General features: G+C 34.5%; 102 protein-coding genes, 5 tRNA genes and 1 pseudogene (2 of these 108 only partly in view). 49 read left to right on the top strand and 59 right to left on the bottom strand.

Features of this window, described 5'->3' with window-relative positions:
• Both HUE88_RS11540 and HUE88_RS11535 read right to left on the bottom strand, forming a co-directional pair.
• On the bottom strand, positions 1–2 hold a 2-nt sliver of the coding sequence (locus tag HUE88_RS11540) for a DUF3144 domain-containing protein (protein WP_194369183.1). It extends 310 nt beyond the left edge of the window; only 2 of the gene's 312 nt are visible here; the start codon is cut by the window's left edge — 2 of its three bases fall inside, at positions 1–2; its stop codon lies beyond the left edge, outside the window.
• A gap of 65 nt (positions 3–67) precedes the next feature.
• The gene (locus HUE88_RS11535; protein ID WP_194369181.1) at positions 68–1624 is read right to left on the bottom strand and encodes a SagB/ThcOx family dehydrogenase; all 1557 of its coding nucleotides are present in this window, start codon (positions 1622–1624) and stop codon (positions 68–70) included.
• Positions 1625–1724: 100 nt separating this feature from the next.
• Here HUE88_RS11535 and HUE88_RS11530 point away from each other — a divergent pair, with 100 nt between their 5' ends.
• Positions 1725–3161: a protein adenylyltransferase SelO gene (locus tag HUE88_RS11530; protein ID WP_194369179.1), complete on the top strand. Its 1437-nt coding sequence runs from the start codon at positions 1725–1727 to the stop codon at positions 3159–3161.
• Positions 3162–3235: 74 nt separating this feature from the next.
• Positions 3236–4846, top strand: coding sequence for a GGDEF domain-containing response regulator (locus HUE88_RS11525; protein ID WP_194369177.1), 1611 nt, complete (start codon positions 3236–3238; stop codon positions 4844–4846).
• Positions 4847–4852: 6 nt separating this feature from the next.
• Here HUE88_RS11525 and HUE88_RS11520 read toward each other — a convergent pair whose 3' ends face one another.
• Positions 4853–5761 (bottom strand): AEC family transporter, encoded by a 909-nt coding sequence (locus tag HUE88_RS11520; RefSeq protein WP_194369175.1) that lies wholly within the window; start codon positions 5759–5761, stop codon positions 4853–4855.
• A gap of 25 nt (positions 5762–5786) precedes the next feature.
• On the opposite strand from HUE88_RS11520, the gene HUE88_RS11515 reads away from it, so the two are divergent.
• Both HUE88_RS11515 and HUE88_RS11510 read left to right on the top strand, forming a co-directional pair.
• On the top strand, positions 5787–6107 hold the full coding sequence (locus HUE88_RS11515; protein WP_194369173.1) for a thioredoxin family protein: 321 nt from the start codon (positions 5787–5789) through the stop codon (positions 6105–6107).
• A 17-nt stretch (positions 6108–6124) separates the two neighbouring features.
• Positions 6125–7945, top strand: coding sequence for a PKD domain-containing protein (locus HUE88_RS11510; protein ID WP_194369171.1), 1821 nt, complete (start codon positions 6125–6127; stop codon positions 7943–7945).
• A gap of 34 nt (positions 7946–7979) precedes the next feature.
• Here the strand turns inward: HUE88_RS11510 and HUE88_RS11505 are convergent, their stop codons facing one another.
• From HUE88_RS11505 to HUE88_RS11465, 9 genes are all read right to left on the bottom strand, one after another.
• Entirely contained in the window at positions 7980–8729 is a 750-nt protein-coding gene (locus tag HUE88_RS11505; RefSeq protein WP_194369168.1) for a TrmH family RNA methyltransferase, read from the bottom strand.
• A 124-nt stretch (positions 8730–8853) separates the two neighbouring features.
• The gene (locus HUE88_RS11500; RefSeq protein ID WP_194369166.1) at positions 8854–9342 is read right to left on the bottom strand and encodes a SixA phosphatase family protein; all 489 of its coding nucleotides are present in this window, start codon (positions 9340–9342) and stop codon (positions 8854–8856) included.
• A 73-nt stretch (positions 9343–9415) separates the two neighbouring features.
• Positions 9416–9784: a peroxide stress protein YaaA gene (yaaA, locus tag HUE88_RS11495; protein WP_268245936.1), complete on the bottom strand. Its 369-nt coding sequence runs from the start codon at positions 9782–9784 to the stop codon at positions 9416–9418.
• Positions 9785–10117: 333 nt separating this feature from the next.
• Positions 10118–13219 carry an anti-phage protein gene (locus HUE88_RS11490; RefSeq protein WP_194369164.1) on the bottom strand — a complete coding sequence of 1034 codons (3102 nt, stop codon included), beginning with the start codon at positions 13217–13219 and terminating at the stop codon, positions 10118–10120.
• Between the two features lie 189 nt (positions 13220–13408).
• The gene (locus HUE88_RS11485) at positions 13409–16486 is read right to left on the bottom strand and encodes a type I restriction endonuclease subunit R (RefSeq protein ID WP_194369162.1); all 3078 of its coding nucleotides are present in this window, start codon (positions 16484–16486) and stop codon (positions 13409–13411) included.
• A complete protein-coding gene (locus HUE88_RS11480) occupies positions 16483–17484 on the bottom strand; it encodes an Abi family protein (RefSeq protein ID WP_194369160.1) in 1002 nt (333 codons plus the stop codon). The genes HUE88_RS11485 and HUE88_RS11480 overlap by 4 nt, the downstream gene beginning before the upstream one ends.
• A 113-nt stretch (positions 17485–17597) precedes the next feature.
• Complete coding sequence (locus HUE88_RS11475; protein ID WP_194369158.1) at positions 17598–19079, bottom strand: hypothetical protein; 1482 nt, start codon at positions 19077–19079, stop codon at positions 17598–17600.
• A gap of 33 nt (positions 19080–19112) precedes the next feature.
• The gene (locus tag HUE88_RS11470) at positions 19113–20387 is read right to left on the bottom strand and encodes a restriction endonuclease subunit S (RefSeq protein ID WP_194369156.1); all 1275 of its coding nucleotides are present in this window, start codon (positions 20385–20387) and stop codon (positions 19113–19115) included.
• A complete protein-coding gene (locus HUE88_RS11465; protein WP_194369154.1) occupies positions 20377–21972 on the bottom strand; it encodes a type I restriction-modification system subunit M in 1596 nt (531 codons plus the stop codon). Before HUE88_RS11465 ends, HUE88_RS11470 begins: the two co-directional genes overlap by 11 nt.
• A gap of 194 nt (positions 21973–22166) precedes the next feature.
• On the opposite strand from HUE88_RS11465, the gene HUE88_RS11460 reads away from it, so the two are divergent.
• Positions 22167–22733, top strand: coding sequence for a recombinase family protein (locus tag HUE88_RS11460; RefSeq protein WP_194369152.1), 567 nt, complete (start codon positions 22167–22169; stop codon positions 22731–22733).
• Between the two features lie 34 nt (positions 22734–22767).
• Here HUE88_RS11460 and HUE88_RS11455 read toward each other — a convergent pair whose 3' ends face one another.
• From HUE88_RS11455 to HUE88_RS11430, 6 genes are all read right to left on the bottom strand, one after another.
• Positions 22768–23541, bottom strand: a complete 774-nt coding sequence (locus HUE88_RS11455) for a hypothetical protein (protein ID WP_194369150.1) — start codon at positions 23539–23541, stop codon at positions 22768–22770.
• Between the two features lie 110 nt (positions 23542–23651).
• Positions 23652–24641, bottom strand: coding sequence for an LPP20 family lipoprotein (locus HUE88_RS11450; protein ID WP_194369148.1), 990 nt, complete (start codon positions 24639–24641; stop codon positions 23652–23654).
• Positions 24638–25720, bottom strand: coding sequence for a caspase family protein (locus HUE88_RS11445; protein WP_194369146.1), 1083 nt, complete (start codon positions 25718–25720; stop codon positions 24638–24640). The genes HUE88_RS11450 and HUE88_RS11445 overlap by 4 nt, the downstream gene beginning before the upstream one ends.
• A 19-nt stretch (positions 25721–25739) precedes the next feature.
• Positions 25740–26975 carry a caspase family protein gene (locus HUE88_RS11440; RefSeq protein WP_194369144.1) on the bottom strand — a complete coding sequence of 412 codons (1236 nt, stop codon included), beginning with the start codon at positions 26973–26975 and terminating at the stop codon, positions 25740–25742.
• Between the two features lie 291 nt (positions 26976–27266).
• A complete protein-coding gene (locus HUE88_RS11435) occupies positions 27267–27506 on the bottom strand; it encodes a hypothetical protein (RefSeq protein ID WP_229860078.1) in 240 nt (79 codons plus the stop codon).
• On the bottom strand, positions 27503–28639 hold the full coding sequence (locus tag HUE88_RS11430) for a hypothetical protein (RefSeq protein WP_194369140.1): 1137 nt from the start codon (positions 28637–28639) through the stop codon (positions 27503–27505). Before HUE88_RS11430 ends, HUE88_RS11435 begins: the two co-directional genes overlap by 4 nt.
• Before the next feature lie 86 nt (positions 28640–28725).
• Between HUE88_RS11430 and HUE88_RS11425 the strand changes: the two genes are divergently transcribed.
• Positions 28726–28980 (top strand): helix-turn-helix domain-containing protein, encoded by a 255-nt coding sequence (locus HUE88_RS11425; RefSeq protein WP_194369138.1) that lies wholly within the window; start codon positions 28726–28728, stop codon positions 28978–28980.
• A 137-nt stretch (positions 28981–29117) separates the two neighbouring features.
• Here HUE88_RS11425 and HUE88_RS11420 read toward each other — a convergent pair.
• The 7 genes and pseudogenes from HUE88_RS11420 to yaaA (HUE88_RS11390) all read right to left on the bottom strand — a co-directional run bounded on the left by HUE88_RS11420 (position 29118) and on the right by yaaA (HUE88_RS11390) (position 38898).
• Positions 29118–30219: pseudogene (locus HUE88_RS11420) on the bottom strand (IS3 family transposase).
• A gap of 778 nt (positions 30220–30997) precedes the next feature.
• Positions 30998–31621, bottom strand: a complete 624-nt coding sequence (locus HUE88_RS11415) for a hypothetical protein (protein WP_194369136.1) — start codon at positions 31619–31621, stop codon at positions 30998–31000.
• A 342-nt stretch (positions 31622–31963) separates the two neighbouring features.
• Positions 31964–32707 (bottom strand): YaaA family protein, encoded by a 744-nt coding sequence (locus HUE88_RS11410; protein ID WP_194369134.1) that lies wholly within the window; start codon positions 32705–32707, stop codon positions 31964–31966.
• Positions 32704–36453 (bottom strand): site-specific integrase, encoded by a 3750-nt coding sequence (locus HUE88_RS11405; RefSeq protein ID WP_194369132.1) that lies wholly within the window; start codon positions 36451–36453, stop codon positions 32704–32706. The genes HUE88_RS11410 and HUE88_RS11405 overlap by 4 nt, the downstream gene beginning before the upstream one ends.
• Positions 36453–37043: a hypothetical protein gene (locus tag HUE88_RS11400; RefSeq protein ID WP_194369130.1), complete on the bottom strand. Its 591-nt coding sequence runs from the start codon at positions 37041–37043 to the stop codon at positions 36453–36455. The genes HUE88_RS11405 and HUE88_RS11400 overlap by 1 nt, the downstream gene beginning before the upstream one ends.
• Complete coding sequence (locus HUE88_RS11395) at positions 37037–38398, bottom strand: site-specific integrase (RefSeq protein ID WP_194369128.1); 1362 nt, start codon at positions 38396–38398, stop codon at positions 37037–37039. Before HUE88_RS11395 ends, HUE88_RS11400 begins: the two co-directional genes overlap by 7 nt.
• Before the next feature lie 128 nt (positions 38399–38526).
• Positions 38527–38898: a peroxide stress protein YaaA gene (gene yaaA / locus HUE88_RS11390; RefSeq protein ID WP_194369126.1), complete on the bottom strand. Its 372-nt coding sequence runs from the start codon at positions 38896–38898 to the stop codon at positions 38527–38529.
• Positions 38899–39158: 260 nt separating this feature from the next.
• Here yaaA (HUE88_RS11390) and HUE88_RS11385 point away from each other — a divergent pair.
• From HUE88_RS11385 to fusA, 18 genes are all read left to right on the top strand, one after another.
• Positions 39159–39235 (top strand) — tRNA-Thr (locus HUE88_RS11385).
• Between the two features lie 60 nt (positions 39236–39295).
• Positions 39296–39380 (top strand) — tRNA-Tyr (locus tag HUE88_RS11380).
• A gap of 15 nt (positions 39381–39395) precedes the next feature.
• Positions 39396–39472: transfer RNA gene (locus HUE88_RS11375), tRNA-Gly, on the top strand.
• A 169-nt stretch (positions 39473–39641) separates the two neighbouring features.
• Positions 39642–39716: transfer RNA gene (locus tag HUE88_RS11370), tRNA-Thr, on the top strand.
• Positions 39717–39806: 90 nt separating this feature from the next.
• On the top strand, positions 39807–41006 hold the full coding sequence (gene tuf, locus HUE88_RS11365; RefSeq protein WP_194369124.1) for an elongation factor Tu: 1200 nt from the start codon (positions 39807–39809) through the stop codon (positions 41004–41006).
• A gap of 44 nt (positions 41007–41050) precedes the next feature.
• On the top strand, positions 41051–41203 hold the full coding sequence (gene rpmG / locus HUE88_RS11360; protein WP_194366986.1) for a 50S ribosomal protein L33: 153 nt from the start codon (positions 41051–41053) through the stop codon (positions 41201–41203).
• Between the two features lie 54 nt (positions 41204–41257).
• Positions 41258–41333, top strand: a tRNA-Trp gene (locus HUE88_RS11355).
• Between the two features lie 61 nt (positions 41334–41394).
• Complete coding sequence (gene secE / locus HUE88_RS11350) at positions 41395–41574, top strand: preprotein translocase subunit SecE (protein WP_194369122.1); 180 nt, start codon at positions 41395–41397, stop codon at positions 41572–41574.
• Between the two features lie 9 nt (positions 41575–41583).
• Complete coding sequence (nusG, locus tag HUE88_RS11345) at positions 41584–42126, top strand: transcription termination/antitermination protein NusG (RefSeq protein WP_194369120.1); 543 nt, start codon at positions 41584–41586, stop codon at positions 42124–42126.
• Between the two features lie 20 nt (positions 42127–42146).
• The gene (rplK, locus tag HUE88_RS11340; RefSeq protein ID WP_194369118.1) at positions 42147–42572 is read left to right on the top strand and encodes a 50S ribosomal protein L11; all 426 of its coding nucleotides are present in this window, start codon (positions 42147–42149) and stop codon (positions 42570–42572) included.
• Positions 42573–42641: 69 nt separating this feature from the next.
• Entirely contained in the window at positions 42642–43334 is a 693-nt protein-coding gene (gene rplA, locus HUE88_RS11335) for a 50S ribosomal protein L1 (RefSeq protein WP_194369116.1), read from the top strand.
• 153 nt (positions 43335–43487) lie between these two features.
• Positions 43488–43967 (top strand): 50S ribosomal protein L10, encoded by a 480-nt coding sequence (gene rplJ, locus HUE88_RS11330; RefSeq protein ID WP_194369114.1) that lies wholly within the window; start codon positions 43488–43490, stop codon positions 43965–43967.
• A 60-nt stretch (positions 43968–44027) separates the two neighbouring features.
• Complete coding sequence (rplL, locus tag HUE88_RS11325; protein WP_194369112.1) at positions 44028–44396, top strand: 50S ribosomal protein L7/L12; 369 nt, start codon at positions 44028–44030, stop codon at positions 44394–44396.
• 210 nt (positions 44397–44606) lie between these two features.
• Entirely contained in the window at positions 44607–48752 is a 4146-nt protein-coding gene (gene rpoB / locus HUE88_RS11320; RefSeq protein WP_194369110.1) for a DNA-directed RNA polymerase subunit beta, read from the top strand.
• Positions 48745–53262: a DNA-directed RNA polymerase subunit beta' gene (gene rpoC / locus HUE88_RS11315; RefSeq protein ID WP_194369108.1), complete on the top strand. Its 4518-nt coding sequence runs from the start codon at positions 48745–48747 to the stop codon at positions 53260–53262. The genes rpoB and rpoC overlap by 8 nt, the downstream gene beginning before the upstream one ends.
• 190 nt (positions 53263–53452) lie before the next feature.
• Positions 53453–53827 (top strand): 30S ribosomal protein S12, encoded by a 375-nt coding sequence (gene rpsL / locus HUE88_RS11310; RefSeq protein ID WP_194369106.1) that lies wholly within the window; start codon positions 53453–53455, stop codon positions 53825–53827.
• 109 nt (positions 53828–53936) lie between these two features.
• Positions 53937–54404: a 30S ribosomal protein S7 gene (gene rpsG / locus HUE88_RS11305; RefSeq protein WP_194369104.1), complete on the top strand. Its 468-nt coding sequence runs from the start codon at positions 53937–53939 to the stop codon at positions 54402–54404.
• Positions 54405–54536: 132 nt separating this feature from the next.
• Entirely contained in the window at positions 54537–56624 is a 2088-nt protein-coding gene (fusA, locus tag HUE88_RS11300; RefSeq protein WP_194369102.1) for an elongation factor G, read from the top strand.
• A 78-nt stretch (positions 56625–56702) separates the two neighbouring features.
• Here fusA and HUE88_RS11295 read toward each other — a convergent pair whose 3' ends face one another.
• A complete protein-coding gene (locus HUE88_RS11295) occupies positions 56703–56936 on the bottom strand; it encodes a hypothetical protein (RefSeq protein WP_194369100.1) in 234 nt (77 codons plus the stop codon).
• A 53-nt stretch (positions 56937–56989) separates the two neighbouring features.
• On the opposite strand from HUE88_RS11295, the gene HUE88_RS11290 reads away from it, so the two are divergent.
• Positions 56990–57667, top strand: a complete 678-nt coding sequence (locus HUE88_RS11290; protein WP_194369098.1) for a hypothetical protein — start codon at positions 56990–56992, stop codon at positions 57665–57667.
• A 7-nt stretch (positions 57668–57674) separates the two neighbouring features.
• Here HUE88_RS11290 and HUE88_RS11285 read toward each other — a convergent pair whose 3' ends face one another.
• Positions 57675–58388, bottom strand: a complete 714-nt coding sequence (locus tag HUE88_RS11285; protein WP_194369096.1) for an arginyltransferase — start codon at positions 58386–58388, stop codon at positions 57675–57677.
• 41 nt (positions 58389–58429) lie between these two features.
• Between HUE88_RS11285 and HUE88_RS11280 the strand changes: the two genes are divergently transcribed.
• Complete coding sequence (locus HUE88_RS11280) at positions 58430–58768, top strand: hypothetical protein (RefSeq protein ID WP_194369094.1); 339 nt, start codon at positions 58430–58432, stop codon at positions 58766–58768.
• Here the strand turns inward: HUE88_RS11280 and prfB are convergent.
• Entirely contained in the window at positions 58740–59843 is a 1104-nt protein-coding gene (gene prfB / locus HUE88_RS11275; protein WP_194369092.1) for a peptide chain release factor 2, read from the bottom strand. The genes HUE88_RS11280 and prfB overlap by 29 nt on opposite strands.
• 112 nt (positions 59844–59955) lie before the next feature.
• Between prfB and panC the strand changes: the two genes are divergently transcribed.
• On the top strand, positions 59956–60801 hold the full coding sequence (gene panC, locus HUE88_RS11270) for a pantoate--beta-alanine ligase (protein ID WP_194369090.1): 846 nt from the start codon (positions 59956–59958) through the stop codon (positions 60799–60801).
• On the opposite strand, the gene HUE88_RS11265 is transcribed toward panC, so the two are convergent.
• The 4 genes from HUE88_RS11265 to flgB all read right to left on the bottom strand — a co-directional run bounded on the left by HUE88_RS11265 (position 60778) and on the right by flgB (position 64067).
• A complete protein-coding gene (locus HUE88_RS11265) occupies positions 60778–62547 on the bottom strand; it encodes a peptidoglycan D,D-transpeptidase FtsI family protein (RefSeq protein ID WP_194369088.1) in 1770 nt (589 codons plus the stop codon). The genes panC and HUE88_RS11265 overlap by 24 nt on opposite strands.
• Before the next feature lie 181 nt (positions 62548–62728).
• Positions 62729–63031, bottom strand: coding sequence for a flagellar hook-basal body complex protein FliE (gene fliE / locus HUE88_RS11260; protein WP_194369086.1), 303 nt, complete (start codon positions 63029–63031; stop codon positions 62729–62731).
• Between the two features lie 27 nt (positions 63032–63058).
• Positions 63059–63553, bottom strand: coding sequence for a flagellar basal body rod protein FlgC (gene flgC / locus HUE88_RS11255; RefSeq protein WP_194369083.1), 495 nt, complete (start codon positions 63551–63553; stop codon positions 63059–63061).
• Between the two features lie 82 nt (positions 63554–63635).
• Positions 63636–64067, bottom strand: coding sequence for a flagellar basal body rod protein FlgB (flgB, locus tag HUE88_RS11250; RefSeq protein ID WP_194369081.1), 432 nt, complete (start codon positions 64065–64067; stop codon positions 63636–63638).
• A 152-nt stretch (positions 64068–64219) separates the two neighbouring features.
• Here flgB and HUE88_RS13900 point away from each other — a divergent pair, with 152 nt between their 5' ends.
• From HUE88_RS13900 to HUE88_RS11230, 3 genes are all read left to right on the top strand, one after another.
• The gene (locus HUE88_RS13900) at positions 64220–64636 is read left to right on the top strand and encodes a type II secretion system protein (RefSeq protein ID WP_229860077.1); all 417 of its coding nucleotides are present in this window, start codon (positions 64220–64222) and stop codon (positions 64634–64636) included.
• A 238-nt stretch (positions 64637–64874) separates the two neighbouring features.
• A complete protein-coding gene (locus tag HUE88_RS14040) occupies positions 64875–65315 on the top strand; it encodes a prepilin-type N-terminal cleavage/methylation domain-containing protein (protein WP_194369079.1) in 441 nt (146 codons plus the stop codon).
• 156 nt (positions 65316–65471) lie between these two features.
• Positions 65472–67463, top strand: a complete 1992-nt coding sequence (locus tag HUE88_RS11230; protein WP_229860076.1) for a primosomal protein N' — start codon at positions 65472–65474, stop codon at positions 67461–67463.
• 23 nt (positions 67464–67486) lie between these two features.
• Here HUE88_RS11230 and HUE88_RS11225 read toward each other — a convergent pair whose 3' ends face one another.
• Together HUE88_RS11225 and HUE88_RS11220 are read right to left on the bottom strand one after the other, a co-directional pair.
• Positions 67487–68065: an NUDIX domain-containing protein gene (locus tag HUE88_RS11225; protein WP_194369077.1), complete on the bottom strand. Its 579-nt coding sequence runs from the start codon at positions 68063–68065 to the stop codon at positions 67487–67489.
• Entirely contained in the window at positions 68043–69242 is a 1200-nt protein-coding gene (locus HUE88_RS11220) for a peptidoglycan DD-metalloendopeptidase family protein (protein ID WP_194369075.1), read from the bottom strand. The genes HUE88_RS11225 and HUE88_RS11220 overlap by 23 nt, the downstream gene beginning before the upstream one ends.
• A gap of 211 nt (positions 69243–69453) precedes the next feature.
• Between HUE88_RS11220 and HUE88_RS11215 the strand changes: the two genes are divergently transcribed.
• Genes HUE88_RS11215 through HUE88_RS11205 form a run of 3 tightly spaced genes read left to right on the top strand, consistent with a single transcriptional unit; the run spans position 69454 to position 72453 of the window.
• Positions 69454–70221 (top strand): plasminogen-binding N-terminal domain-containing protein, encoded by a 768-nt coding sequence (locus HUE88_RS11215; RefSeq protein WP_194369073.1) that lies wholly within the window; start codon positions 69454–69456, stop codon positions 70219–70221.
• Entirely contained in the window at positions 70221–71606 is a 1386-nt protein-coding gene (locus HUE88_RS11210; protein WP_194369071.1) for an FAD-linked oxidase C-terminal domain-containing protein, read from the top strand. Before HUE88_RS11215 ends, HUE88_RS11210 begins: the two co-directional genes overlap by 1 nt.
• Before the next feature lie 16 nt (positions 71607–71622).
• Positions 71623–72453, top strand: coding sequence for a YihY family inner membrane protein (locus HUE88_RS11205; RefSeq protein WP_194369069.1), 831 nt, complete (start codon positions 71623–71625; stop codon positions 72451–72453).
• Here HUE88_RS11205 and HUE88_RS11200 read toward each other — a convergent pair.
• The 8 genes from HUE88_RS11200 to HUE88_RS11165 form a co-directional block, all read right to left on the bottom strand.
• Entirely contained in the window at positions 72397–73680 is a 1284-nt protein-coding gene (locus tag HUE88_RS11200; protein WP_194369067.1) for a ComEC/Rec2 family competence protein, read from the bottom strand. The two genes, HUE88_RS11205 and HUE88_RS11200, sit on opposite strands and share 57 nt — an antisense overlap.
• A gap of 30 nt (positions 73681–73710) precedes the next feature.
• On the bottom strand, positions 73711–75162 hold the full coding sequence (locus HUE88_RS11195; RefSeq protein ID WP_194369065.1) for a replicative DNA helicase: 1452 nt from the start codon (positions 75160–75162) through the stop codon (positions 73711–73713).
• A gap of 76 nt (positions 75163–75238) precedes the next feature.
• Entirely contained in the window at positions 75239–76303 is a 1065-nt protein-coding gene (gene ispG / locus HUE88_RS11190) for a flavodoxin-dependent (E)-4-hydroxy-3-methylbut-2-enyl-diphosphate synthase (RefSeq protein ID WP_194369063.1), read from the bottom strand.
• A gap of 187 nt (positions 76304–76490) precedes the next feature.
• A complete protein-coding gene (locus HUE88_RS11185; RefSeq protein ID WP_194369061.1) occupies positions 76491–77996 on the bottom strand; it encodes an HD domain-containing phosphohydrolase in 1506 nt (501 codons plus the stop codon).
• Positions 77993–78385, bottom strand: coding sequence for a response regulator transcription factor (locus HUE88_RS11180; protein ID WP_194369059.1), 393 nt, complete (start codon positions 78383–78385; stop codon positions 77993–77995). The genes HUE88_RS11185 and HUE88_RS11180 overlap by 4 nt, the downstream gene beginning before the upstream one ends.
• Complete coding sequence (locus HUE88_RS11175) at positions 78378–80753, bottom strand: PAS domain S-box protein (RefSeq protein WP_194369057.1); 2376 nt, start codon at positions 80751–80753, stop codon at positions 78378–78380. Before HUE88_RS11175 ends, HUE88_RS11180 begins: the two co-directional genes overlap by 8 nt.
• Positions 80754–80766: 13 nt before the next feature.
• Positions 80767–83622: a PAS domain S-box protein gene (locus HUE88_RS11170; protein ID WP_194369055.1), complete on the bottom strand. Its 2856-nt coding sequence runs from the start codon at positions 83620–83622 to the stop codon at positions 80767–80769.
• A 72-nt stretch (positions 83623–83694) separates the two neighbouring features.
• The gene (locus HUE88_RS11165) at positions 83695–84690 is read right to left on the bottom strand and encodes an agmatine deiminase family protein (protein ID WP_194369053.1); all 996 of its coding nucleotides are present in this window, start codon (positions 84688–84690) and stop codon (positions 83695–83697) included.
• Positions 84691–84783: 93 nt separating this feature from the next.
• On the opposite strand from HUE88_RS11165, the gene HUE88_RS11160 reads away from it, so the two are divergent.
• A complete protein-coding gene (locus tag HUE88_RS11160; protein WP_194369051.1) occupies positions 84784–85803 on the top strand; it encodes an alanine racemase in 1020 nt (339 codons plus the stop codon).
• Positions 85804–85807: 4 nt separating this feature from the next.
• Here HUE88_RS11160 and HUE88_RS11155 read toward each other — a convergent pair whose 3' ends face one another.
• From HUE88_RS11155 to ribA, 4 genes are read right to left on the bottom strand one after another with little or no spacing between them, the layout of a single operon-like run.
• Positions 85808–86200, bottom strand: coding sequence for a hypothetical protein (locus tag HUE88_RS11155; RefSeq protein ID WP_194369049.1), 393 nt, complete (start codon positions 86198–86200; stop codon positions 85808–85810).
• The gene (locus HUE88_RS11150) at positions 86200–86427 is read right to left on the bottom strand and encodes a PP0621 family protein (RefSeq protein WP_194369047.1); all 228 of its coding nucleotides are present in this window, start codon (positions 86425–86427) and stop codon (positions 86200–86202) included. The genes HUE88_RS11155 and HUE88_RS11150 overlap by 1 nt, the downstream gene beginning before the upstream one ends.
• Complete coding sequence (gene rsmG / locus HUE88_RS11145; protein WP_194369045.1) at positions 86424–87005, bottom strand: 16S rRNA (guanine(527)-N(7))-methyltransferase RsmG; 582 nt, start codon at positions 87003–87005, stop codon at positions 86424–86426. The genes HUE88_RS11150 and rsmG overlap by 4 nt, the downstream gene beginning before the upstream one ends.
• 9 nt (positions 87006–87014) lie before the next feature.
• Positions 87015–87578 (bottom strand): GTP cyclohydrolase II, encoded by a 564-nt coding sequence (gene ribA, locus HUE88_RS11140; protein ID WP_194369043.1) that lies wholly within the window; start codon positions 87576–87578, stop codon positions 87015–87017.
• A gap of 82 nt (positions 87579–87660) precedes the next feature.
• Here ribA and hemB point away from each other — a divergent pair, with 82 nt between their 5' ends.
• The 3 genes from hemB to HUE88_RS11125 are packed head-to-tail and all read left to right on the top strand — an operon-like array spanning position 87661 to position 90811.
• Positions 87661–88635, top strand: a complete 975-nt coding sequence (gene hemB, locus HUE88_RS11135; protein ID WP_194369041.1) for a porphobilinogen synthase — start codon at positions 87661–87663, stop codon at positions 88633–88635.
• Positions 88636–88693: 58 nt separating this feature from the next.
• A complete protein-coding gene (gene argF, locus HUE88_RS11130; protein ID WP_194369039.1) occupies positions 88694–89617 on the top strand; it encodes an ornithine carbamoyltransferase in 924 nt (307 codons plus the stop codon).
• A gap of 3 nt (positions 89618–89620) precedes the next feature.
• The gene (locus HUE88_RS11125) at positions 89621–90811 is read left to right on the top strand and encodes a multiheme c-type cytochrome (RefSeq protein WP_194369037.1); all 1191 of its coding nucleotides are present in this window, start codon (positions 89621–89623) and stop codon (positions 90809–90811) included.
• A 21-nt stretch (positions 90812–90832) separates the two neighbouring features.
• Here HUE88_RS11125 and trpS read toward each other — a convergent pair whose 3' ends face one another.
• A complete protein-coding gene (trpS, locus tag HUE88_RS11120) occupies positions 90833–91798 on the bottom strand; it encodes a tryptophan--tRNA ligase (protein ID WP_194369035.1) in 966 nt (321 codons plus the stop codon).
• Positions 91799–91913: 115 nt separating this feature from the next.
• Here trpS and hpf (HUE88_RS11115) point away from each other — a divergent pair, with 115 nt between their 5' ends.
• A complete protein-coding gene (gene hpf / locus HUE88_RS11115; protein ID WP_194369033.1) occupies positions 91914–92243 on the top strand; it encodes a ribosome hibernation-promoting factor, HPF/YfiA family in 330 nt (109 codons plus the stop codon).
• A complete protein-coding gene (locus HUE88_RS11110; RefSeq protein ID WP_194369031.1) occupies positions 92243–92665 on the top strand; it encodes a CopD family protein in 423 nt (140 codons plus the stop codon). The genes hpf (HUE88_RS11115) and HUE88_RS11110 overlap by 1 nt, the downstream gene beginning before the upstream one ends.
• 90 nt (positions 92666–92755) lie before the next feature.
• Here HUE88_RS11110 and der read toward each other — a convergent pair whose 3' ends face one another.
• From der to HUE88_RS11095, 3 genes are all read right to left on the bottom strand, one after another.
• A complete protein-coding gene (gene der, locus HUE88_RS11105) occupies positions 92756–94249 on the bottom strand; it encodes a ribosome biogenesis GTPase Der (protein ID WP_194369029.1) in 1494 nt (497 codons plus the stop codon).
• A gap of 127 nt (positions 94250–94376) precedes the next feature.
• On the bottom strand, positions 94377–94958 hold the full coding sequence (locus tag HUE88_RS11100; RefSeq protein WP_194369027.1) for an LPP20 family lipoprotein: 582 nt from the start codon (positions 94956–94958) through the stop codon (positions 94377–94379).
• Positions 94959–95030: 72 nt separating this feature from the next.
• Positions 95031–96020 carry an LPP20 family lipoprotein gene (locus HUE88_RS11095; RefSeq protein WP_194369025.1) on the bottom strand — a complete coding sequence of 330 codons (990 nt, stop codon included), beginning with the start codon at positions 96018–96020 and terminating at the stop codon, positions 95031–95033.
• A gap of 60 nt (positions 96021–96080) precedes the next feature.
• On the opposite strand from HUE88_RS11095, the gene HUE88_RS11090 reads away from it, so the two are divergent.
• A complete protein-coding gene (locus tag HUE88_RS11090; RefSeq protein ID WP_194369023.1) occupies positions 96081–96524 on the top strand; it encodes a phosphoribosyltransferase in 444 nt (147 codons plus the stop codon).
• Between the two features lie 107 nt (positions 96525–96631).
• A complete protein-coding gene (locus HUE88_RS11085; RefSeq protein WP_229860075.1) occupies positions 96632–97801 on the top strand; it encodes an HD-GYP domain-containing protein in 1170 nt (389 codons plus the stop codon).
• Between the two features lie 7 nt (positions 97802–97808).
• Here the strand turns inward: HUE88_RS11085 and HUE88_RS11080 are convergent, their stop codons facing one another.
• The 4 genes from HUE88_RS11080 to HUE88_RS11065 all read right to left on the bottom strand — a co-directional run bounded on the left by HUE88_RS11080 (position 97809) and on the right by HUE88_RS11065 (position 100979).
• A complete protein-coding gene (locus HUE88_RS11080) occupies positions 97809–98180 on the bottom strand; it encodes a cytochrome C (RefSeq protein WP_229860074.1) in 372 nt (123 codons plus the stop codon).
• The gene (locus tag HUE88_RS11075) at positions 98180–98932 is read right to left on the bottom strand and encodes a DnaJ domain-containing protein (RefSeq protein WP_194369021.1); all 753 of its coding nucleotides are present in this window, start codon (positions 98930–98932) and stop codon (positions 98180–98182) included. Before HUE88_RS11075 ends, HUE88_RS11080 begins: the two co-directional genes overlap by 1 nt.
• A 140-nt stretch (positions 98933–99072) precedes the next feature.
• Positions 99073–99867 (bottom strand): DUF3108 domain-containing protein, encoded by a 795-nt coding sequence (locus tag HUE88_RS11070; protein ID WP_194369019.1) that lies wholly within the window; start codon positions 99865–99867, stop codon positions 99073–99075.
• 74 nt (positions 99868–99941) lie between these two features.
• Complete coding sequence (locus tag HUE88_RS11065; protein ID WP_194369017.1) at positions 99942–100979, bottom strand: hypothetical protein; 1038 nt, start codon at positions 100977–100979, stop codon at positions 99942–99944.
• A 53-nt stretch (positions 100980–101032) separates the two neighbouring features.
• Between HUE88_RS11065 and HUE88_RS11060 the strand changes: the two genes are divergently transcribed.
• From HUE88_RS11060 to recG, 8 genes are all read left to right on the top strand, one after another.
• Positions 101033–101938 carry a DMT family transporter gene (locus HUE88_RS11060; protein ID WP_194369015.1) on the top strand — a complete coding sequence of 302 codons (906 nt, stop codon included), beginning with the start codon at positions 101033–101035 and terminating at the stop codon, positions 101936–101938.
• Positions 101939–101993: 55 nt separating this feature from the next.
• Positions 101994–102785, top strand: a complete 792-nt coding sequence (gene kdsA / locus HUE88_RS11055) for a 3-deoxy-8-phosphooctulonate synthase (protein ID WP_194369013.1) — start codon at positions 101994–101996, stop codon at positions 102783–102785.
• 86 nt (positions 102786–102871) lie between these two features.
• Entirely contained in the window at positions 102872–103336 is a 465-nt protein-coding gene (gene ribH / locus HUE88_RS11050; RefSeq protein WP_194369011.1) for a 6,7-dimethyl-8-ribityllumazine synthase, read from the top strand.
• Positions 103336–103740 (top strand): transcription antitermination factor NusB, encoded by a 405-nt coding sequence (nusB, locus tag HUE88_RS11045; protein WP_194369009.1) that lies wholly within the window; start codon positions 103336–103338, stop codon positions 103738–103740. The genes ribH and nusB overlap by 1 nt, the downstream gene beginning before the upstream one ends.
• 3 nt (positions 103741–103743) lie before the next feature.
• On the top strand, positions 103744–106149 hold the full coding sequence (locus HUE88_RS11040; protein ID WP_194369007.1) for a multiheme c-type cytochrome: 2406 nt from the start codon (positions 103744–103746) through the stop codon (positions 106147–106149).
• A 5-nt stretch (positions 106150–106154) separates the two neighbouring features.
• A complete protein-coding gene (locus HUE88_RS11035) occupies positions 106155–107204 on the top strand; it encodes a dehypoxanthine futalosine cyclase (protein WP_194369005.1) in 1050 nt (349 codons plus the stop codon).
• Complete coding sequence (locus HUE88_RS11030; RefSeq protein ID WP_229860073.1) at positions 107204–108487, top strand: M16 family metallopeptidase; 1284 nt, start codon at positions 107204–107206, stop codon at positions 108485–108487. Before HUE88_RS11035 ends, HUE88_RS11030 begins: the two co-directional genes overlap by 1 nt.
• 70 nt (positions 108488–108557) lie before the next feature.
• Positions 108558–110381 carry an ATP-dependent DNA helicase RecG gene (recG, locus tag HUE88_RS11025; protein WP_194369003.1) on the top strand — a complete coding sequence of 608 codons (1824 nt, stop codon included), beginning with the start codon at positions 108558–108560 and terminating at the stop codon, positions 110379–110381.
• Positions 110382–110408: 27 nt separating this feature from the next.
• Here the strand turns inward: recG and hpf (HUE88_RS11020) are convergent, their stop codons facing one another.
• The 5 genes from hpf (HUE88_RS11020) to HUE88_RS11000 all read right to left on the bottom strand — a co-directional run.
• Positions 110409–110951 (bottom strand): ribosome hibernation-promoting factor, HPF/YfiA family, encoded by a 543-nt coding sequence (gene hpf, locus HUE88_RS11020; RefSeq protein ID WP_194369001.1) that lies wholly within the window; start codon positions 110949–110951, stop codon positions 110409–110411.
• A gap of 65 nt (positions 110952–111016) precedes the next feature.
• The gene (locus HUE88_RS11015) at positions 111017–111454 is read right to left on the bottom strand and encodes a hypothetical protein (RefSeq protein ID WP_194368999.1); all 438 of its coding nucleotides are present in this window, start codon (positions 111452–111454) and stop codon (positions 111017–111019) included.
• Complete coding sequence (locus HUE88_RS11010) at positions 111430–112365, bottom strand: prepilin-type N-terminal cleavage/methylation domain-containing protein (RefSeq protein ID WP_194368997.1); 936 nt, start codon at positions 112363–112365, stop codon at positions 111430–111432. Before HUE88_RS11010 ends, HUE88_RS11015 begins: the two co-directional genes overlap by 25 nt.
• The gene (locus HUE88_RS11005) at positions 112365–112991 is read right to left on the bottom strand and encodes a type II secretion system protein (protein ID WP_194368995.1); all 627 of its coding nucleotides are present in this window, start codon (positions 112989–112991) and stop codon (positions 112365–112367) included. Before HUE88_RS11005 ends, HUE88_RS11010 begins: the two co-directional genes overlap by 1 nt.
• Positions 112985–115343, bottom strand: partial view of an Ig domain-containing protein gene (locus HUE88_RS11000; protein ID WP_194368993.1) — the final stretch only. 2576 nt of this gene lie beyond the right edge of the window; 2359 of the gene's 4935 nt are visible here — the last part of the coding sequence; the start codon falls outside the window, past its right edge; the stop codon is at positions 112985–112987. Before HUE88_RS11000 ends, HUE88_RS11005 begins: the two co-directional genes overlap by 7 nt.

The following is a 115343-nucleotide window of genomic DNA, read 5'->3' as shown; positions in this document are numbered from 1 at the left end:
ATAATATTCCCTTTTAATTGTGTCTGGTTATTTTACAATATTGTTTGTTAACTTCTTTAGTTAAATATTATAAATCATATGCAGGCTTTGTTGTGATTCTCCTGTCAACATATCCTCGACCAACAGTAAAGTGATATAAGATTTGAAAACGATTATCTTTTAATCCTAGTAAATCATGCATCGAATCATCTAAAAAGCACCCTATACCTGTCCCCGAGAGACCAATGGAAGTGGCTTCTAGATATAGTTGTTGACCAATAGCCCCGCACTCCCAGTAAAGTTCTTTATATCTATGAGCTCCATGCTCTTGTAGTTGTTGTGAAAAGTTACACAACATTCCAAGAGAAAAAGCACCATCACTTGCAATGTCTTGATTACAACTTATTGCCTTTGAAGTTGCCATAAAATCTCCACTTTCTAACATGTAAAGATTTTGTAGCTCTGTCTTTTTCCACTCAAACTTTTCATCCATCTGTTTAACTAAACTCTCTTTGTCCCTCTCATTTCTAATTAAGATATACAAACCTGATTCATAACCATCTATCCGGTTTACAAATAGAGCCAAATGAGCTGAATTTTCTTTTCCGTCTTGTGAGTGAACTACGCTTTGCAAGATTGTATGAAACTGCTCTTTTGTGATTTTGGATATGTCTTTTTGCATTACATGTACGCTTCGTCTATCTATCACTACATCTTTTGACTCTTTGGTTGGAGTTTTTTTAAAACTCTCTACATGTAGTTTTTTTTGAGCTATCTCAAACTCTTTAGTTGCTTCTTCTATTTGTGGAATTATTTCCCATTTTTGCATGCTTGGACTAAGTCTGTTTGCTATACCTTCAAAGAGTAAAGGAGTGTTCTTAATCAAACCATCTATAGATATAAAAGGCTCAACTTCTGTAGCAGATATTACAAGCAACATGTCAGGATTCTCAGATTCAAAAAATCTATCTTTTTGTCCCAAGCCTAAAAGTGTTGACATGTCGCTGTCACTTACGCTGTCAAGTCGTGTTACTTTCCATCCCAGCATCTTTGCTGAGACAACAAAAGCCTGCCATGCATGTCCGGCATCTAACTGAGTGTAGCGAAAAGCACGCTCCCCGTATTTCCACACTTCACGCCAAGATATGCTTGAGAGACCAATGAGAAAACTACCCTCAGCCAAGCCCTCCCAAAATGAACTCTTAAACTCTGCCAGTTTTTCTAAAGCATGATTTTTAGGGGCGTAGTGATATATACATGTAGAGTTGTTTTGCTCTTGTAAAAGAGGTGGCAAAATAACATATGCCTCTGTTGGATGCAAGTTTCCGCTAGAGGCGTTACATCTTACAGCCCAAGAACTACCACCTGATTCTTTATATGCAGCAATGCCCATAGAGAACTGTAAAAGCTGAGAGAGAGACTCTTTAACAAGTGGAGCAGAGGGTAACTCTTCATCAAGAAGATGGTATGGCGGAGTCGTGTTGCTAAGTGCGAGAGGGAGCTTTATTGTTTGAGCCCCTTTGTAAACTCTAAACGGGTCCGGCTGAGTGTTCCAGTCCATATACCCGAGCGAGCGGGCATAGCGGTGTTGTGCATGTTTTGTAGTTTCGTGGTACTCGTAAACTCTCTGTAGTGATTTATTCATGCACGCAGTTTAAATAAATTTATCTTAAGCTAAGCTCTAAAAAAAAGCCTGTTTTATTAAGTGTAGCTATTTTTAATATCTCACATGTTAAAAGCTAACTATGAAATTATCACAACTAAAACTTACAACACCATATATGAGTCTGGATTCTATATTTTTTGACGAGGTTGAACCGACACCGCTGAAAAACCCTTTTCTTATATCTGCATCACAAGATGCAGCAAAACTTTTAGGGATAGAAGATGATATAAGTGTAGATGAGAATCTTGTAAATATTGTAAACGGCAGCCACAAACTTGATGGCTCAAAAACTTTTTCCATGTGTTATGCTGGTCATCAGTTTGGTTACTTTGTCCCTCGTCTTGGGGATGGCAGAGCAATCAATCTGGGTAAAGTTAATGGGCAAAACTTGCAACTAAAAGGGGCAGGTCTAACTCTTTACTCTCGTCAAGGGGATGGAAGAGCCGTCCTTCGCTCAAGTATCCGTGAATACCTGATGTCAGAAGCTATGCATGGTCTTGGGATAGAGACCTCTCGTGCTTTAGCTCTTATTGGGAGCGATACCGATGTTGCACGTGAGCGATGGGAGAAGGGTGCTATTGTTCTTCGCCTTTCACCAACTTGGGTGCGTTTTGGAACTTTTGAGTATTTTAACTCAAGAGGTGAACATTCACAACTTCAAAAGTTAGCAGATTATGTCATAGATGAATCATTTTTTTATCTCAAAGGAGAAGAGGGTGTTTACCTGAAAATGTACGGCGAGATTGTGAAAAATACAGCAAAAACTGTAGCTAAGTGGCAGAGTGTGGGTTTTAACCATGGTGTTATGAACACAGACAATATGTCTATTGACGGGAGAACTATTGATTATGGTCCTTTTGCTTTTTTAGATGACTATGATGCAAACTATGTGTGTAACCATACAGATGTAGATGGCCGTTACAGTTTTAAAAACCAGCCGGGGATTGCTCACTGGAATTTACAACAGTTGGCAGTTGCTCTCTCGGCTATTGTAAATCATGAGAGTTCCCTAGAAGTACTGGAGAGTTTCGGAGAAGTTTATGAGAGAGAGTATCTGGCAATTATGTATAAAAAAATGGGGCTTTTTAACTCCTTTGAAAGTGACCTTGAACTTTTAAAGTGGATGTTGGGTGCTTTGGGAAGCTCGCCAACAGACTATACAAAGTTCTTCAGATTACTATCCAGATATGATGGAGAGAAGCAAGGCATTTTAGAACTTGCTCAGCTTCAATCACCAATAAGTGAGTGGTTAGATGCTTATGATAAACGCTTGAAAAAAGAGAGTTTGTCAAATAAGGATAGACATAAAGAGATGCTACAGGTAAACCCAAAATATATTTTAAAAAATCATATTTTGCAAGAGGCAATAGAAAAAGCGCAGAGACATGACTTTTCAATGATAGAGGAGCTACTTACGGTTGCTCAGAGTCCGTTTGAAGAGCATTTTGAACTTGAGCACCTTAGTAGGTCGGCTCCGCAGCAGGCAAAAAACCTTAAGTTGAGTTGTTCATCTTAATGTGAACACCTGTTTTAATTTGTTATTGTGCACAGTTGGGTTACAATTTGAAATAAATAAATTTAGGTTGACATATGCCAAACGCTAAAAATATTCTTGTTGCAGATCACGATATACAAATTACCGCTTTTTTACAGGAGAGGATGAAAGACAAAAGATTTCATTTTATATTGGCGACGAGTATGGAGTATATTGCCTCCTTGCTGGAGAGTGAAACTTTTTTTGCTGCAATAGTTGATTTTGAGATGAAAAATAATCTTGGCGAAAAAGTTATTGATTATGTATTAGAAAAAAATATACCGACCATTGCAACTTTTGATGAGCTAACAGATGAGCAGTACATAGAAGTAACTAACTATCCTGTTATTGATTATGTCATTAAAAATAATCTAGCAGGGAAATCTTATTTGGCAGACTTGCTTCAAGGCTTGGAGTCTTTTTATAATAGACATGTACTCATTTGTAGTAAAAATCACCTTAGTTTAACTACTAAGTCAATTACTCAAGTCTTCGTTTCACTATTGTTTCAGCCTATTATAACAAGCTCCAAAAAAGATGCCCTTGAGTTAATGCGTAATGATGAGTGTATTAAGATTATATATGTAGATGAAGATTTGAGTGACGATAGCGGATTATCACTATGCAAAGAGATTAAAAATCGTTATCCTAATCGCGACATGATTATTTTTGGCGGTACTGTAATAAACGGGGACACTAAAAGAGTAGAGAAGCTAAAGGGCGAATTCTTAAAAAGCGGAGTAACTGATTTTTTTAGTGAAACAATTGATAAAGAGAGATTTAATACCCACATTATGAGTATGATGAAAATACTTAAGCAAAAGCAGCGTCTGGATACCTATATAGAAACTGTCAATAAATATGTTTTGATATCCATCACAAATAAAAAAGGTATTATTGTTTATGCAAGTGATGCATTTTCCGAGATAAGCGGTTACTCAAAAGAGGAACTCATAGGCAGGAACCATAATATTGTCAGACACCCAGATATGGATTCAAGTCTCTATAAAGAGATGTGGGAGACAATTAAGGCAGGACATGTATGGAGTGGTGAATTAAAAAATAGAAAAAAAAGTGGAGATTTTTATTGGGTATCTGTCGCGATTGAACCGATATATGATGATTTTGGGATACTTATGGGTTATCAGTCTATCCGCTTTGATATAACAGATAAAAAAAGGGTTGAAGAGCTTTCCATTAGAGATAAACTAACGGGGGCATATAACCGTAATAAATTTGATGATGTATTAAGTTATGAATTTTCCCAAAGGGGCAGATACAAAAAAGAACTCGCAATTATTATGGTTGATTTTGATCATTTTAAAAATGTAAATGACTCTTATGGGCACCAAGCTGGAGACCATGTCCTTATTGAATCTGCAAAGATAATACAATCGTGTCTAAGGGAGAGCGACTCCTTTTGCAGGTGGGGAGGAGAAGAATTTGCCGTAATATGCCCATTTACGGATATTGAGGGTGCTGTAATATTGGCAGAAAAAATCCGTTTTGCAGTTAGCAGCTTTCATTTTATTGATATTGTTAGACAGACTGTAAGCCTGGGTGTAGCTGTTGCAAAAGAGAACGACACGATAGAAAATTTCTTAAAACGAAGTGATGATGCGCTATATATGGCTAAGCAGATGGGAAGAAATAGGGTGATGAGTTAATTAAGTTTATAGATAAGCTAAAACTCTTACACCAAAAAATATTGCTCCGAGAAAAATAACAGAAGAGATAAATACTAGAGCAGTTACAACTTTTGGTTTACACTCATATAGTGAGGCAAGGTTTACATTTGCAATAGCCAGGGGCATCATAAGTTCTAGGAAAATTATCCCTTTTATCATAGGCTCCAAATCAATGGAGTAAAGAACTAAGAGTGTTATAGCCGGTAAAATCAAAAACTTAAACGACATAACCCAAATTACCAAAGATTTACTTATCTCTTTTATTTTAGTTCCATACATGTATATACCGAATAAAAAGAGCTGCATAGTCATTGAGGCATAAGCACCCATGGTCAGTGTGGTCATAATGACTTCGTTTGGTTTATAGCTGTAAGCACTTAAAATTATGGCTATAGTTGCTGCCCAAAGAACAGGTAGTTTAACTATGTTTTTAAGTGAAGTCTTTGCATCGAAAGTTCCGCGTGAATAGAAATAAACACCTATTGTATATACTATAAATACATTGACAAGATTTATAACTGTAGTGTATGGGATGGATTCCTCTCCAAATATAGCTATATTCAGAGGGATTCCCAAATTTCCTGTATTACCTATTATCGCCGCAACTGTTGCAATTGAGTACTCTTTGGGGTCTTTAAAAAGTTTATTTGCAACAACTACTGAGACTAACAAAACAATTACAACAATTGCTAAGTATATAGAAGGAGCATAAAGAAGCGTTACGTCAACAGGGTGAATTAAAAGACCCCAAAAAGTTAAAAAAACTTGTAAAAAGTATACATTAATAAGTGTTATGGTTTTGTCATCAATGGCATCTTTGAAGCTCATTTTAGCAACATAGCCGATAACTATAAAGATATAAATACCTAAAATTGAATATATTATTGAACTCATCGCAGTATTATAGTAGAATTCCGCTATGCAAACAATTGAAAATATTAAAAAACTTATAGAAGAAAATTTGGCGGTGATGGTTTATTTCTCAGCGCCTACATGTAATGTGTGTCATGCTTTAAAACCTAAACTGTTAGAGGCAATTGATGCCAATTTTAGCGAGTTTAAAATAGTGAGTGTAGATACATCTCTAGACCAAGAGATAGCAACTCGCTTTAGTGTTTTTGCCATTCCAACAGTTTTGGTTTTTCTAGATGGAAGAGAATTCTTGAGAAAATCCAGACACATGAGCGTTGATGAGGTTGTAAGAGAGATAAAACGACCTTACGACATTATGACTTCATAATTTAATAAAGGGCTACTTTGAAAATAAATAAGCTATACATTGGAGTGTTTTTAATTCTTGGCCTGCTAGCTATTGGTCTTGTATTTAGTAAAAAGAATGATACTAATAGTGGTAAAGTTCCAAAAATAAGTACTTTAAAAGAAGTGGTGGTCAATGAAATACAAGATGTTAATGTGACTGATGTACTAACGCCCACAGAGATTATAGTGGAGCCTTTTGTAGAGGTAGAAAATGTTGTTGCTGAAACTACTCAGCTGGTTTCTCCAATAAAAAAAGTGGCTAAGAAAGCAGTTAAAGCTAAATCATCTTTTAAAGCCGAGCAGATAACTCACAAAGGAAAAAAGTATTTAACAGTTGAGTCGCCGTACACAGAGCGTGTTTGGTTAGACAGAAATTTGGGGGCATCTAAAGTATGTTCATCTTATAAAGATGAATCTTGTTATGGAGATCACTACCAATGGGGCAGAAGCAGTGATGGACATCAAAACGCCTCTAGCACTACGGCATCAGAACAAGCAACGGATGTAAATATGGCCGGAGTCAGTTTTATAACTACATCAACCTCCCCCTATGATTGGACAGAGTCAGATAACAGCGGAAAACAAAGAGCTACAAACTGGTCCAAAGCAGACGGTACTTCAGTATGCCCGGTTGGGTATCGTGTCCCAACCATTGTTGAATTAGAATCTGAAACTACAGGAAGTTCAAAAGGTATGCCAAACAACAAAGCTGCTTATGCTAACTTTTTGAAATTTCCATCTGCTGGAAACAGCTTTTATGGCGCAGGCTCATCAGGCAATATGGGCTCTAGTGGTTTCGTATGGTCAAGTGATTCTAATGGCTCTCTTTCAGGGGCTCTGCACTTTAGCTCTAGTGCTGCTTATATCGGATACGATGCTCGTGCACTAGGTTATAGCGTTCGCTGCATCCAAGATAAGACATTGCCGACTGCATCTAAAACAGCAAATGCTGGAGTTGATCAAACAGTTATGGACGGAACAACAGTGAAACTAACCGCCTCGGGAGGCAGTAACAGCAAAGGAACTATTGCAAGCTACATGTGGAAAGAAAATGCAAAAGTGTTGTCTACTAAGAAATCTTTTTCAAAATCAGACTTTTCATTGGGAGTTCACAATATAACGCTAACTGTTGTTTATAAAGATGGGACTTCTTCCTCAGATAAGGTTATTGTAACGGTAGTGGAGTTTATTTCCAAAACAATTACTCATCAAAATTTAGAATACAAAACTCTACTGTCTCCACATACAAAGCGTGTTTGGCTTGATAGAAACTTGGGTGCTATTCGAGTGTGTAAAGCTCTTTATGACAAATCATGTTACGGTGACTACTATCAATGGGGGAGAAATAGTGATGGACATCAAAAAGGTAAAAGTTTTAAAACATCACTTATGTCTACTGATTTAAAGAGTGCAGGTAATAATTTTATAACTGATTACGGAAAGAATAGTTACGACTGGACAGTATTAGATAGCGATGGAAGATTAAGAAGTGAAAATTGGTCTAAAACAGACGGAAGTTCTATTTGTCCAGTTGGGTATCGCGTGCCAACCTTAGCAGAGCTAAGAGGTGAAACAATAAGTATTTCAAATGCAAAGTCAAACAACACGGAATTATATAAGAGCTTTTTAAAATTCCCATCTTCTGGTTTTAGAAGTGGTGAAAGTGGGTCATTGGATGGTCGCGGTTCATATGGCGTAGTGTGGTCAAGCAGTGCGAAAGGTGCTTACTCCAGCGCTCTTCACTTTAGCTCAAATGATGCTGATATTGGTAATTTGAACAGAGCCGACGGGGCTACAGTTAGGTGTATAGGAGAATAGAACCCTAAAACACTTAAATCAAGACGCCGGTGTTTTATTTCATAAAAGCTATCAGAGAAGCGGTAACCGCAACATTTAATGACTCAACGCCTCTGTTCATGGGAATGCTGATTGAGTCGTTACAAAGTTTTTCAACTTCTTTTGAAACACCGTCACTCTCATTCCCTAAAACAAATATTGACCTGTCGCTCTTTTGCACATCATATATACTACTCTTAGCATGTGAAGAGAGGAGATAGATTTTCGTATCTTCTAAATCTTTTAAAACCTCGTCAAGAGTATTGCAGTAATATATTGGAAGTTTAAAGAGTGTTCCGGCACTCGCCTTTATAACAAGTGGAGATATTTTTGCAGAACTTTTTTTAGGTAAAACAATTCCGTCAACATATCCGCCGGCGCATGAACGGATTATCATTCCGAGGTTTTGAGGGTTTTGAATCCCGTCAAGAGCGAGAAGTTTGAAGCTTTTGAGATTTTTTATCTCTTTTGCATTTTTATAAGAGTTCGCAACAATATCTATTGCGACACCCTGATCCTGCTTTGCATTTTTGCTGATTCTGCTAAGTGCATTCTTTTCGTGGTAAGTTACAGCAATCCCTCTTTTTTTGGCAAGAGATAATATAGTTTCCACGGCACCATCCGTTTTATTTGAGTTTGACATGTGAAGTTTATGAATTTCAATAGTCTCATCTTGTAAAACCTCTATAACAACATTTCTTCCATAGAGCGTTATGATTTTCTCGAAATATGCTTTTTTATCTAAATACTCTTTTGAATCTTGCAAATTAAGCCTTTTGGTTATGTAAATAGAATTTTACACTATTTTTAAGCCATCTCTTTAGAAATTTTATAATTGCATTCTATCAACAAAAGCACTTCCTCTCTATTGCTTAGGGCACACGCAGAAATTATTTATACTTCTTGGGGTAGTCAAAAGATATCAGTTTCGCATTTTCAGGGCTAATCTCACTCCATTTTTTACAAGCGAACTCAAGCTCTACCACTCCACATGTAGGAATATTTTCATGCAAACCAACCAAACTTTCAGCCAACATGTTCAGCCCCGGGTTGTGGCCAAAAATAAAAACAATACTATCTTCCTTATTTGCTCTTTTTACAACATTCATCAGAGTGTCGACATTAGCCTCGTATATATTTTCATCATAGATAATATGCTTATTGAAATTAAGCTTTTTTGAGATTATCTGTGCGGTAGTTTTTGCTCTTAGTGCCGGACTAGAGATTATTGCATCCGGAGATACTTTTTTGCCTTTGAGTACTTTGCCCATTAATGGAGCATCTGTTATGCCTCTTTTGTTTAAAGGTCTGTCGAAATCACTCAATGAAGAGTTCTTCCAACTCGATTTTGCATGTCTGATTATGTATAATTTTTTCATAAACGTATTTGACAGAAACTTTGCTAAACTCTTCCTTAAAAGTGTTGTAAAACGGTATTCTTGGCTATTGTCCTTAGTTTGTTATGTTGTAAACAATCTCTGTTTTGTTTTTTACGACCACAATCTCTGCAACACTCAGTCCTTCTATCTCCATAGCCATAAACTCTTTCATCGAGTTAATATTATTTTGCGCAACTGCTCTTAACACCAATCCTCTGTATGCCTTTGCCCAGTGGCTAACCGTCTTGCCATCTTTTAAAAACTTCAGAGTCGTATATGGTTTTGTGACTTTGTAGAATTTATCATAGTATCCAGCACGAAGGTCTAAAATCTCACTTTTACCAAGATATAAATCCAGTTGATAAGAGAATCTATCTTTATAGAACTTGTCAGGAACAAACTTGCCAATATCATTTCCCTGTTTAACTTTATAGTTAGCAATGATACTTACTATATATAGATTTAATAAATGAGTTAAAAAAACTTCATTGCTTAAGGAATATATATTAAATCATTTTCTAAACTTAAAAATGAATTAATAAATGAATTAATAAATTTTATTCTTATTTTTTATCGAACTTCTCTTTCATCTATAGACTGCTTCCATTTTTACTTAGACAACAAACTTGAAAGATTTATTCCTAAATGGTAAAATATACAGAATAATATTAGGCTAACGCAAAACTTTAAAACTAAACGATAGAATAATTATCTGCCAATAGTTAGCACAATAAAAATAACTTTAGCTGCAAACTCAAACCATAATTTTAATTTACTATCTATGGTGCTGTATTAACTTGTTTTTGGATTCACCTACTTCAATTCCTAGCTTTTTACAAATTGAGGTTTTTTCACTAATTGGTGATTCAAACATATATAAGTGGTCTAATACCAGTTTTTTTAATGATGAATCGGTTAGTGTATTTTTTTCTAATGAAAGTTTCTTATGAAGCTGCTCAATATTCTTTACATTCAACCCGCTTGCGAAATCTAAATCAATAGCAAGTTTTATTAATTGATAGGCTATGTTCTCTGGTTGCTCTTCAGATATTCTTTTATATGTTTTTTTCAAGTCTTTTGAAGCTATTGATTTAGATATTCTTTTAACAATATCTGTAGATATAGAAGATGCCAGTCCGAAAACTATACCATATACTGCCTCATTAATTTTATCCTCCGCAATCATTTTTTTCTTTGTAATTACCTTTGTTATCGCATCAACGAGATTATCATGCTCTTCTTCAAAAAGTAGTATTATTGTTTTTAAACTTCTAAGCCCTACCCCATATGTATTTTTTATTAATTCGCTTTTAATATTTCCTTTTAGAGAACCGGAGTAATTTTTAACTATTTCTCCAAGTATTTCTATTAATTTGAAAGCTAAGTTTATCTTTTTAAAGAAATCAAGTTGCTGAATTTCTTCGTCATAATTAACATCAAACTGGTCGTCTAAATAAATCTGTCTTTTTAGTTCTGCTTCTTCATCTTTTTCAGACAGTTCTATGTCCCTTGACTCATCAAAAGTTCTCTGACTTAGCCTATGCGAAGTGTCCTCTTTGATACAAGCATTAATATTAACTAACTCTTCATTTGCAAAAGAAAATTCAGCAATATCACTAAATATTTTTCTCGCTTCATTATTCAACATTTCAATAATATTCGTTTTAGGAGATAAGTGTAATATAAACATTAAAATATTTGCAAATTCTGTCCTATAAAGTCTTTCTGTCATTTTTTTTATAATTGAAGTTATTTCATAATCGTCAGTATTTTGAGAAAAGTAATGCCCTACAAAATAATAATAAATATATTTATGTGAAAATTTATATTCATTTTCATATTCAATTAATACATTAGATTTAATTAATTTTTCAAGTATATTAAATGTTGGCTCAAAATCAATATCTTTTCTATAATCATTGTCAAATCCATTAAGTTCCCCAAGCGTATATGAATAGTTTCTATCTTGAAACATATTAAATGCCAAAGTTGATGTATAAGTAAAAATGGTGTTTATATCTTTATGTTCCATAACTTTATTTTTATCACTATTTAAATATTGCAAAATCATATAGTGATAGTAATGTCCATATGAACTTTTATCCAAAGAGGTGTCATTTACTTCCATAGCTTGAAGCAAGGTTAAGAGGTAAACAGGATGTGAAGGCACTATATTCAATCCAATTGTCTGATTTATAGCATTAGCCTTTGTTCGGCGTTTACCTACTAGCTCACTATTCTCTATTTCTGTTTCTTGTCCCAGCCTAATCCATTTTGTTATTAATTTATCTCGTAGTCTATGTCCAAATTCTAAAATTTGGTAGTGTGTAAAGTCTTGTAAAGACATGGCTAAGTTACTTTCCGAAGTAGCCTCGAATTTCAATATTTCACTAGATAGGATTAAAACATTTTTATAATTTAACTTTAAAATAGAATCTATTGCCACACCCTTAAAAGCACTATTTAATCTTACATTCTGAAAATCATCTATTATTAATAAAATTTCATTAACATCTGTTTGTTCAAACAAATCGACATTCTTTTTATCATCTAAGTATTGCAATTTAAAAATTCTTTTTATTAAAAGCGCAATTTTATTTTCTTCATAATCACCACTTCTAAAATCTTTTCCGTTTATAATTATGGGAACTAAGCCCTTTTGCTTATATATGAATTGCAGCATATGTGCAAGAGTCGTTTTGCCGGAATTATCAGAACCGTAAAGAATATTGAGACCTAAATTAGTTTGTTTTGATAATTGTTCAGAAGATATTTCAAGAAAAGAATTTTTTTTGTTTTTTTGAATATCTATAATTTTTAAATCCGGAAACACAAAAAGATCTTCAAGAATAACATTATCCTTTCTTGGATGATTTACTTTTAATCCCAAAGAAGCAATTTTTTCTTTATAATTTTGCTTTAATGGAAATAAACATTTATTATTTGTGTGAACATCAATACTTTCGTTTTTTGTTTTACTGTAATGGTCGCCTTGCCAATCAAAAATTAGTATGTCATGCTTTTTATTCGCTAAATCTAGCAATATTAAATTAAATTTGCTTTGTCCTTCATCATAAGAGTCTTGCAGTGTTCCGCCTTCAATATGCTCTGTTTTATTCCCGTTATAAATATTTTCTCTTTGAGTCGCACTGTCAGAGTGCTCATGCCCAGTTAAGATAATATCAGATAAAGAATCTACATATTCTTTAAAGTCGCGCATGTTTGAGTGTTTTAACCAGTGGAAAGGGTGATGAAGTAATGAAAATGTTAGACTGAAATTCGCATCAATAATTTCGTCAGATTTTATATAGTTAAGAGGATAGATAATTTCTGATTGCTTTTCTGGTAGTTTTGAAACCCATGCAGTATTAAAAGAATTAAAAGCAATATTGTATTCGGACAGCGAATATTCATACCTAGATATTAGTTTGTTTGATAATGTTTCATTTATATTCTTATATGATGAGAATTCTTTTATAAAATCAAAATATTGTTTTTGCACAGAGGTACAAACTTCTACAAGTTCATCATCTGTTTCTAGTGGAGCCTTGATTATGTTTTCTATTAACATATTTCTCGCTTTTTGAGGAATACTAAAATCACAATCGTGATTACCGGCACAAAAAATATATTCAATTTTAATCTTTTTGTTGTATGCGAATATTCTATTTTCTAGTCTGTTTAAAAAACTTTTAACTAAGGCATACTCTTCTTTAAGACCAGAATATGCTATATCCCCTGTTATTGTGATGAAGAGATGTTCGTATTGTGAGATTTCATTTTTAAATGCATCAAATAGTAGTGTTTCTTTTTCTATTATTTTATTATTGTCTTTTTTAAAATGTAAATCGCTAAGATGGAGAATTGATATTTTCAAAAAGAATCCTTTTTTAGTTATAAAATGAAATATTATACAGTATAAATAAATATCACCTAGAATTTAGTAAACTAGCAGTTTTATTACCCTTGACTGTGTGAGCTCTTCAAGAGCCGATACAATAGGCAAATCTTTTCTGTTTGTTGATATGTCTAATAATACACAAGTATCAAGCATAATATAATTCAACTACTTACTCCACTCATCACTCAAAACTTCCGCTTGCTTCATAACCAAATCCATCGCTTCTGCCGTCTTATCTGGTGGATATTTAAACCTCTTGAGTATCATTCGTATGATATTTCTCATCTTAGCTCTTACAGATTCTCTTCTTTGCCAATCCACACTTACGCTGCTTCTGAGCTTACTAGTTAGCTCTTGCGCTATCTGCTTGAGTATATCATCACCCATCTCTCGAAGTGCCGATTCATTCTCAGCAAGTGCATCATAGAAAGCTAGTTCATCGAAATTTAGCCCTAGCTCTGCTCCATGCTTTGCAGCTTCAGCAATATCTTTCGCCATCTGTATTAGCTCTTCTATAACCTTGGCAGTCTCTATTGCGCGATTATGATAATTGCTTAGCGTAGCTTTGAGCCTATCGCTAAATTTCTTCTCTTGTACCACATTGGTTCTATTTTGAGCTTTTATCTGGTCACTCAGTAGTTTTTCTAGCAGCTCTACAGCAAGATTCTTGTGCTTCATGTGAGCGATATCTTCTAAAAACTCATCAGATAAGATTCCAATATTTGGCTTTTCTAATCCAACCAGAGAAAATATATCTTCCACACCCTCAGATATTAAAGCATTATCAATTATCTGTTTAATGGCTCCATTGGTATCTTTTTTCTTACCTGTTACCACTCCGATTTTTTGTATTACAGCCTTCACAGCCTGAAAGAATGCTATCTCCTCTTTATGTTCTTTAGCTTCATCCAAAGTTCCACATAAACTAAAAGCTTTTGTAAGGGCAAGTACTTCGTCCAAATATCTTTTCTTACCATCTTCAAGACCAAGTATATGATTGGCTGCTGGAGCTAATAGCATATGTGCTTTGGTTGAATATTCTCCATAATCAAAACCATGGTACATATTACTCACTATATCTAGTCTCTTTAACATCTCAGCAAATGCTTCTGCTACATCTACAGTTCCACTGCCTTTACCATTGGCTCCAGTATAGGTTTTAAGTGCAGCTTTGAGTTCATTAGCAATTCCAATATAATCAACGACAAGCCCACCATTTTTACCTTTAAAGACACGATTGACTCTCGCTATGGCTTGCATTAGGTTATGAGACTTCATGGGCTTGTCAATGTACATAGTGTGAAGACTTGGTGCATCAAATCCAGTAAGCCACATATCTCTAACAATAACCAGCTTTAATTCATCATCAGGGTCTTTGATTCTTCTCTCTAAATCTTTCTTCGTTTGTTTAGAGTAGATATGTTTTTGTAGTTTAGTTTCATCACTAGCTGAACCAGTCATAATGATTTTAATAGCACCCTTAGTTGGGTCTTCGTCATGCCACTGTGGTCTTAGAGCAACTATAGCGTCATACAAATCCACTGCTATCTGTCTACTCATGGCAACTATCATACCTTTGCCGTCAATAGTGGCAACTCTATCTTCAAAGTGTTCCACTAAGTCTTTTGCTATCTGTTGTATCCTTGGTTCAGAACCAACAAGCTTTTCTAATGCGCTCCACTTGCTCTTAAACTTCTCTTTATCATTTAACTCTTCATCAACTACGAGTTCGCCGACATCTGCATCAATCTCTTTGAGCACCTCTGCATCCAAATCCAGCTTAGCAAGTCTGCTCTCATAATAGATTGGAACCGTAGCACCATCTTTTACAGCGTCCTCGATGTCGTAGATACTAATATAATCACCAAATACACTTCTTGTATCTTTATCTACACTCTCAATAGGGGTTCCAGTAAATCCTATAAATGTAGCATTAGGTACGGCATCTCTTAGGTGTTGAGCATAGCCATATTTAAACTGACCCGTCTCACTATCTAGCATGGCATCAAATCCATACTGGCTTCTGTGCGCTTCATCAGCAATGACTACTATGTTATCTCTATCGCTAAGAATTGGAAATCTACTCTCATCTTTTTTGAGTCCAAACTTCTGAATAGTAGTAAATATAATCCCACCAGATGGTTTGTCTTTTAGTATCTCTCGTAGTTCACTGACACTGTCTACTTGGATTGGTTCTTGACCTAGCAGCATCTTAGCACTTGAAAATGTAGCATAGAGTTGACCATCTAAATCATTTCTATCTGTAACAATCAATAGTGTTGGGTTTTTCATTTCAGGCTGTTTCGTGAGCTTTCCTGCAAAACAAGCCATACTTATAGACTTTCCAGAACCTTGTGTATGCCAAACAACACCACCTCTCTTGCTTCCACTAGTTGAAGCTTCTACGACAGAATGAATAGCTTCTCGCACTGCATGAAACTGATGATACCCTGCAATCTTTTTGATGATATTCTTGCCATCATCCTCAAATAATACAAAACTTTGAATGTAGTCTAAGATATGCTCTTTCTCGAAAAAGCCTTTTATCAGAGTGTCTAGCTCATACTCCAGCTGTGGCTTATCTGTCTCATCTTTAATAGTTCGCCAATACATGTAACGCTCATCCGTAGCTGTGAGTGAGCCAATCCTAGCATTAATTCCATCACTGACAACCAAAGCTTCATTATAGACAAACAAATCCTCTATCTCATCTTTATATGTCTGTAGTTGATTGTATGCTTTGAAAATATCTGCATTGGTGTCTGCTGGATTCTTTAGCTCTAGTACAGATATAGGTAGTCCATTGATGAACACAACTAGATCAGGTCTTCTGTTGCCTTTAGTACCTTTAATGGTGTATTGGTTTACCACTAAGAAGTCATTTGCATTTACATCATGAAAATCTATAAGTTTGACTACTTCACCTCTAGCTTCATCCCCATTTTTCACCTCTACAGATATACCTTGAAGTAGCATTTGATGAAAAGCTCTGTTGTTTTGGATTAGGGTTGCGTGTTGTGGTTTTTTTAGTAGGTGTATAGCTTCATCTATAGCACTCATAGGAAGTCTAGGATTTAACTTTGTCAGGGCTGTTTGAAGTCTGTGAGATAAAAGCACCTCTTGGTAGTTGCCTCTTTGAGGGTCACTACTATCTGGAGCTATATCATAGCCTAAAAGGTAATCATATCCTAACTCTTTGAACCACTCTAGGGCTAGTTGTTCTACTTGGTCTTCATTTATCATACATCGCTCCAAATATCTAAATTTTGCCATCCATCGACATATCCCATAGCCTTTAAATCAATTTCTGGATACGATTTTAGCAATTGCTTAATTTCAGATACAAAGTCAACTTCTTCACCAATACTATCAAAGATGTATTTAATAACACTTAAGCCAAAAAATATTGAGTTATTATTATCATATTCCTTATCTTCGTATATAAATTCGCCGTCAACTTCTGCTTTAAATTTTGATTTTGTTATTTTTCGTAATGGATCAAACATACTATTGTTTGATGGTATAGCAAAGGGCACACGAAGTTCTCTATTCCAAGCTCGTGAATGGTGTGCACATATATTTCTTAAAATAGTAAGAGAGTGTAACCATTTAGAAAAAACTGTAGTTGTAACAGGTATTTGTTCAATAACTAGTTTTTTATCCTCATTGTGCATGGCATAGAATATCTTAGAAAGAGTACCAAAAGAAAGGACTTCCACTATGCTCCATATTGGCAAATCTGTGGCTCCATACTTGTCTTTAAAGTGTTTAATAAATTTTTCATCAGACCGTTCACTCTCTTTTTTTACATCTTCAAGTAGTTCTTCAAAAACAGCTTCACTACATTGAAAGTTTTTATGTGAAATATAACCAAAAGCCTCATATTTTGCACTGTGGTGATATGCTATTTGAGTTCTAATATAAACCTCAATAGTTTCCATAGCACCAAACAGTAAGCGACGAAACTTTACATCAAAGTCGTACAGTCTTGTGATATGTCTAAATTCTGATTGAGGGTAAAACTGGTTTACTTTAGTGCTGTTCTTTGGATATTGAAAGGTTAAAAAATAGGAACTCAATCGGTAGTAATTAATATGAGTTAATTTTTTTCGTGCATACGAAGAGTTGGATATAATTAGACCATTAGATTTTAATCTTTTTAATTGTTCTTCAAAGCTTAGATGTGGTTTAGTATATGTATTAAGATTATTTTTGATTTTTTGAAGTTCTGGGATTAGCATAAAGACCCCCTCATTGGCACTTCTATTGGTAAATAGAGAGGTGGAGGAGATATGTGGCTGTTAGTATAACTTAAAGTTCTTAAATATTCGTTAAAATTTCTTAGTATCATCTACTAACCTTTCAATTTTGTTACTTGTTCAACAAACATTTTTATTGTTTCTTGCACAGGAGTAGAATCTCCATGTTTTTGATCCAAACTTACACTTGCATTATGAGCAACAGTATCTATTGAACTATCTAATAATTTTTCAAGAAGCTTTTTATCTTCTTGTTTCAGCTCATCAATTTGCATTTTATAACTTACATAAGATTTTGCCAATGCTTCTTTATGAGCATATTCTTGTTGCAATCTTTGGTTTTCACTTCTTCGTTTACTAGCAAATATTGCCAACCAAATAAGAGGAGCATAAAGAGGTAATTTAAATAATAAACTATTAAGGGTACTTGTAAAATCACCCATTTGTTTAAATGCAAACCAAGTTGTTGTATTATCTTTAACAATACCTATATCAACAAACGAAATAAATGTAGAGATAAACATAATTGAAACAATACTAATAAAAGTAATATTCCAATACTTAATTGGTTTATCAAAGGATTCTTTCATATCTTGATATGCTTTAGCAAGACCAGCACTTGTAGCACCAGGTAATAAACTCTCAATTTGTTCATATAAATTTTTATTATTTGTCTGTTGGTCTTGTTCATATTTTTTTAACGATTCAAGCCTTGATGTCATCTCTTCATTATAAGTTTTTTCTTGCTTACTTTTAAAACTCTCTAAATCTTTAATTTTTTGTTCTAGTTCTTTCTCTAATCCACCAGTTATTTTTCCATTTTCATCTTCTGAACCAAATATTTTTGTATAAAATTTATTTAGTTTTTCAATCTTAGCAGAAACATCAACTAGCTTTTCATTTGTTTCTTTTACATCTCTTAAAATATCTTTTTTTGCTTCTGTGATAGTTGTTTGAGTCGATTCATTTACTCCATCAACTAAAGTTTCAGCATGAAACTTATTAAGTGCATTGTATTTTTCTTCAGAATCTTCTAGTAAAGTAGCTATTTGTAGTTTAATAGATTCATTTTCATCATCACTTGCAAACAATACATCATAATACTCTTCAATCTCTTCTCTAAAGTTTTTTACCTTTTTATACTCTGCTTCTGTATCAGTAATTTTGCCAAGATGTTTATCTATCTCACTTGCATATGCACGAATAGCCCCCAAAAGAGATTTTTTTAAAGCATCAGGACTTAGTAAATATGGCCTTATATAGCTCAATAAATTATCAGCATTATTATTTGCATTTGTTATGTGACCAATATTTTTATTTGAGTTATAACTAATGATTTGATTTCTACATTCTGTGGTTTGTGTATTAAAATTAGTTATAAAACTTGCAGGTATTAGTTCTGGGTCAATTCCTTCAAAAGCATTATCAATAAAAACTATGACCTTTTTTAATCTTGCTAGTTCTTCAACACTTGTTGCTGTTGTTTCATCAACTTCGCTTATATCAAGCTTAGCTTTTAAATCTTCCCATGTCGTTTTAAAGACATCGTTATCAAAGTTAACTATCCATCTTGACATTATTTTTCCTCACTTAGTATTTAATGACATAATTCATAACTCTAGCTCTGAAACATCCAGCTCACCTGAGAGGAGTTTTGGGAGAAGTGCGTCTCTTGTTTTTTGGAGAGTTATATTTTCTTCTGTAATTAATCTAACTTTTGCAAATATTGGCTCTATTAAAGTTGAATACATTTTATTGACTACATCTCCAGCATTAATAATAGGTATTTGTTTTAAGTTACCCTGATTGATTTTAGGCTGAACAGCACCTGTTACAAACATGGTTACATTTTTATTTAGTAATGCAATATACAAAGCTTCAACAGATAGTGTTGACTTGCTTCTCATAACATGGGCATGATTATTAACCCATGATTGTCCCCATATATACTGTAAAAAAGGGGTACCATTCTCTCTAGTAACTGAACCATCTTCACCCATCAACAGCAAAGTTTCATCAAATATGTAATCATCTACATAATCCATTATGCTAGTAGCACCATAATATGGGATACTTCCTTTTCTTGTTGCTCTTTCATTGGATGCCAAAGGTATTCGTTTTGAGTCAAGTATTTCTACAAAGCTATCCAAAAAGTCATTGTCCCACCCCTCAGGAATCATCCCAAGCTCACTCTCTTCAAACTCACTAGGAAATAGTTCTAATACTTCTTTGGATATTCCAAGTTCACGAGCTGCTACTTCTAGCTCTTCATCATTTGCACATCCCATTTTTGCATGTACTGGGTCAAAATCTACAAACCAAGACTTAAAAAGTGCCTGAGCCATCTCTTCTAGTGTCTGGTTCATCTTGCGGTTGAGTTCTATTTTGTCATCTAGGGTTGAGAGGATGTGTGCTATTTTCTTTTGGGTTGCTAATGGTGGCAAAGAAACATCTATTTGCTTGAATGTGTCTTTTGTAATTGTGTCAAATACAGCCCCATGAGTAATCTGTTGTAAATTAGCTATTTGATGCTTAACTAAATAATACAAGAACTCATTGATTGTATATTCTGCTTTTGCATTCAAACCATAACAGGACTGATTGAATGCCATTGGCTGAGTCAATTGAGCCAAGGCACCAACAGTTCCTCTAGCTGATATTATAATCTGTCCTTTTTCCAGCATTTTTGTACTACTCTTTTGTAGACCCAGTTCTGTGATGTATTCTTTGGTTTCAGAAACATATTTATTTCCAGTATTAAAATCAACTACAGATAACCAGGGTATTTTACCTTCCCAGTATTCGGAAATAGCTCTTTTTGGTGTTCCACCACCTATGATTTCAATAATATCATTTAGCACATATGTGTTCCACTCAGACTTCATACCCAAGCCCCGCCAAGTTCTTTTTTATCATTGCTTCAAGCCTAGCCGATTCTTTAAACTGCTCACTCAGAGTTGCAGTCAGTGTAGCCATTTTCTCACCAAATGGGATGCCGTCATCTTCCTCTTCGGCTGTTCCCACATATCGCCCTGGAGTTAGGATGAACTCTTGTTTTGCTATCTCTTCAGTCGTTGCACCATAAAACTCTCCTGCTATATCTTCATAACCTGTGTTGGCTCTAAACTTATGCAACATATCAGCTAATGCTTTTGTGTCATCATCACTAAATGCTTTTTGAGCTCTGTCTACCATGTGCCCAACATTGCGTGCATCTATAAATAGAGTTTTGCCTTTTTGTTTTTTGTTACGGTTGAGTATCCAAATACAAGCTGGTATTTGTGTATTGGCAAAGAGTTGTGATGGAAGAGCTACTATCGCTTCTACTATGTCTGTTTTTACAAGGGCTGCTCTTATGTCCCCTTCGCCAGAAGTGTTTGAACTGAGTGAGCCATTGGCTAAAACTAAACCTACAACTCCATTTGGGCTTGTATGGTGAAGCATGTGTTGTATCCAAGCATAGTTGCCATTACCTTTTGATGGTGTTCCATATTTCCACCTTGCATCGCCTTCTAAACTACCATCCCACCACTCATCCTGATTAAATGGAGGATTAGCCAGTACAAAATCAGCTCTTAGGTCTGGGTGTTGGTCGTTTGTAAAGGTATCGGCTGGTTCTTTTCCAAAGTTAAAATCTATCCCACGAATCGCCATGTTCATAGCCGCTAATCTCCATGTAGTAGGATTAGACTCTTGCCCATAAACCGAAATATCCCCAAGTCTTCCATTGTGCGCTTCAATGAACTTCTCACTAGAGATAAAAAATCCACCACTTCCCATGGCAGGGTCATAAATACGACCTTTGTATGGTTCAACCATCTCAATAATGAGATTTACAATAGATTTAGGAGTATAGAACTGCCCACCTTTTTTTCCCTCAGCCGCTGCAAATTGACCTAAGAAATACTCATATACATGACCTAGTATATCTTTAGCTTTTAGTGTGTCATGAGCGAATGGAATAGTAGCTATAAGATCTAGCAAGTCTGCCAGTTTGTTTTGTTCTATCTGTAGCTGTGCATAGTTCTTGTTGAGAATTCTCTTTAGCTTTGGATTCTCTTTCTCTATGAGTTCCATTGTGTCATCTAGTAGCTTGCCAGCACCTTTAAACTCACCACCAAGAGGCATAGGTGAACCCATAGAGAGTCTGATGTTGTCTTGGAGATAATGCCATCTAGCGGCCTGTGGCACCCAGAACACATTCTTCTCAGTATAGAAGTCTCTGTTTTCAAGCTCTTCATTTATGAACTCATCATCTACATCTTCACCTAAGAAATATTCATTTAATGGGTCTGCAAAGGCAGTCTTTAGTTCTTGTCTTCTTGTCTCAAAACTATCTGATACATATTTTACAAATACCATGCCTAACACTACATGCTTATACACAGCTGCATCTAATGATGGCAGTAGCTTGTTGGCTGATGTCCATAGTTTCTTTTCTAGATCTTGGAGGAATTTTTGTTCTGGCATGCTATATCCTATTTATTTGAGTTAATTATAGCTAAATATATAATGTATTAATAAGTATACTTTTTGAGACATATCTACAAAATGATATATTGACCTAAATTATATGTCTCAAAACATATCTCTTTTTAGTGTCTCTTTAAGTCTTAGAGATTATAATACATGATTAAAAATTTTATCATTGGAGTATATTAGTCATGAAAATAGGATATGCAAGAGTCAGCAGTTCTGGTCAAAACTTAGAAGCACAAATCGAATTATTAGAAAAAGCAGGATGTGAAAAAATATTTCATGAAAAAATTACTAGCACTCAATCTGTTGGTAGAAAAGAACTACAAAATGCTTTAGACTTTGTACGAATTGGAGATACTTTTGTCGTCACAAGACTTGATAGATGTTCTAGAAGCGTTAAAGACTTATATGAAATCATAGATAAACTGAATTCAAAAGAAGTTGCTTTTAAAGCTACTGAACAGAATATAGATACAAGTAGTAGTAGCGGCAGACTCATGATTGGGTTACTCTCAATTGTAGCAGAGTTTGAAACAGATTTAAGAGCAGAAAGACAAGCCGAAGGCATTGCCTCAGCTAAGAAAAGGGGTATTAAATTTGGTAGAAAATCTAAATTGGACATGATTAAAGTTGTTGAAGCGATAAAAATGCAAGATGTAGGAGTAGCTAACCAAGAAATCGCAGATTATTTTAATATAGGCAGAAGCACTCTTCTAAGATATATTTCTCAATATAAAAAAAACAGCCAATAAACAATTATGTCTATCTTTAATGTGTCTTGATTTTTCAGGCCATTATATTTTTGTACAATTTGTATATTTCAGGATATTCAAGTTTGGCATTATCTATATCCTTTACTAAATCATTAAGCATCATTTTATCCATTTCATTTTGAAAATTAGCATCCATATCAATAGTACTTGCACACCAACCAGCTAGTTGTATTTTTTTCAATATTGACTTCATAGTAATTAATAGCATAACTAAGTTTTGCATAACTACATAGGTTTCATTCAAATATGGAATATATTTTATATGATATAAATTATTATGTAGAAATTGAACATCATCTAAATCATAGTCTATTGTTTCTTCTGAGGATTGCTCCAAGTATATTTTTAATGCAGTTGAGATTCTTGCAACAAACTTTCTTACTTCTGCTTCTTGAATAACCCATTCTTGATATTTATCAATAATTAGTTTTTTATCCAATGAGTCAAAGAAAGTTTCTAAATTTTCAAAAAAATCTCTTCTTGTAAATAAATTAATAAGCTCAGTATAATTTTTTATGGATGTAGTTGATGCCTCAATATCTTTAATGGCACTATCCACAATTCTACTAACTTGTTCAAGTGCAGAAAATTTACCAATATTTTTCAACTCTTTTGCTTGTAGCTGAATAGCTTCTCTTTGAAGTTTTAACTCCTCACTTTGTATTGAAAGTTGGTTTTTTTGTTGTTGAAAACTTGCAATTAGCCATAAAAATGCCAAAGTTCCTGCAAATCCAGCTAACCAATCTCCAACTTGTGCAGATTCCTCAATAGAATAATGCCACTTCACAAATATGGCACTAACTATTATTAATAAAGTTATAATATAAAGTGAGTAATTTTTAAAACATAAGAGACAGTATAAGTATATTTTTTTTAGAATTATTGTCATATTGAGCCTCACTTAGCTCTTGTTCTAAGCAACAAAGAACTATACTCATAGCCATTCATAAGCTCAATCAATTCATCAAATTTATAAGCCAATTCACTTGAAGCCAAATCTTCATTAGCATACTCAAATCTACTCATATTAAGTGGCTCTTTTGTGTAGATAGCTACATATAAATCATAAGTATTTACACCCTCTTTTACTAACCCAGCTTCAAAAAAATTAGCACTATCTTTTGAAGGAATTTGGATACTATTTTTTATAAGTGCTGATGGTTGAAGTAGTGTGACAACACCATTTTCATAAACATTTAGAAGTGTAATATATCCATCTTGTTTAGAGTTAAATGTGAAGTAAAAACTATCTCCATCAGTTAAAACTGTTTTATTAGATTTAAACTCAAAATTATCATTTATGTTTGTTTCATATAATTCCTCAAATTCATCATCACTGAGTAAAAATAAATACTCTTTATATTTTAGATACCAAGCTTCATTTCTTCTATCAAGTTTAAAATTAAGTTTACAACCAAGTGAATCAGTTAGTTTTTTGACAAGAGGGGTTAGTAAAAGATAAGAGTTTAGTTCTTGTTTTGTACATTCAAAATTTCCAATAGTAGTTTTCACTCTATATGCCAAGTCAAGATTTTTATATTTTAGAGCTACATAAAACAAACCATCAATTTGCTCTTGCTTGATAGTTTTTACATTTTGCAGATTTAAGTTGCTTGTAACTTTTAGTTTAGCCTGACTGGTAGTTTTATCATCTGTTGAAGTAGAAGTGAAACTACTATGAACCTTACTAATCAAAGTTTGTGCTATATCTTCTTTTGCAGAGGCTTCTGCATCTTTAATTGTATTGCCATTACCATAACCTATTATTTCATATTTAACTGCTGATTGTAGCTCTCTGTTCTTGTACCACTGTGGATAAACTTTTGGTTTTGGAGTTCCACAAGCTACAAACAATAAAGCCAGCAAGGCAAGAAAAGCTATCTTCAAAATTCCATAGCCTTATTTCCACTCATTGTAGGTTCTTGTAATTTCATATCACCCATCTCATAGGATTTATCTTTAACTTTGATATAGACATCACTATAAATATCTTTTACACTTGTTCTACCTTTTAACATTGACTCCATTAAAAAATAGCTAAACAATCTATATTTTTTCTCTTCATACATATTTGAATATTGATTATCTTTACCTGCTGTTAATATAACCATTTTCTTTGTATCAAAAGTTACACTCTTAGGTTTTATTCTTGTTGCAGCCACACCCTTGATGACACTTACTCCATCTGTGGCACCACTAAAGCAACTATCTATAAAGGCTACCACTTTTGAAGCTTTACTATCTGCAAGTGTTTTATAAATATTTTGTAATTTAAAGAAGGGTGCTTCACTTATAAATTCAGGCTCAACATCTATTGGTAGGATATAAGGTTCATTTTTTTGTGAAACAACAGGGATCCCATGTCCACTATAATAGAAGTAGACAGTGTCTCCATGCTTTACTCTTCTAAGTAATTTTTTCATTTTCATTTGAATTCTACCCATTGAAGCATTTTTGCTTGTTAGTTCAAGTGTATTTGATTTTGATATTCCTAATGTTTTTTGGGCTACATCTGTAAACATTTGGGCAGTGTTTTGTGAGTAAACTATATTATCTGTGTATTCATAGTTTTCAGCACCAATTACAATTAAATATCTTTTATAGCTTACTTTTTTTTGTTTTGTTTCTTTGAGTAATAGTGCTATGCTATCACTTTCTGATGTGTCATCAAAAAAGTACATTGACTCATTATGTTTTTCAAGTAAATTCTTTACTTCACTACTTTTATTTTGATTTAAAGAACCATCTGTTTTGTTGTCTTCTACTTGTGTTTTAGATTTTTCATAGGCTATAATTTGATTTCTAAGGCCAGCTCTGTTTTTTTTAACAATCACTTTATCTTCTAAATAGGCACCTCTCCCAATGAAATTATTGATGTCAGAATTATAAAAATCATAATCTGCAAATAACTGAACTGGTAATTGCAATAATACAAAAAGCAATAAGATTTTAATTTTTTGTTTCATAGTATATTTCCTTAATTTATTATAGCTCTAAACCAATATTTCCACTATAAACAGGAACTTGCTCATAACTTGCACCCATCTCATATGACTTCTCTTGTACATTTGATTTTACATAATCATATAATCTTTGAGTGTTTGAATTGTTTTCAATCAATCCTCTCATAACATAATAAGAAAAAAGTCTATTGCTCTTTTCATCATATTTATTTGAGTATTGAGTTCCACTTCCTGCACTTATAACAACCATTTTGCTTGTATCAAAAGTCACACTTTTAGGTTTGATTCTTGTAGCAGCAACACCTTTTATAAGTGCTTGATTGTCTGTTCCACCTGAAAAACAGCTATCTATAAAAGCTACAACTTTACTTGCTTTTGAATTACTAAGGCTTTTGTATATGTTTTGGAGTTTAAATCTATCATCTGTTAGATAAGCTGGATTCATATCTTGGGCTAACATATATGGTGCTTTGTCTTGTGTTGGCACTGGAATACCATGCCCGCTGTAATAGAAGTAAACAGTGTCTCCACTTTTAACTCTTCTAAGCATATCTTTCAAGTTATAATCTATTTTGGCACTAGTTGCATTTGTATTAATAAGAGTCCTGATATTCTGCTCAGGTACTCCAAGTCTTTTTTTAATAACTTCCTTGATTTGTTCAGCACTATTTTTTGAATATATAACAGAATCTGTATATTCATAATTTTCTATACCAACTATAAAAAGCCATTTTGTATTATCTACTTTATGAGCTTTTGAATCTTGAAGGAGTGTTATAATATTAGTATTATTTGTGGTTGCTTGAATTGTTACAACTTGTGTTGTTAGAGTGTTTTCTGATTCAAAAACTTGCTTATTTAACTTACTTCTTAAACTTGGAAAAACATTTAATTGAGTTCCAGCAATCATATGAAATTTCCTGCCATCATTACTTATGCCATCTGCAACTAAGTTATTCATACCACTTGGAGAGTACCAATCACCATTAATATTCAAATCATTTATACAATTTAAATAAAATTTACCATCATTGATTGTACCTCCACTCCTATCATTCCCTTTTGTAAAAACACCATTACATTTAAATTGTAAATTATTTTCTTTTCTTAAAGTTATTTTTATAGGGTCATATGGCCATTCTGATGTACCAACAAATATTTCTTTTTCACCAGCAAAACCAGCCACAACATCTGTTTTATAGCTACATCCAGTAAGAATAAAAAAAAATGATAAAAATAAAATAAGTTTTAAAAGCATTTATAGTTTCCTTAATATTAATTATTACTATTTGTTGTATTTTAGCATATTTAACTTAGCAGGACATACTAACACCCCATATAAGACTTAAAAATATCCCATTAGTTTTTTAGCTCTCCTAAGAGTATCTTTAAGAGTATTTCTAAGATACTCTCTTAATTAAATCTCTATTTGGGTTATCTTGTGGATAATATCTATATGTTTCAAATTATGAACATTCCCATGAAACCCTTTATCTCCATTATCTAAACCTACTTGCTTAAGTAACATAATTTCTCCTTCTGATACCTTCTAGCCCCATACCATACCAGCTGATATAGCAATTACAATATACAGCACTACTCCTTTGGCATATTCAAACATAAGTTCCTCTTTTGTATTTTTTAAGAGCCTCTGGTATTTTAATATGGAGAACATGTTGTATCCCCAACGTAAAAACAAACCTAAAGATCCTATAAATAATATAATTCCAGTTAATTCCATTTTCTTATCCTTTTTGTGTTGATTTTCAGCCACAATACTTGCTTTCAAAAGTAAGAATTTATATCTGTAGTGCCGATTGCTTTGTAAAATAACGAATCATGTAGTCCAAGTAAATCATTTGCAACTAGCTTAAATAATGCACTTGGCTTTGTAGTATATAATCTATTATAGGGTTTAACTATCCACTTTTCTGCAACAGCCTTGTCATACATATTGGCTATATTTTCATACATTATTCCTAGAGCATTTGTATTATATATCCCACAATTGTATTTGGAAGCATAGTTTCTTATGGAGGTGTATATAAAATTAAAAAGTTGAGATGTGGAGAAATTGTTATTTAAAATATTCATAAATAATAAGTAAAATTTTGTATCAATATTGCTTTGCAGGATATTGGGTATGTTAAATATCATAGCTTGAGCTGAAAAATATTCAATTGCCTCATATATCTGTATGTCTCTGATAATTCTTAAAGTATCCTCATTAATGCCTATTGCTTTACTTGGAAATATCAAGTTTAAAATCATAAATTCGTCACTGCATATATTTTTAATGTTAAGAGCATATTTTATAAAAGAATTAGAGTTGCTAACTTCAAAAATAATGTTTTCTTCTAGTAAATCTCTTAGAATCTTGGCAGCAAAAGGTGCAGTTGGAGCAAAATTATTTATCATCGCTGTTTTAAGGGTTATGAAGCAATCTTGTGATGGCTGATTAGCCCTTAATAGTGCTCCTAGATAAAGCTTTTCTTTAAGACTTAGTGATTTTATATCTATTGCTTTATCTCGGTCTAGTATATTGTTTTCAAAATTAGATTTATATTTTCTTTCTGCCTTCTTTTTATATGCCTCTTCTTGTTTGTTTAAAACACAATTTTTACATTCACATTTGAATGGACCTTCTATGTGATAACAAGTAGTACAAAAGTATTCTTTTCTGCTTTTGTACTCTTTTGATGGTGGAACAAAAGACATGTTTGATTTGCAATTTTTGCATTTTTTTTCAGAGTCTTTTATTAATGGCAGTGTTGAGCTAAATTTGCATATAGATGTCTTTATACTAAATTCTTCAATAAGCTTATGCACATATTCACCGCTATAATATTTTGAGATTAATTTATTTTTTTCTTCGTCCGATAGGTGACTTGTTTTATACCTGTTCTTCAAATATTTGTGCATCAATACGCCTTCTAATGTGTTATAGCAAGTTGAATAATATCATACATTCAATTATTATCTGCTAACTTCTTATAGCAAGGCGTAAAATGCAAGATATTGATAATTTACCAGACGACCATATAGAGCAATTGCATATACAAATTGGCAAAAATGTAAAAAAGGCGAGGGAAGAAAAAGGTTTAACGCAACTTCAGCTGTCTCAGGCTATAGGGCATAAGTCGGTTACTATCATCTCAAGAGCTGAGATATGCTATAAAGGTCAGCATTTCAACATTGAGCATTTGAGTAAAATCGCTCATATTTTAGAGATTGATATTTGTGAGCTATTAAGTAAGAAATAAACATTTTCAATGATAGTATTCTAAAAGTAATTTTAAGTATTTAAAAGTTAGAACTAGGTATGAGGCTTGAAGGAAAACCATTCGAGCTTATTACACTATCTGCTCATTTTGTAAGCCTCCCCTAAACCCTAACCAGTTTAAACGGAATAATTCTTCTCTAGATTGTACTTATCTAAATATTCAATAGGACTTAATTTATCTAAAATTGAATGTGGTCTATGATTATTGTAATCATAAATCCACTCATCAGCCATAATTTTCACTTCTGTTAATGTATCGAAGAGATAAGCATCAAAAAACTCTCTTCGCATTGATCCATTTAATCTCTCCATTCTAGAGTTCTGTGTTGGTGATCCAGGCTGAATAAATTTAAGCTCAATGGAGTGAATATAGCACCACTGTTCAAGTTTATGAGAAATAAACTCTGGACCATTATCAACTCTAATTGATTGAGGCTTTCCTCTAAATTCTATGGCTCTTTGCAAGGCTTGAATAACTTTATTTGAGGGTAAAGATGTTCCCACCTCAAATTCTATAAACTCACGATTAAATTCATCCATGATATTTAGAACACGATACCGCCGACCATCAAAAAGCTTATTAGACATAAAGTCCATCGACCACTGTTCATTAGGATCAAACAGATCTTGTAAGGGATGTTGAACTCTAGCTGGTATTCTTTTCTTCGTTCTCTTCTTAAAATTCAATCCTAAGGCTTTATAGACACGATACACACGTTTATGATTCCAAATAAAGCCTTGCTTGCGCAATCGATTGAAAAGCAGCCAAAAGCCATTCCTTGGATGCTTCTCAACAAGCTTATTAAGGGCATCTACAACAGTACTATCGTCTTTGATTTTTCTCTCATAGTAATATGATGATTTACTTATTGATAATGTCTTGCAAGCCTGATTGATACTCAAAGAAAAATAAATGTTTATATGTTTAACTAACTCTCTTTCTCATCAGGCTTTAGAGCTTTTTTTCAATAACATCTTTAAGTGCATCATTCATTAATGCCATCTCTGCATAAAGCTTTTTCAGTTTAGCATTCTCTTTTTCAAGCTCTCTCATCTTCTTCACATCACCTGTTTCCATACCACTGTATTTACGCTTCCACTTGTAATAAGTGTCCTTGCTGACACCCTTATCTCTCAAGGTTGCTACAACTGCTGCACCATCTTCAATCTCTTTGAGAATCTCTATAATCTGTTTCTCACTAAACTTACTTCTTCGCATGAATACTCCTGATTTATTTTATCAGAATTATTCCGTTTTATGTAGTACAGTTTTTGGGGAGGCTTACAATTTCATCAAACTTATAGACTTAATTAAAAATTCTATCTCATAGAATACAAATAACTTCAAAACACCTAGCTTACAGCTTCTAGCAGAAACTTTAAGTACTTTCATATAGCTAATCATAGATATTTTTAGCTCATTTTTGGAACAATTAATAATAATTACATGGCTCTGGATGCTGGAGCTAACTTGATAAGCTAGACAATACCTTCAAATAGTGTGTTTACAGAGTTTTCAAAAATAAATTTACAAAGATATAACTCATTTTATATGATTATTTAATCTTGACTTATGTTCCATAACCTACACCTTTGTAAAATCATTTACAATCAGTGTATTTAAATTTAGAAAATATCTCTTTCTTAAACGATTCTAAAATTGCGTTTTTTATCCAAAAGTGTCCGAATCATTTCCGGCATCACTGTCCGATTAGAACCGACACGGGTGTCCGAACTAAAACGGCATCGGTATCCGATTTGCTCCGTTTTTTTGCAATTTGCTAGATTGATGTGGTGGGGGGAGAGTGTTTTTAATAAGCTCTTGAGGCTACAACAAGAGTCATACTAAAATTTTAAAAATCACTATAGAATTTTAGTGCTAATTGTGAAATGTGAGAATGTTTAATTAGTCTTGGTTTAGGGGGTGTTCCACCTCTGTAGAGGGTTGAGCGAGAAATCACTATAGAAAAGTGGGGATTTTCTCGGGGTATAAATTTCTATAGTACTAATGGGATTACAAATAAAATGAACATTCCAAGTGAAATATATTTGAGCCATTCTTTTTTGAGATAAAAATACAAAGAAGCAAAACCAAAAGACCATCCTAAAAAAGCCACTGAGCCAAAATCAGGAGAAGCTAAATCAGGTTTTAATATATTTAAAACTAAACCACCGACAAGCATACCAACAAACAGTGTTACTATAAAAACAACACTCACTAGAATGTAATTTTTGATATTACCTGCGAAACTTCCAGATGACAATACGCTTTTATGAGTACCTTCCTTTGCTTTAGTATTTTGTACTATCATATCTTTAATGTATTCTTCATTGGAGCTGTAAGAGCTTCTTGTTTTTTTGACTGTTTCTTTTTGCTCTTGTTCTGTTGCTTGCTTAGGTTGTTCATTTTTTATATCTATTTCATCTTTAAGTGCTTGTACATGGTACTTTATATAAAGTGATTGTGCTTTGATTTCTGAACCATCTGAGTCAGCTAACGCTTTAGCCCATATGCCAGCTCTTTTATTATCATTTTGTAATTCCAACGCAACCTGCTCATATAGCTTTTCTTCAAGGAGTCTTTCTTCAGACCTTTCTGCAGAACTTTTAAGTTTAAACATGTGAACTCTCCGAACCTAATTTATATTATTTATTGTATCTAAAGATTAACATATTAAAAATAATTTTATATGATGATTTATGTTTTATTTATTATCTATATGACGACTACACTCAAAGATGCAAATATAATTGGCAAAATATTTAGTTAGCATTTGAGCGAAACACTGGCATGTGGAAATTAAACTGTTGTACTTTTATTAATGTTATTCAAATGAAAGTACAGTTGTTATTAAAGCTGTTTAGGGTATTTTTAGTTTAGATGAATATGAAGTGTTATTAGTGTTATAAATCTATTGTCTAAAACCAAACTACCTTTCTAATATATATGACTTTTTAAACCATTAATTAGTGATATTGAAAACTATTTCCGTATGGATGCCTTTTTTGAGAATTTCTTGTACAGATAAATTTTCTATTTCCATTTTCATAAACTCATCAATAGATTGAATTTTATTTTGAGCCATCTCTTTTAATACTAGTCCACGATAAGCCTTTGCCCAATGGCTCACAACCTTATCATCTTTTAAAAATTTTAATGTAACATACTGTGTCCTAGGCTTATAAAATTTATTATAAAATCCTGCTCTTAAATCTAGATATACTTCATCACTCAACATTTCATCTAGGCTTTCAGAGAAATGTTTTTTATAAAAAACTTCTGGTGCAAAATCACCAATTTTTTCACCTTGTTTCAATTTATACTCAGGCAATCCAAAATCGCCCGCCAACATTGGCCCAAATAAGTTTGAAAAAATCACTGTATTTTGATCAATATACTGTTTAGCTGCATCATCTAGCGAACTATATTCTAGATAATCGAAAGCAACTCCATCGTATCTTTCAATAACTTTCATTAGAGGCTGACTATAAATATCTGTTTTATACTTTTCAAACTTTGCAGAGTCTTTTATTCCAAAAAATTTACTAAGTTGCTCATCTGTTACAGAACTTACATATCCTTGATACCTATCTAAAACTTCTTTTCTAAAACCAAATAATTTGGGAAATAAAAAGCATTCACTTTCTATATTTCCTTTAATACCACCGACTTTTTTTGTTTCCGCTGGTGAAAATAATATTTTCATTCATCTTCCTTGTATGTCAATTGTTTTGTGCTACTGCATTCTAATGAGTCAATGACTGCTTTATCAGATAATAGACTTAAAATATTAGATAATTTTTCTTGAGAATACGCATCTTTTTCTAAAAGTAACACTTCATTGTAGACTGGTTTGAACCATTCAAGCATTTCATATTTATCTTTTCCATCTATTTCAGAAAACTTACCATTTCTAGCAGCATATCTAATTAATTTCGTAATTAATGCTTGTGAAGCATCTTGCATACTTTCATGATCAAACTGTTTTAAAGCCAAGCCATCATATACTAGTTTAAGTAAAAAATGGTCACTATTTACAATTGGTGCTCGCCTGTAAAGTGCTTCTTGAGTAATGCCAGTACCAACTGAAGTGGAGGGAGTTTCTATATTTTGTTCATTGTCATCTACTACTCTTATTTCATCCAGAGCTTGAATTAGTTTACCCCAGCCCAACATTTCTTCTAAATCTATTTGCGCAGATATCCTAATGGACTCATTGTTTTCTTGATTACCATTTTCTCGATTTTCAATCACCCTATTTATATGCTTACACAGTTTTTCACTTTGTAAGTTTATTAAAGCAGCAATTTCATGCATATAAGCAGGAGAAGTAATAAAATGAGGGCATAAACTACAACGCATTTCTAAGCCTTGAGGGCATGAAGATGATGTACAAATTCCACCTCTTGGAAAGCGCCAAAATACAGCCTCTATTTTAGAAATATCTTCCATCGTATACAGAGTTAGCTCATCTTTACTTAGATAAGAACCTATCGTAAGAAACTTTCCTTGTTTTAAAAATTCTAATAGTTGCTCAGGATTATTTTCTTGCAACATCTTGTTCGTTACTTTTTTAATATGATTAATTAATTTACTTCCAGCATCTGCTAGTCCTAATCCTCCAAGGTCTATATCTTGCAACTCATTCCATACTCGAATCATCTTATCTGTATCTATTTCAATGTAAACTAATTGAAGAACATTTAAGTCAATATGTCCAGTGAGCAACTTTAATAGTCCTAATGGCATACCTGCATTCGCATATCTAGTTGCCCCTGTATGTCGTAAAGAGTGCAAGTCGTATCTCACATCGAAATTATCCATATAAGCTTGTGATAAATTATCAACTTCTGAAGATTCTTTTGGTAATTCTAAATCAGATTTTTTTGAATAAATTAAAATAATATTTTCCGTATTGCCCTCACTATTTAATTCAATTTGTGCTTTTAACAAAACACGCTTCCAGTAGCTCATATGCTGACCTTCAGTATAAAAGCTAGTTCCTTTGGCATTTGGAAAAAGTGGGACTATACCATTTGGATTTTGTTTATCATATTTAATTGCTTTTTGATTAGGAAAATGCACCTTGGTGTACTCAACAAAATCTTCAATAATTTTCAAATCATCTCCCCAAATATTTGGTGCTATATAAGGAGTCTTTCGTTTTTTATTTTTGTCATGAGTGAAATGATAACCACTAATATTTCCAGATTCATTTTTTACTAAAAATGTATTACGATCTGCGAGCCTAAAGTTAATTCCACGAGCAGGAATATAAAGATGCATTAAAAGAATCAGTGGCTCAAATGGTACGACAACATTATAGTGTTCCCACCAATCAGTATATTTACTATCTATATTTAGTTTTTTATAATATTCACTTTTTGGAGGTCTATTCCTTAAAATATCTTCTATTTTTGCTAATGCGACAAAACTTTTAATAGCTCCTCTCTTTTTAAGAGTATCATTCTTTTCACTTGTATTGTAAAAAACTGGATTATTGTCCTTTAGCTTTCCTAAGGATTTATAGGGGCAATCTCCTGAGAAAGCGACAATCAATGGTGTAAGCTTCCTAGCTTTCGTATTTTGAGAAACTTTTAAATTTTGAATATATTCTTGATATGTAAGGATATTTTCTTCATCTAAATAATCAAAAATTTTATATAAAAAACTTTCTGAAAAAGTCTCATTCTGATAATTTGACTCTAAGAAGTCAAAAAAGTCTGCATATGAACTTGACCAATTTTTATAAACACTTTTTTCTTTTGAATAACCTCCTGACTTATAAACACGATTCATCGCTTGATTAAAAATCTCAACCAACTTTTTATATTTTTCTATTTTTGTATATTTGATATATCTATCTACATATTTAAATCTTGGTTTTTCATCTACAACATTCGCGCCAAGTGTATTTAAAATTTCACTTACACGCTTAAAATCATTTTTATTTCTATTTAACAAGGGTACTAAGTGCTTATATTCTATCTTCTTTACAGAAAAATTTCGAGGTAATGATAAAAGAAAAAATTGAAAAATACGTTTGTATTTGTCATCTTTAATACTTAATCTATTTTCCTGTATTGAATCCATCAAATTTTTGTTAATTGAATTGTCGGATAAGTAATATGGAAGTTCAGACTGTACTTTCCGCTCACTATAACAGACATCAAATACATAAGAAAATGGAAAAATAATTTTATTTTTTGCGTGGAGAAAAAGTAAAAATCCAATGTACATATTTTGCATATGAACACCATATGCCTTATGGCTTGCTTTATTCTTAATTTGTGTTAAAAGCACGATATCAGAAAAATTCATTTTCTTAATATCCAGATCTGTATGAGTTAGAGTTAACAGCTTCTTTTTTTCGGTATCTATTTTAAGTTCATTGGATTCACTCAATAATCCATTTTTAACATTAATTCTTGACTCCGCCAGCCATATAATATAGTCATTGAGATATAACTCCCATTGCTTTGTAAGGTCGGTCTCTAGAGATTTATTAACTATAAACGAATCATCTATGTCATTCACTTTATCTATATTATCAAGTTCTGATACATTATATCTTCTTTTTGTTTCTCTTAGAAAAGCAACTATTTCATCTACATTTTGTTTTATATTTTCATCAATACTGGTATTTTGGCCAACTAATTCAATATCATATTTCTCTTTCAGAAAACTTGCATATTCCCTAATTACTTCAATATTTACAGTTCTAAATCTACTATTAGTGAAACTTCTTATTTCGGCTGCAGTAATACGGTAAACATTTTTTTTAGTGTAATATTTTGCAGCTATGATAATGATTTCTTCATCACTCATTTCCTGTGCTTCAATTCGCTTTGTCGATTTAATATTTTTAATATCTATTTTTTGCTGAATATAATCTATATTATTATCTATGCTCCCTCTAGAAACATTTCCAAATTGCTCAGCATATTTATGAAACTGTGATACATTATTTATTTCTATTTCTATTTCATTTTCATTTTCTAAAATATTTATAATTGTTTTGTCTATAATGTCTTTAACATGGTTTTTTGATTTCGTAGTGTATATATTATTTTCATCTAATAATTTTCGAAATTCTAATCTTGGAATTTCAATTTCAGATATTTTAACTTTATAGTTATCGTACATTTTTTTAATTAATTCACTATTAGTCAATATATCAGCTCCTTGATCAATTAGCTCTTGCAATAGCTGTTTGAAATAAAACTGCTTTTCTTCTGCACTTAAATTAGTAGGGGTAATGTTGTGTTGAATCAATGACTGCCTAATATGAAGTTTGCTAAATTCCGTACTTTTTAAAAATACTCCATATTTTTTAAACCTATCTATTATCTCCTTGTTTGAAACACTTTTATAGCTTTCTTTTTTTAAGTCTATAATTACTTTATCAAGGTATTCTAGCTTTTCTTCCTTGCTAAATCCATGTATTTTCATCACAATCCTAACTCTATCAATAATTTTTTATTTGCCACAATTGAATGATCTATCTCTAGAATTAAATTCCCACCTGAGATATAAGTAACACTCTCTTTGCTCATTATTTCATAAGCTTTTTTCAATAAGTGCTTATAATCAAAATCTTCATTTGTAATTTTTATTACTGGATTTTCAACTGTGATTTTTTCTTTTTTAATAATATCTTTTAATAATTTAACTTCATCACTTTTTTGAGCTAATATAGTTTTACATTTGTGGAGTTCAAAAGCCATATCTCCTTCGGAGAGATGATATTTTTTTTGTTTTTGTTTTAAGATGTTATTTTGTGTCTTATATATTTCAATTATATTTTTCAGATGTAAATTCTTTGAAATTGCAGAAGGCGAAATTGCTGCCTTTAACTTTCTGTCTTCTTCATCAGCTATACTTACCATTACTTCACAAATATTCTTATGCGAAAAGTTTTTATCTGAATCATTTACATAAGATAGTGTCTTTTTTAGTAAAGATTCTGTTTGTTTTGCTTTCTTTTCTCTGTATTCTTTAGAATTATCATTTTGAGATCTTAAGTCACCATTTTTTACCATTTTTTTCTCCTGTTACTTGTAAGTGGTTCATATTCACTGTCTTGCATTGATTCTATGAGTGATTGAACAAACTCCCCAAGTTCAATTTCAACATCCCAGGGACGATTAAAATATATTTCTGTACTTGATAGATTAGAATGTCCCATTGCATTACTAGTGAACCACTTAATATGATGTGCCTTTTCAGGCTGCCCGCTCATAATTAACTTTGCTTCAATAGTTGCCATCACACTTCCGAACATATGCCGTAATGAGTGAATTCCAAGTCCATCCAATCTATATGCATATTCTGGATATTTCTTACTTAAAATTTGAAGATGTTTTTTAAAAGACTTATATACTTCATCGGATGACAATCGTTTGCCTGATGAACGGACAAAAAAGAAAGGATGCCTCGGTTTTCTTAATGATTCAGGTAAAGGAGAGTATTCTACTAATGTATCAAAAAATATTTTTCGATAATTACTGTTTAGCCAAAAAAGCGGCATTCGGCTTTTATAATTAGTTGGTATAGGATATTTGAAATTAAATTTGTTGTGAATTGGATGAGTCTCTATATCTATATTATAAATCTCGTGTAAAAATTGCTTTCTACTCAACCCGTGATAACCCAATTGATTGTTCGATTTTGGGTCAATTAACCAAACATTTTGAGAAGCATAATCGATGTCATAGTAAGTAAGATTAAGACCCTGATTCAATCTAGCTGCACATGTGCCATATAAAAGATATAACAAGCGTTCTCTTGGCTTTGCAAGCAATAATAAATCATCAAATAGTTTAAATGGAAAAGCTTTTATATCGCCTTTGATATTTGTATTCTTTGATGCTAAAACTGAAACATCATCCAATAAAATATTTTGCATGTACTTTGACATTTTCAAACCATAACTAGAGCCTTTATTATACTTGGCTTGTTTGTTGTATGACAGAAAGTTTTTTTCAAGATTATAGTCTTTTGATTTGAAAGTACCCATATATTTAAAAAAAGATTCTACTGCTCTTTTCTCTTTTTCAATTGTTGATGATTGCTTTGGTTTGGACTCAAAAACTAAAACTTCAATATCTTCATTATATTCATAAAGATAAGATATATTCGTAATTTTAAAACCTTCTTCAAGCGCTAATAAATATCTAGCAAAATATAGCTGTAAATCTTCGTCAAATTCAACATCGTTGCTTAAAGACCACAGCCAGAAATGATATAAGGAATTTAATTTATTTTCTATTGTCAACAACGCATTACATTTTATTAACTTCAGATATTTGTAATACTTATTTACACCTTCCAAGTAGTAAACATTCTCATTTATAGCAATACTCATATAGGCAATTTTATTTGTAACTAATAACATTATAACTTCTTAATTCATTTATATATAGTTAAAATATTATCTATTAAAATCTTTCTTTTACCTTAAAGAACTATAATGTATAATTACAGTAAATAAGTTATTTGAGAATTTATTAATTCAATTATTATTTATATATAGTTTGTATCGCCGCCAAGTATGGGGCCATAAAGGTTTGAAAAAATTATTGTGTTTGACTTTGTGTACTCTTGTCCATTCTTATCGAGCGAATCAAAATCAAGATACTCATAAGCTACACCTTGATATCTCTCAACTGCACTCATAAGTGGCGAATTAAATATATCAGTTATGTAAGGTTCACAGTCACTAAACTTTTTAAATCCAAATAGCTCTTTTATGGTTTCTTCATCACCACATTTAAGAATGTTGTTATATTCATGTAAAATATTTTCTCTAGCACTATTTGAACCGAGCAACTCTTTTGCATTTTCTCTGCCTCCGCTTATTTTTCCTTCGGCGGGAGAAAATAATATTTTAAACATGTGTGAGCCCTTTTTTAGATAACTGAATGAAATTTTTTATTATTGTAGCAATATATATAGTATAAAAAGAAAAAAATATGATATTTTGCGACAACTTTATCACAAAAAAGAAAGATACTTTAAATAATAGAAGATATAAAAGCCCTAAAAAAGGGTAGATAGTAATCAGTTTTATGTAAAAAATAAAATATTACGTATTTTTAACAAATTACTCTTGACATTGGATATCTTTTGCACTATAATTCTGGCTCAAATTCGATGCCGACATAGCTCAGTTGGCTAGAGCAGTTGATTTGTAATCAACAGGCCCGGGGTTCGAATCCTCGTGTCGGCACCATTGAATGCGAGAATATTAGAAACAGTGTTAGACCAGAAAAGACATTTATATAATGTAAATGGTGAGATAGTCAAGTGGCCAACGACGGCGGACTGTAAATCCGCTCCCTACGGGTTCAGAGGTTCGACTCCTCTTCTCACCACCATAATCAATGGCACATGCGGGCGTAGCTCAGTTGGCTAGAGCGTCAGCCTTCCAAGCTGAGGGTCGAGGGTTCGAGTCCCTTCACCCGCTCCATTGAACAAAAACTTCTGGAAGCTGAAGTACAATTTCAACAAGAATTACTTCATAAATAATATTTGTATATCAAATATCTATAACAGCTTAAAATCTAATCAAAAAACTAATAATAAAATAAAAATTATGCAATTATTGCTTAACTTAAATATGCTATTTTCATTAAGATGCTCTCGTGGCTCAGGGGTAGAGCACTTCCTTGGTAAGGAAGAGGCCGGCGGTTCAAATCCGCTCGTGAGCTCCATTTAATAAATTTTAGTAAAAGTTTAAGCAATAATTGAATGATTTTTGGGTATAATCCCGTTTCAATTCACAATTAAAGTCGGAGGACACTATGGCAAAAGCAAAATTTGAACGTAACAAACCGCATGTTAACATAGGTACTATTGGTCACGTTGATCATGGTAAAACAACATTAACAGCAGCAATTACTGCAGTACTAGCAGTAACTAACGGTGCAGAGCTTATGGATTACGATGCAATCGATAACGCTCCAGAAGAGAGAGAGCGTGGTATTACTATCGCTACTTCACATGTAGAGTACGAAACAGATATTCGTCACTATGCACACGTTGACTGTCCAGGTCACGCGGATTATGTTAAGAACATGATTACTGGTGCTGCTCAAATGGATGGTGCAATTCTAGTTGTATCTGCAGCAGATGGCCCAATGCCACAAACACGTGAGCATATTCTTCTTTCTAAGCAAATTGGTGTTCCTGCCCTAGTTGTTTTTATGAATAAAGAAGATATGGTTGATGATGAAGAGTTATTAGAGTTAGTTGAGATGGAAATTCGTGAACTTTTAGACATGTATGATTTCCCAGGTGACGATACTCCAATCACTACAGGTTCTGCAACTTTAGCTCTTGCTGAAGCTAAAACTGGTACTCTTGGTGAATGGTCTGCAAAGATTCAAAAACTAATGAAAACAGTAGATGAGTTCATTCCTGAACCACCTCGTGAAACAGATAAAGACTTCTTAATGCCTGTTGAGGACGTTTTCTCAATCTCTGGTCGTGGTACAGTTGTTACTGGACGTATCGAGCGTGGAACAGTTAAAATTGGTGATCCAATTGAAATCGTTGGTATTAGAGATACTCAAAATACAACTGTAACTGGTATTGAAATGTTCCGTAAAGAGATGACAGAAGCTCTTGCTGGTGATAACTGTGGAATCCTTGTTCGTGGTATCGGTAAAGATGATGTTGAGCGTGGTCAAGTTCTTTGTAAACCAAAGACTATCAATCCTCATACTAAGTTTACAGCTGAAATCTATGTACTAAGTAAAGATGAGGGTGGTCGTCATACACCATTCTTCACAAACTATCGTCCACAATTCTATGTACGTACTACAGACGTTACAGGTGCTATCACTTTACCAGAAGGTACAGAGATGGTTATGCCAGGTGACAATGTTAGTATTACTGTTGATTTGATTCACCCAATCGCTATGGAAAAAGGTACTAAGTTCGCTATTCGTGAGGGTGGAAGAACTGTTGGTGCTGGTGTTGTAGCTGAGATTCTTGCTTAATTCACAATTTGTGAATTAGCAAAATCATCTAAAAGGTTAATAATATGAGAGAAGCAATACATTTAGGATGTGAAAAGTGTACTCGTCGTAACTATCACACAACTAAAAACAAAAAAACTCATACTGAAAAATTTTCAGTAAATAAATATTGCAAGTTTTGTCGTGAGCATACTGTTCACAAAGAGATGAAACTGTAATATAGTTGCAATTTAAGTTTAAGCCATATTGGCTTGAACTTATTGTTGATGAATAGGCGTGTAGCTCCAATGGTAGAGCACCGGATTCCAAATCCGGGTGCTGGGGGTTCGAGTCCCTCCACGCCTGCCACATTAATTATTTGTAAAGCTTTAGAGCTTTATCTGTAATTAATGACTATTAGGAAAGTTTAATGAATTTAAATACACATATAAAAAATGCAAGATTAGAACTAAGCAAGGTTATCTTTCCTACAAAAGGACAAGTTAAGCAAGCTTATATTTCAGTTGTAATAGTCGTGACAGTTATAGCTGCTTTTTTAGCTTTAGTTGACTTGGTTATGTCATCGTTTATGTCAGCAATTTTAGGTTAAGGGGTAATAGTGGAAAATACAACAAGTAAGCACCAGTGGTACTCTATACAAACATACGGAAGTGAAAAAGCTGTTCGCATCGCTCTACTTAATATAATTGAAGAGATGGGTTTGCAAGAGTTTATAACAGATGTAATAGTTCCAACGGAAGATGTTATTGAAGTTAAAGATGGTAAGAAAAAAATATCTGAGCGCTCTTTATACTCAGGTTATGTTTTTGCAAGAATTGACTTAAATACTGAAATTCAACATCTTATACAAAGTATTCCAAAAGTATCAGGGTTCATTGGTGAAGGAAATACACCTACACCATTAAGTGAACATGATATTAATGTAATACTTGACCGTGTTAATAATCGTGCAGCACCTAAACCAAAAGTATTTTTTGACAATGGTGAGACAGTGCGTATAACAGATGGCCCTTTTGCAAACTTTACTGCAACAGTAGATGAGTATGACTTAGAGCATGGAACTCTAAAGCTTAATGTTTTAATTTTTGGTAGAGCAACTCCGGTTGATATCTCTTACACTCAAGTTGAAAAAATAATTTAAATCAAAAAAAAGGAAAAAAAATGGCAAAAAAAATTGCAAGCTATATTAAGCTACACATTAATGCAGGTGCAGCAACACCTGCACCACCAGTAGGACCAGCTTTAGGACAACGTGGTGTTAACATCATGGAATTTACTAAAGCATTCAATGAAAAAACAAAAGATAAAATGGGATTCAAAGTTCCTGTTATTATCACTGTTTATACTGATAAGAGTTTTACTTTTATCACTAAGCAACCACCAGCATCAGCTTTATTGATGCATGCTGCAGGACTTAAAAAAGGTACAGATAATCCACTTAAAAACATAGTTGGAAAAATCACTCGTGCACAATTAATGGAAGTTGTAGATAAAAAAATTAAAGATTTAAATACAGATGACAGAGAGATGGCAGCTCATACTTTAGCTGGTTCTGCTCGTTCAATTGGTATTCAAGTAGTAGATTAATATCTGCATAAATCATCGACCACAATGATGTAAAAATTTTGTGGCAGAATTACATAGGAGAATTTGATAATGAGTAAAAGATATAAACAATTAATAGAGAAAATAGATTTAACTAAAGCATATAATGTTAATGATGCTTCAAGCAGTGTAAAAGATTTAGTAAGTGCAAAATTTGACGAAACAGTTGAAGTTGCGCTTAACCTAAATGTTGATCCAAGACATGCTGACCAGATGATTCGTGGTGCAGTTGTATTACCTCATGGTACAGGTAAAACTGTTCGTGTTGCTGTTTTCGCTAAGGGTGTTAAGGCTGATGAAGCTAGAGCTGCTGGCGCTGATATAGTTGGTACTGATGATTTAGTACAACAAATAAAAGATGGAATCTTCAATTTTGATGTAGTAGTTGCTGCTCCAGATTGTATGGGTCTTGTTGGTCAAATTGGTCGTATTCTAGGACCAAAAGGTATGATGCCTAACCCTAAAACTGGTACTGTAACTCCTGATGTTGCAACTGCTGTTACTAACGTTAAAGGTGGTCAAGTGAGTTTCCGTGTTGATAAAAAAGGAAATATTCACGCTGGTATTGGTAAAGCAAGTTTTGAAGCAACTAAAATTGCTGAAAATCTAGTTTCTTTCGTAAGAGCTATCAATAAGCAAAAGCCTGCTTCTGCAAAGGGTCGCTACATTAAAAATGGAGCACTTTCGTTAACTATGAGTCCTGCTCTTAAGCTTGATGTTATGGAATTGATGGATTTAAAATAATTAGTAGTTTTTAGTGTCTTAATATTTTTTAAGACACTATAAAGTTACTACTTTCGTAACTGCATTTTATGGACTAGAGATATAGGAGCAAATGCTTAATATGCTACATTTGTAGCATTCCTGTTGAAGTGTTGTCTGGAAAGGAGATATTCTATGACAAAAACACAAAAAGCTGAAATTATTGAAGTACTTTCAAATGAGTTTAAAAGCGCTCAAACTGTAATCTTTTGTGATTACAAAGGTTTGACCGTTTCTGCTCTTGAAGGTTTAAGAAATTCTGCTCGCGCAAAAGAAGCAAAAGTACAAGTTGTTAAAAATACTTTAGCAACAATCGCACTTTCTAATGCTGAGTTAACAGGTGTTGAGCTAGTAGATACTAATATTTTAGTATGGGGTGCAGATTCTGTTGCCGCTTCTAAAGTAGTTTCTGATTTTGCTAAAGATAATGAAAAATTTGTAATTAAGTCTGCTTATGTTGACCGTGTACCAGCTGATGCTGCTATGGTTGAAGCATTTGCTAAACTTCCAGGTCGTGAAGAGTTGCTTGCAATGCTTGCTGCTACTTGGATGGCGCCAATTACATGTTTTACAATCGGGCTAGACGCACTAAGACAAAAAAAAGAGGAAGCTTAATAGCTTTTAACAATATAGATGATATTTATCATCATAATAATTTACATAATGGAGAAAATTATGGCTGTAACTAAAGAAGACGTATTAGAATTTATCTCAGGACTTTCTGTTTTAGAACTTTCTGCACTTGTTAAAGAATTTGAAGAAAAATTTGGTGTATCTGCTCAACCAGTAGCTGGTGCTGCTGTTGCTGCTGGTGGTGCTTCTGAAGAAGCACAAACTGAGTTTGATGTTATTATCACTGATGCTGGTGCTAAGAAAATCGGTGTTATTAAAGTTGTTCGTGCTCTTACAGGTTTAGGCCTTAAAGAGGCTAAAGACGCAACAGAAGCTTTACCATCAACTATTAAAGAGGGTGTTGATAAAGAGACTGCAGAAGCAGCTAAAAAAGAGCTTGAAGAAGCTGGTGCTACAGTATTAGTTAAATAGTTTTTAACTAAATTGCTAGGGCTTCGGCCCTGCATTTATGGGCGCTTTTACGAAGAGATTTTTATCACTTCGTAAAAGTGCCCTTATGTCGTTTATAAGCACTGTAAAATGGAGCTCTTATAGAGAGCTCAAAATCTATCTAAGGACGCTTGGATACGATAAACTTAATCTTTAAGATTAAGTCCTAATAACAACTCATCGAGGTAGCCTATGTTAAACACTTTATACTCCGGAAATCGTCTTCGTGTAGACTTCTCTAAAACTCCTCAACAGATAGAAGTACCAAATTTATTACAACTTCAACAAAGTTCGTATAATAATTTTTTAATGCTTGATGATAAAGATAGATCAGATAGCGGTGTTGAGACAGTATTTCAGTCAGTATTTCCAATTCATGATACTCAAAATAGACTTACTATAGAATATATTGGTTCTGATGTTGGGAAACCGAAATATACAGTTAGAGAATGCATGGAGCGTGGTCTTACTTATGCTGTATCATTAAGAATGAAAACACGTCTTGTGCTTTGGGACAGAGATGAAAACACAAAAGAAAAATTAGGTGTTAAAGATATCAAAGAACAAAGTATTTTTGTTCGTGATATTCCGCTTATGACAGATAGAACGTCTTTTATTATAAATGGTGTTGAGAGAGTTGTTGTAAACCAACTTCATCGCTCGCCAGGTGTAATCTTTAAAGAAGAAGAGTCTACAACATCAGGAAATAAACTTATTTATACTGGACAGATTATACCTGACCGTGGATCATGGTTGTATTTTGAGTATGACCCTAAAGATATTTTATATATGAGAATTAATAAGCGTCGTAAAGTTCCTGTAACTATTATGTTTCGTGCACTTGGTTACTCTAAGCAAGATATTTTAAAACTGTTTTATCCTATTCAAACAATTAAAATAGTAGATAATAAATTTTCGATGACTTTTAATCCAAGTGATTACGGAACAAGATTGAGTTATGACTTAGTTGATATAAACGGTCAAATTTTAGTGCCAGCTGGAAAAAGATTATCAGCTAATAAAGCACAGAAATTTCTTGATGATGGTCTTAAAGAAGTGGAATATCCACTTGAAATTTTGCTTGATCGTAATATAGCGGAACCAATCATTGACCCTGAAACAGGTGAAATTCTTTTTGACACTATGACTCGTATTGATGAGAGTAAACTTAAAAAGATGGCTGAGCTAGGTGTAAGTAATTTTAAAATTGCAAATGACTTAGCTGAAGGTGTCGATGGTTCTATTATTAACGCATTTAATGCTGATGCCGATTCACTTAAGTTATTAAAGCAAACTGAAAATATTGAAGATGAGAATGACCTTTCAGCTATTCGTATTTATAAAGTTATGAGACCAGGAGAGCCTGTTACTAAAGAGGCTGCTAAGACTTTTGTTAATCAACTTTTCTTTGATCCAGAGAGATATGACCTGACTAAGGTTGGTCGTATGAAAATGAATCATAAACTTGGTCTTAATATTCCTGAATACGTAACTGTTTTAACTCATGAAGATGTTATAGAATCTGTAAAGTATGTTATTAAAGTTAAAAATGGACAAGGTCACATTGATGATAGAGATCACTTAGGTAATCGTCGTATTCGTTCTATTGGTGAACTTTTAGGAAATGAGTTACATAATGGTTTAGTTAAGATGCAAAAAGCTATTCGTGACAAATTATCTACGATGAGTGGACCTATGTCTGAGTTAATGCCTCATGATTTAATTAACTCAAAGATGATTACATCAACAATTATGGAGTTTTTCTCTGGTGGACAACTTTCACAGTTTATGGACCAAACAAATCCATTGTCAGAAGTTACTCATAAGCGCCGTTTATCGGCTCTAGGTGAGGGTGGTTTAGTTAAAGAGCGTGCTGGTTTTGAAGTGCGTGACGTTCATCCGACTCACTATGGAAGAATATGTCCAATTGAGACTCCAGAGGGTCAAAACATTGGTCTTATCAATACTTTGGCTACTTACTCTAAAGTTAATGAGCATGGATTTATTGAAGCACCATATAAAGTAATGAAAGATGGAAAAGTTACATCTGAAATTATTTATCTTACAGCTACTCAAGAAGAGGGCAAAAAGATTGCTGCTGCATCAAACAAATATGATGAAGATGGGCAATTTATAGATAAATTGGTTACAACAAGAATGGATGGTGAAATTTTACTTCGTCCATCTATTGAGTGTGAGTATGCTGATTTATCATCAAGTATGGTTGTTGGTGTTGCAGCCTCTCTTATTCCATTCTTGGAGCATGATGATGCCAATCGTGCACTAATGGGTTCAAACATGCAACGTCAAGCTGTTCCTCTTTTGAGACCGCTTGCACCTATTGTTGGAACAGGTGTTGAGAAGCTTGTTGCAAGAGACTCTTGGGAGTGTGTGAAAGCAAAACGTTCTGGTGTTGTTGAAAAAGTGGATGGAAAACATGTTTATGTTATGGGAGATGATGATGGAGAAATCTATATAGATTACTACCCATTACAAAAAAATCTTCGTACCAATCAAAACACATCTTTTGCTCAAAAGCCAATTGTTAATGTTGGTGAAAGAGTTGAAAAAGGTCAGATAATTGCAGATGGTCCAAATATGGATCAAGGTGAGCTAGCACTTGGTGTTAATGCAATGGTTGCCTTTATGCCTTGGAATGGTTATAACTTTGAGGATGCAATCGTAATCTCAGAGAGACTTATTCGTAAAGATGCTTTTACATCTGTTCATATTTATGAAAAAGAAGTTGAAGCTAGAGAACTTAAACATGGTGTAGAAGAGATTACTCGTGATATTCCAAATGTTAGAGATGATGAGTTGTCTCATTTGGATGAGAGTGGTATCGTTAAAATTGGTACAACTGTTTCTGGCGGTATGATTTTAGTTGGTAAAGTTTCTCCAAAAGGTGAAGTAAAGCCAACTCCAGAAGAGCGTCTTCTTCGTGCAATTTTCGGCGAAAAAGCTGGACATGTTATAAACAAATCACTTTACTGTCCTCCAAGTATGGAAGGTGTTGTTGTTGATGTTAAAATCTTTACAAAAAAAGGTTATGACAAAGATCCTCGTGCACTAGAACTTGAGAAAGAAGAGCGTGACTATTTAGAGCGTGAGCACTATGATAGACTTCTTATGATAGATAAAGAGGAGATGTTAAGAGTTACTAAACTTTTAACAAAAGAGGCTTTAGTTTCTGCTATTAAAATAGGAGATACTGATTATAAAGCTGGAGATATTATAAACGGTAATGATTTAGTTGAAGTAAATCGTTTTGCAATGAATGCAATTATTAAATCATTCAGTGAAGCAATTCAAGATGAATATAATAAAACTAAAAACTATTTTCAAAAAGAGAAAAGACTTTTCCGCGATGAGCATGAAGAGAAACTAACTATTTTAGAAAAAGATGATATCTTGCCAAATGGTGTTGTTAAGTATGTAAAAGTTTATATTGCTACTAAACGTCAGCTAAAAGTTGGTGATAAAATGGCTGGTCGTCACGGAAATAAAGGTATTGTTTCAATAATCGTACCAGAAGTTGACATGCCATATATGGAAGATGGAAGAAGTGTAGATGTTTGTCTTAATCCACTTGGTGTTCCATCTCGTATGAATATTGGTCAAATTTTAGAGATGCATTTAGGTATGGCAGGTCGTGAACTTGGTAACCAAATATTAGAACAATTTGAGACAAAGCAAAAAGATTTTATACAAAATCTTCGCTCTAAAATGATTGAGATAGCAGATGTTGCAGGTATGATGAATGCTAAACATGTTATTGGTGAGATGAGTGATGAAAAATTTCTAAAGTACGCACGTGATTGGTCAAATGGTGTTAGGTTTGCCACTCCGATTTTTGAAGGTGTTAATGCTGCCGAGTTTGAAAAACTGTTTGAACTAGCTAAAATGGATAGTGACGGTAAAGTAGTACTTTATAACGGATTAACAGGCGAGAAGATAAAAGAGCGTGTTAATGTAGGTTACATGTATATTCTTAAGCTTCATCACCTTGTTGATGAGAAAATTCATGCTCGTTCAACTGGACCATACTCTTTAGTAACTCAACAACCAGTTGGTGGTAAAGCACTATTTGGTGGACAAAGATTTGGAGAGATGGAAGTTTGGGCTCTTGAAGCTTATGGAGCTTCTGCTGTTTTAAAAGAGATGTTAACTATCAAATCTGATGATGTTGATGGTCGTGTTCGTGCATATAAAGCAATTACAAAAGGTGAATTGATACCAGCTTCTGGTATCCCTGAAACACTATTTGTATTAACTAAAGAGCTTCAATCATTAGCTCTTGATGTAGAAATTTTTGACGAGGTTGAAGACAATGAGTAAACTAGTACCTATTGAAGTAACTGAAGATAAAAGACCAAAAGATATAAAACAACTGCAGTTTCGTTTAGCGTCTCCAGAGAAAGTTATGTCTTGGAGTCATGGTGAAGTAAAAAAGCCTGAAACTATTAATTATCGTACACTTAAGCCTGAGCGTGATGGTCTATTTTGTGCAAAGATTTTTGGTCCAGTACGTGACTATGAGTGTCTTTGTGGTAAATATAAAAAAATGCGCTACAAGGGTGTTGTGTGTGAGAAGTGTGGTGTTGAAGTAACAAGCACTAAAGTTCGTCGTATCCGTATGGGTCACATCGAACTTGTTACACCAGTAGCTCATATTTGGTATGTTAGTTCATTGCCTTCAAGAATCGGTACTCTTCTTGGTATTAAAATGAAAGACCTTGAACGTGTACTTTATTATGAAGCATATATTGTTGAGTCTGGTGGAGAAGCATACTATGATGCTGAAGCAAAAACACCAGTTTTAAAATATGATGTTTTAAATGAAGAGCAATACCGTACTTTAGTTCAAAGATTTGGTGAATTAGGCTTTGCTGCTCGTATGGGTGGTGAAGTTATTCGCGATTTATTAGATTCAATTGATTTAGTTGATGCATTTACACAACTTAAAGAGGATATTGAACTTACAAAAAGTGAAGCTAAAAGAAAGACTATTGCTAAAAGATTGAAAGTAATAGAGTCATTTTTAAATAGTGGAAATAATCCTGCTTGGATGATGTTAACAGTTTTACCTGTTCTTCCACCAGATTTAAGACCTCTTGTTTCTCTAGATGGTGGTAAATTTGCTGTTTCTGATGTAAATGATTTATACAGAAGAGTTATTAACCGTAACCAAAGACTAAAGCGTTTAGTTGAACTTGAAGCACCTGAGATTATTGTTAGAAATGAAAAAAGAATGCTTCAAGAATCTGTTGATGCACTGTTTGACAATGGTCGTCGTGCAAACGCAGTAAAAGGTGCTAACAAGCGTCCACTTAAATCTTTAAGTGAAATTATTAAAGGTAAGCAGGGGCGTTTTCGTCAAAACTTACTTGGTAAGCGTGTTGACTTTTCAGGTCGTTCTGTAATTGTTGTTGGTCCAAATCTTCGTATGGATCAGTGTGGTTTACCTAAAAAAATGGCTTTAGAGCTGTTTAAGCCACATTTGATTGCTAAGCTTGAAGAAAAAGGTTATGCTACAACAGTAAAAGCCGCAAAAAACATGATTGATGATAAAACAAATGAAGTTTGGGAGTGTCTAGCTGAGATAGTTGATGGTTATCCTGTACTTCTTAACCGTGCACCAACACTTCATAAGTTGTCGATTCAAGCATTCCATCCAAAACTGATTGACGGTAAAGCTATTCAGCTTCATCCGTTGGTTTGTGCTGCGTTCAATGCCGATTTTGATGGAGATCAGATGGCTGTACATATACCTTTGAGTTCTGCAGCAATTGCAGAAGCAAAAGTTTTAATGTTAGCATCTATGAATATTTTACTTCCAGCATCTGGTAAGGCGATAGCTACACCATCTCAAGATATGGTTCTTGGTATTTACTATATAACGTTAGAAAAAAATGGTGTTAAGGGTTCAAATAAACTTTTTGCAAACGTTGATGAAATTAGAATTGCTATTGAACATGACGCACTTGACATACATGCAAAAATAAGAACGCGTGTTGATGGAAGAATAATTCACACAACTGCTGGTCGTATGCTTCTTAAAGCTGTATTGCCTAAGTTTGTTCCAATTGAACTTTGGAACAGAGTTATGAAGAAAAAAGCTATTAATGAAACTGTTGATTATGTTCAAAAACATGGTGGAATAGGCATAACAGCAACATTCCTTGATAATCTTAAAGATTTAGGTTTTAAGCATGCAACTGAATCTGGAGTATCAATATCTATAGCTGATATTATTATTCCTGAGACTAAGGCTGCTAAAATAACTGAATCTAAAAACAGAGTTATAGAGATTCAAAAACAGTACGAAGCTGGTCTTTTGACAGAACAAGAGAGATATAATAAAATTATTGATGTTTGGACAGATACAAACAATACTCTTGCTACTCAGATGATGGATTTGGTTCAAACAGATAAAGATGGATTCAATTCAATCCATATGATGGCAGATTCTGGTGCTCGTGGTTCTGCTGCACAAATTCGTCAGTTAGCTGGTATGCGTGGTCTTATGGCTAAACCAAGTGGTGATATTATTGAGACACCGATTATTTCAAACTTTAAAGAGGGTCTGAACGTAATTGAGTACTTTATTTCAACTCACGGTGCTAGAAAAGGTCTTGCCGATACAGCACTAAAGACAGCTAATGCAGGTTATTTGACTCGTAAGCTTGTTGATGTTGCTCAAAATGTTAAGATTGTAGAACATGACTGTCATACTCATGAAGGTATTGAAATTTCAGATATATCTGATCAAAATACACTTATTGAGTCTTTAGAAGATAGACTAAATGGTAGAGTTCTAGCTGATGATGTTATAGATCCTATTAGTAATGAAATTCTTTTTGCTGAGGGAACTCTGCTTGATGAAATTTCTGCACAAGTAATTTCTGAAGCGGGCATAAAAACAGCTCATATTAGAACACCGACTACATGTAAAAGTCAAAATGGAATTTGTGCACTTTGTTATGGTGTTAACCTTGCAACAGGACATATTGTTCGTACTGGTGAGGCTGTAGGTATTATTGCTGCTCAGTCAATTGGTGAGCCGGGTACTCAGCTTACACTTAGAACATTCCACGTTGGTGGAACTGCAAGTTCGACTGCTCAAGAGAGACAAGTTGTAGCTACAAAAGAGGGTTTTATACGTTATTACAATGTTAAAACATACTCTTCTAAAGAAGGAAGAAGTATAGTTGCAAATCGTAGAAATGCAGCTGTATTATTAGTTGAACCAAAAATTAAAGCTCCATTCTCAGGAAAGTTGAATATTCAAACAATTCATGATGAAGTTGTTATTAGTATATCTTCTAAAAATGAGACGGTTAGATATTCACTTCGTAAAAATGAGATTGCTAAGCCTAATGAACTTGCTGGAGTAGGTGGGCAGATTGAAGGTAAATACTACTTCCCTTATGAAAGTGGTTCTGAGGTAGCAGAATCTGAATCTATTGTTGAAACAATTAAAGATGGGTGGAATGTACCAAGTCGTGTTCCGTACGCTTCTGAATTATTAGTAAAAGATGGTGCTCCAGTCACTCAAAAGATATATGCTAAAGAAGAGGGTACTGTTAAGTACTTTTTACTTAAAGGTGACTTCCTTGAGAGATTTGAAGGTCTTAAATCAGGTTATGAAGTAGTTGAAAAAGGTCTTTTCGCAACTGTAGTTGATACAAATAACCGTGAAGCTGTAAGACATTATGTAGCTCGCGGATCTGTTATTGTTGCTTCAGATGATGCTGCTGTTGATTCAACTACACTTATTGCTAAACCAAAGAGTGATGAGTCAACTGTAATTGCTGAATGGGATCCATACTCAAACCCAGTTATATCTGAGACAAATGGTGTAGTTAAATTTGAAGATATCATTGTTGGAACAACAGCAAGCGAACAATATGACGAGCTTACAGGTAAAACACGTTTAATGATAAACGATCACTTATCTGCTGAGTATAAACCGACAATTGTACTTGCTAGTGAAGATGGTGAGCTTTTGAGATACCAAATTGAATCAAAATCATCTATATATGTAGAAGATGGCGCAACAGTAAAGGTAGCAGATATAATTGCAAAAACACCAAAAGCACTTCAAAAATCAAGCGATATTACAGGAGGTCTTCCTCGTGTATCTGAACTTTTTGAAGGACGTCGTCCAAAGGCTACTGCACTTATTTCTGAAATAGATGGAACAGTAAGTTTTGGTAAATTGCTTCGTGGAAAAGTTAGAATCATTGTTAGTAGTGACAATGGAATTATTAAAGAGTACTTTGTAGATAAATCACATGTAGCAGTTGTTGCGCAAGGTGACTTTGTACATGCTGGTGAAAGACTTACTTCTGGTATTATCTCTTCACATGAACTACTTCGTATTATGGGTGTTAAAGCACTTTATAACTATTTAGTAAGTGAAGTACAACAAGTATACCGTTCTCAAGGTGTTAATATTGCTGATAAGCATATTGAAGTAATTTTTACTCAAATGCTTAGACAAATTAAGATTGTTAAATCTGGAGATACTAAGTTTATTGAAGGAGATTTAGTTTCTAAAGCTAAATTTGCACAAGAGAATGAAAAAATCACTAGACTTGGTGGTCGCCCAGCTATAGCAGAGCCATTCTTGGTTGGTATTACTAGAGCAGCTGTTTCAGCTGATAGTATAATATCTGCTGCATCTTTCCAAGATACTACAAAAGTATTGACAGAAGCTGCAGTATCTGCAAAGATTGATGATCTTAATGACCTTAAAGAGAATGTTATCATTGGTAGAACTATACCAGTTGGAACAGGTATCTATAAAGATCAAGAAATCATGTTTAATATCGATTCAGAGTAGTTTTATATAAACTCTCTGTCTATAGTAGCTGCGCTTTGCGTAGTTACTAATATACCTCCTTTAAAATATAAATATTAATCCACACTTAAAATAAGCTAACTTTAATCACTTTTTATGTACCATCACGTGTCTATAATTCTCTGAAAATTAGAGAATTAAATTCTACTGGAAAATAAAGTAAAGGAATTGTATGCCTACAATCAATCAATTGATACGTAATGAGCGTAAACGTGTGGTTAAGAAATCTAAATCACCAGCTCTAGTATCGTGTCCACAGCGTCGCGGTGTTTGTACACGTGTTTACACGACAACACCAAAAAAACCTAACTCGGCTTTAAGAAAAGTTGCAAAAGTTCGTTTAACTTCAGGTTTTGAAGTTATTTCTTATATCGGTGGTGAGGGTCACAACCTTCAAGAGCACTCAATCGTACTTGTACGTGGTGGTCGTATTAAAGATTTACCTGGTGTTAAGTATCATATCGTTCGTGGTGCTTTAGATACAGCTGGTGTTGCAAATCGTAAAGTTGCTCGTTCTAAATATGGAACTAAGAGACCTAAAAAATAGATAACTTTTAATAGAAGTTTAAATATAAATATATCAAGCGAGCACAGGATATATCTTTAGTGATATATTTTGAGTAAATTTGAAAAAATTGAAGTAAGGAAAATTACAAATGAGAAGAAGAAAAGCTCCCGTTCGTGAAATAATGCCAGATCCTGTTTATGGAAGCAAAATTTTAACGAAGTTTATAAATAAAATTATGTACGATGGTAAAAAAAGTACAGCTGAAAAAATCATTTACAGTGCAATGGATATCATTAGCTCTCGTGGTGAAAAAACAGGTATTGATACTTTTAATGAAGCTATTGAAAACATTAAACCTATTATTGAAGTAAAAAGTCGCCGTGTTGGTGGTGCTACATATCAAGTTCCAGTAGAAGTACGCCCGGTACGTCAACTATCACTATCTATCAGATGGTTAATTGATTCTTCTCGTAAGAGAAATGAAAGAACTATGGCTGAGAGATTAGCAAATGAATTAATGGATGCGTCATCTGATAAAGGTAATGCATTTAAGAAAAAAGAAGATACTTACCGTATGGCTGAAGCAAATAAAGCATTTGCTCACTATCGCTGGTAATCTTTAATCCTTGAGCGGAGTCTCCTAGCCATTTGGTTGGGAATTCCTCAATGACCTCTTTTGCAAATAGACAGAGTCTATTTATGAAAGAGGTCCAACTCTATAAATAAATCACTTTAAGGCATTATAAAAATGGCAAGATCACATAAATTAGAAGACGTAAGAAACATAGGTATTGCAGCACATATTGATGCTGGTAAAACTACTGCAACTGAAAGAATTTTATTCTATACAGGTCGTGAGCATAAAATTGGCGAGGTTCATGATGGTGCTGCTACTATGGACTGGATGGAACAAGAACAAGAAAGAGGTATTACTATTACTTCTGCTGCAACAACTTGTGAGTGGGACGGTAAACAAATTAATATAATTGATACTCCGGGTCACGTTGACTTTACTATTGAAGTTGAGCGTTCTATGCGTGTACTAGATGGTGCTGTTTCAGTATTCTGTGCTGTTGGTGGTGTTCAGCCTCAATCAGAAACAGTTTGGAGACAAAGAAACCGTTATAAAGTTCCATCAATTGTTTTTGTTAACAAGATGGATAGAACAGGTGCAGATTTTTACGAAGTTGAGCGTCAAATACGTGACCGTCTAAAAGGTAATCCTGTTCCTATTCAATTACCAATAGGTGCCGAAGCTGAGTTTGACGGCGTTATTGATCTTGTAAAGATGAAAGCAATTGTATGGGATAAAGATGCAGCAATGGGTTCAAACTATCACGTTGAAGAGATTCCTGCTAACCTACAAGATAGAGCTGATGAATATAGAGAAAAAATGCTTGAATCATTATCTGAAGTTGATGGTAATGATGAATTTGCAGAAAAATTCTTAGACGGTGAAGAGATTTCAGAAGAAGAGATTTGTGCAGCTATAAAAGCAGCTACTCTTGGTATGGCAATTGTTCCTATGACTTGTGGTACAGCGTTTAAAAACAAAGGTATTCAAACTTTACTTGATGCAGTTGTTGCTTACCTTCCAGCTCCAGCAGAGTGTGCGCCAATTACTGGTACTATGATGGATGATGAAGAAGTTCATGTTGCAGTTCCATCTACTAACGAAGGTGATTTCGCAGCATTGGCTTTTAAAATTATGACAGATCCATTTGTTGGTGTACTTACTTTTATCCGTGTTTACCGTGGTTCATTAGAAGCAGGTTCATTTGTTCATAATACTACGAAAGACAAAAAAGAGCGAATTGGGCGTATCGTAAAAATGCATGCTATCAAGCGTGAAGAAGTTAAAGAGATTTACGCTGGTGAAATCGGTGCAGTTGTTGGTCTTAAAGCAACTACTACGGGTGATACATTAGTTATAGGTCAAAAAGTTGTATTAGAGAGAATGGATTTCCCTGAGCCAGTTATCTCAGTTGCTGTTGAGCCAAAAACTAAAGCTGACCAGGAAAAAATGGGTATTGCACTAAGCAAGCTTGCTGCTGAAGATCCATCTTTCAGAGTTAATACTGATGAAGAGACTGGTCAAACTATTATTTCTGGTATGGGTGAGTTACACCTTGAAATTCTTGTTGACCGTATGAAAAGAGAATTTTCTGTTGATGCTGAAGTTGGTGCTCCACAGGTTTCTTACCGTGAGTCAATTAAAGAGAAAGTTAACCAAGAGTACAAGTATGCTAAACAATCTGGTGGTCGTGGTGCATTTGGACATGTTTATCTTACTGTTTCTCCAGGTGAAGCTGGTACTGGTTTTGTATTTCACAATGAAATCAAAGGTGGAACTGTTCCTAAAGAGTATATTCCTGCTGTTGAAAAAGGATGTAAAGAGTCTATGTCTGCTGGTGTTCTTGCTGGTTACCCAATGGAAGATATCGATGTTGTACTTTATGATGGTTCATACCACGATGTTGACTCGAATGAGATGGCATTTAAACTTGCAGCATCAATGGGTTTCAAAGAAGCTTGTCGTAAGGCTAAGCCTTCAATCTTAGAGCCAATGATGAAAGTTGAAGTTGAAGTTCCTGAAGACTATATGGGTGATGTAATCGGTGACCTTAACCGTCGTCGTGGACAAATAAACAATATGGGTGACCGTTCAGGTAACAAAATTGTAGATGCATTTGTTCCACTTGCTGAAATGTTCGGTTATTCAACAGACCTTCGTTCTGCAACTCAAGGACGTGCAACATACTCAATGGAATTTGATCACTATGAAGAAGTTCCAAAGAATGTTTCTGAAGAGATTCAGAAAAAGAGAAACGGCTAGTCCTACTCCAATTAATACTTCCTTTGGAAGTATTAACTTTCCCTACAAATAAACCAAAAATTGACGATTTATCAGTAGTTAACTTTTGTTTCTATTCTTCAAATAAAATATAGATTTAATAGCCAGTCTTAAAACCCCGATTGCGGAGTAGACTATTGACGTCCAAAGTAGAGGGTGCAAGTAATTCTCTTTCTCTCTCATCAAGTCGATTCTCTTAAGTGGTGATGTGAGTAAGTCCTGATGTTGCAAAAGTGCCAAGACTATAAGTATTATTAAGAAGTATAAAAGTTCAATTTTAATTTTTTTAATCATACTATTATTATATCTTGTATAGTTAAAAAAATTAAAAAAAATTAGGTGTTTTTATGAAAAAATTAGCAATATTAGCCGTTTTAGCAACACTCTTATTCTCTCAAATTAAGATTTCACAAGAGAATCCGACCATATACTCTACAATTGGGGATATAGTCTATGATAATGTCGTGTTAATACAAAAGTTAAAAGATGTCCCTGAGTTCTCTCTTCTTGAAGATAAAATAGATAAATATGTTAAAGAAGTCCAAGAAGCTAAAATAAAAGGGTTTGCTATAGAATCAGGAGATATAAAAGTAGACAAAATTGAGTATCTAAAAACTTTAAGATATTTGTTTAAAAAAAATAATAGTTATGCAAGAGAAGCAGAAGCAAAACTTAAATCGTCTATAAAAGATGGGAACAATGAACTATTTGTATTTATTATTAATTCTGGACTTATCAATACAGAGAAACATAAGAAAGAAATTTTAGATTACTACTTCAAACACAGTGAAGAGATTGAAGAATCTGGAGTTATAAAAACTCTTTTGGATGAGAATAAAAATCAAGACAAAATGCAAAGTGAAAAAAAAGGACTTACAAAAAAGCAAATAGAAGATGCCAAAATTAAAAGATTAAGAAAAAAAGACAAAGCAGAACAGGAGAACCTTGAAAAATTGCTTGATGATAATGTTGCACAAACAAAGCAGGAGATTCGTGAAAATCAGAGAAAAGAGTTAGAAAAATAATTAAAATTCATGCCCACTCATAATCTTGATCTATATCTGGCTTGCCTTGAAGCGTGAGGTATGGCTTGTAGTGAGATTTGTACGAGAGAGAAGGGCAATCCTCAACATAGTATCCTAAGTAAATCCACTTTTTTTTAGATCTTTTTGCAAATAGTATCTGATTGTAGAGGGAGAGTTTTCCTAAAGAGTATTTCAGATAATCTGGATCATAGTAAAAATATATAGAAGAAATTCCATCATTCAATATATCTATTAAATCGACACCGATTAGTCTATCTTCATCATAATATAAAACTTCATACCCAAAATCATTGTGAGAATCTACAAATGATCTGTAGTACGCTTCAGGAGTAGACTGAGTGTACTCCCACCCTTTTTTATCTTTCATATTTAAATGGTACTTCTCAAAGAGTTCTAAATGGGTTTTACTTATAGTAGGTCTTTGAATATAGCTTTTGATATTTGAAGCTTTCTTTATAACTCTTCTTTGTGATTTGGAAAATTCAAAATTATCAACGTCAATTTTTACACTTTTACACTCATTACATGTAGAACAAATCGGTCTAAAATACATCTTACCAAATCGTCTATAGCCACGTTCTATAAAATCCTGGCATTGTTGCGTAGAACACTCTTCGATTACTTTATAGTAAGTTGTTTGGTGTTGATTCTGCAAATATGAACATTTGTCATTTGTTAGAAATTCTTTAAGTATATTCATATGCGAAGTTTGACATAATTTGCTTTATAAAAAGGTATACAATGAAAGAAATATTTACAAAATATAAAATATTAATCTTAAGAAGTTTGGGCGTGCTAATGCTAATGATTGGTTTCATTGTACATTTTTGGTCTGCTCCAAAAGAGGGATATACTCAAAATGAGATTGCAGCGGCAAATGTAGCAAGGATGGAAGCTCATGTGAGGGGTTCGGCTGGAAATTCTAAAAACCCCAAAAAATCAAGCAGTGCAAAAATTTTAGAGGAACTAAAAAACACACAGGCAAAACAAAGAGAGTACCTGACAATAATAGCTATGATTTTTGGAATTGGGTTCCTAGGCTATAGCTTTATTAAGCGTGAGAACGATTCTGTGCAATAAGCACACCCTCAATCATCTCTCCAATATCACCATCTAAAATACCTGAAATATTAGAGTAAGCTTCATTGCTTCTCGTGTCTTTAACCTGCTGATACGGTTGCATAACGTAAGAGCGAATCTGGTGTCCCCAGCCTATCTCGCTTTTAGATACACCTGCCAGCTCAGCTTTTTGTGCTTCAAGTTCTAGCTCGTATAGTCTTGATTTTAACATCTTCATAGCTGTTGCTTTATTTTTGTGCTGACTTCTGTCGTTTTGACACTGAACTACGACATTCGTTGCTATGTGTGTTATTCTAATAGCAGATTCGGTTTTGTTTACATGTTGTCCGCCAGCTCCACTAGAGCGGTAAGTATCTATACGAATGTCTTTATCCTCTACTACTATGTTTATGTCATCATCAACCTCAGGAGAAACCATGACAGAGGAAAAAGAGGTGTGTCGTTTAGCGTTTGAATCAAATGGAGATATTCTTACAAGTCTGTGAATACCGTTTTCAACCTTTAGGTATCCATACGCATTTTCACCTTTTATAAGGATTGAAGCATCTTTAATCCCTGCTTCTTCTCCCGACTGGTAGTCAAGAACTTCAACTGAAAAACCGTTTCTCTCCGCAAAGCGTTTATACATGCGAAGTAACATTGAAGCCCAGTCCTGTGACTCTGTCCCTCCAGCTCCGGGATGTATTGATAGTATGGCATTATTTGAGTCCATCTCTCCGCTGAGAAGAACTTCTATTTCCATTTTTAAAATTTGCTGTTTAAGTTCCTCTGCACCTTCAAAACACTCGTTTATAGAGTCATCATCACTCTCTTCTTTTGCCATATCATATAGTTCTTTTGCATCAAGTATTGCATTATTGGCTACGAAGTATTTATCGAGCTTTCTTTGGCACTTTGTCTTCTCTTGCTGTACGATTGCAGCATTGCTTGCATCATCCCAAAATTCTTGATTATTTTCTAGCTCTTCTATTTCTTTAAGTCTGGCTTTAAGTTTTGTAGGCTCAACAACACCGGTGATGTTTTCCATTTTAATTTTTAAGTTTTTTAAAAGTTCTGTATATTCGTAGTTGTCCATTGATTAGTCCCTTAAAAGGAATAAAATTCCTTTTACTCCGCTAGCGCCGCTTGGGCGACTAAAGCTTCATGTTTTGTAGTATAATTGCGATTATATTGAATTGAGGCTTAAAATGAAGATTATCTCTTGTCCATTAGAATTAAAAGAGTATTTAAAAGGTGAAAATAATTCTACATCTTTTCAAGGAAACCGAACTATCGGTTTTGTCCCAACAATGGGGGCACTGCATCAAGGGCACATTTCACTTATAAAAAAAGCTAAAGAGCAAAATGAATTGGTTGTGGTATCTATTTTTTTAAACCCGACACAGTTTTTAAAAGGTGAAGATTTAGATAAATATCCTAAGAGAGATGAAGCTGACAAGCAGATATGTAAATTAAGCGGAGTAGATATTCTTTTCTTTCCACATGTAGCAGATATGTACACCAATGATGAAGTGACATTATGCGCTCCAAAAGTTAGAGGATATGTTTTAGAGGGTAATAGCCGACCTTCGCATTTTAACGGTGTTTTAACAGTTGTGATGAAGCTTTTAAATATAGTTACACCAACAAGAGCTTACTTTGGCAAAAAAGATGCACAGCAGTTAAACCTAATCTCTTTGATGGTAAAGCAGCTGTTTATGAGTACTCAGATAATTCCGGTAGATACGGTTAGAGAGAGCGATGGCTTGGCACTAAGTAGCAGGAATGCATATCTTAGCCCTAACGATAGGGAAGAAGCACTTAAAATTTCGTCATCTTTACGTCAAGCAAGTGCTATGGTTGTAAAAAACATTTTGGATTCAAAAGAGATTATTAAAGAGATGAGAAACACTCTTGGAGATTTGGAAGTTTTTTATGTAGAGGTTTTAAATCGTGATTTTGAACAACTCTCACATGTAGAGATTGGAAATACGATTATCTTAGTTGAAGTGAGAGTTGGAACTACAAGATTACTTGACAATATCTGGTTGTAGAGGTCTCAAGTAACCCTCTTCAACCATTATCTCAACAGCTTTTTTAAACACAGGTACCGATGTTTGAGCAGCAAATTGACTCTTTTTAGGCTGAACTACAGCTACACCTATTGTATATTTTTGCTTTTGATCATTCGCAAAACCTATAAAAGCGGTGTTGTACTTTCTAACGTATTTCCCGTTTTCAACTATATGTGAAGTTCCAGTCTTTCCGCCAATAACTAAACCTTCAGTTTTGGCCTTTGTTCCAGTCCCCTCATTTACAGTTTTTATGAGAACTTTTTTGACTCTATGAGCGGTAGAACTTTTTATAACCTGAATCTGCTCCTCATCTACACTCTTTGTCTCTCTCTCATAACTATCTATAAAACTACTGACTATTTTTGGAGTAACCATTCTTCCATTATTGTTAAAGGCGCTGTATGCTCGCAAAAGCTGCATTAGATTTGCTTTCATTCCATATCCGTAAGAGCAGGTAGCTTTGTATATCTCATTATTGAGTTTTATTGCACTTGGTATTGATCCCGTTTTTTCATAGATAAGATCAGGTGTAGATTTTTTAGAAAAACCAAATGTTTTAAGCCCTTCATGAAACTCTGCTCCAGATAATTTTTGTGCTAGTTGAGCTATCCCTATGTTAGATGAGTGAACTATAGTGTTCTCAGCAGATAGCCAGTCAAATTTATGCTCATCCGTTATAATTTTTTTACCAATTTTAAAACGACCATTATGCCCATTTACCAAGTCATAAGGGTTGATTAGTCCCTTGTCTAAAAGTAGTGCAAAAGTGATTGTTTTAATAACACTGCCTGGCTCAAAACTATACTCAATCATGCCGCTGTTTAGAGATGGATAGTCACTTTTTTTAATTGATTTTGGCAAGAATCTGTTTGAGCTTGCCAAAGCGATAACTTCACCGTTAGTCGAATTCATGATGCCAATCATTATATGTTTTGCGTCGAGTTCAACTTTCATATTATCAAGCATTCTCTCTACTCTGATTTGAAGAGATATTGGAATGGTTAGTTTTATATCTAAGCCATTAATATTCGGTTTTGAGAAGCTTTTTTTATTTAATATAATATAGCTGTTTACATCTCTTGGTCCTTGGCTTAGTTCATCCTGTTTTGCTTGAAGGTCGTCTTCGAAGCGTCTTTCTAAACCTTTAACCCCTTTTACATAAGTATACCCCTCTTCTTCAATCTTATGTGGGTAGCCGATGATTGGTGTTAGCAAGTCTCCATAGGAGTACTCTCTACTCTCTCCACTCTCGATTATACTTAGTCCATGAAGTGTAGTCCTTCCTGTAGTGGGGCTTTTACGCTCCACAAAAACTTTTAATCGTCTAAGCTCATAAGCTAATCGTTTTAGGTATTGAGCCTGTTTTTGTTCTATGTTGTAGCTTAGAACTACCACACCTCTTTTTTTACTAAGCTTCTTTGTTATCTCTTCGGACTCTATGCCGGAGTATATGCTGAAAAGTTCAACAAATAAATCTTTTTTTAAAGGGTCTATATAGTGCGTATTGACAATAGCTTTGTAAAGTTTTTTTGTACTTGCAATGTGAAAGCCGTCAGCACTTATAATAGAACCTCTTACAGCTTTTGAACTCTCTTTTGTATATAAAGATGGCAGATCACGGGATTTAAGAGTTGTTAAAAGCATTACACTCAAAAATATTAAAAAGCCAAGGGCTATTAACACATAAAGTAGAAGTATTTTTTTGCTTTTATTTTGATTTATCATGTGTACTTTTTTGGAGAAATTATAACATTGTTTACATAATAGCGAGTTTAGTTTTTTTTGTTTGATATGTTAGATTCTGAATCAAGTTCAGAATGACGAACGACTGTTCAAAATGACACTTTCGTCACCCCAAACTTGATTTGGGGTCTAGCTTCTAAACAAAAAGAGCAGACTCACCTAGTTATAACTGTGTTCTTCCCAATTCTTTATAGGCGCTTAGAGCTTTATTTCTTATCTCTAGCATTAATTTCATACTTGTCTCAGCTTTACCAATTGCAAGTGCTGCTTGATGTAAATCTTTTACTTGACCAGTTGCCATATCTCCAAGGGCTTTATCACCTTTGTCTTGAAGTTCATTTACCTCATTTAGAGCAGATTTTAGGTGCTCAGCAAAAGCCTCTCCACCACTAGGATTTTCTAGTTTACTCTTCTGTTTTAGTAAGTCGGCTGTGGATGTGCCTGATATTCCATTTATATTACTCATAATTCAGCCCCTTCGTCTTTAAATTTTCTATTGTAAAAGCGATATTGCACTGTTTGCCATATCTTTTGAACTTTGAAATGCCGCAACATTTGCTTGGTACGAACGAGTCGCTTCTACTAAATCGGCCATTTCGATAACAGGATTAATATTTGGATACGCAACATAACCATTTGCATCCGCATCTGGATGATTTGGCTCAAATTTCAACTTTGGCTCTCTGTCATCACGTGAAATCTTGTCAACTATTACACTCATTATAGCAGGATTCACTTTTTTCCCAAAATCACCCTCATTTAAAGGGTCTGAGTATTTTGCACTGTCTGTCATAGAATTTAGTGCTTTGTTGAACTCTTGGTTAAAGTCGATAGCTTTAAATACAACCTCTTTTCTTCTGTAAGGTCCGCCCTCGTCAGTTCTTGTAGTCTGAGCATTTGCTATATTTTGAGAAATAGTATTAACTCGAACTCTTTGAGCAGATAAACCATAACCGCTGATATCAAAACTATTTAAAAAATTACTCATTTTTTTCCCTTTTTATAAATTAGACCCTGAATCAAGTTCAGGGTGACGAAAGCTCGTCATTCCAAACTTGATTTGGAATCTATCAACTTATTTTTGAAGATGCATCAATAACGCTTTTGAAAATAGCACCATTTTTCTTCTTGGCTTGGACAAGAGCATTAAACATTACTGAGTTTTTACTCATCTCTGTTGTCTCAACATCCAAATCTACACTGTTTCCGTCATTTCTAGCCATATGTCCATCTCTAAAAAAAGTCTTTGGTTTGTATGAGCTTTTTTCATCACGAAACTCTATATGCGCACTATCTGTTTTTGCAAGAGCAAGCTTTGATGAGTTATCTTTATATATTTCAGCTTGTTTTGCACGAAGAGCATCTTCAAAGCTTATATCTCTTGGTCTGTAAAAAGGAGTATCAGCATTCGCAATATTTGAAGATATCATATCTTGACGCGCCGCTCTATAGTCAAGCGCAGCTGCAACAAGGGTATTTGCTCTGGATGTCTGAATACTCATTTTATACTCCTTTTTTTAATTATTTTATATAAGCAATATTAGTTCCAAAAAATATAGCTATATATATTAAGCGAAGTTTAATCATAACTGCTACATAATGTTGTTAAGGTTATTAGAATAACCCAAATTTTTTATCTACTAAGGAGTCTCTTATGAAAAGAGCTGGTTTTACTATGATCGAATTGATCTTTGTTATCGTTATTTTAGGTATTTTAGCCGCTGTGGCTATTCCAAAACTTGCTGCTACACGTACTGATGCTGCTGCTACTTCAGCGTTGTCTGATTTTAAGACTGTTATGAAAGATATTCAGACAGATGCTATGTCTACAGGAGCTTTAAAAGCAAACTTGATAGATACAACAACTGCATCTCCTAATGTTGTTGCTAATGGTACTGGTATTAGTGTAATGGGTGGTGGTGTAATTTGTGCTGCCGTTGCTAGAACTAATGATGTAAATGTTACTATTACGGATGGTGCTGGTATTGGTAATGCGGCATGTGCTTTGGTTGCTGATGCGTTTGTTACTGGTGAGATTATTACTGTTTTAGGTTCGTCTGTAGCTCGTTAATATACTTTTTCACTCGTTCCCAAGTTCTACTTGGGAATGGATATCTACAAATTCTTCTTTTTTTAAAAATCACAAACTTTAAACTTAAACAATCTTTCTCGTTCCCAAGTTCTACTTGGGAATGCATACAAGCGTTTTCCTCCTCTTTTAAAAAATCAAACAAACTTTAAACTTAAATAATTAAACATTATGTTAGTATAATAAATATATGAAATATGACGTATTTTAAGGAATTTTTATGCAAAAATCAAAAAACGGTTTTACAATGGTAGAGCTAGTATTTGTTATAGTAATTTTAGGTATTTTAGCAGCTGTTGCTATACCTAGGTTTGCAGCAACTCGTACAGATGCAGACATAACAAAAGGTCGTGCTGATATAGCTTCTATACGCTCCGCTATTGTTACAGAGAGGCAGGGTCGCCTTATAAGAGGTGACAGCACATGGATATCAAAGCTTAGTAATAGCACTACAACACTTTTTACTGGCGTTGATGCAAATCAGACACTTTTAATGTATGGCATAACTGCTAAAGATGCTTCGGGTCACTGGCAAGGTCAGGCAGGCGGATTGGTTCACACTTTTAAACTAGGTACAAGTACAAATACATTTACATATACTCCGACGGACGGAAGATTTTTGTGTACTTCCGGATCAGAGTGTTCAATACTTACTAATTAAGGTATAAAGTAGATTCCAAATCAAGTTTGGAATGACGGAGCATCGGTTTGGAATGACGACCAATCCGTCACCCTGAACTTGATTCAGGGTCTAGTTTTCTTATTCCCACTCTTTAACGTGGCAAAGCGCACATCAAACATTGGATAATAAAAACATTTGCATTATTATAATATCTCACTTTTAAACTCTCCTCTTGAGCCATTCACTTACCAAAGTTTACTAAATCTACATGTAGGTACAAAAGTTAGTCTAAAAGTCAGAAACAGAGAAGCTGATGGCGTTATTATCTCTACATGTGAAAAGCCAGAATTCAAAACAAGTGAAATTTTAGAAGTAAGTGATTTTGAGTATAGTTTAGAGCAGATAAAGCTTGCTAAATTTATAAGCACATACTACTTTTCATCTTTGGGTGAGGCTCTTGGGGTTATGATGGCTTTTGAAGCTAGATCCCCAGTCAAGCTGAGGATGATGGAATCAGAAACTGAAATGACGGAAACTGATGCTCCAACTCGTCATTCTGAACTTGATTCAGAATCTAGCATCACAGGCCAGATCCCAAATCAAGTTTGGGATGACGAACATCAGATTCAGGATGACACACCGCCTCGTCGTTCCCAACTTGATTGGGAATCTAGCATCACACTCTCAGCAAAACAACAAGAGGCACTTACATTTTTAAAGCAACATAAAACCTCGCTTCTTTTTGGTGACACTGGTAGCGGTAAAACAGAGATATATATGCAATATTTTTATGACATTTTAAAAGAGAAAAAACGCTCTATTTTTCTTATGCCTGAAATCTCTTTGACTCCACAGATGGGGCAAAGGTTGGAGGAACACTTTGGTGACTTAGTGGTTATGTGGCACTCAAAGCTCACCCCAAAACAAAAAAAGATTGCACTGCAAAAGATTTATGATGGCACTGCATATATCATAGCAGGTCCCCGTTCAGCACTTTTTCTCCCTGTTAAAGATTTAGGTCTGATTGTTGTAGATGAGGAACACGATGATAGTTATAAATCATCTTCACGCCCAAGATACAATGCCAGAGATATAGCTATATATATGGGTAAGCTTTATGATATACCAGTAGTTTTAGGGAGTGCGACACCATCTTTAAACTCTTATACCAAGTTCGCACATGTAAGGCTAAAAGGTGGACACTTCAGCGCACAAAAAGAGTTTGTTTACGAGCGTTCAGCTGAAAATTTATCCCCTTTGATATTTGATAGTCTAAAAGAGAGTTTAAAAGCAAAAGAGCAGGCTATAGTTTTTCTACCGACACGTGCAAACTTTAAGTATCTTATTTGTCAAGATTGCGGACACACTTATGAGTGTGTGTTTTGCAGCGTTGGGATGAGTATTCACCAAAAAAGCAGAGCTTTGAAGTGCCACTACTGCAACTATTCACAAGCTATACCTCAAGTGTGCTGCGAGTGCGGAGGCGGTTCTCTGACAAGCTCAAGACTTGGAACTGCCGAGGCAGTTAAGGTGATTGGCGAAGAGTTTTCTGAAGCTAGGGTTGAGCAGTTTGACAGAGATGTTATAACCACTTCAAACAAACTGAAAAAAGCACTGAAACGTTTTAATGACAGAGAGAGTGATATACTTGTGGGAACTCAGATGCTAAGCAAAGGACACGATTATCACGGGGTAACTTTGGCGGTTGTTCTTGGGATGGACAATATGCTAAATATGGGTGATTACAGAGCAAGAGAGAAGGCTTTGTCCTCTTTAATCCAAGTCTCAGGGAGAAGCGGGCGAAAGCAAAATGCCAAAGTTTTAGTTCAAACTTTCAATGAAGAGTTTTTTAAAACTTACATAGGCAGTTATGAGAACTTTTTAGAGGAAGAGAAAGAGTACAGAAAAGAGCTCTATCCACCGTATAAGAAACTTTGCCGTATTGTATTTTCTCACAAGAACGGACTAAAAGCTCAAAGCGAGATGAGTGAAATGCAAGAGAAACTATCTAAAATACAAAACATCGAGATAGTAGGTTATGGAAAATGCGGAGTTGAGAGAGTGGCCGATAAGTACAGGTTTGAGATACTTCTGCGCTCTGATAAGAGTACAGATATCATCAAAGCAATCTCTACATGTAGAAGCCAATTAGCCGAGATAGATATGGACCCCATAGATTTTGGCTAGCCAAAAAGCTTGCTGAAGTGGAATTAATTTTTAATATATAGCTCTTTTTTAGTATCAAAAAACCAGTAAAAACTCATCATAACTCCGGTAGTCTTTTGGTAACTCTCATCAAACATAAACTCTCTTGACTCTTCAACAGGGATATATATAACTTCAATATCTTCATCGTGCAGACCGCCGCCTTCACTCACTTTCATACTGTCATCACATGCAGCGTAATAAAGAGTTTGGTGAGTTCCGGAGATGCCGACGCTTGTGTAAAAAGAGCTGATTTTTTCTAAATTCTCTACAGGTACATCATACCCGCACTCTTCTAAAATCTCCTCTTTTGCTATTTGTGCGTTGCTTGCCTCTTTGTCTACTATTCCCGCGCAAAGTTCATACATCATCCCGTTGTCTCTGTTTTTGTTTAAAACCGTAGCACGGAGCTGCTTTACTAAAACAAATGCATTTTTTTGGGTGTGGTAAAGCAGAACAGCTACACTATCATGACTTAAAACAGCTTCCCATTTTTTTTCTACACCAAAATGGGAGTAGTTAATCATGATAGGTTTTATAAATCTTGGATTTTTAAGTTTTTCAGTAGAGTCTATCTTGTGCACACTCTCCTCCGTTATAGAAATAGCAAGTTGTATCAGGTATGGATAATTTTACAAATTTTGTTTTATTTTTAAGGTGCAACTCTATGCTCTCATTGTAATTCTTTTTTAGCTTTAAAAATGCCTCTTTCTCATGACCTTTTAGTTTTTTAGTGGTTACTTGAACGACTCTCAGAGGGTTTGTGGCTACGTTATCTTTTCTAAGTTCAAAGTGCAGGTGAGGACCGGTAGAGCGACCGGTGTTTCCAACATACCCTATTGTTTGACCTTTTTTAACATATTTACCCCTTGTTACACCTCTGCGAAATGATTTTAAATGGGCATATCTTGTCTCGTAACCATCGTTATGACTAATCTTTATAAGGTTTCCGTAAGCGCCAAGTATACCTGCATGTGAGACTCTTCCACTTCCAGCCGCCACTACTGGAGTTCCTCTGCCTGCTGCGTAATCTACACCTAGATGTGCTTTCCATCTTTTTAAAATTGGATGAAATCTTCTTTTGGTAAATCGTGAGGATATTCGTGCTCCCCTAACTGGAGATGCAAGCAAAAAACCTTCAACTTCATTGGCATTTTCATCATAAAATCTGTCATCTGAGTTTAGGTATATATAGTGTTGTTTCTTTTTCATCTCAATCATTGCAACTTGTAAAATCGGCATTGAAAAAGCTCTTCCTAAACGGTACTTTTGATCATAAATCATTACTAAAGTATCACCTTTTCTTAGGTCTCTTTTGAAATTTAGAGAGTATTTAAAACTAGATACAAAGATTTCTGCCAGTTTTTTACTACCAGTTGCTTTTATGATGTCGTAATATGGGGAGTGAGAGATATTTAAAGTAAATGCCTCTGTTTTTGTAGTGCTGATAATTGGTATAACTTCAAAACTATAAGAATTTTTATCCCTGTATATGTGTAGTTGTAGCTCATCATTAAGAGGAAGGAGTATCTGCTTTATATTTTGTTTCTCATCTCTTAACATGTGGCAATGTATACCAGCGCGCATCTCTTCGGTGAGAAGCTGGTCATCTTTGTCCAGGTTATAGTAAAGAGGTTTTACTGGAAGATTGTTCCTCTCTAAAAAGACAAGATAGCTCTCACCGTTAGCCCAGCGGAAAGTCTCGACTTTGGAGCCAAAAAGAGATGTTAAAAGTAGAAGAAATATTAAAAACTGTCGCATAAAATAACCATAAATATTAAATTTTTTAAAATAATTCAGAAACTCTAACAAAATTTGGCTTAGTATGAGGTTTGTTTGCTATAATCGCATTATATAAAATTGAAAAATTTTAATATTCTACCCCTTTATGGGGTTAGCTTTAGTGCCATAGCGGTTAGCGTAGCAAAAGGAATTACTTCCTTTTGCGTTTAAATAAAGAAAAGTGAAGAGAATGAAGTATATATTTTTAGTTTTTATTTTAGCAATAGAGTTGTTTGGAAGTGTTGTAAAGTCTCCTGTAGTTACAGTGAATAGTGATGAAACGGAAGTTACTATTAAAATAGATAAGATAGATGTAGGAATGAGCGGTTTTATTGTCCATAAGATATCCAAAAACCATACAACTATCTTGAAAAATGCAATTGTTGCAAGTTATGACAAAGATACGCAAATAGCAAAGCTTCTCCTAAGCGAATACAGTGAGTTGACAAACGGTGCGCTTCCTAGTGGAAAATGGCATGTAGAAGTTGGAGATGAGGCAGTATTGGCATTTGGGTACACAAGAGGATTGTTGATTGTCCCAAATGAAGAGATATACTATAGAGTAACCAAAAGCACAAAACTTCAATGGGTACATCCAGATATTTTTGCAACTATATTATCGTTTAATGGGCACCCGACACCGCTTAGAGAAGACTTCACAAAGATGAGTGAAACAACCTCTGTTGGTTTGGTTTTTATATTTTTAGAAGAAGCTATATATACTGTAGATGCTAAAAGCTTTAAAATTTTAACAGTATCAGAGGCTAAACTTCCACAAAATAGCACCAATCTCCCTTTTTATACAAGAGTTCCAGAGATAGATGCAAATTGGTGGGGAGAGGGTAGTAGCGAACTAGAGAGTTATGAGCCTTACTACTATGAACTTTTAGTAGATGCCAATCCTGAAAATAAAAAATTACAAGAGAAGTTTGAAGCTTTTAAGACAAAGGTGAAGTAATGATTGATGTTAAACATTTAAAACATTTTAGCACTATTGTAGGTGAAGAGAATATCTATAGCGACAAGGCACATCTTATAGCTTACTCTTATGATGCAACACGTGAGCATTTTGAGCCAGATGCAGTAATATTTCCAAGGAATGAAGAGGATATAAGCAATATTTTAAAGTATTGTAATGAGCATAGAATCATAATTGTTCCTCGCGGAGCAGGGAGCGGTTTCACAGGTGGAGCACTTCCAAGCAGTGGTGGAATTGTCCTTGCGATGGAAAAGCATATGAATAAAATCTTAGAGATTGATATGAAAAACATGGTGGCAATTGTTCAGCCAGGTGTTATAAATATGGACTTACAGCGTGCTGTAGAGGAGTTAGGTCTGTTTTATCCACCAGATCCTGCTTCTCAGGACTACTCAACTCTAGGTGGAAATGTAAGTGAAAATGCTGGCGGGATGAGAGCTGCGAAGTACGGAATCACAAAAGACTATGTAATGGCAACCCGTGCAGTTTTGCCAAACGGCGATATCATTAAAGCGGGAAAAAGAACTATCAAGGATGTGGCTGGTTATAACATTAGCGGAATTTTGATAGCAAGCGAAGGGACTCTTGCAGTTCTTAGTGAGATAACACTAAAACTTATTCCTAAGCCAAAGTTGACTAAAACGGCTATGGGGATTTTCTCTAGCGTAAGTGATGCCATGGAAGCTGTTTATAAAACTATGGCTAGCGGTATAACACCAGTTGCCATGGAGTTTTTAGATAATTTGACTATTAGGGCAGTTGAGCAGACATTTAAAAAAGGTTTGCCTGTTGATGCAGGTGCACTTTTAGTTACAGATGTTGATGGAAATTTAGAAGAAGATTTGAATTTTCAACTTGCTCAGATTGAGAAAGTTTTTCGTGAAAACGGTTGTACGGAATTTAAAATTGCAAAAGACAAAGCCGAAGCATCAGATATCTGGTTTGCTCGCCGTAACGCTTCTCAATCGCTAAGTATTTATGGAAGTAAAAAACTTAATGAAGATGTAACAGTTCCACGTTCAGCATTGCCTGAACTGTTGGAAAAATTCTATGCAATCGCTGACAAATACAATATAAAAATACCATGTTTTGGACATACCGGTGATGGAAATGTACATACAAATGTAATGGTTGACGGCAAAGACCCTGAGCAGGTTAAAATAGCTTACAAAGCGATAGAAGAGGTTTTTCAAGCTACAATAGATTTGGGAGGAACACTCTCAGGTGAACACGGCATCGGTCTTGCAAAAGCGCCATATATGAGAATGGCTTTTTCTGATGAAGAGATGAATCTGTTTAAGTCAATTAAGATGGCTTTTGATCCAAATAATATTTTAAACCCTGCCAAGATGGGGCTTAACTGATTGGGAGTCAAGCCACATGTTAAAAGAAAAATTATATAAACTTTACAGACATACAAAATTTTTCTTAGCTGCTTTTGCAGATAAAGATCTCTCTCTTTATGCTGCGAGCCTCAGTTTTTACACTATCTTTACTATTATCCCTCTGCTTTTGATTATGCTAACACTTCTAACATCTCTGCCGTCGTTTGCAGAATATTATATGAGCATAAAAACATTTATATTTTCAAACCTTATGCCTGTAAATTCTGAAATGATGATGGGGCATATAGATAAGTTTTTAGCTAACTCTGCAAAAATGAGTGTTATTGGTCTTGTTATGGTTTTAGTTACATCACTTCTGTTTTTCCAAGATTTTGAACATATAGCAAATAAGATTTTTCATGCACAAAAGAGAACACTTTGGGAGTCTGTAACAACTTACTGGACACTTCTTACTTTAACTCCGATTGCACTTGGAGTATCTTTTTACATAACGGCTATGCTGGCTACGGTTATAGAGTCAAATGAAATTGCATCTGTTATAAATATACTTCCCGTTATACCGTATCTGATTATTTGGGCACTATTTTTTCTCATATTTCAAATCTCCGCAAACACAAAGATAAATCCAAAAGCATCACTTATTAGTTCATTTGTAATATCCATAGTGTTTAGTATCTCTAAGAATGCTTTTATTGAGTATACTTTTTATAACAAGGGATATGCGACTATGTATGGCTCTTTTGCTATTTTGATGTTTTTGTTTTTATGGATTTATGTCTCGTGGGTTATTTTTATATATGGGCTTAAACTATGTTATATGATAAACCGCATATATAAAAACAAAGAGACTAAAAACGAGCAGTAGCCAGAGAAAGCTTTTCCTATAAACGCTAATAATCGAAAACGTTACATGTAGAGCGAGAAGTTTATAGCTTAACTCTACATGTAGCCCCTCTTGACCTAAAAATATTAAACTCTGCAGTAAATTATCAAACAAATCTCCATAACCTACTACATGTAGAAATATACTTAGCGGGTAAAACAGAGTAAAAAGCGTTGTCCAGACAATTGAGAGTGGATGGTAGATGCTGAAATTTCCAAAAATTGTTAATGAAAATGGAACCATTAATAAGTAAACCCAAAATGGAACTAATATGAATTGCCATATTTTATTTAAATCTTTAAAGTGTATAAGAAATAAAAATATGTAAAAAACTCCACTAACCGATAGCCAAAAACCAAGAGCAAAAACTAGTTTGGGAAAAAAAGAGAGTAGAAGTATAACTGTTAAAAGAAGAGTTTGCATTGAGACTATCTTAATCCCTCTGTCGTAAAGTACAAACCCGATAACAAGCATAGCAAAAGCACGAAGCAGTGATGGTGGAGAGTCTAAAAAGAGCAGATAAGCAAGAAGCATTAAGGCTACAATAAAAAATATATCAAATTTTGAGTTTCTATAAGGAAAATATTTATTTTGAAAATAGCTGTAAACAGGTTTTATCAAAAAGAAGAGCAGGGCACTAAGAACACCAAGGTGAAATCCGCTTATTGCCAAAAGATGTGAGACTCCAAGAGTGGAAAATGTGCTTTGCAGCTCTTTATTTAAAGGAGTAGCGGTGTATAGAGCTTGATAAATATTTGCAATATTTTTATCTTCGCCAAAAGAATTCCCTGTATGGTGCACAGAAGAGATGTATGTGTTTAGTTTATCCTTTAGTGTAGGTGTAACATCGATATATTTTACTTTTGAGTGGGCATAAAAGCTTGTCAGATACTCATAAAAACTTATCTCACCTGCGAAGATTACAAGTTTTAACTTTTTGCCTTCTACATGTTCAAATGATTTTTTAGCACTGCTGTAAAAAGTAAAACCCTCTTCGCTTTTTAGTTTTAGCACTTGAAATGTTTTACTATCTTTTATTTTTTCATACTGCTTAAGAACTGTCGCAGAGACTATTTGCGAATCAAAACGGTTTAGTTGTTTATAGTTTTGGTACTCTATAAGAAGTGAGTAGAAGAGGATAAATGTACATGTAAGTAAAAATAGAAGAAACTCTCTTTTTGTGTTAAAAAGTGAGACTCTCTTCGTCATTTAATAATTTTGCATTTAAGAATTTTTCACTCAAAGCGCTGGCATCGAAACCATATCGTTAGAAACATTAATATTAGCGGAGCGAGTATCTACGTTCTCGTAGACTGTCTCAACACCTTTTGCAAAAGGTTGCGCATCAACAAAGCGGGTGAGTTTCTTCTGAAAAACAAGTTTGACATGACCCGTTGGACCATTTCTCTGCTTTCCGATGATTATCTCAGCATCCTCTTCCTCTTTTTCTACATACTCTGAGATAAACTCTTTACCATCAGCTTTTGCAGCTTTTTCGCGCTCTTTTTCCTCTTTGTATAGGTAAACATCATCACGGTAAACAAACAAGATAATATCTGCATCCTGCTCAATAGAACCAGACTCACGAATATCGCTTAACATAGGTCGTTTGTCATTTCTTGACTCTAGTCCACGGTTTAGCTGAGAGAGTGCTACTATGGGCATATTAAGCTCACGGGCGAGCATCTTTAACCCACGAGACATCTCTGATACTTGAAGATGTCTGTCTTGTGTTCCAACGCCACTCATAATTTGGAGGTAGTCAATTACTGCAATCTCTATTTCAGGGTGTTTGTTTTTTAGTTTTCTAAGTTTTGAGCGAAGCTGATTAATGTTGATACTTCCGTGGTCATCAACATATAGCTTTGCATCATTCATCCTCTCTATCGCTCCATTTAGAGAACTCCACTGGTCATCATTCATATCTCCAACGCGTAATTTTTGCAGAGGAATAGAGGTTTGTATAGATAGAAGTCTAAGCATAAGTTGTTCAGCCGGCATCTCTAAAGAGAAAAAAGCAACACCTTTGCCTTGCATAATAAGGCTGTTTACGGTGTTTAAAATAAAAGAGGTTTTTCCCATAGCAGGACGGGCCGCTATGATTACTAAGTCTCCCTTACCAAAACCGGTAGTCATTTTGTTTAGTTCATGGTAGCCTGTGTCGACACCAACTAAAATATTGTTTCCACGCTCTTTCATCTCTTTGATATATGCCATTGTGTCAAAGGTCATCTTTGGAGAGTCTTTAAAGTCGCTGGTTTGGTTGTCTTGCGTTATCTCGTAGAGCTTTTTCTCGACAATATCAATAACTTCTGCACTTGAGAGTTCCTCTTCAACTGTAACTCTTTTTATCTCTGTAGTTAGAGTTAGAAGGTGTCGTTTGAGAGATTTGTCTTTTATCTCCTCTACATACGCTTTTGTATTTGAGATAGGATTTGCTGATAAAATCTCAAGCATAACCTGCTCGTCAAATTTCTTGATTTTAATAAGCTCTTTTTTAATAAACTCTTCATCAATAGGGTGATCTTTTTGAAGGAGTTTAACCATTACTTTAAATATGTCCTGATGAGCAGGAAGGTAGAAATCATCCTCTCTAAGAGCAACGCTTAGTTCATCAAACTGCTGAGGTTCAAAAACAATTGAACTAAGTATTGAGCGTTCAAAAGCCAGGTTATATAAATTATCTTGCATCTATTACCTTTTCTCAGATAGTCTGAACAAGTCCAGACTATCTTCAGTCACTGAAGCTACACCTGTCGGTGAGAAATTAATCATTCTGATTCCTCGCTGCGTTTTCAACTTCTTCTATAAATCTGTCTACAAGCTCACTCTCGTTTAAATTAGCCACAACTTCACCTTTTACCATTATTAGACCTTTTCCTTTGCCATAAGCGATTGCTACATCTGCATGAGCCGCTTCACCAATGGCATTTACAACACATCCCATAACTGAAACATTCAGAGGAGCTTTTATATGTGCAGTTCTTTTCTCTATCTCGCCAACAGCCGTAACCAGGTCGGCTTCAATTCTTCCACATGTAGGGCAAGAGATAATATTTAGCCCGTCTTTTACTGCGCCGCTATCTTTTAAAATAGCTCGTGCAACATTTATCTCCTCTTCTAACTCGCCTGTTATTGAGACTCTCATAGTGTCGCCGATTCCATCAAGAAGTAGCGCACCAAGACCTATTGAGCTTTTAACAGTTGCATGAAAAAGAGTTCCCGCTTCTGTAACGCCTAAATGAAACGGGTAGTTGTTCTTTGGGCGTAACATTCTGTAGGCATCTACAGTTCTCCCAACATCGCTGGCTTTTAATGATATTTTGATGTCACTAAAACCTAAATCCTCGAGATATTTTATATTGTACTCGGCAGACGCGACCATCCCCTCAGCACTTTGTCCATACTTGTTTAAAAACTCTTTTTCTAAGCTTCCTGCATTTACACCGATTCTTATTGGGATATTTCGTGCTTGACAAGCTTTTACAACCTCTTTTACACGCTCACGTGAACCAATATTTCCAGGATTGATTCGTATGCAGTCAACTACTTCTGCAGCAATTAAGGCCAGTTTATAATTGAAGTGAATATCTGCAACAAGAGGTAGAGATATCTGCTCTTTTATGCTTTTAAGGGCAAGAGCATCTTCCATGTCAGGAACAGCTACTCTAACTATGTCACAACCTGCAAAATGGAGCCTTCTTATCTGCTCAACCGTTGCTGTAACATCAGAGGTTTTTGAATATGTCATAGATTGTGTGCTTATTGGAGCATCACCGCCAACTGCAACATTACCTACAAAAATTTGTTTAGTTTGGACTCTTTTTATCATAAATAGATTTTATCTTTTTTGGTATAAAAGGGTGCTTTAGTAATTGAAGATGCAAAATTAGATATAAAATGTGATAAAATTTCACCATGAATAAAATTGAAAAAATAAAAAAGATACTATTGATAATTTTAGGTTTAAGCCTCTCGGCTTATTTAATATATAGCGGATTTGAGATTTTGAGTTTAAGCTAAATATTGTAGATATTTTCTATTTCAGAAATATTATTTATACTGAGTTTAGTTAAATCTACCCCTTTTAGCGTGTACTCAATCTCCGTCTCTCTTACAAGTTCGTCGAGAAGCGGAAGCAGTTTATCTACATCATCTTCTTTGGCACTCATAACTACAAAATCATCACCAAAAATTCTAAAAACATCAGAGTATGCAAAGTAGTTGTCTAAGCAGTTTGCAAAATTGCGTAGCAGTTTGTCACCCTCTTGCCAGCTATATTTTTTGTTATATTGAGAAAAGTTTTCAAGATTAAATATATATAGGTGCCTAAACTCTTTGCTAATCTTATTTTTCATTAAGGAGATATCCAGATAGTTTTGATTGTAAACATCACTAAGGGTGTCTTTGTAAAAATACGAGAACCTCTCCCTCTCTAGTTTAGTTCTAGGTATCTGGCTTATATTGGAGTCTATAGAGATGTTTTTAAGTGCTATAAGAGCGCTCTCAACAACTTCGGGATGAAATTGTTTAGAGCTTAATTGTGCTAGTTCCTTCAAGGCCTCATTAACACTTTTTCTTGCTTTGTATATTCTGTTGGTTGTCATGGCATCAAAAGCATCGGCTACAATCATTATTCTAGAGAGCGGCGCTATCTCATCTTTTGACAACCCGCGGGGATACCCTTTTCCGTCATACCTTTCATGATGTGATTTAACTATATCTGCAAGATACGTAAACATTGGTATATGACTCAAAAGTTTATAGCTAACCTCTACATGTTCTTGGATAAGTTTATACTCTATGCCGCTTAGAGTCTTGGGGTTTAAAAGTACAGAATCCGGAGTTGCAACTTTTCCAATATCGTGGAGTATCCCTGCTTGATATATTTTTGTACAATCAGCATCGTCATAGCCCATTTGTTTTGCTATTATTTTACAATATTCGGCAACTCTTTTGCTGTGTCCGGCGGTGTAGGTGTCTCTCTCCTCTATCATCTCCACCATAGATAAAAGTGTTTTTTCATAATTGTAGTGTTGGTATTTAATGGTAGCGTTAAGCTCTGATGTTTTTTGCTCTACCATCTCTTTTAGCTGTTTTTTGTAAATCTCATTCTCTTGAAATTTTTTAAGTTTATTAACTATTTTATAAAGTTCTTGATTTAACTGCTCCATATCAAATGGTTTGATAATATACCCGTCTACTCCCATTTTAAAAGCACTATATAAATGTTGTGACTCACTATATGCGGTTGTAATTAAAACTGATTGATTTTCATTTATCTCTTTTATACTCTTTATCATATCTGCACCATTCATTTTTGGCATCGATAAATCAGTTATAACTATGTCGAAGTTCTCTTTTTTATAAAAGTTTAACCCCTCCTCTCCGTCGCAGGCAACAACAAGAGTAGAGAAGAATTTTTTAAGATATCTTCTCATTGTCGTCTGAATTGCAATATCGTCCTCGACATAAAGGACAGAAAAATTTTCACTCAACTCTTTGAGGTTTTTTAAACTTATCACTTAAGTGTACCTACTGTCTGCATAATCATTATTATGTCATCAAATGAAATCGGTTTTTTAATTGTTATATTGCTGAGTCTGTCCTGCGCATCTTCCAACTCTCTTGAAGCGGTTATAAATATAGTGAAAATGTCAGGATTAATCTTTTTTATATTTTTAATCATAGTGATTCCATCCATCTTTGGCATTACGACATCTGTTATGACTATATCGAAGTCTTGAGATTCTTTAAATGTTTTAAGCCCATCCTCACCATCACAACAGATAATTACATTATCAAAAAATTTACGAAGAAAAATGCCGGTGCCATCTCTGACCATCTCTTCATCATCAACAAACAGCACTTTTAAATCTTTTACATGTTCTCTTAATTCTTTAATATCATTCATGATTTTCTCCTTTATTTTTATTAAATGGCAGTTCAATAGTAAAACATGCACCAACTACTGACTCTTGAGTGTAATGTTTGTTATAAACTTTTAAAATCCCGCCTAAATGTTTTTCAATAATTGTTTTACTCATATACAGACCCAGCCCTGTGCCAACATTTTGGTTTTTAGTGCTAAAGTAAGGATCAAATATTTTATTTATTATATCCTCTTTTATCCCGCCTGCATTATCACAAATCGTAATCTCTACCCCATTGCTTATACCATTTATTGATATAAATATTTTTCTCTCTTTAACACCACTTTCAATCAGTGCTTCTTTTGCGTTGTTGAGTATATTTATAAGAACCTGCATTAGCTCTCTTGAGTGAGTTGTAATCTTTTTGCCATTATGAAATTCTTGAATAATTTCAATATTGTTATTTTGTAAAGATTTCCCAATCACGCCAAAAGCATCTTTAAAAACATCTTCTGGCAAAATATCTTCGAGCGTTTTTCCCGGTCTAAAGAAGCCCCTGAAATCATCAATGGTATTTGAGAGCTCTTGAGTTTGTCTTATTATTTCTTTTGCACCAATTGCAAGATTATTTATATCAACCATGTCTAGCTCTATATCAGCTAAAATGTTATTTGCTCCCATAGCAATCACACTTATAGGCTGTCTCCACTGATGTGCTATCATGCTTATCATCTCACCCATCGCAGCATGGCGGGATTGGGCAATCATAATCTCTTCTTGGTTCTTCAGCTCTTGTTTTAAATGTACTTTTTCTGTAATTTCTAGTTTGAAAGCTATATACCCGTCTACTTCGTTGTCTTTATTAAAGGATGGGAGTATGGTTGTTTCTTCCCAAAAAATAGAACCATCTTTGGCAATATTTTTAAAATCTCCTGTCCATACCTCCCCGCTACTGATATGTTCCCATACCTTTTTATACTCTTCATCATTGATATAGCCTGACTTGAGTATCCTTGGATTTTTACCTATTAGCTCCTCTTTAGAGTAACCGCTGACAGTAGAGGTATTTGGATTGACATACTCAATAATTCCATCTTTGTCTGTCATAACTATTGAAACAGGACTTCTCTCAAGTGCAGATTTTAGTCTAGATATCTCATGCTGTGTTTTATACTCTTCAGTAACATCTATTGAGTTTCCGACAATACCAATGACTTTGCCTTCTGAATTACGAAGTGTAGTTTTTACCGTAAGATAGTACACTTCTGTCCCATCTGGGCGAGTTACCCATTCATAGTTAGAGAGAGTTTTGTTCTCAGATATTACCATTTTGTCTTTTGTTCTAAAAAAGTCAGCAGTTTTTTTGTCGAAGAGTTCGTAATCATTTTTACCTAAAATTTCTTTGTGTGACTTTCCAACACTTTTTTCAAAGGCGGTATTACACTCTATATATATGAAATTTTCATCTTTTACAAATATAATATTCTCAACAGAGTCGATTATGTTGCCAAGCAGAGTTTTTAATTTAATTGTTTCTTGCTCTCTTGTCTTGCTCTCTGTCATATCAGTATGGTAGCCAACCATACGAACGGCTTTGTCATCTTTATCAAACTGAGCTTTCCCCCGTCCTAAAATCCACACCCATGAGCCGTCTTTGTGTTTCATTCTAAAAGTGTGCTCAAAAACAGTTATTTTATGGGCTATATAAGAGTCAACTTTATGTAAAATTTCTTCAATGTCATCAGGATGGGTATTGTTATACCATGTTGAATACTCATTTGAGAGTTCATCATCTTTATATCCAAGCATCTCTTTGTATCTAGGAGATAGGTATAACTCATTTGTAGTTAAGTCCCAATCCCATAGTCCGTCACTGCTCCCCTCTAGAGCCAACTCTAATCGCTCTTTATACTCACGGTTACTAGCCTCAAGTATTTCTCTCTCCAACTCTACGGCTATTCTCCCTGAGAAAACTTCAAAGAGTGTTTTAATAAAATCTTCATTCTCTATTTTTTTCTCTGACAGAGCTACTATTAGCCCCATAACATTACCTTTGGAGTCTTGCAATGGAGTACCTATATAGGATTCAATATTCATATCGATAAGAAGTTGGTCTTTTGGGTAAAGTTTAGTTATCCCTTGTGTAAAGCAGCAAACAGAGTTATCACTGACATCAGCACAGGGTGTATCTTTTAAATCATATACAAAATTATCGACAATTTCGCCTTTTGCGGCAAGGGCAATTGTAGTGGAGTTGATTTTTTTGTCATCAAGTCGGGCAATGAAAACATAGTCAACATTAATAGTAGAAGCCAAGCTAAGAACTATATTCTCAAAAAACTGTTGACCTGAGGAGTTCTTCAGAGCTTCTATTATGTTTTTAAGTTTTAATTCAACTGTAGTAATCATAATTTCTCCCTCCTTATTTCCTATTGTATGGCAGTTTTATAAGAAAACATGCACCAATAACACGACCTTCTGTATCGCTTTGGTTGATAACCTCTATAGTTCCGCCTAAATGTTTTTCAATAATAGTCTTGCCCATATAAAGACCTAACCCTGTTCCAACATTTTCTTCTTTTGTGCTAAAGTAAGGATCAAAAATTTTATTTATTATATCCTCTTTTATCCCTCCAGCGTTGTCACAAATTTTTATAAGCAGACTCTCTTTTTTATCATTAATAAGGGTAAATATTTTCTTCTCTTTAACACCACTTTCAATCAGTGCCTCTTTTGCGTTGTTGAGTATATTTATAAGAACCTGCATTAGCTCTCTGGAGTGAGTTGTAATCTCTTTAGCATTATGAACTTCTTGAATAATTTCAATATTGTTATTTTGTAAAGATTTTCCAATCACACCCAAAGCATCTTCAAGAATATTTTGTGGCAAAATATTTTCCAGTGTTTTTCCCGGTCTAAAGAAGTGTCTAAAATCATCAATGGTATTTGAGAGCTCTTGAGTTTGCTTTATTATCCCTTTTGCACCAATCTCAAGATTATTTATATCAACCATGTCTAGCTCTATATCAGCTAAAATATTGTTTGCTCCCATAGCAATCACACTTATAGGCTGTCTCCACTGGTGTGCTATCATGCTTATCATCTCACCCATCGCAGCGTGGCGAGACTGGGCAATCATAATCTCTTCCTGGCTTTTTAGAGCCTCTTGCATATACTGTTTTTCTGTTGTTTCAAGTTTAATAGCTATAAATCCGTTTACTTTACCATCTTCACTGAAGGAGGGCATTATTGTTGTGTTTTCCCAAAAAAAAGAGCCATCTTTAGCAACGTTTTTAAAATCTCCAGACCATACTTTTCCATCATTAATGACTCTCCACATCTTTGCATACTCTTCATCACTAGTAAAGCCTGATTTAAATATTCTTAGGTTTTGTCCTATAAGCTCTTTTATGGAGTATCCTGTAACTTTGCTGTAGTTTTGATTCACATATTGAATTAGACCTTTTTCATCTGTCATAACTATAGAGACAGGACTTCTCTCAATTGTTGATTTGAGTTTATATATTTCACGTTGTGTCTCATGTTCTCTTGTCATGTCAATGGAATTTCCTACAAGACCTGCCGATTCACCTTTTTCATTGTGAAGTATAGTTTTTACCGTAAGTAAGTAAACTTTTTCCCCGTTAGGATATGTGACCCATTCATGATTGTATTCTGACTTGTTTGATTTTATTACCTTCTCATCTTTGGCTCTAAAAAAATCGGCAATCTTTTTGTCAAACAGTTCGTAATCACTTCTACCTAAAATTTCTTCTCTTGTTTTTTCCGCAAATTCTTCAAAGGCAGTGTTGCACTCTATATACTTAAAGTTTTCGTCCTTAACAAAGATTAGATTATCAGAAGAGTTGATTATGTTAGTAAGGAGAGTTCCTATTTTAGCTATTTGTTCCTCTTTTTCCTTGTTCTCTGTTATATCAGTCTCAAAGCCAACCATACGAGAAGCTTTGCCATTCTCGTCAAACAAAACTTTAGCACGACCAAGTACCCAAATCCAGTGACCATCTTTATGTTTTAAGCGGTGTGTGTTTTTGAAACCAACACCTTCTTTAACTAAACTTGCCTCAACATCTTTAAGGGCTTGTTGTTTGTCTTCAGGATGGATTTTTTCTTCCCAAGAAGAGAATTCATTTGTGAGTTCATCATCTTTATACCCAAGTATCTCTTTCCATCTAGGTGAAAAATAAATTGAATTATTTTTTAGATTCCAGTCCCATAACCCATCATTTGTCCCCATTATGCCAAATTCATACTGTTCACGTTTGGACTCTAGCGAGTAAATCATTTTTCTAATAAGCCATACAATATAAAGATATATACTAAGTGCAATTAAGCCAAGCAAGATGGTACTGTTTTTTAATTTTACAATATCATCATAAGCCTCTTTAGTATCTACCTTAAAAACCATACCTATTCTAAGTTCAGGAATGTACCCCCATGTAGCTATAACCTCATTATGTTTATAGTCATAAAATATTCCACTGCTGTTTCCTGAATTTACAGCTTGTTGTATAGGCAATCCATAAGCAGAGTCTATCTCTACGTAGCGTTTAAATGCAGCTGAGGGATCATTTCTCAGAGGATTTAAAAAAAGTGCTTTATCTGCAACTTTTGATGCAATGATAATCTCACCTGTCTCTCCTAATCCGTCATAATCTCCTATAATGGAGTATAGTTCATCAATATTTATTTGAAAACCAAGAGCTCCTATTATCTTAGAGTCGCTGAAGATAGGAGAGATTATAAATGCTGATGGTTTTTTGGAAGTTTTATGGTAGCCAAAATCTGAAATATAACTTTTTCTCTCTTTTAAAACTTTATGAAAACTTTTTGCAAGTTCACTGTCTATGCAAGATTCATCATTTAAGTTTGTAAGAAAATCAATATTTGGTATAGCACTCTCTATTATGTCACCTGACAATGAGATAATGAACGTATTAACAAGGCTATGTACCTTAACTTGATGTGCCAGAAAATCTTGAAGTGATTTTTTATTTTCTAAACTTTTTGAAAAATTATCAGAGTCTGTCAGGATAGAGTTTAGGAGAGGAGAAGTTGAATCTAATTCTACACTTTTTTTAAGGTTTTTGGCATATCTATTCATAACCTTGGTTCTATACTTAATAGATGAACTTAAGTTTTTTGTTACTTCTTTCGTAATGTCTTTTACTGATGACTTGTAGTTTATATAAGTCATGCTAATAAACGGCAGCAAACCTGCAACTAAAAGTAAAGCGGTTAATTTAGTAGTAACTCTCATTTATTAAGCCCTATATAATTTCTTCTACCATACTATCATATAATATCTAAGTAGAAATTTAATATATAAACTTTAAATAATCTCAACTTCTTTTGCAAAATTCATAGTGACGCAGTGAAGTGAGCCATGCTGTTTTATGAGTGCCATACAATTAATAGCAACTATCTCTTTGTCTGTAAAAGTTTTTTTGAAAATCTCTAATGCCTCTTCATCTTGTTTAACTCCGTAAACAGGTACTAAAACGGCACCGTTAACAAATAAGAAATTGGCATAAGTAGCCGGCAATCTCTCATCTTCAAAGTATATAGCATCTGTCATCGGAAGTTCAATAAGTTCTAAATTATAAGCTTTTGCAAACTCAAAAAGCTCTTTTTGCATAAGTTTTAACTCTTTGAAATGCTCATCGCTCTCATCCTTACATGTAACGTACATTATTGTTTTTTCATCTATAAATCTTGCCAAAGTATCTACATGTGAATCTGTATCGTCACCTGCAAGGTAGCCGTGATTTAGGTATAGAATCTTTTTCATTCCAAATTCATTTTGCAATATATCAGTGATTTGTGAAGGGTTCAAAGAGGAGTTTCTGTTTTTGTTTAACATGCACTCCGATGTTGTAAGTATAGTGTCAACTCCATTGCTCTCAACCGCTCCACCCTCCAAATCCAACGCTACATGTAGAAGTTCTTTGTTGTATCTTTTTTGAATTGCCCGACTCATTGCATTGTCTTTTGAAGCGTCAAATTTACCGCCCCAGCCGGTAAAATTAAAATCTAAGAGTTTTACATGTGAATTCTCTTCTATGCAAAGAGCAGAGGAGTCTCTCGCCCAAGTGTCATTAGTCTCAAACTCAACAAAATAAAGGTTTTCGTTATGCTCAAATCTGCTCTTAACATCTTCAATGTCTGCACAGACAACAAGGCATTTTTGATACTTGATTATTTCATTAATAATATTTGTAAATGTAACTTCTGCCTCATCCAAATACTCAACCCAATCGGTTTTAGCATGTGGAAATATAATTTGTGTAAAACTTTGTTCTTCAAACTCTGCAATCAATCTTTTCACTCTATTCTCCTTTTTTACGAACAAGTCCGAAAAAAATTCCCCTCACTGAAGCTACGCTTAGTTGCGAGAGTATTTCTTTGGTATAATTCCCTTATGGCTTATATAACTTTAAATAAAAATAACTTTTTTAATAATCTCGATATTATTGCAGAACATACCAAAAGCGTAGATAAAATAGCATTAGTTTTAAAAGATAACGGATACGGACATGGACTCTTAGAGATGTCGGCCTTAGCAAAAGAGTACGGAGTAAAAAAAGCAGTTGTCCGTACATGTGAAGAGGCAAAATCTATAGAAGATTTTTTTGAGTATATTCTGGTTTTAGGAGAAATTCCAAAAATAAAAAGCGATAAAATAAGATATACAATTAATGATATAAACACAATTTCTAGATTTCCTGCCAATACAAAAGTAGAGCTAAAAGTAGATACGGGAATGCACCGCAACGGTATTGATATAAGTGAACTTCAAGAAGCTTTTATAAAAATCAAAGAAGCAGGACTGATTTTAGAAGCTGTGTTTACGCATCATAGAAGTGCAGATGAGCTTACAAGTGAGTGGTTTTGGCAAAATGAGAATTTTAAAATAGTAAAAGCCAACTCAATAAAGTTAGCTAAAGAGTTTGGATTTGATGAGCTTAGATTTCACTCATCAAATTCAGCTTCGTTGTTTCGACATGCAGATTTTGATGAAGATATGGCAAGGGTCGGAATTTCCGCTTATGGATGTATGAAACTTCCAAATTCTTTATTTGTAGAAAATTTAAAACCTGTTTTGTCTTTACATGCAACTATAAACTCATCAAGAGAGTTGAAAAAAGGGGAGAGGGTAGGTTATGGCGGTGACTACGAAGCCAAAGAGAGTTGCAAAGTAACTAATTATAACTTTGGTTACGGTGACGGTTTTTTAAGAACATGTGCGAATAAAGGGTATAAAACTCCAAACGGTGAGGAGTTGATTGGCAGAATCTCTATGGATAACAGTTCATTTGTAAGTGATAAAGAAGAACTTCTTATTTTCAATGATGCTTCAAAAGTAGCACCATTCGCAGAAACTATAAGTTATGAAGTGCTTACATCTTTAAAGTCGGATATTACTAGAAAAATTATTTAAAAATTCAAGAGTTGATTTTTATAATTGCGTTAGAGCAAATAATGCCGTCAACTCCTAAAATAGCAAGTTCTTCAATCTCATCTTCATCCTCTATGTAGACTAAAATTTTTGCATCAAAGAGATAGTTTTCCGCCAAATTTTGAGCAGTTTTTGCCAACTTTTTAGAAACTATGATAAATGAAACCCCCAAAGCTGAAGCATATACAACTTGGGTGATATCTATAACTTCTACGGCGATATTTACAGAGTTTTTTATAGCATGTTTTATAATGTCAAGATTATCTTCACTAAACTCCACGTATATAGTTGAAGATGGCGGAGTGTTTTTTATGGCATCTATATTTGGGATATGATAAAAATTTTCACTATCTATAAATCTATGTCCAAAGAAAAGCATTATGCCTTCTCCAAACACTCGTTTGAGCAGTAGTATTTGTTGTTGCTGAGAATTGTGTCGTCTAACTCACAATAGACTCCACATGTAGAGCACTCAACCATGTCACTGCTTTGTACTTCGTCTTTTTTATTGTTTTTATTTGATTGTGTAACAGCAGGTTTTTTCTTGATGAAAAAAAAGTAAACTACAGCAATTAACACAATAACTAAAATCCATTGAGGACTCATAAATCTTCTCCTATAAGTAAATAGTGTCTATTCTTAGTCTTTATAACTTTGTGTTTTAAATCGCTTCCTACTTCATCGTAAACTTTTTCACCTTTGTAAAAAAGAAGTTTTGAGTTTTTATCACGAAAGTTTTCACTTAATTTTAAAAGCATATTTGTATCTGTAACAGCTCTTGAAGTTACAAGTTCGAAAATCTCACTCTCCATGTCTTCAACCCGTTTTTTTACAACTCTAACGTTGTCCAACCCTAAGTCTGCCTTTACAAACTGCAAAAAACTAGCACGTTTTGCGAGTGGTTCAACCAAAGTAACTTGCGTATCAGGAAGTCCAAAGGCTAAAATCATACCTGGAAAACCGGCGCCTGTTCCTATGTCTAAAAGATTTTTAGTTTTTGGCAAAAAACTTATAGGAAAAACAGCATCATATATAAACTCATCTATTGTTTTTTCATCTTTGGCACCGGTTAGATTATGAATTTTATTCCACTTGAAAAGGTGCTCTTTAAATTTTTGTACGTTATAGAAAAAGTTCTCTGGCAAGCTGATATTATCATCTTGAAGTGCTGATTTTAAATCCAATAGTATCCTTTATAGTAGATGACCCATGTCATCTTTTTTAACATTTAAATAATCTTTGTTATGTATGTTTGATTGCATAATTATAGGAATACGCTCAACTATTTCTATGTCATTTATAGAGTTTACTTTATCTGGGTTGTTTGTAAGGAGTTTAATTTTATGAATATTGAAGTGATGGAGTATATATGTTACCATTTCGTATGTTCTCTCATCGGCTCCAAAACCAAGCTGGTGATTAGCCTCTATGGTGTTTAACCCTTTATCTTGCAAAGCATAAGCATTTATCTTATTTAAAAGACCGATATTCCTACCCTCTTGCCTTAAGTAAATAACCATACCATTAGTATCTTCAGCAAGTTTTAGAGCATACTCTAGTTGATCTCTACAATCACACTTTAGACTTCCGATAGCATCCCCAGTTAAACACTCTGAGTGAACTCTTACTATCGGTATTTCATCAAGACTGTCTTTATAAATTACAAGATGTTCTTTGTTTCCCTCTTTAAAGGCTTTTACTTTGAAGTTTCCAAATCTAGATGGTAAGTTTGCAACTTCAGAAATATCTATATTCAATTAATGTACCCTACTTTTAACTTTAAAACGATAAAATAAATTTTTAAAAATTATAGCAAAAAAAACTTTTAAGGACTTAATTATGTTTCAAAGATTTCGTAGAACTCGTCTTAATGGGCATCTTCGCTCATTAGTTCGTGAGACAAATGTAAACGTAACAGATTTTATCTACCCACTGTTTGTTCGTTCAGGTGAGGGAATTAAAACTGAAGTAGCTTCAATGCCAGGCGTTTTTCAGATGAGTTTAGATGAAATATTAAAAGAGTGTGAAGAGTTGAAAAAGCTTGGACTTTATTCTATTATTCTTTTTGGAATTCCTGATGTAAAAGACTCTATCGGTTCAGACTCACTGTGTGAACACGGGATAATCGCTTCTGCAATAAGGGCTATAAAAGAAGCACATCCAGAGATGTTTGTAGTTACTGATCTGTGCTTTTGTGAATATACAGATCATGGGCACTGTGGAATTATTGACGAAAAAAATGAAACTGTAAACAATGATGCAACACTTGAAATATCAGGACAGCAAGCAATTGTTCATGCAAAAGCAGGAGCAGACATGATAGCGCCGTCGGGAATGATGGATGGAATTATTGTCACTCTAAGAGAAGCTCTTGATGGTGCAGGATTTGAGAATTTACCAATTATGAGCTACTCGACAAAATTTGCATCTGGATATTATGGACCGTTTCGTGACGTGGCTGAATCAACTCCAAGTTTTGGCGACCGTGCATCATACCAAATGGACCCGGCAAACAGAAGAGAAGCGATTGCTGAGAGTATCGAAGATGAAGCTCAAGGTGCAGATATACTTATGGTAAAGCCTGCTCTTGCATACTTAGACATAGTACGTGAGATTAAAGATGCAACGTCACTTCCAATGGCTGTGTATAATGTAAGCGGAGAATATGCGATGTTAAAACTCGCAGGTAAGCATGATTTAATTGATTATAATAGAGTTGTGATGGAGACTATGATGAGTTTTAAACGTGCCGGTGCAGACATAATAATCTCTTATCACGCCAAAGAAGTTGCAAAGATATTGCTTAATAAGTAGTTTCAAAGATAACTACCTATAGAATAGCGACATATATAATAAAAATTTGGGGCGAATATTGAGACATTTTTTAACACTAAAAGATTTTACGAAAGAAGAGATTTTAGAAATTATTGATATCGGACTTGAAATTAAAAAAAACCTAAAGTCAAAAATATACAAAAAAGAGCTAGAAAACCAGACCTTGGGTATGATTTTTGAAAAAAGTTCAACAAGAACAAGAGTAAGTTTTGAAACTGGAATGTTTCAATTGGGTGGACATGCTCTGTTCCTTTCAAACCGTGATATTCACCTAGGTCGCGGTGAACCGATAAAAGATACTGCAAGGGTGATTTCCAGCATGTGTGATATGGTTATGATAAGAACTTTTGATCACTCAATGATAGAGGAGTTCGCACGCTACTCAAAAGCGCCGGTTATTAACGGACTTACTGACTCCTACCATCCTGTTCAGCTTTTAGCTGATTATATGACTTTAATTGAATACAATGCAGAAAAAAATTTAATTGCCGCTTATGTCGGTGATGGAAATAATATGACACACTCTTGGATGATGCTTTGTGCAAAGCTAGGGTTTGAGCTTAGAATTGCTACTCCAAAAGGGTACGAAGTTGATAGTGAAATTTTATCACAAGCTCTTGAAATCGCTAAAGAGAGCGGTGCAGTTATAACCACTACTAATGACCCTAAAGTTGCTGTAAAAGGTGCTACTGTTGTAACAACAGACACTTGGACCTCGATGGGACAAGAAGAAGAAAAAGAAGAGCGAATAAAAGTATTCAGTGGTTTTATGGTCGATGAAGAGATGATGAATTTAGCACATAGTGGTGCTAGATTTTTACACTGTCTTCCGGCTTACAGAGGTCTAGAAGTGAGTGAGGAAGTTTTTGATAAACACTCGGACATAGTTTTTAATGAGGCTGAAAATAGACTTCATGCTCAAAAGGGCTTGATGGTTTGGTTAAATAAACAAAAAGGTTAAAGTATGAGAATATTATTGGTAATTATAACTCTTATTGTATCGTTAGGTGCTGCCAAAGTAGTTAAAATTGATGAAAAATTTCAAACATCAGATAAATGTCAGGCGTGTCATATGCCAATAGTTGAAGAGTGGGAAAAATCTCAACATTCAAAAAGCCACTATGAGAATGATGAATACTTTAGAGCGTCTATTGATTATATTAGTAAAAAAACAAGGAAAAGTCTTAGTAGTGTAAAGATTGAGTGTGCAACTTGTCACAATCCAAGAATTTCTGTTACTGGCACCAGTGAAAGCTATGAAATAATGGTAGCCTTAAATTTAGATAAAGGTTCTGCTATAAATAAAGCTGTAAATTCCGACTCAATTAATGAGGGAATAAACTGTGTGGTTTGTCACAATATAGATAAGATACATACAGACAGGGATGAATCAGTAAGAGGGATGAATCGCGTTACATGGATGAAATCAGGAATAATGGCTGGACCATACAAAGACGCTAATTCGCCTTATCACAAAACGCAATATCGTGATTTTATGAATGAAGATTCAGATAAATTGTGTTTTGTTTGCCATGCCAATGATAAATCAGTAAAAGGTTTAGTATTTACAAATATGCTCTCAGAATATAAAAAAGGCAAAAAATCTTGTGTTGATTGCCATATGGGGCCAAGAGTAGAAGGTGCAGCATCAACACTTCCAATAGATGACGGAAAAGTAAGAAAACGAGATGTAAGAAAGCATGGCTTTGAGGGTGCACATGTATTTAGTATGTGGAAAGATGCTCTAGATGTCAACTTAGTTCAGAAAAAAAACAATGTAATTATTGAGATATCAAATCCACAGCCTCATAATATTCCAAGTGGCTTCGGAGCAAGAGAATTAATAATAGATGTGACATATAAAGATGGTGCAAAAGAGATGAAAAATAAAAGAATCTCTTTGACTACTCATTACACAAGAAGAGGTGGCAAGCCGACAATCCCTCATGCGGCAGAAAAAGCTTCAGAAGATATGAGTATTCCTGCTAATGGTAAAAAAGTATTTAAACTTCCTAATGTCAAAGGTGCAAAAAGTATTAAAGTTGAGCTTTATTATCGATTAGTTAATGATGAAGTCCGTTCTATACTAAAGCTTAAAGATAAGATTTGGGCTAAAGAAAGCTTAATTACCACGAAAGAAATAAGGCTAAAGTAAAAACTAAAGGATAAGATATTTTTAGTATCTTATCCCAGTGGCAGATCTGATTTTCTCAATTGTTGGCTGAGCTATCTCTCTTGCCTTGTTTGCACCAATATTTAAAATATTTCTTACTTCATCTTGATTATTTTCAAAGTACTCACGTTTTTCTCTAAACTCTCTAAAATATTCCCACATAACTTCTCCAAGATAAATCTTAAAGTGACCATGCCCTTCACCACCTTTTTTGTATCTCTCTTGAAGCTCTAAAAGGTTATCACCCTCTAAAAATAGCTTTGCCATATTGTAAACATTACAGTTTGCATACTCTTTTGGCTCTTGCATCGCTACATTTTCAGTAACAATTTTTTTGATTGTTTTTAGTTGCTTTTTTTCTTCACCGAATATATTAACAATATTTCCATAACTCTTTGACATCTTTTGTCCATCAATCCCTGGAACTGTCTGGACATCTTCTTGTACACGAAATTCAGGGATAACTAAAATTTCACCATATTGATTGTTAAACTTGGTTGCAATATCTCTTGCTATCTCTACATGTTGAATTTGATCTTTGCCAACAGGAACCACTTCAGAGTTAAACAGTAAAATATCTGCTGCCATTAAAACAGGATATGAAAAAAGAGAGTGGTTCGTCGCTTGGCCACGTGCTGTTTTGTCTTTGTAGCTATGAGCTCGTTCTAGTAATCCCATGGGTGTAAAAGATGACAATACCCAATATAGTTCTAAAACTTCTTTAACATCTGATTGAACCCAAAAAGTAGATTTGTCCGGATCTATGCCAAGTGCTAAAAAGTCAGTTGCGCACTGCATTGTGAGTTCGCTTAGTCTTTTTCCATCCGTTACACTTGTTTGCGCATGATAGTTGGCTATAAAAGCAAATGTTTGGCTTGTTCTTTGAGCATCCACCATCTGCTTGATAGAACCAAAATAGTTCCCTATGTGTAAGTCGCCAGATGGCTGAATACCAGTTAAAACTCTCATATGCACACTCCAAAATAATTGATAATTTTTTATGACATTATACATTTTTTAGCTTTATTTCGCTATGATATAGGTTATATAGAAGTAGTTACGCTACTTTATAAAAGGATTTATTATGAACGTACAAGTACACGCAAAAGACATTACACTACAGTCGAGCACAAGAGCTCACATTGAATCAGCGATTGAGAGTTTCAAAAAATATTCTCTAGAAATTACATCTGTAAATGTTCATGTACAGGCTGAAAAAAAAGGTGTTTCAATAGAATTTGATATTCATGTTGCTCATGCTAAACCAGTTGTTATTTCTCAAGTAGATGATAACTTGGATGCTGCGATTGACTTAGCAATAGACAGAGCTACAACAGCACTTCGCCGTTTACATGAAAAAATAGTTTCACATAAAAGTACCGGAATGAAAGACTTAGAGATATTAGATAACTAATGTATAGCTGGATAATTTGGTTTCATATATTGTCATTTACTTCATGGTTTGCCGTGTTGTTTTACATGCCAAGACTCTTTGTTTATCACGCAGAAAATATTGATAATAAGGGTTTTGTTGAAGTTGTAAAAGTAATGGAGATGAAAATATATAAATATATTGGTGTTCCAGCTATGTGGGCAACACTTCTAACTGGTGCTTATATGAGTTATGAGATAGGTCTTAGTGGCAATGCTTGGTTGCATGCTAAAATTCTTTTTGTGGCATTTTTGATAGCATACTTTTTTTCTATGGATTATTTTAGAAAACAGTTCTTAGAAGATAAATGTTTTAAAAGTGGAAAATATTTTAGAATATATAATGAAGTACCAACACTTCTTATTTTAGTAATTGTTGGTATGGTGATTTTTAAACCCTTCTAGCATTAGTCCGCAAAAGGGACTCGTCCCTTTTACTTCGCTCGGACCGCTGTGGTCACTGAAGTTAAACCCTTTGGGTTTTGGCTTCAATTCTTACTTTTCGCCTCTTTTTTTCGCTTTAAACAAGACTGGCGTTCCCGTAAAGTTGAAAGACTCTCTTAGTTTATTTGTTAAGTATCTTCTATATGTAAAGTGGAGACCTTTTGGTTTATTCATTACAATTGCAATTTTTGGTGGTCTAGTCTCATACTGAGTTGCATAGTAGATTCTAATAACTTGACCATGCATACTTGGAAGATGATGTTTTCTCATCGCTTTTTCCATAGCATCATTTAGTTGTGAAGTTGTAATACGCTGTGAGTAGTTTTCGTTTATCTCTAAAATCATATCATTAAGTTTATCAACTCTTTGATGTGATTTTGCGGACAGTGTAATAATTGGTGCATAAGCCAAAAATTTAAATCTATCTCTTACGCTTTGAATTATTTTATCATGCTCATCTCTTTTTGATATATCCCACTTATTTAGAACGATTATACAAGCAAGTCTGTTGCTGTCTACAAGACCCGCAATTTTTTCATCAAGGTCTAAAAATGGTTCACTTGCATCTAATACCACAAGTGCCATATTGGAATTTTCCAACATCTCTGTTGTTCTCATAAGAGCAAATTTTTCTATACCGACTATTTTACCGCGACGTCTAAGACCAGCTGTATCTACAAATGTAAGCTGTTTTCCTTTATAGTCAATACTCTCATCAATAGGATCTATTGTTGTACCTGCTACGCTACTTACAACTGAGCGCTCTTCACCAAGAAGTGCATTCAAAAGTGAACTTTTACCAACGTTTGTTCGACCAATAATAGAGATTTTAATGTGATTTACATCATCTTCATTAAACTCTTTTATCTTGTCGTTTTGAGCAAAGATAGAGTCATCATCAACGATACCGTCCATCTCATCTTCATCCCAATATGTAAATCCATCATCTTCTTCATCTTGATTTTCTATATTAGCAAAGAAATCTTCATCACTTAAGTCTTCTTCTATTACATTTACATCATCTTCATCTGAATCTTCTTCATCTTTTATGATGTCAGAATCTGGAATTTTACTTCCAATCCACTCAAGAAGGTTGACAGTATTTCTGTTATGAGCTACAGATATGCCAAATATCGCATCTGTTCCAAACTCATAGAAATCCCAAAGTTTCTCTTTCATTTTATCGTTGTCTATTTTATTTACAATTAGAGCTACATCTTTACCCATAGTTTGAAGTTCATAAAAAAGTTTTTTATCTTCATCTTCTGGTAAACCTTTTCCATCAACCATATAAAGAATGATATCGGCTTGATAAGCTGCTTTAAGTGACATCTCTTTAATCTTGTCAAATAACTCACAACCCTTATCTAAACCACCGGTATCCAACAGTAGTGCCTGTTTGTTTATGATAGTTACAGGTCGTCTTTTAACATCTCTGGTTGTACCCGCCTGCTCAGATGTAATAGCGTCTCTTTTTTTAACTAGTCTGTTGAAAAGTGAACTTTTACCAACATTAGGACGACCAATAATTGCAATTTTTTTCATGTTTTTTGCCTTGCTTTAGTGAAGAAATATTTGTAGTTTATTTGGAATTATATCTAAATTAAATAGTTAAAGTTGAGGAGTTGAAATGTTGTCTTAGTAAACTCCTTCAGAGAAGGAGTTTAAGTCACTAATTGTCAGAAAATTCTTTTTCTAAACCTTCTAAAGCATTCTTAGCTTTAAACTGTTGCCATAGGGCTTGGTCATTTTTAAAACTTGTTGCAAGATTATTTTTAATTTGTTCATTAGCAGATTGTTTTGATACAGTCACTAGCATATAAAGTGCACCAGACGGAGCATTCCAAGTGTCAATGGATTTTGAACCAACTAGGTCAACTTTTGCAACTTGTTTTGTAACAGCCTCTGTAGTTTGATCTACAGTTTCACTTCCGGCAACACCAGTTGTACCTGTATATAAAGAAATTTTATCTTTTACAAGTGTACTGATTTGCTGAGCTAAATCTGAGCGACCGTTTGCTACAGCAACTCGTCTCATGTGACCCATACCGGCAGCACTTTTTTGAGCAACTCCAACCCCAGCATATGCACCATCTGCTGAAGGTCTACATGTCCAATCAGGAGCTTGTACATTCTCTTGCTTACAGATATTGTTGAACTCGATATCCGCAGGTTTAACGTCTTTTTTCCCACATCCGGTGATAGTAGCTACCAACAGACCTGCCAGCGCGATTGATGAAATAATTTTAGTCATTTATATCTCTCCTTTTATTTGAAATGATTGTATCAGTTTTAATCTTAAATGATATTTACTAACAAAGCTCTATTAATGCTTTTTAATTCCAATAAAGTCAAAAATACCAAGTTGATTTATTTTATTCCTTAGATTAACTGCTGCTTGTTCTTTTGCTTCTGTTTGGTTTTTTCTGGATTTACCAATAAATGTATGTTGTCTAAATGCCACTTCATTTTTATCTTTATCCAGTAGAGTAAATTTTACAAGAGATTTAGATTTATGAAAACTGTACTCCTGAGATTCATCAGTTTTTGATGTTACGAGAAGTTTAAAAGAGTTTTTATTCTCTGTGTTATTTGCAATATTGATATCCTTCTCATCTAAGGCATTTTTTACAAATGACGAGAAAAATCTTGAATTACCATCTGCTAAAATATATATGTTGAGATTTGATTTTATTTCATCATATTCATCTTTCAAAATTTTTAAAAATCTAAATTCATCATCTGCATTATACGTATATTTCAGCAACTCTTTATATCCGGTCAGTGATGCAAGTGTAGGGTATTCTGACATAAGCGGGTCAAGAGCAACAAATTTTTCTATGTCGGATTTTGCAGCTACTAAACTTTTTTCTTGTTTAACGCGTGCCATCTTAGCATCAGAAATTATTTTCAGTGATTGATATATCTCTTCTTTATATATGCTTATTATGACGAAAACTTCACCTTTGTATTTTTTTGATTTTACTAGTTTTGTATGATTTAGATACAACTTTTTTGAAATATCTAAATTTTGTTCTGAAATCTTTTTTAGTGTTTTACTATCTAAAGGTTGAAGCAGATGTGAAGAACTTTTAAAAGATTCATCTAGCTCGTTACTTATGGAGTTTCTCATAGAAGAGATTGCAATATTTTTTGCTTTTTCAATTGTGTCTGATGTTCCAACAGCATAAAGAAGTAAATTGTCTTTTGGTATATTTGTATACCACGCTGGAATAGTTTCAGGCTTGGGTTGAGGCTGAGAAGAACAACCGGCAATGAGTGCTATTAAAAGTGCCAGTAGAATATTTTTATACATTTATTGTCCTTGTTTTGAAAGAATTCTATCAAAATAATTTTAAACTAGTATAATACGATTATGAAATATTACTCTTATGAAAATTTTAAAAATGATACAAACAGATTGATTTCGCAGGTTAAAAACTTTGAGTTTGATGCGATAGTCGCAGTAGCAAGAGGTGGGCTTACTCTTTCACATGCAATGGCTGAGGGGCTTAATATAAGGGATGTTCAAAGTATAAGAACCGAACTTTATGATGATACTTGTAAAAGAGAAGAACTGACTATATTTGGAAGTGCTGAGTTCACAGATATAAAAAAAGTGCTTGTTGTTGATGATATAGCAGATAGTGGTGATACCTTAAATGAAATTATGAAACATTTGAGAGGTTGTTTTAAAGATGTTGAGTTTCAGTCCGCAACTCTTTTTTATAAAAAAACATCTATTTATGAGCCAGACTTTTGGATAAATGAAGCAGATGACTGGATAGATTTTTTTTGGGAGAGAGATTTCTCAGAATAGGCTAGATAAACTTTAATTTTCTTGTAAGTTTTCTTGTTTTTTTTGGTTATAATCTTTGTTAAATATATAAAATTTATTTCTTGGGGTAATTCATGGGTTCACCGGATATGACAAATTTATTTTTAATGACTACTGTAATTACATTTATTTTATTATTTGTACTTTACTTTAATATCAAACATAACTACCATTTGAAAAAAGAGATTGAAAAAAAAGCAAAAGATTTAATAAACTATGTAAAGCTGTATGATAAAAATGTAATATTTTCTAAAACTGATTTAACAGGCATTATTACTCATGTAAGTGAAGCATTCTGCGAAGTCAGCGGCTACAAAGATTACGAACTTATAGGAAAACCGCATAGTATTGTTAGACACCCAGATATGCCAAAAGAAGCTTTTAAAGCGATGTGGGATACTCTTCATACTTTGCAAAAGTGGTCTGGGGAAGTAAAAAACAAAAAAAAAGACGGCGGGTACTATTGGGTGGCTGCCAATATTGAAGCAGACTATAATGACGCTGGGTTACATGTAGGGTACAGTGCAGTTCGCCATAATATAACAGCACAAAAAGAGGTTGAAGAGTTAAAAAGTGAACTTGAGAGTATAAACAACTATCTAGAAGATCAGGTTAATGAAAAAATCATAGAGATAGTATCTCTCAATAAAGATGTAAAAGAGACGCAAAAAGAGATTATTTTTACTATGGGTACAATTGGCGAGAGCAGAAGCAAAGAGACGGGCAACCATGTAAAAAGAGTTGCAGAGTACTCAAAACTACTCGCCCTTCACTCTGGAATGCATGAATATGAAGCCGAGCTTTTAAAGCAAGCAAGTCCTATGCATGACATAGGAAAAGTTGGAATTGCTGATGCAATTTTAAATAAGCCAGGAAGATTTGATGAGCATGAGAGAAAAATAATGGATTCTCATGCAAAGCTTGGATATGAGATGTTAAAACATTCAGACAAACAACTTCTTAAAATTGCTGCAACAGTAGCCCACGAACATCATGAAAAATATGACGGCACAGGGTATCCAAACGGCTTAAAAGGTGAAGAGATTACTATTTATGGGCGGATAACAGCTCTCGCAGATGTATTTGATGCACTCGGGAGTGATAGAGTCTATAAAAAAGCGTGGGATGATGAGAGTATTTTTAAGATGTTTAAAGAGCAGAGCGGCAAACATTTTGATCCAAATTTAGTAGATATATTTTTTAACAATTTGGATGAGTTTCTAGAAGTTAGAGATAAGTTTATTGATAAAATCGCCTAATTGCTAATTATTTACTCCAGTATTTTCCACCTCTTGTTGTGAAATCTGTTTCATATATGTAAGCGGAAATTTCTTTTAAGGTATCTATGTCATAGCTAAGATGTGGCATAAGTCCATGTTTTTGTATTGAGTCTTGCATAAGAGAACTCTCAGCTTTTGGGTTAAACACCCAAGTAGACATATAGTTAATAAACTCCTCTTTCTCAGGAAAAGCATTTTTATAAACCTCTTTAAATTTTACTACAGAGGGTGCAGATATTGTTTGTGTCTCTTTATGGCAGGTTATACAGTTTCCGTTAAACAGCAAAGAGCCCGTATCATCAGCTTCTAAAGAACAGACAAGAAGGGTGGCGAAAAAAACTTTTTTATGTTTAGACATTATTTTTTATGCTCTTTTATCATCTCGTAAGCTTGGTTTATCTCTTGCGTTTTAGCAGTTGCCTCTTGCATATAAGCCTCATCTTTATTTTGAGACTTGATAATGTCAGGATGGTACTTGCGCACTAGGCTTCTGTAGGCTTTTTTAATTACACTCATATCATCATTTTCACTTACACCTAAAAGTTTGTAAGCATCAGCTATATTTGCTTTTGGATGAACGTTTTTCATCATTTTTTCAAACTGTTCAAATATAGCATGGTAAGCATTGGGATCAAACTCAAAAGCCTCAGCAATAGTAATTAAAACTTCATCTTCACTCTTACTGACACTGCCATCTATAAATGCAAGCTGGATTAAAAACCCCATAAAATGTTGCTGTTTACTTTTGTCTCTTTTAATAGCCTGACCTAAACTAAAAGCTATATCTTCTAGGTTGTCAAACCGCTCTTTCTCTTCATTAAAAATTTGTTTTAAAATATCTTTTGTTTTTTTAGGTTCTGGAAAAACTGCTGAGATGTCGTCAAACATTATTCCAATAAGCTCTGCTTCCAAGGCATCTACTTTTCCATCAGCTTTGGCAACCTTTGCTACAAGTGCCACAAAAAGACCTAAATCACTTTTTTGTATAGAGTCTCTATTTACAGAAAAATTTTTAAAAGCCTCCTGCGAGTATGACGTATATTGAGAATAACTTTTAAATATCCAGTAAAAAAATCCGCCTAAAATTGCCAATAGTATTAAATTGCCCATAATGCACCTTTATTATTTGTATCATTTGATTTTCTGATTAAATTATAAACTGGATGTCCGTCACCCTGAACTTGATTCAGGGGCTAATCCGATAATTATTCAGAAGCTTAATTATAGAAAATATAAATTAATGTATAGATTTATTTTCTGCTGATTTTATGGTAGACCCGTTTTGCTGTAATCTTTCCAATCCAGAATATTTCACCCAATACAGCCTCTTTTAAAAGCCCGTCATAGTCATAGGCTATGAGCACATCCACGGTAGTCTCATCTGGATCAATTGGCTCTACATGTAGATTATATATATTTGCAATTCCATCAGAAAACAGTAATGAAGCAGATTCTTTTTTTGTATTTTCAAGGCACGATAAAGTGACTCTGTTTTCGTCACTATGAGCGCCAATCGCAAATAAATTATAGCTCCTGTGTCCATCTATGCAACTTGATTTAGTATTGAGGTAGGAGCTTAAAACATCATCAGCTATATAATCATCAAGTATATTTTCCTCTTTTGAACTCTCTTGTACATCCCTTGTTGTAAATTCAAAGGTCGAAGGATTAAAGTCGGTTTGACTTACTAGATTTGTTTTCTCTTCTACGAATATAATCTCTTTCTCTTTGTGATTAAAATAGTAGGTTTGAATTTTATTGCTTCGTGTTTTTGTTTTTGTTTTTACAAAAGTTTCAGGTATATATTTGCCATCGACTATAACACCTTTGCTTACAAAGGTTTCAACCCTGTTATTCAAAAGAAAAGCAGCTACATCAACGGTGTTTGCAACAAGTTTTATTTCATACTTTTTGCCATCTTCTTTTAGTTCAACATCAGCATATCCAACCTTGCCGAACATGCTCACATCTACATCATACCGAGTTGAAAAATCCTGAGCATATAAAAAGCCTGTTAACAAAAATATTGTCGCTAGAATCTTCATTGCAAACTCCCTTTATGTTTATTAATATTCTATCTGTGAATCGGTTAACATAATATTAAAGTATTTTGATAGTTTTATATAGAACCAAAATAAAAATTTAATTTTAATTGTAGCATATAGTTTACTTCGTAGTCATATTCTCTATGAAAACTAATAGCAGGCTGCACCTCATATGTAATCCATTCTCTCCAAATACTTCTGCGAAAACCAATAGATGTCACATAATTGCTTATGCCTCCAAAAGGCTCAGAAAGAGTAGCCGGTATTGTGCTGTTTATTACATATTTAAATTTTGTATTTCCTCCAAAAATTTGTGAAATACTCACCCCCTTATATATTTTTGGGGTTAAGTAGTAAGAGAGTGCAAAACTGTAATCCATCCCATCATAGTGAGCCATTGTTTTACGATGAAGAGAGACTCTAAAGAGTGAAAGGTTATCTAGTTTTCTGTCAAAATATATGTTTGTTTCCTCTTCAGCAAAATACTTTGTTGAGTATTTAAACTGCTGTGTAGGTTCAATTGTCCATTTGCCTACCTTGAAATTTCTACTGTATCTGGCACGAACAAAAGCAGACAAACCTCTAAAACCTATGGAGTATTTTGACTCTATCCCATGGAACTCTTTAGCAAAGTAATTAACGCCAATATTGGGTGCAGTCTCATCCTTGGAAGTGCTAGAAGCTGTATCATCAAAATAATTTTGCTCGATATCATCTATGAAAAGTTTATAGTTCTTTCTTGTTCTGCTTAGCGGCAATTGGGCACTTATCTTATAGCTGAAGGTCGTTGAAGCTTTTGATTGAAAGAGTGAGCCTAAACTGATCCGAAGGTAGCTCTTTTCTGTCTCATTAATGAATTTTTCACTTTGGAAAAATTCATCAATTGAGTTTTGCATATCTTCGCCGTCACAAGTTGTGTCCCCGTCAGAAGTACTTATCCAGCTACCGACTGTTTTATCTATGCCATCAGACCATTTGACGACTTTATCGGAAATTGTTTTTTGACTTGCATCAATATAAGTTTCAAAAAAATTACTGCTACTGTTGGTATCAGCACTCAAGTTAAAAACAAAAAACAAAAAAACAAATCCAAATATTAACCGTAATGACAAAATATTCCCTTTTGTTATTTCGATGATTATAGCGATTTTTTAATTAAAAATAGATGGGTATAATGGCACTTATGAAACGAATAAAACAATTAAACAGTGGCGTAAAATATATGCTTTTAGCATCATTTATGTTTGCGATAATGGGTGCGTTTGCCAAACTGGCAAGTGAACATATGAGTTCTCTGGAAGTTGTCTTTTTCAGGAATGTTTTTGGGGTACTCTTAATATTTTACGCAGTGTACAAAAAGCCTATGATTCATCAGGGGGGAAAGCTTTTATTGCTTTTCTTCCGCGGAGCCATGGGTTTTTTGGCACTATTGGCATACTTTTATAATATTGCACATATTCCGCTTGGTGATGCTGTTACTTTTTCAAAAACCGCCCCAATATTTACAGCACTTTTTGCATGGCTTTTTTTAAGTGAGAAGCTCTCACCAAAAGCTTGGTTAGCTGTTTTTGTCGGTTTTCTAGGAATCTTACTTATAACACAGCCAAGTGCAGTTGGATTTACTAAGTATGATATTTTAGGAATATTCAGCGGTATTGGAGCGGCACTCGCTTACACCTCAGTTAGAGAACTTAGAAAATATTACGACACAAGAGCGATAGTTCTTTCCTTTACTTTGATTGGAACTATAGGTCCAGTTATTTTATTTGTTTTATCAAAATATTTCTACATGTCAGAGTTAGATTTTATGTTAGGTGAGTTTGTTATGCCAAAAGGTGTTGTTTGGCTCTATGTGATTGGACTTGGTGTTTTAGGAACATTCTCTCAATATTTTATGACTAAAGCTTATGGGGAAACAAAGGCTGGAATAGTTGGAGCTGTTAGTTATACAAACATTGTATTTGCCATTTTGGTTGGTCTTTTGCTCGGCGACGCACTTCCAAATTTAATAACTACATGTGGAATTATTTTGATTGTTTTTGCTGGGATTATGGTGGCTAGAGAAAAGTAATTTTAGATTAAAACCATTATGATATAATCTCTACTTTATTTTTAAAAGGTGTATTATGACATTACTTACGGGACCTTGTGTTATCGAGAGTGAAGAAAATATTTTTAAAATTGCCAAATCTTTAGAAAAATATCATGAAGATAAATCTATAGATTTTTATTTTAAAGCTAGTTTCGACAAAGCAAATAGAACATCATTGGATAGTTTTCGTGGCCCAGGAATAGAAGAGGGACTTAGAATACTTCAAAAAGTCAAAGATGATTTTGGTTATAAAATAGTTACAGATGTACATGAGTCAGTTCAGGTAAAGTCAGTGGCTGAAGTTGTTGATATGCTTCAGATACCGGCATTTTTATGTCGCCAAACCGATTTGCTTGTTGCATGTGCAAATACAGATAAGATTGTAAATATTAAAAAAGGGCAGTTTATCAATCCACCCGATATGCAGTACTCTGTTCTTAAAGTACTAAAGACACGTGGATGTGATGAAGTCAGTTATGAAAATGCTAAAAAGCACAATATCTTTTTAACTGAGAGAGGTTCATCTTTTGGTTATGGAAATATGGTTGTGGATATGCGTTCATTAGTTGTTATGAGAAAGTTTGCACCGGTTTTGTTTGATGCAACTCACTCTGTTCAGATGCCGGGAGCACTTGGTGGAAAAACAGGCGGAGACAGTTCCATGGTTCCATACCTTGCTTGTGCAGCTGCGGCAGTTGGTGTTGATGGTTTCTTTTTTGAGACACATTTTGACCCAAGCGTAGCACTTAGCGATGGACCAAATATGCTAAAACTTGACGAGTTAGAAAAACTAGTAGAAAAAATTAAGAGAATTAGAGAGATATAATTCTCTCTTTAGTGACCACAGCGGTCCAAGCGAAGTAAAAGGGACAAGTTCTTTTTACGGACAAATTAATTATTTAAGGAGATAGAATGAACGTAGTTGAAGGCAGATTAAAAGTAACAAATGGTAAAAAAATAGCGATAATTAGTACAAGATGGAATCACTTTATTGTTGATCGTTTAGTTGAGGGTGCAAAAGATGCATTTCTTCGTCATGGTGGAGTTGAAGAAGATGTGACTCATGTTCTAATCCCTGGAGCATTTGAGCTTCCTATGGTGGTTGACCAAATCTTAGCAAGCGGTAAATATGACGCAGTATGTGCTTTAGGTGCAGTTATTCGTGGAGCTACTCCTCACTTTGATTATGTCTCTGCTGAAGCAACAAAGGGAATCGCTACTATGAGTCTTAAGTACCAAAAGCCGGTTTCATTTGGCCTTTTAACTACTGACACAATTGAGCAAGCAATCGAAAGAGCTGGAACAAAAGCTGGAAATAAAGGTTTTGAAGCGATGACTACAGTTATTGAGATGCTTGATCTTTATGAGAATATCTAATGGCAACTAGACACCACGCAAGAATGGCAGTTGTAAGTCTGCTATACGCTTATGATTTGGGAAACGGAAATATTGCTCAACACACAGATGAGATTTTAGAAGAGAAAAAGATTCGAAACAAGCAAAAAGATTTTGCACTAGCGCTATTTGACGGAGTTATGCAAAACCTTGAGGCTTGTGATAAAGCAATTATAGAACATTTAAAAGATTGGGATTTTGAGAGACTAGGAAGCATAGAGAGAGCAACTCTTAGACTTGCATGTTATGAAATACTTTTTGGTGAACTTGATTCTGCTGTTGTTATAAATGAAGCGGTTGAGATAACCAAAGCATTTGGTACGGAACAATCACCTAAATTTATAAACGGTGTTTTAGACGCTATTTCAAAAGACAAACCAGAATAGATAATGAATAAATTTATTCTCTCATTAATACTCTTTACATCATTTCTTTTTGGTGCGAATGAGTGTGTAGTATGTCATGAGGGGATAGAAGATATCAGAGACAAAGAGTCTGGCATGATGAAAGCTATTTTTAAAGTAGCGGACAAAGCCGGACATGTAGGGAATGACTGCATAGTTTGTCATGGTGGTAATCCAAAATCAAAAAGTAAGAAATATGCCCATAAAGGCACTGTAAAGTATTTTAAAACAAACAAAGGTCCAAAAGAGTTTTATCCTGCTCCTGGAAGTACCTGGATAAACGAGAACACATGTGGAGTTTGCCACCAAGCTCAAGTTAGCGCTCAGATGAACTCTCTTATGATGACAGAACAGGGAAAAATCCAAGGTGCTTTATGGAGTTTTGGCGCTAAAGAGGGTTACGAACATACTCTGGGAACTTACAACAGTAAAAATCCAGACACTCCTGATAAAAGACTTGGAACCCAAGTATATAAAAAATATATGGCTAAACTTGCAACAATGGAGCCTCAAGCTTTTCCAAAAGAGATGCATACACTTCCAGAGGCACCAACAGTAGAAGAGATTCATAAAGACCCATCACTAGCAGTTTACACTTACCTAAGACAAGAATGTTTAAGATGCCATACCGGCTCAAAAGGGAGAAGTGCAAGAGGTGACTTTCGCGGAATAGGGTGTTCATCTTGCCATATCCCTTATTCTAATGAAGGCTTTTATGAGGGAAATGATAAAAAAATCTCTAAAAAAAGCGGGCATCTTTTAACTCACCAAATCCAAAGTTCCAGAAAAGTAAAAGTTCAAGTAAACGATATAAACTATTCAGGTGTTCCTGTTGAGACATGCTCTACATGTCACAACCGCGGAAAGCGCATCGGAGTCTCTTACCAAGGGTTGATGGAAACGGAATATCAGTCTACGTTTGACGTTGATGGAAACGGACAGCCAAAGCTTCATACAAAAAGATATCTTCATATGAAAGAGGATATTCACTATAAAAAAGGGATGTTGTGCCAAGATTGTCACACATCAAATGACCTTCATGGAGATGGCTTTTTAGGTGGAGCAAACTTAGCTGCTGTTGAGGTTGAGTGCCAGGATTGTCACGGTACTACAAAGTCTTATCCATGGGAACTCCCTATTGGCTACTCTGATGAGTTTAATACAACCGAGGCAAAGGGAAAGCCAAGAGGTGTGGCGTCGGATTTAGCAGAGTATCTCAAGCAGGGTTATGTACCTGACAAAGAGGATGGCTATATCTTAACTGCACGTGGCAATCCACTTCCAAAGGCTGTTAAAAAAGGCAATAAAATTATTATGCACCTGGCAAGCGGAAAAGATATAGAGCTAAAACCGCTTAAATTTTTAAAAGAGACAGAGGAACTCTCAGCTTCTGGTTTGCTTGCCATGGACACAATCTCTGCACATACTTCTAAAATGGAGTGCTACTCTTGTCATGCAACTTGGGCGCCTCAATGTTACGGTTGTCATGTAAAAGTTGACTACTCTGGAGGAAAAAAGAACCCAGATTATTTAAAAGCTTCACATGACCAAGATATTCACGGAACTACCGGCGGAATGAGAGATTTGAAAAAGTATTTGGTTGATGGAGCAGTTACTGAAACAAGAAGCTATCTTCGCTGGGAAGATCCGGCTTTAGCCCAGAATGGAGAAGGTCGTGTAAGCCCTGTTATACCGGGATGTCAAACAACTATTACAGTTATCGGCAAAGATGGAAAAGCACTGTTGCAAAATCATATATTTAAGATACCAAATGTTGAAGGTGCTGAAGATGATGGACAAAACGCTATTGATATGTCACCTGTTCAGCCTCATACTATACAAAAAGAAGCACGTACATGTGAATCTTGCCACTCAAGCGATAAAGCACTTGGACTTGGTATTGGCGGTGGAAAACTAAGTGGCGATCCAAGTAAAACTACCATAATAGACTTGATGACCCCTGATGGAAAAATAGTTCCTAAAAAAACTGATGAGCAAATACCAGCAATTCCAAACCTTAAACATGATTATTCTCAGTTTATAGATGAAAACGGCACTCAGCTTATGACGGTAGGGCATCACTTTAAACTCTCACAACCTTTAAGTGAAGAGCAAAGAGATAAACTAGACAGAAGAGGGGTTTGTCTCTCTTGCCATATAGATATTCCAAAAGGAAATTTAGTTATCTCAGCTATGCGACACATTGCAAAAATGGCAGAGTATAAGATTGACAAAGCAGAGCACAATAGCATGCTGAACAAGATTCTAAATATTGGAGCTTTCGTTCAGGTAATAGCAGTGCTGATTTTTATTTTAATAGTTCTGTTTGGAATTTACATAACATTTTTTAAGAAAAAACCAAATAATCCACGAAACGAAGGATGGAAGTAATATAGATGAAAAGATTAACCAAAGAGGATGCTCTGTATTTAATCAAGAATGCAGACTTAAAAGAACTGGGAAAAATGGCAACAGCTCGAAAAAAAGAGCTTCATCCAAAAGGTATAACAACATTTGTGGTAGATAGAAATATTAACTACACTAATATCTGTTGGGTTGATTGTAAGTTTTGTGCTTTTTACAGGCATGAAAAAGATGAAGATGCTTATGTGCTAACTTTTGATGAGATAGATGCAAAGATTGAAGAACTTTTAGAGATTGGTGGAACTCAAATCCTTTTTCAGGGAGGAGTTCATCCTAAATTAAAAATAGAGTGGTATGAGGATTTGGTTGAGCATATTCATACTAAATATCCAGCAATAACTATTCACGGGTTCTCTTCTATTGAGATTGATTTTATTGCTAAAATTTCTCGCATATCTGTAGAAGAAGTGTTGGAGCGTTTAAAAGCAAAAGGGTTAGCCTCTATCCCGGGAGCTGGAGCTGAGATACTTTCTGACAAGGTTCGTGATATTATCGCACCAAAAAAGATAGACTCAGATGTATGGGTCGATATTCACAGAAAAGCGCACAAGCTAGATATTAAGTCTACAGCAACTATGATGTACGGCACAGTAGAAAGCGATGAGGACATAGTAGAGCACTTTGACATGATAAGAGAACTTCAGGATGAGACAGGCGGTTTTAGAGCATTTATAATGTGGAGTTTTCAATCTGATAATACTGAACTTTTACGCCAAATCCCAGATATGGATAAGCCATCATCAAACCGCTACCTAAGACTTCTGGCAGTTGCAAGGCTTTATCTTGACAATGTGCCAAATATTCAAAGTTCGTGGGTTACACAGGGACCTTACATTGGTCAAATGGCTTTGATGTTCGGGGCAAACGATTTGGGCTCAACTATGATGGAAGAGAATGTTGTAAGCAGTGCAGGTGCTGCTTACTCAATGGCGAAAGAGGAGATGGTCTCTCTCATAAGAGACATCGGTGAGATACCTGCGGTGAGAAATACCGCTTATGAGACTTTAGAGATATTTGCATAATGAAAAAAATAATATTTACTTTACTAATAATAGGACAAATAATAATGGCAGCAACAATAGAAGAGATTGAAGTTAACGGTAAAAACATACCTGTTATTTTTGAAGAAGACAAGAGATTACCGTTAGTAACTATGCAGTTTGTTTTTACTAACAGCGGAACTATAACAGATATAACAAAAGCAGGTTTAGCTAGGTTCAGTGCCAAAGTTATGAGTGAGGGTACAAAAGAGCTGGGTTCAAGTGGATTTGCTGAAGCTCTTGAAGCTAAAGCGATTCATATCTCAGCACATGCTGGCAAAGAGACTTTTGTTGTAGAGGTAGGGTGTCTTAAAGGTGAGTTTGAAACTGCTCTTAAATATTTCGGCGATTTATTAAAAGACCCAAATCTAACTCAAGAGGCAATTGATAAAGTAAAAACTACAACAATCGGTTCAATCAGTTCAAAAGCAAATGACTATGATTATGTAGCTTCAAATGAACTCAAAACGCTTCTATTTGAGGGAACTCCGCTCTCAACCCCAGATGCTGGAACTATTGAGAGCGTAAAAAGCATTGAGCTCTCTGATGTTAAAGAGTTTATAAAAAAACATTTAATCAGCTCTAAACTTATAGTTGTAGTTGGTGGTGATATTGAACTAGAGACGACAAAGCAGCAGATTGGCAAGGTTATAGAGAATATGCCAAAGGGTAGAGCTACGGCACTCAAAAACTATACAGCCTCTAGCAAAGCTAAAGAGAGCGTGTTGAAAAAAGAGACAGAACAAGCATATATATACTTTGGTTCACCATACAATGTAGGTGTTGATTCTCCAGATTATTATAAATCCAGAGTTGCTACATATATTTTAGGAACTGGCGGTTTTGGCTCAAGACTAATGGAAGAGATAAGAGTGAAAAGAGGTCTTGCCTATTCGGCTTATGCAAGGGCAGATATAAGCAAGTCTAGTTCATTTATGACCGGTTACCTTCAAACAAAGCTGGACTCTATGGAAGAGGCAAAAAAAACAGTTAAAGATGTAATAGCGGAGTTCGTAAAAAATGGTGTTACAAAAGATGAGCTCAAGCAGACTAAAAAGTTTTTGCTTGGAAGCGAACCGCTTAGAGTAGAGACTATGAGCCAAAGACTTAATCGTACTTTTATGGAGTACTATAAGGGTCAGGAGTTCGGACATTCTCAAAAAGAGTTAGAGCTTATCGATAAGTTAAAGTTAAAAGATTTAAACGAGTTTATAAAAGCTCATACAGAGATTTTAGATATGAGTTTTGCAATTGTAACCAAGTAAATATTGCAAAATGCAATATTTATACTTAAGGTTTATAAAAAGAGATAGTATTAGATACTAAGGAATTACTATGAACCTCACAAAAGCCCAAGAAGAGAAATTTAAAAAATTAGGTATCAACTCTTGGTGTGAACTCTCTCTTATTATCCCTCACTCTTATGAAGATTTACGACTTCATAACAAGCTTCAAATACACACTTATCAGCTTATAGATGCAACTGTAGAGTCTGTTTATCGCTCTGCCAACTCCATACAAATAACTTTTTTTGCCCATAATTTCGGACATAGTGTTACCGGCGTTTTATTTCGTCCAAAACCCTACATGTTGCACCAGTTTACAGTTGGCAGTAGAGATTATTACTATGGAATGATTGAGTGCAAAACAGGACACTGCACTATGAGTATGCCAAGAAAAGTAACCAACGAAGGTTATATAACTCCAAAATACAAATCTGCTTTAAGAGCCGATGTGATGCTCCGTTTTATTCAAAATAATTTAACAAAAGAGAACCTAAAAACAGAGGGCTTAAAAGAAGATATTATAGATGAAGTTTTAAAATTACATTTTCCCACAGAACTGCCAACAACTACAAAAGAGCTAGATTCAAAAAGTGTTAATGCTCTAAAATATATAGAGCTATTCTCTTATATGAAGAAGTTGTCTACATGTAGAAGATATTTTAAAGCCTCTACATGTAGAAGTAGTGATTATAAAGATTGGGCTAAAACCTTGCCGTTTAAACTTACTAATGAGCAGGTTAGTGCGATTGAAGATATTAAAATAGATTTGCAAAAAGATGTAAGTGCTAGGCGAATGATAGTCGGGGATGTTGGAAGCGGTAAAACTATGGTTATTTTAGCTTCTGCAGTAATGATGCTCCCAAATAAATCTATTTTAATGGCACCAACAACTATACTTGCAAACCAACTTTTTGAAGAAGCCCGTAGATTTATCCCTAATATTAAAATAGTTTTAGTCACTAACAAAACAAAAAATATAGATTTGAGTGAGTTTGATTTTATTATCGGCACTCATGCACTTTTATATAGAGAGCTTCCAAAAGCAGGGCTTGTTATGGTTGACGAGCAGCACCGTTTTGGAACTGCACAGAGAAACATGTTAGAGAAGTTAGTTAGTAGCACTGATGTAATCGACAATAAAATACTGGTTAAGCCCCATTTTTTGCAGTTTTCCGCAACTCCAATTCCGAGAACTCAAGCTATGATAGAGACAGCGCACATTGATGTCTCTTTAATCACGTCAACGCCTTTTAAAAAAGATATATCAAGCAGAGTAATCCATAAAAATGATTTTCAAGAGTTGCTTGGGCATATTAAAAGTGAGATAAGTAACAACAACCAAGTTCTATTGGTCTACCCTTTAGTTGAGCAGAGTGAAGTTATTGAGTATCAGAGCATTGATGAAGCAAGAGGATATTGGGAAAATAATTTTGCCAATGTTTATGTGACTCATGGAAAAGATAAAGAGAAAGAAGAGGTGCTAAAAGAGTTTAGCGAAAAAGGGGATATATTAATTGCTACAACGGTTGTAGAAGTCGGAATATCCCTCCCAAGACTAAGCACGGTTGTGATTGTAGGTGCCGAAAGACTAGGTTTGTCTACTCTTCATCAGCTACGAGGTCGTGTAAGTAGAACAGGCTTAAAAGGGTACTGTTTTTTATATACAAACCAAAATACTTCTGAGCGCTTAGAGAATTTTACTAAAACAACAAGCGGTTTTGACATAGCAAATCTAGATTTAAAGTTTAGAAAAAGCGGTGATTTGTTAAAGGGTTCTAATCAGAGTGGAAAACAGTTCAAGTGGGTTGATTTGGCGGAGGATGAAGAGATAGTTAAAAGTGTGAAAAAAGATTTAGTAGCTTTAAAAGAATAAAGGGAAAAAGCTTCCCTTTATAAACTATTAATATAACCCGAATTTACCATCATTTCTTTTGTAAAGAACACGAGTTTTACCTTCGTTATCCAAAAAGATTTCAAACACTTTGTTACCATCTTTGAGGTCATTTAAAACATCTTCAACTTCACGAGGCTTGTAAAGAGCTAGCTCTACAGGTACGATTTCATCTTCTAAAGCTTCACTAGCTTCATGTAAATCAATTGATGCATTTGCTTCGTTCTTAGCTTCGTTCATACCATCTTTATGGTGATTAGTATCTTTATCATGCATACGACGCATAGCTTTTTGAGCTCTTGAAGTTGCCATATCAATAGCAGCATACATGTCATCATCATTTTGTTTAATAATAATAGAGTTTTTGTGAGAAAGGTGTATAACAAACTCTACAGTAGAGTGTTCTTTACCTTTTTTTGATTGAGTTGACGCTATAACATTAACAGAAATAATATCCATATTGTATTTGCTTAGTGTTTCTATTGACGTATTCATGTGAGCTTTGATTGGCTCTGTTAATTCTACATTTCTTCCAGTTAGAGAAATATTCATAAAATATCCTTTTAAAATTATAATTTAGTGATTATAGCATTAAAAGGTTTAGAAATATTTAGAAACTATAGTTTTTGAATACTTCTTCTAAAATATCGTATAGGCTCTGTACCTGCAGTTGTAGTAACAGTTATATCCATAAGTACTGAGCCGTTTTGTTCATCCGTTGTTAATGTTGTAAAGTAGTCACCGGTACCACCGCATGCAAGACCTCTATAAACATATCTAACACTTATATTTATATCATATATGCTATCTAGAGTATATGAAGGAATTGTTGTACAAGAGCCATTTTGAGCAATTGTTAATAGAGCAAGTTCAGCAGCACTTTTAGAATAAAGTACAGACTGCTCATAAAGATATAAGTCTGTTGTTCTTTTCCCTGTTTCAGCTGTCATAGCTAGAGAAAGTGCCATAATAGTTGCTATTATAACAATAACAGCCATAGCCATTATCATAGCAAAGCCTGAACGATTTTTTAGTATATAGTTTTTTCTTTGCATATTGAATAACCTCCCGCTACATTACCATTGATTATATCACTCCCTACACAGACCTGTACTTTTACAACAGAACCAACAGCTTTAAATCTAAATGTGCTTACGTTTTCCATCAACAAAAACTCTTTTCCATCATCTATGTAGTTTTCACCTTCCCAAGGTTGGTAATCGTAATTAAGCCAGAGATTCCCGGTTTGTGTTGTAGGGTCATAGTCTCTAAGTTCAACAGCATAAGCTGTCCATGCAAGCTGATAATATTCGAAAACATCTACACCAGTAAAGTTATTATCAAGCCCTGTTGCACCATTAGTAGGGATAAGAAGATGTTCTTCACCGGGATTAGGACTTCTTCTTATTGGATGCATAACGCTTGTGGTTTGGTCAGTTAGTGCGGCACCATTCCATCCATAATTATTTATATCACTATCAGAACCTACAAAATAGATGGCTGAATTATTTATACCTGTCCCACTGCCGTGGGACAATACACCAATTAGTGTATCAAGAGCTGTGGTATTCGTCTCAGGTGAGTTTAGACTGCTTGTTGATGATACTTGTAAATCTATTATTCCGCTCCAGTTTGGCAAAGATTCCCCTCTAAATCCCTCTATATCACTTCCTACCCATTCTAAAATAGTTGCAGTATCATCATATGTTGAACCTGATAATGCCTGATAATTGTTCAGATTTGCTCCCGGCTCTCTGGCAATAATAGAGTCTTTTATACGAAACTGCAGTCTTGAGGCAATAGACTCAACTGCTGTAGCACTTCTCGCTTGAAGAGAGTTATTTACGCTTGAGTATATAAAATTATTGTACGCCTGAGCCAAAAACTCAACTCCAAATTTACTTAAAATCCCCATAACAACTATAACAAAGATAAGCTCTATTAGTGTAAAACCAAGACGACGCATTAAAATCTCCTCCTATAGTAATCAATCTCACCAATATTAGCACTTTGCATTCTAAGAACTACAATATCTTTTGGCTCAGAATCTCTCACCGTGATTTCTATAAGCTTTATATTTGCATCGGCGGCGCTAGGTGTTACAGTAACTATACTTGTGTAATTCGCCTTATACCCTGAAGCATTTGCTGTATCGTCTATAAAAATATTTTGTTCTCCAAGTTCTGCATTGTCCAAGTTGAAAAAAGTGTTGCTTGAAAGATTCAGTGGTGGGACTGCTGTAATATTTCCATCAACACATCTTCTATGCAGGGGTTGTACTATATGTCCAGGTCTTAGTCTATGTCTATCACTTGCCGTGTTGTTTACACATGTAGAGCCAATATCAATAACTCTTGAGAATTGACTCAAAGCGTTATCCGCCATCGAGTTTGCATCCCAATATCCAGAAGCTGCACCCATAAGCTCTGCAGAGGCAGCAAATATAGCCTCTTGAAGAATATTGCTCTCAATACCCCTTGATGTTACTTGTGTCATCATAGGAAGAGATAGTACAGCAATACCGATTATGACAATAGCAAAGATAAGCTCTATCATTGTAAAAGCAAATCTCTTAATACTATTTCTTACCACATAATTCTCCTGTTTGTTCTAGTTGCATTTGTATCTTTTGTGACTGTATCTGTATCATGTGCACCGCTCCACTCTCCACCTATTTTTTCAAACTCTACTGAGAACTGGTTTCTTATAGCTGTTGGGTCATCTTTGTTGTAGATTAACCAGCCGGATGCGTTGTTTTCCATGGTTGTTTTATATGGGAAGCTGTCAGGGTTAGTAGCCGGATTATCGTAAGTAAGAACTACAGTATTAGGATTAGCAACAGGGTTTACAGGTGCAGCAGTTACAATACCTAATAAGCCCTTTTGAGTTACACTGCCGGCATTTCCATGATTTGTAGTATTGTGTTCACTGTTTATAAACCATCTTATATCATCTGTTCTTCTTGAAGCAATTCCATCTTGAAGTAAATTTTTATTACATGTAGTCCCGTTTGTATCTCCAAAACAGTAAACTTCATAATAGATGTTTGTGGTGCCCGAGTCACCCTCATATCTCTGTCTAGAGGCATGTGTACGACCGTAGTAGTGTTTTAATGTTGTGTTTAAGTCACGAATACCACTAGTTGTTATTGTAGTTAAATCTGCATTCATAGTGCAGTTTGCAGGAGTGTTGCAGTCTGCATTATAAGTTGCAAATGTAAGTTCTTCCGGATTAAATGCTGTAGTTATATTTCTGTCAAAGTTTAAATTTAGATTTGTATTTATCGTACCGCTATTTGACTGGTTAAAATCACTAGCAAGAATAGAAACTGTCCCTACAAGATTATTCATAGTGCCGTTTTGATCATTTGCAGGTAAGTCTGTATTGTGATATCTGTATCTATAATCAACTGCCAATAAATTTGCCCTGTTTTTATTAAGGTCTAAATCTACCGGCTGCGCATAACAGTTGTCTGTAAAGTTGCTAAGAGCTGAATCATTTGAGCCTCTTGCTGTTACGCTACCGTTTAAGTGAAAAGACATCTCTTCATCGTTATCCATATCCGACATGTAGATGAAAGAATTTGCACCAAAAGACGTGTTGTTGTTTTGGCCGTGTGAAGGAGTAATTCCTGACATGTCAAACTTGTATGGGTGGAATTGTAGGTTGTAGTCTCTGTATTTTAAAGCTGTAGCAGTAGCATCGTGATTTGAGCTAATATTACATCCATTGAGTGTATTTGAGTTTACTATTTGAGTCGTAGAGTTGTTTACTATACAGTCGGCACCATTTAAAAAATATGTTCCCGCATGGTGTGATGGTTGAGTATTATCAACAATTGTCCATTGAGTATCTCTAATATTTAGAAGGTATTCACCCACTTGGTCTACTGATGAGTTTATGTCTACCATACCATCTACAAATCCTAAGGAGACAGATTTATTATTATCATCATTGCAACCCGTTGGGCTGCCGCTTGGATTCCATGTGTATTCTACACTATCAGGTGGCAGTGCAGAGTCAAAATTTCTTGTATAACCAGGAGATGAGTCATTACTTAAATGATTTGTAGCAGTTACTTCCAGATTGTATTGATATCCGGCTGCAAGCTCAGTTTGAACAGTCGATGGCGTTACAACCCCAGACACATTGTCAGCAACTCTAAGTTGAGAAGCTGGATTTGTTTGGTTTTGGTCATCTAGTTTGATCATAAATGCTTCAGGACGAATAGCAAAGTTGTCTCTCGAGCATATAAATCTTGTATCTATTCCATATACACACTCCATACATGTAGTAAGTTCTGCCGTATCCATTGCAGAAGCATAACTAACTCCTGCGTTACTACAGTATTGGCTTATTTTATCTGTAGAGCTTGGGTTGTTATCCATGTCTTGTGCACAGTTCCCTGATAAACTAGGAAAGTTTGTAACATTATATTTTGTTCCAGAACCTCCGCTGATAGGCTCTAATTGAACTATGGAGCCGTTGTCGTCAACAGAGTTGTAGGTGATTCTAAAAGCTGCATTTTGTACTGAGTGCCCATAAAAATCTGCAGAGTTTGTAAGAGAAGTTCTGCCTTCAAGTATTGCTAAATCTAAGGCTGCTTTGTTAAATGGAACTGATATCACATTTTCATCAAATATTACCCAGACTCTAGGAGATACAGAACTGTCTATCTCGCTGCAAGAAGCATCAGTATAGTGAAATGCACCTGCGTCTATCATCTCTACCGCAGCAATGGTCATCGAATGATTATTGTCTAGTACATCATGGTCACTTTCATCCATAGATAGTACTTTAAAGTTTCCTTCTCTTTTTGTTACTTGTGTTGGAAGATTATAGTATCTGTTTGCTCCTCCAATATCATAGTTATAATAGTCATTATGAACAACGTTAAAGATACCGCTAGCAGGTGAGAAGTTTAAACCGCTCGCACATATTGGT

It is taken from the genome of Candidatus Sulfurimonas baltica (assembly GCF_015265455.1).
Classification (GTDB): Bacteria; Campylobacterota; Campylobacteria; order Campylobacterales; family Sulfurimonadaceae; genus Sulfurimonas; species Sulfurimonas baltica.
The sequence above is the reverse complement of the archived record's forward strand: the minus strand, read 5'-3'. Positions and strand labels throughout refer to the sequence as shown.

Bases quoted from the DNA above. Each gene is read 5' to 3' on its own strand.
- HUE88_RS11535 (WP_194369181.1), bottom strand. From the start codon at position 1,624: ATGAATAAATCACTACAGAGAGTTTACGAGTACCACGAAACTACAAAA.
- HUE88_RS11530 (WP_194369179.1), top strand. From the start codon at position 1,725: ATGAAATTATCACAACTAAAACTTACAACACCATATATGAGTCTGGAT.
- HUE88_RS11525 (WP_194369177.1), top strand. From the start codon at position 3,236: ATGCCAAACGCTAAAAATATTCTTGTTGCAGATCACGATATACAAATT.
- HUE88_RS11520 (WP_194369175.1), bottom strand. From the start codon at position 5,761: ATGAGTTCAATAATATATTCAATTTTAGGTATTTATATCTTTATAGTT.
- HUE88_RS11515 (WP_194369173.1), top strand. From the start codon at position 5,787: ATGCAAACAATTGAAAATATTAAAAAACTTATAGAAGAAAATTTGGCG.
- HUE88_RS11500 (WP_194369166.1), bottom strand. From the start codon at position 9,342: ATGAAAAAATTATACATAATCAGACATGCAAAATCGAGTTGGAAGAAC.
- HUE88_RS11485 (WP_194369162.1), bottom strand. From the start codon at position 16,486: ATGATAAATGAAGACCAAGTAGAACAACTAGCCCTAGAGTGGTTCAAA.
- HUE88_RS11480 (WP_194369160.1), bottom strand. From the start codon at position 17,484: ATGCTAATCCCAGAACTTCAAAAAATCAAAAATAATCTTAATACATAT.
- HUE88_RS11475 (WP_194369158.1), bottom strand. From the start codon at position 19,079: ATGTCAAGATGGATAGTTAACTTTGATAACGATGTCTTTAAAACGACA.
- HUE88_RS11470 (WP_194369156.1), bottom strand. From the start codon at position 20,387: ATGAAGTCTGAGTGGAACACATATGTGCTAAATGATATTATTGAAATC.
- HUE88_RS11465 (WP_194369154.1), bottom strand. From the start codon at position 21,972: ATGCCAGAACAAAAATTCCTCCAAGATCTAGAAAAGAAACTATGGACA.
- HUE88_RS11460 (WP_194369152.1), top strand. From the start codon at position 22,167: ATGAAAATAGGATATGCAAGAGTCAGCAGTTCTGGTCAAAACTTAGAA.
- HUE88_RS11445 (WP_194369146.1), bottom strand. From the start codon at position 25,720: ATGAAACAAAAAATTAAAATCTTATTGCTTTTTGTATTATTGCAATTA.
- HUE88_RS11440 (WP_194369144.1), bottom strand. From the start codon at position 26,975: ATGCTTTTAAAACTTATTTTATTTTTATCATTTTTTTTTATTCTTACT.
- HUE88_RS11430 (WP_194369140.1), bottom strand. From the start codon at position 28,639: ATGCACAAATATTTGAAGAACAGGTATAAAACAAGTCACCTATCGGAC.
- HUE88_RS11425 (WP_194369138.1), top strand. From the start codon at position 28,726: ATGCAAGATATTGATAATTTACCAGACGACCATATAGAGCAATTGCAT.
- HUE88_RS11415 (WP_194369136.1), bottom strand. From the start codon at position 31,621: ATGTTTAAACTTAAAAGTTCTGCAGAAAGGTCTGAAGAAAGACTCCTT.
- HUE88_RS11410 (WP_194369134.1), bottom strand. From the start codon at position 32,707: ATGAAAATATTATTTTCACCAGCGGAAACAAAAAAAGTCGGTGGTATT.
- HUE88_RS11405 (WP_194369132.1), bottom strand. From the start codon at position 36,453: ATGAAAATACATGGATTTAGCAAGGAAGAAAAGCTAGAATACCTTGAT.
- HUE88_RS11400 (WP_194369130.1), bottom strand. From the start codon at position 37,043: ATGGTAAAAAATGGTGACTTAAGATCTCAAAATGATAATTCTAAAGAA.
- HUE88_RS11395 (WP_194369128.1), bottom strand. From the start codon at position 38,398: ATGTTATTAGTTACAAATAAAATTGCCTATATGAGTATTGCTATAAAT.
- yaaA (WP_194369126.1), bottom strand. From the start codon at position 38,898: ATGTTTAAAATATTATTTTCTCCCGCCGAAGGAAAAATAAGCGGAGGC.
- tuf (WP_194369124.1), top strand. From the start codon at position 39,807: ATGGCAAAAGCAAAATTTGAACGTAACAAACCGCATGTTAACATAGGT.
- rpmG (WP_194366986.1), top strand. From the start codon at position 41,051: ATGAGAGAAGCAATACATTTAGGATGTGAAAAGTGTACTCGTCGTAAC.
- secE (WP_194369122.1), top strand. From the start codon at position 41,395: ATGAATTTAAATACACATATAAAAAATGCAAGATTAGAACTAAGCAAG.
- rplK (WP_194369118.1), top strand. From the start codon at position 42,147: ATGGCAAAAAAAATTGCAAGCTATATTAAGCTACACATTAATGCAGGT.
- rplA (WP_194369116.1), top strand. From the start codon at position 42,642: ATGAGTAAAAGATATAAACAATTAATAGAGAAAATAGATTTAACTAAA.
- rplJ (WP_194369114.1), top strand. From the start codon at position 43,488: ATGACAAAAACACAAAAAGCTGAAATTATTGAAGTACTTTCAAATGAG.
- rplL (WP_194369112.1), top strand. From the start codon at position 44,028: ATGGCTGTAACTAAAGAAGACGTATTAGAATTTATCTCAGGACTTTCT.
- rpoB (WP_194369110.1), top strand. From the start codon at position 44,607: ATGTTAAACACTTTATACTCCGGAAATCGTCTTCGTGTAGACTTCTCT.
- rpoC (WP_194369108.1), top strand. From the start codon at position 48,745: ATGAGTAAACTAGTACCTATTGAAGTAACTGAAGATAAAAGACCAAAA.
- rpsL (WP_194369106.1), top strand. From the start codon at position 53,453: ATGCCTACAATCAATCAATTGATACGTAATGAGCGTAAACGTGTGGTT.
- rpsG (WP_194369104.1), top strand. From the start codon at position 53,937: ATGAGAAGAAGAAAAGCTCCCGTTCGTGAAATAATGCCAGATCCTGTT.
- fusA (WP_194369102.1), top strand. From the start codon at position 54,537: ATGGCAAGATCACATAAATTAGAAGACGTAAGAAACATAGGTATTGCA.
- HUE88_RS11295 (WP_194369100.1), bottom strand. From the start codon at position 56,936: ATGATTAAAAAAATTAAAATTGAACTTTTATACTTCTTAATAATACTT.
- HUE88_RS11290 (WP_194369098.1), top strand. From the start codon at position 56,990: ATGAAAAAATTAGCAATATTAGCCGTTTTAGCAACACTCTTATTCTCT.
- HUE88_RS11285 (WP_194369096.1), bottom strand. From the start codon at position 58,388: ATGAATATACTTAAAGAATTTCTAACAAATGACAAATGTTCATATTTG.
- HUE88_RS11280 (WP_194369094.1), top strand. From the start codon at position 58,430: ATGAAAGAAATATTTACAAAATATAAAATATTAATCTTAAGAAGTTTG.
- prfB (WP_194369092.1), bottom strand. From the start codon at position 59,843: ATGGACAACTACGAATATACAGAACTTTTAAAAAACTTAAAAATTAAA.
- panC (WP_194369090.1), top strand. From the start codon at position 59,956: ATGAAGATTATCTCTTGTCCATTAGAATTAAAAGAGTATTTAAAAGGT.
- HUE88_RS11265 (WP_194369088.1), bottom strand. From the start codon at position 62,547: ATGATAAATCAAAATAAAAGCAAAAAAATACTTCTACTTTATGTGTTA.
- fliE (WP_194369086.1), bottom strand. From the start codon at position 63,031: ATGAGTAATATAAATGGAATATCAGGCACATCCACAGCCGACTTACTA.
- flgC (WP_194369083.1), bottom strand. From the start codon at position 63,553: ATGAGTAATTTTTTAAATAGTTTTGATATCAGCGGTTATGGTTTATCT.
- flgB (WP_194369081.1), bottom strand. From the start codon at position 64,067: ATGAGTATTCAGACATCCAGAGCAAATACCCTTGTTGCAGCTGCGCTT.
- HUE88_RS13900 (WP_229860077.1), top strand. From the start codon at position 64,220: ATGAAAAGAGCTGGTTTTACTATGATCGAATTGATCTTTGTTATCGTT.
- HUE88_RS14040 (WP_194369079.1), top strand. From the start codon at position 64,875: ATGCAAAAATCAAAAAACGGTTTTACAATGGTAGAGCTAGTATTTGTT.
- HUE88_RS11220 (WP_194369075.1), bottom strand. From the start codon at position 69,242: ATGCGACAGTTTTTAATATTTCTTCTACTTTTAACATCTCTTTTTGGC.
- HUE88_RS11215 (WP_194369073.1), top strand. From the start codon at position 69,454: ATGAAGTATATATTTTTAGTTTTTATTTTAGCAATAGAGTTGTTTGGA.
- HUE88_RS11210 (WP_194369071.1), top strand. From the start codon at position 70,221: ATGATTGATGTTAAACATTTAAAACATTTTAGCACTATTGTAGGTGAA.
- HUE88_RS11205 (WP_194369069.1), top strand. From the start codon at position 71,623: ATGTTAAAAGAAAAATTATATAAACTTTACAGACATACAAAATTTTTC.
- HUE88_RS11200 (WP_194369067.1), bottom strand. From the start codon at position 73,680: ATGACGAAGAGAGTCTCACTTTTTAACACAAAAAGAGAGTTTCTTCTA.
- HUE88_RS11195 (WP_194369065.1), bottom strand. From the start codon at position 75,162: ATGCAAGATAATTTATATAACCTGGCTTTTGAACGCTCAATACTTAGT.
- ispG (WP_194369063.1), bottom strand. From the start codon at position 76,303: ATGATAAAAAGAGTCCAAACTAAACAAATTTTTGTAGGTAATGTTGCA.
- HUE88_RS11180 (WP_194369059.1), bottom strand. From the start codon at position 78,385: ATGAATGATATTAAAGAATTAAGAGAACATGTAAAAGATTTAAAAGTG.
- HUE88_RS11175 (WP_194369057.1), bottom strand. From the start codon at position 80,753: ATGATTACTACAGTTGAATTAAAACTTAAAAACATAATAGAAGCTCTG.
- HUE88_RS11170 (WP_194369055.1), bottom strand. From the start codon at position 83,622: ATGAGAGTTACTACTAAATTAACCGCTTTACTTTTAGTTGCAGGTTTG.
- HUE88_RS11160 (WP_194369051.1), top strand. From the start codon at position 84,784: ATGGCTTATATAACTTTAAATAAAAATAACTTTTTTAATAATCTCGAT.
- HUE88_RS11155 (WP_194369049.1), bottom strand. From the start codon at position 86,200: ATGCTTTTCTTTGGACATAGATTTATAGATAGTGAAAATTTTTATCAT.
- HUE88_RS11150 (WP_194369047.1), bottom strand. From the start codon at position 86,427: ATGAGTCCTCAATGGATTTTAGTTATTGTGTTAATTGCTGTAGTTTAC.
- hemB (WP_194369041.1), top strand. From the start codon at position 87,661: ATGTTTCAAAGATTTCGTAGAACTCGTCTTAATGGGCATCTTCGCTCA.
- HUE88_RS11125 (WP_194369037.1), top strand. From the start codon at position 89,621: ATGAGAATATTATTGGTAATTATAACTCTTATTGTATCGTTAGGTGCT.
- trpS (WP_194369035.1), bottom strand. From the start codon at position 91,798: ATGAGAGTTTTAACTGGTATTCAGCCATCTGGCGACTTACACATAGGG.
- hpf (WP_194369033.1), top strand. From the start codon at position 91,914: ATGAACGTACAAGTACACGCAAAAGACATTACACTACAGTCGAGCACA.
- HUE88_RS11110 (WP_194369031.1), top strand. From the start codon at position 92,243: ATGTATAGCTGGATAATTTGGTTTCATATATTGTCATTTACTTCATGG.
- der (WP_194369029.1), bottom strand. From the start codon at position 94,249: ATGAAAAAAATTGCAATTATTGGTCGTCCTAATGTTGGTAAAAGTTCA.
- HUE88_RS11100 (WP_194369027.1), bottom strand. From the start codon at position 94,958: ATGACTAAAATTATTTCATCAATCGCGCTGGCAGGTCTGTTGGTAGCT.
- HUE88_RS11095 (WP_194369025.1), bottom strand. From the start codon at position 96,020: ATGTATAAAAATATTCTACTGGCACTTTTAATAGCACTCATTGCCGGT.
- HUE88_RS11090 (WP_194369023.1), top strand. From the start codon at position 96,081: ATGAAATATTACTCTTATGAAAATTTTAAAAATGATACAAACAGATTG.
- HUE88_RS11085 (WP_229860075.1), top strand. From the start codon at position 96,632: ATGACAAATTTATTTTTAATGACTACTGTAATTACATTTATTTTATTA.
- HUE88_RS11080 (WP_229860074.1), bottom strand. From the start codon at position 98,180: ATGTCTAAACATAAAAAAGTTTTTTTCGCCACCCTTCTTGTCTGTTCT.
- HUE88_RS11075 (WP_194369021.1), bottom strand. From the start codon at position 98,932: ATGGGCAATTTAATACTATTGGCAATTTTAGGCGGATTTTTTTACTGG.
- HUE88_RS11070 (WP_194369019.1), bottom strand. From the start codon at position 99,867: ATGAAGATTCTAGCGACAATATTTTTGTTAACAGGCTTTTTATATGCT.
- HUE88_RS11060 (WP_194369015.1), top strand. From the start codon at position 101,033: ATGGGTATAATGGCACTTATGAAACGAATAAAACAATTAAACAGTGGC.
- kdsA (WP_194369013.1), top strand. From the start codon at position 101,994: ATGACATTACTTACGGGACCTTGTGTTATCGAGAGTGAAGAAAATATT.
- ribH (WP_194369011.1), top strand. From the start codon at position 102,872: ATGAACGTAGTTGAAGGCAGATTAAAAGTAACAAATGGTAAAAAAATA.
- nusB (WP_194369009.1), top strand. From the start codon at position 103,336: ATGGCAACTAGACACCACGCAAGAATGGCAGTTGTAAGTCTGCTATAC.
- HUE88_RS11040 (WP_194369007.1), top strand. From the start codon at position 103,744: ATGAATAAATTTATTCTCTCATTAATACTCTTTACATCATTTCTTTTT.
- HUE88_RS11035 (WP_194369005.1), top strand. From the start codon at position 106,155: ATGAAAAGATTAACCAAAGAGGATGCTCTGTATTTAATCAAGAATGCA.
- HUE88_RS11030 (WP_229860073.1), top strand. From the start codon at position 107,204: ATGAAAAAAATAATATTTACTTTACTAATAATAGGACAAATAATAATG.
- recG (WP_194369003.1), top strand. From the start codon at position 108,558: ATGAACCTCACAAAAGCCCAAGAAGAGAAATTTAAAAAATTAGGTATC.
- hpf (WP_194369001.1), bottom strand. From the start codon at position 110,951: ATGAATATTTCTCTAACTGGAAGAAATGTAGAATTAACAGAGCCAATC.
- HUE88_RS11015 (WP_194368999.1), bottom strand. From the start codon at position 111,454: ATGCAAAGAAAAAACTATATACTAAAAAATCGTTCAGGCTTTGCTATG.
- HUE88_RS11010 (WP_194368997.1), bottom strand. From the start codon at position 112,365: ATGCGTCGTCTTGGTTTTACACTAATAGAGCTTATCTTTGTTATAGTT.